The sequence below is a fragment of the Streptomyces sp. NPDC127038 genome, from assembly GCF_042725875.1.
GTDB lineage: Bacteria > Actinomycetota > Actinomycetes > Streptomycetales > Streptomycetaceae > Streptomyces.
On record NZ_JBHXDQ010000007.1, the window covers coordinates 56,159 to 168,390 of the forward strand.

Sequence of the window (112,232 nt, forward strand, 5' to 3'; positions counted from 1 at the left end):
GCTTCGGCGACCATGCTCATGCGCCAGTCCGGCCGCCAGAACGGGGAGCGCTGCTCCTCGCGCTTGGGCCACAGCAGCCGCAGGGCGATGGACACGCGCGTCTTGTAGTGCGCGTAGGCGTCGCCGCCGACCTGGACGAGTTCGGTGCGTGCCTCGCGCGCCGCGGCGTAGAAGGGCTTGAACAGTGATTCGTTGGCCCTGCCGGTCCAGGAGTCGTGGATCGTGACCCGGTCGGTGAGGTGGCCTTCGCGGTGCAAGCGTTCGAGCTGCCTGATGTGCGGGGTGGTCACCCACACCCGGCCCTCGTCGTCGGTCCGATCGATGAGCTGTCCCAGCGGGTGCGGCATGCCGGGGAAGTTCCAGTCCGGGATGTCGATGAGGTAGATGCCGGCCTGGCTTTTGTCGAAGACGTCGAGGGGGCCGGTGTGCAGGAGCTTGTTCGGGGCGAGCGGCACGGCTGAGCAGGCGGAGGGGAAGGAGCCGTTGCGGTCGATCAGGCACATCAGGCCGTCCCCGAGGGAGGCAGGTACGTCGAGCTTGTCGCGGCGTACCCGCTTGCCGTTGTCCCGGATGTGCGCGACGCGGGTGCTGGTGACATCGGGGTGCACCCAGCTCGGTTCGCCGGCCATGTCCTCACTGATCAGCGGCCACGGCCCGCCCTCCCGGTCTTCGGTGCGAATCACCTGGATCGGGTGCATCTTCGAACGCTGCACCGCGTCCTTGAGGATCTTCAGGGCAGGGAAGGGAACGCCTTCCGGCTCGTCCTCCTCGTCCCCGGGCCGAAGGTCCTGTTCTGCCTCTGTCTCAGTCTCTGTGTCGTCTTCGTCGTCTTCGTCGTCCGGAACATGTCCGCTGCCCGGGGCGGGCTGGGCAGGAGCGGGGTGGCCGGGCGTGGCGGTGGGCACCGCGGCGCGGTAGGCGGTCAGCGCGGCGGCGAGGCGGCGTCCCGCGGCATCGTCCGGCAGCCGCGGTGACACCTTGGCCGTCTCGGCCAGGGACGGCCCGAGTTCGTCAAGGGCTTCCTGGTCACCGTCGGCCAATGCGGTGCGCAGCGCGGCCAGCAGATGCGTGACGGACGCCGGCAGGCCCTGCCGGGCGCCGGAGGTGTAGGGCAGCGCCGCCTCGGCCAACTCGTGTTCCGTGGGGCTGCCCAGCCGCTGCACAAGTGGTTCGTCGGCAAGGTTGGTGAGGGGGGCGGGGCCGGCGTCGAGGAACCGGGCGTGCAGCAGGTCGGGGCGCAGGTACGCCGAGCCGATCACTCCGAAGTCGCGTTCCGACACCGTTACCTGGACCTTGCCGGGGTCCGTGGTCGCGGTGAGCGTCAGCAGGACGTCGGCGTCCAGGACGCCCAGGAGCGTGGGGTCGTCGCTGTCCACGACCGCGAGTACCGGTACGTGCAGGGTACGCGCGAGGGAGGCCAGGACCTGGGAGGCGTCGGGGAGACGGTTCCCGGACAGCGGCAGACGCGGGCTGTGGCCAGCCTGGAGGCGGTCCACCACCACGAGGGCCAGGCCCTCCATGTGCGGGGCGGTCTCGGCGATGTCCTCGGCCGTCAGGTTGCTGCCGTCATCGATCATCAGCAGGTCGCCCGCCTGGACCAGCTGGTGGGCGACCTGCTGCTCGTGCTCGGTGAGGCGGCCCTGCTTCAGGCGTGGGTACTCTCCCCCGGTCTCCGCGGAGAGGATCCTGCGGAAGACGTCGTCCCGGTTCGGTCCCGACGCCGCGTACAAGACGGTGCGCTGCTCGACGAGCGCGGTCGTGCGTGCGGCGGCCAGGCCCAGCAGGCTTCCGCCGACGTTCGGGGCGGCAGCGACGAGGGTCAGCCGTCCCGGCTGCAGCGCGCCGATCGTGGTGTCCAGGCCGGGCAGCCCGAACGTGGGGCCGCCGACCGGGCCGGTGGTGAGCACGGAACCGATGGTGTCGCCGAGCGTGGCGAGCCTGCGCGGCGCACTGCCGCGGCCCTGAGTTCCCTGGCTGTTCACCGCACCTCCTGCGGGACCGGCGCCAGCCTGCGCGGTCGTATCGGACGAGGGAGCACCTGACGGGGGATCGGCGGGGAGCAGCACTGCGACCGGGGTCCGGCTGCGCCGGAGAACCTGCGGCTGGCCCTGGGCAGCACGCGAGATGAGTTCGCCGAAGTCCTTCTGCGCCGCGCTCAGCACGTGGGACGGGAACGCGTCCGCCTTGCGGGCTGCCGGAAGTCGATCCAGGGGCGCCAGCAGAGCACGGTCACCGTGCTTGTGGATCAGCGTGGTGCGCCCGTCCTGCTCGGCGAGTTTCACGAGGGCGTAGAGCGCGTTCCGGGCCTCGGTCGCGTTCATCCCGGCCTCGACGTGCTGCTGATTCACTCACCCTCCCGGAATCTCAACTAACCTATTACGTTATCAGAATCCACCATCATTGCTCTTGGAAGTCACACGGATTCTCGCGTAGTTCACTCACTTGTGTACTACTGAGTGTGAGCGCTGGCGTGACGATTCCTTCGTGACACCGCACCGACGAGCGGGCCCACATGACGACGGTGGCCAGGGCCCACGCCGGCCCCGGCCACCGCACACTCCGTACCGAGCCATTTCGCTCGCCGGACACAGGGGTTCAGCGGCACACGGCCGCAGTCTGCTCGTCGCTCGCCTCCCTGTCGGCGAGACGCCCAGCGGCCGATTGGTGCCGGTGCCGCCCGGGTCGTCGAGCGGCACCAGCACTGTGGTCGGGGCCGAGGTGAGGGTCAGATCTGGCAGATCCCGCGCTGGTAGTCGACGGTCGCGGAAGACCGGGAGTAGTTCCACTGTGGCTGGAGCAGGGCGCTGTCGAGCTGCTGGGCGACGTCCGGGCTCTCCACGATGTACCCGAAGTCCTGGAGCCATGCCGGGTAGAGGTTCTTCGAGCCGATGTAGAACGCCGAGCCGTCGACCGCGATCAACTTGTGGTGCTGTGCGTACGGGTGCCCGTCGGCCCACGTTTTGCTCGCGGAGCCGCGGAACGGGGCGAGTTGGAGGTTGCCACACAGGGCCGCCCGGGCACTGGCTTCATCTCCGGTGGCCCGCACCAGCCTGCTGCGCAGTGCGTCGCTGATCTCAGCGAGGGACTTGATCTGCGAGTACCCTCCGCTGCCGACGGCCCCCCGGTTGGCGGGGTCGCTGACGACGATGCGCACCTTGACGCCGGCGGCGAGCTTGGCGGCCAGGGCGTCGTACACGCGCGTGTCGTACCGGGGCAGCGGCGGGCACGTGGCGTTGAGGTCCTGCTGCGAGATCTCGACGTGCTCGCGGGCACTGGAGATCAGGGAACGCAGGGCGCTTTCCTCGGGGTTGACCGTGTCGTAGTCGCGGTCGCCGTTGGTGTTGTCGTGCAGCCCGGCCACGCATCGGGTGCCGGCGGTGTCCGGCAGCGAGGGGTGCCAGGTGGAGGCAGGGTCGGAGTCCTCGACGCCCACCCCGAGCCCGCCGACGGCGATGACCGGCACGTCGCCGGTGGCGGGACCCGTCTGCGGGTTGGTGTCCTGCTCCATGTGCGCCTGGCAGTCTGCCGCGCCCGAGGCGGCATACCAGACACTCGCCACATTGGTGCGGTTGGTGCAGGTCCAGTTCCAGAGGCGGTCGAGGTAGCGGCCCGCCGTGCCGGCCGCGGGGCCCGACAGGGCCAGGTCGACGTCCGTCACCGGGTGCGGGGTGTCGAGGTAGTCGCCCTTCCAGTCGTTGATGCCACCGGTGATCGCGGTTTCTCCGTCGACGACCAGGAGCTTGGAGTGGTTCCACGACAGGGCGGTTTTCGACGTCGTCATGGAGGCGACGTCGATGGTGAGGGCGTCCGCCGCGGGGCCGAGTGCGGCCCGTAGGCCGGAGAGATACTGCGAGGGGCGGACGTTGAGGTGGTAGAGCGGTGCGGCGCCGACGAGGACTCGGACCTTCAGATGGTGTCCGGCGGCCACGGAGGACTTCAGTCCGGCGACGATGGCGTCCTGGAAGGCGCCGTCCGGGAAGGGGGCGAGGCTGGAGATGTCGACGGTGCGGGTGGCCCGAGCGATGTTCTCGGTCATCCTGGCCAGCAGATTCCTGGTTCCGTCGCGGTCTCGGCATTCCGCGTCACCCCAGCAGCCGGGGGTCTGGAGCAGCCAGCTCGCCGGGTCGCCGGGCGCGGCATCGAGCCGGTTGCCCGCCGTCCGTTCCCATACGTCGCCTTCAAGGCCGGGCGAGACCTCGCGGAGCGTGCGTTCCACGGCGTCGAGATGCGGGGTCGCCGAGGAGGGGGCGGCGGCAGCGGGCGCCGCGGGCAGGGCGGCGAGGGCCAGAGCGGATATCAGCGCGGCACGCGCTGTGCGCTGTAAGCGGAGCGAAATGATCACCCGCAGAAGTTACCAGCGAGTATGACTGCGCGGTGAACACGACACGGCCCCAGGATTGACCACGGCACGTGGGCATCGACAGGGCAATTCCCCCGCGAACAGCCTTTCGTGGCGGTGCTGCCCAACGGCCGACACCGCACGCGCCAGTCGAACCGGCGACGTCGCGTTCCGCGCCCGCTGCGCTGACCGGGGCGGCGTGGAACGCGTGAAATGCCACCTCCCCCCGCGTGGGCCTCCGCGCACCGGTTCCTCCCGGCTGCCGTGGACGACTCGCCGCGGCGGGGGCACAAGGCCGGAAGGTCATGACAGTCATCGACCTCGCCCGGTCATAGCCGGTGACCCGAGATGACGAGCGCCGGCTTGCGTTACGAAGTGGCTGGTCCGGGAACCCCGAGACTCATGACGGATTCCGAAGAAGAAGAGGGCACCGGGACACCTCACGCACGCGGCTCTCGACCGAGCACGCAGCCGGGTTCTCGCCAGGCGCAGACGATCATCGGACCGACACCGCCCGTCGCTCGGAGGACCGGCCCGCCGCGGCCGAGCGACATCGCGGCTGATGATGACGACGCCCCGGAGCCACCTCGTGTCGACAATGAGGGGAGCTCCAAAGGCTGACAGCGTCGGCGGCATCGAGTGGGCGGCGGCCCCGGCCCTGCTTGATCGAGCGTCGGAGCCGACGGGCTCGACTGGACAAGAGCAAGGACTCAGTACGTGATGCGGATTCTGAGTGAGAAGCGGGTTCCCTCTCACAGTCTGGTGCCGTACGTGGTCACTGCGGCGGCGGTTTCCGCGGCCGCGGTGGCCGGAGCCGCGGCCGTGGACCCGGACAGCACCTGGTACCGACGCCTGGCCAAGCCGGCCTTCCAGCCTCCCCCGCGGGCGTTCGGCGCCGTGTGGCCGCCCTTGTACGCCTCGATCGCCTGGGCGGGCGGGCATGCTCTGCACCAGGCGACGGGCAGGCGCCGCCGTGCGCCGGCGGCCGCCTTGGGAGCGAACCTCGCTCTCAACACCGCATGGAACTGGCTGTTCTTCCGCGCTCAGAGCCCAAAGGCCGGTCTTGTCGGCACGCTCTTGATCGACCTGAGCAATCTCGTTCTCATCCGTCGTACGGCAGATGTCGACCGGGCGGGAGCCTGGGCTCTGCTTCCCTACGCAGGCTGGTGCGGATTCGCCACCGCCTTGAATGCGGCCATCGTCAAACGCAACCCCGCCTTACACCGGCATTCGGGTGCGTCGATCGCCGCGGTGCGCTGTGTGGTGCGCGCCCCGTAGCCGTACCTCGGTCAGACCGGCGGCCTCTCCCGACGGTTGGCTCGCACCTGGGAATACGAAGGCGTCCCTGTCGTCATGCTTCGGAAGTCGTGTACGAGCGCAGTCGCGGCCGCCTTGTCGCCGGGCCTTTCACGTCGGCGCGCCCGGGCTCGTGCTCGTCGGCATCCGCAACGGTCCGTGACCGACGACGGGACCTTCTCCAGCCCCGCTCGGGCCGGTCGACGACCCGCTGCCAGCCTGGGTCTTCGTCGTCCCACGCGATGTCGTAGTACTCGTAGAGCCGGTGCTCCTCGTCCAGCGCGAGGAAGCCCCCGGCATCGACATCGACAGAGGGGGCGTCCTGGACGGTGCCCTTGGCGTACGGAACCTCGAGACGGTCCTCGACCACCGTGGCCTCGCGCAGGGGCACGAAGGACTCACCGGTGCCCGAGAGCCCGGTCCTGACGCTGACCCACTCGGGCTCGCCGGTGGCGTCGTCGAAGAAGAGATGCCTGGTCTCGCCGATCTTGCTGCCGTCGACGTCGTACACCGGATGGTCCAGCACGTCGGCAATCTGTGCTTGGGTGATCATCCTGACCTCCTGCCCCCGGGGCCCATTCCGCGTAACCCACCAGAAGGCGCTGAAACGTCTTCATCGGCAGCAGACGTCGCCCACCGCCGACGCACCTCAGCGGACAGCGGCCGGAGGGTAGGCGATCACAGAACGCCGGGTCACACACAGTGGTTGCGACTCTCATCGCCGTCGCCCTGTACGTGGGCCTGCCGCAGCAGCTCCTGGTCGTGCCGCGCTACGTGCTGCCCGCTCTGGAGCTGCTCCTGCTGGTGCCGCTCATCGCGATCAACCCCAAGCGACTCACCCGGCAGACATCCACCTTCCGGATCCTCTCGCTGGCGCTCGTCCTCCTCGACCGCGTCGCCGTTCTCGTCCTGTGGAGGTTGGTCAGTTCCCCCGCGAGCGCAGCCTCAGCCGTCTGCCGCCAGGACAGCGACTCGCCCGTGGCAGCCGCCACCGGCGAGAACCCACTCGTCCGGCGGCGGGAAGGCGGGTGCATCGTGTTGTTCCTGACGACGCGTTCTTGCGTGGTTCGGCGCGCGGGATATCCACGTTCTCGAAACGGTGCGCCGGTCGAGGGCCCGAAGCCCTGAGAGTCCGCTTCCGGCCCCTCTGTGGTCCATCCGCGTGGCGCCGGCGTTCTCCCTGATGCAGGCTGGCGTCGGGGCCCGGCGCCGACTCACCCTCTGATGCCGGGCCGCCGCACCACTTCCCGACCAGCACCCCTCTGCCGCTTGCCGCTCCTGTACGCCCTCACCCAGCCGAGCCGGACACTCCAGATCCCTAAGGCCGCGTATACAGCACGGGCGGAAAGCCGCAGCGAGGGCGCCGTCGGAGCGCAGTGCCGCCTCCCCGCAGCAGGGTTCACTCCGGGGAAGCCGGAGAGGCTGTCTGCTCAACCTCTCGGTACTGAAGTAGCCCTCGTCCACCTGTTCACACATGTGGTGGGGGTCCCGACAAGCCTGGCAGCACTGCTCGGCCGCACTGGATCATGTGGTGCCGAGCAAGGTTGTCAGCAGCCCGAGAGACGGCGTATCGCCATCCGCTGACAGGGGTTTCAGAGATGAATCGTGGCGATCAACAGCGCCTACCGGACCACCCTGCCCGCGAGGAGATGCTGGGCCAGCCTGCCGCCAGGCTCTCCCCGGAAGCCGTACTAGAAGGGGTGATCCCGCTCTTCGACCGCGTCGACGCCAGCGGGATCCCCGATTCCAGCACGGCGTGACGCATGCAACTCCACTCGGACGAGGGGCTGCTGGAGTCGGTGAAGGCCCGTTGGCCACTGGCGCCCGCTACAGCGAGCGCACCAGCTCCCCCCCCCAGCCGCAACCCTGCTCACCTACGGCGACGGTCTCATCGAACGCCCCGGCGTCACACCCGAGCAGGGCCGCGCGCCAGCTGGGCCCGTTTCACTGCCGACGCGGCCTTGGACCGGGCGATGCCGCAGAACAGTCCCGCGTCCACGGCCGACCGGATCGTTGAGCCGCGTTGCAGCAGGCGGTCGGTGAACTCGTCACCAACGTGGTGGACCACGCCTATGACTGCCCCGGCGCGGGCCGTCACGTACACGGCCTCGTGCTGCACGTCTTGCTCGGCGAGGATGGCACCGCCGTCGTGACGGTGACCGACCACGGGCAGTGGAAAGAACCCTGGGCTCCGACCCGTACCGCGGACGGGGCCTGGCCTTGGCCGGACTCCTCATCGACAGGCTCCAGCTCGAACGCACCCCGCAGGGAACGATCACGACCTTCAGCCGGAGACTGCTGCGGCCCGCCACGCTCGCACACGCTCAGCGGAACAGCCTCCCTCACGCGGGCGGCCGACGCGTCGGCGTACCCCGACTCCCTTGCCAGCAAGGAGAGAGACGCGGGAGCTCGATGCGGGCTCTCCCCGTCGACCGCGGTGGTGCGCGTGTCGGCGAGGACGGCGGTCATGTCCAGGTCGGGGTACAGCTCGGCGGTCAGCCGCAGGAGCCGTTCGGGTTGCGCGGTCAGGCCTGTCACCGTCGTCCGGCGGCAGGGTCGGGTGGAGGGGTCGAGGAGCAGGTGCAGGCCTGCGACATCCATGAACTCGGTGTCGGACAGGTCCCAGATGACCTCGGTTACCTCTGGAGGAAGATCTGCGGCTGCCGCGCGCAGCGCGGGCAGCGTGTCGTACTCGATCGGGCCGTGAGGAGTGATCCGGGCAGAAGCTCCGTCGATCGTCGCGGTAATACGCATGGCGGGCATTCCCCCCTTCCGGGGTGGTGAGCCCAAAGGCGAAGCACCCCGGAACCGGGAAGGGGGCGAGCCGACGATGGCGAGGTGCTGAAAGCCCGTGAAGGGGGCAACGTCCAGCAACTCAAAGACCAGCACCCACTGGCCGGAGTCGCCGGTCGGTCTCTTGTCCATCCATCGTCCCACGACACCGCCATACGTTCCAGACCCCCGGTCCTCGCTCAGGCAGTGGCCGGACCAGAGGAAGGCGCATCAGTCGTGCTTCAGGCCTGTGGGCGATCGGTACGGGCCCGCGGTCATCGTTGGGCACGGTTCGCAGGCCCCCACAGTCCGGGTACGCCCCACAAGGGCATCGGCCGGCCCGGGCACGGCGGGGCACCGCGCTTCTCTCGGCCCCGGGCCGGCCCGTCTGCCGGCGCCACTCAGGCCGCGGTTTCCCGGCACGGAACGCTGCGGATCTCTGCCGTGCCCGCGGCGCGGACGACTGGAACGCTGGAAACCGGGGCCCCAGCCATGGGCCCGCGTGGGCGTAGCGAAGCCGGCCGGCGCTGGTGAAGGTATTCGAGTGCGTCCAGCGACACGGTGCGCCGGAACATGGACCGCCACGTGGCGATATCGGTTGCCAATGCAGCCGGTTCACTGTGCTGCACTCCGTCCGGCCACAGACCGGGCGTGCTCCGGCACAGGGTCACCGTTCCGTTGCGCAGTCCCCCAGCCCGGACACCTCACCGACCCAGTCCTCGGTGCCGCGGCGGCGCGCGGAAATGCGGACGCCGGCGGCTGCGGCACAGGGCCGACCCGCCCTCGCGGCCGGCCGCCTCAACGGCTCAGGGCTGGGATTGGCCGCGTGGGGATCGGAACACTCGCACACATGGCAGCCCGAACGCGAAGAACAGTCAGAGCGTGATGAGGGAGTCGTCTTGCGGGCGCGCGCCGGGCAGCTGGTGGCGGGCGGCGATGAGGGCCGTATCGACGTCACGGGTGCCGGTGGACACGCACAGCGTGTAGGCGACGTCGTCCATACGGCGGCGCACCTCGGGGCCGCCCTTCTCCGCGTGCAGGATCCGCAACGTGTCGTACTGCTCGATCAGACGCCTCAATACCGCCGGGTGTGCCATGAGCATCCTGAGTCTCCCTGATCGCCGTCATCACCAAGGCTTGCACCGGCTCCTGTGCCCCACGCCCCGGCTGGTATTCCCACACGAGTGCTTGGAGGTCCTGGCCGGCATCCGGCAGGCGTTCTCGGTTCGAGCTCTTGGGGTCCTTTCCCGGCGGATGGGGGCACGCTTGCGGGCGGGTACCCGGGTGCGGGCGCGCCGGACGGGGCCGGGCAAGGAATCCGGCCGGGTGTTCAGCGTCTCCGCCCGACTCCGGGGCCGCTGACTCCCCTTGGACGACGGAGAAAATCTGGTCGAGTCCGGCGATCCGCAGGAACACCGCCGGAGGATCCACAGTCTGCGTTTCACGAGCGTGGGTACTCGGCCGGCATGAACCACGAACACTGGAGCATCGCGCTCTCGCACGCAGCGGCCGGAACGCTGGGCGCCCTGCTGGGCGGCCTCGTCATCGTGGGAGCCCTGGTGTGGGCCGTGGGGCTGGGCATCCGGGCACGTCGTCGCGAGCCGGGCCCGCCCAAGGCGCATGAGCAGCCCAGGCTTCCGCAATCGGGGCCCGCGCACGAGACCTCGGAGATGAGGGAGCCCAACGAGGTGCCCCGCGCCGCGAACGAGGGCGAGCGCCTCACGCCGCACCAGCTCGGCGGTTCCGGCAGCAGGCGCAGTGACCGACAGGAGCGGCCGCGCTGGGGGTCCGGGCCGAACGGGTCGTCCGGCAGCGGCGGTTCCGGTTGATGCCGGATCTCCCTGACGGCCTCCCCCGACAGTGAGGTGGTGAAAGTGACGTCGACTCCACGCCGGTCGGAACTGACGGGCCTCTCGGCCCTGGTCACGGGCGGATCCAGGAGCCTGGGGCTGCTGCTGTCCGCACGCCTGGCCCAGCGCGGCTGCCTGGTCACGATGGCGGCCCGCGACGCGGACGAACTGCGGCGCGGAGCCGCGTGGGCCGAGGAAAGGACCGGCAAGAAGTTCTCCACCGCCGTGTGTGACGTCCGTGACCGGCAGGCCGTGGCATCGGTGGTCCAGCAGGCGGACGACCGGCACGGCGGGCTGGACATCGTCGTCGCGAACGCCGGTGTCATCCAGGTGGCCCCCGTGGCGTCGCTCCGCGCAGGAGCTTTCGAGGACGCCATGGACACCATCTTCGGCGGTGCCGTGAACACCGCCATGGCGGCACTCCCCTCGCTGCGCGCGAGCGAGGCCGGGGGCCGGCTGTGTCTCATCGGCTCGGTCGGCGGGCTGCTCGCCGTACCGCATCTACTGCCGTACTCGTGCGCCAAGGCCGCCCTGGGAACGCTGGGCGAGGGCCTGCGGGCCGAGACGGCCGGAGACAACCTCAGCGTCACGACCGTACATCCCGGCCTGATGCGCACCGGCTCGGATCCGCCTCCACCTGGACGGAGAAGGTACGCAGGCTGGGCAGCGGCCTCGACGACCGGGCCGCGCGCCGCTACAACCAGCAGATCCCGGGCCCGCCGACCAGCGCCTGAACCTGGCCGGGGGGCGAACCCTGCGACAGAAGGAGCTCTCATGCGCTGAACACAGGTGCGTGAACGCGGCACCGGTGCCTCGCTCTTCGGGTGTGCCAAGCTCCACGGCCAGGTCCCGGGCGCCAGGCCGAACTGCTACGGGTCCCCTTCTGCAACAAGCTGCCCATCGAGGTCCCGGACGACCGCTTCGTACATCTGCCCGACGTCCTGCCGACGGCCTGGCAGGCGGTCGAGTACGCCGGCCTCCCCGACTGCTCCACGGTGACCGTCCTCGGGCTCGGCCCGATCGGTGACATGGCGGCGCGGATCGCCCAGCATCGCGGAGCCGGTCTGGTCATCTGGATCGACCCGGTCGCCGACCGGCTCACCCGCGCCTGTGCACATGGCGTCACGTTCCCGTCCGAGCGCGGCACGAGGTTGTGCGAGCACTGTGCCCGTGTACGTGAACTGCCGCACCGGGCAGGGCTGGTGGACGACGAGGGGGCCGGGGTCCGGCGCGATGTCGAAGGCCTCGACGCCCACACCGAGATCTGAAGGCACAACGGTGGGGACCGGTAGGTCCCCGGCGAGGACCCTCACCCTTTTCGGGTGCGGTCGGCGGTGCCCGGCGGAACATCCCGGATCTCCTCGGCGGCGTCGGCGAAGCACCGTCCCAGGAATGGGTACTCGGACGGATCCGACGGCCGGCCACGGCTTCCTCCCGGCAGGGGACGGATGTGGCGGAAGAGAGGCCTCTGATGACACGACGCGACGACGGAATGCTGCAGATGCTGAGGAGCCTGCTGGCAGGCAGCCACGTGATGTCCTTCGAGCAGTTGCCGTCGCGGGTGGCCGAGGAGGCTTCTGCGGCCGGCTTCGACGACGTGCGCGTCTACCTCGGCGACCTTCAGCGTGACGTTCTGCGCCTGCTCACCGGCGAGGGGCCGGACGCCGCGCAGTGGACCGGGGACGCTCAGGCGGAGATGCCGGTCGAGGGCACCGTCGCCGGGCGCGCCTACCAGTACGGGCAGATCGTGGCCGCGGCCGGCGGCGATGACGCGTACCAGACCTGGTGGGTACCCCTCCTGGACGGCACCGAGCGCCTGGGCGTCCTGCGCGTGACCAACGCCCAGGACGGTGACGGTGACGGTCTGCACGAGGACATGCTGACGCTGGCGTCGGTGGTGGCCATGCTGGTCGTCAGCAGCCGCGACACCAGCGACTCCCACGCCCGTCTGACCCGTGTCAAGGCGATGAACGTCGCGGCCGAGATGCAGTGGACACTGATGCCGCCGCGCACCTACGCCGACGACCGGGTCATCATCGGTGCCGCCCTGGAACCGGCCTACGAGGTCGGGGGCGACGCCTACGACTACGCCGTCGCCGGAGACACCATCCACTTCTCCGTCTTCGACGCCATGGGACACGACACCTCCGCCGGACTCACCGCCAACCTCGCCGTGGCCGCCTGCCGCAACCACCGCCGTCAAGGCACTCCCCTGGACCAGCTCGGGGACCGCATCGAGCAGGTTCTGATGGAGCAGTTCGGCCACAGCCGGTACGTGACCGGGATCCTCGCCGATCTGGACACCAGGAGCGGCATCCTGACCTGGGTCAACCACGGCCATCATCCGCCGATCGTGATCCGCGGCGGACGCTGGTCCACACTCCTGAAGTGCCCGCCGTCCCACCCCATGGGCACCGACCTGGACCTGCCCACCGTGGTCTGCAACGAGCAGCTCGAACCCGGCGACCGTCTCGTCCTCTACACCGACGGCATCACCGAAGCCCGCATCGGAGGCAATGAGTTCGGCCTCGCGCACTTCATCGACTTCCTCGTCCGCCACCACAGCGACGGCCTGCCCGTCCCAGAGACCCTTCGCCGTCTCATCCGCGCCCTGCTCCAGCATCACGACCAGCACCTTCAGGACGACGCCACCATCCTGCTGTGCGAATGGTTCGGCGCCCAGCCCCGGACCATCAAGGTCGTCGCACCGCAGGCCGGTGTACCGCTTCCTTCGGAGGTCCCGCTTCCCTCCGATCGTGGCTGCCGGCAGGGCGCCGGCGCGGGCCTACCCGCCTTGCGGTGAGCGGCAGCGGCACCGGCCCGATGCATTCTTCCGTTGCTGCCTGCTCAGCGACGAGCGCCCGCGGGCACCGCGCTTCCTGGCCTCCTCGTACGGCTGGTCCCTGGTGGGGATTCTGGGCGCCGGAGTCGGACTGCTCACCACCTCGCTGGGACGCCGGCTTGGGGTCGCGCGGGGACGCCTTGCCCGCCGTCTCGGACTCGCCTTCAGCGGTGGCCGTCGGGGTGGAGGACGACCTTGGTCCATCCGTCGTCACGGCGGTCGAAGTGCTCGTACGCGGAGGGCGCCTCGTCCAGGCCGAGTTCATGGGACACGAGGAAGCCCGGCTTCGCCCTGCCACCCGCGATCAGGTCCCGCAGCGCGCGGTTGTACCGCTTGACCGGAGCCTGGCCTGTGCCCATCGTCTGGCCCTTGAACCACATCAGGCCGTAGTCCAGGGGCAGTTTGCCGTGGGCCTCCAGCTCGCCCTGCGCGTCCTCGCCGCCGGGGTCCTCGGGCAGATAGACGCCCACCACGCCGATGCCGCCGGTGAAGCGTACGGCGTCGATCAGCTGATTGACCGTGAGGGCGGCGTCCTCATGACCGTCGGCGTCGTGGGCCTGGTAGCCGACGCACTCGCATCCGTTGTCCGCCCCCAGGCCCAGGGTCGCCTCCTTCACCACCTCGGCCGGGTCCGCCTCGCGCGTGTCGATCGCCACCGCGCCGATCTCCTCGGCGAGCCCCAGCCGGTCCTTGTGGTGATCGGCCACCCAGACCCGGCCGGCCCCCTTGAGGATCGCGGAGTAGGCGGCCATCAGGCCGACCGGACCGGCGCCCATCACGAGCGTCTGGTCGCCCGGCCGCACCCCGGCCATCTCGGTGGCGTGGTAGCCGGTCGGGAAGATGTCCGCCAGCATCACATAGTCCAGTTGGCGCTCGGCGGCGTCCTCGCCGAGCCTCAGCGCGTTGAAGTCTCCGTACGGTACGCGCAACAGCTCCGCCTGGCCGCCCTGGTAGGGGCCCATCCCGGCGAACCCGTAGGCCGCCCCGGCGAGGGAGGGTTCCGGCTGCATCGTCAGGCAGTAGTTCGTGAGCCCCCGTTCGCATTGCTTGCAGAAGCCGCAGGCGATGTTGAACGGAAGCACCACGTAGTCACCCACCTGGACCTTGGTGACGACGGAGCCGACCTCGACCACCTGTCCCAGGTTCTCGTGGCCGAGGGTGCGGCCCGGTTCGAACGAGGTGCGCCCCTCGTACATGTGCAGGTCGGAACCGCAGATGTTCGTCGTGGTGATCTGCACCAGGATGTCGCAGGGGTGCTCGATCCGGGCGTCCGGGACGTCCTTGACGCTGACGTCGCGCGGGCCTTCGTATACCGCTGCCTTCATGATCTCTCCTTCGCCGCGCCACGCCCGCCGCGCTGACGCGCCGCCGTGCACGGTGACTCCGGTCGCTGCCGTCCGGCACGCGCATCCATGTGCGCGCGTCCGCTTCGTTCCTCTGGACCGGGTCCCCGCAGACAAATGCACCAAACGGGACTTCGTCGTGCCGAGGGAGACCTCGGGGAAGGCGGAAGTCCCCGAGCCGTGACGGCCGGGGACTTCCTCGGGGGCGGCGGCTGCCGACGGATCCGCGCCGCGCTCATTCAGCCCTTGCGGTGGCGGGCCGCCAGCCAGATGATCACCGCGGTCCCGGCGGCGGCCAGGACCAGCGTGCGGTTCTCGCGTGCCAGGCGTGCGCCCTGGGCCGTCTGCCGACGCAGCGGTTCCGGTGCCTTCTCCTGCCACATATCGCCGGCCTGCGCGGCCTTGCTCCGTACCTGGCCCACGGCTTGGGCGGCCCCGTCCCTGACCGGGCCGGGAACCTTGTCCTGGACCGCGTGCGCGGCCCTGGCCGCCGTCGCCCCCAGCTCCTCCGCCCTGGCGACGGCCTGCTCGGCCACCGCCGCGGTCTTCTCCCTGGCCTGCTCGGTGACCTCCACGGTCCTCTCCTTGACCTCGGCGCCCTTGTCCTTGGCGCGGGTTTTGACGTCGGTCTTGTCGACGAGCGCCTGAACGGTCGCTCCCAGCTCGGCGCGGGTTCGCTCGACCTCTCCACGCAGCTCGCCCGGAGTCGTGGGCGTGTGCCGGTCGTCTGACGGTGCGCTCATCGGTGGGCACTCCTCCGGATCTCGACGACATCCGCCTTCACGTTCTCGATCGCCCGCTCCGGCCTCGGCGGTGCCGCGCTGCCGGCCTGCCGCTTCGCCATGAGCGCCATGCCCGCGGCGACGACTCCCAGCACCGCGGTGACGATCAGAGCCGCGGCCCACACCGGAAGCGGCACGGCCAGCGCGGCGATCACGGTGGCCACGAGTGCCTGGAGCATCAGGAAGCCGACCACTCCCGCGCCGCCGAACAGGCCCCCGCTCTTCCCGTAGTGCCTGCCCTTCTCCTTCATCTCCGCCTGCGCCAGCCGGAGTTCGCCTCGCACCAGTTCGGTGAGCTGCTGCGAGGCGCGCTGGACCAGCTCACCCACCGGATCGGACCCGGTCGCCCGGTTCCGCTCGGCTGATCCGTCGGGCCGTGTCCGTACGTCCGACACGATCATCACCTCCTGCCCGTAGTCCTGCTCGGGCCGGGGCACATCGGTGTGCTCCGGCAATCGCTCGGTGACCGGGTACCCCCAGGACGGGGGTTCAGGGCCGTGCGTGTCCTTCGAGATCGGCGAAGACGCTGGTGCCGAGGTGGTCGAGCAGGTCGGCCGTGTCCCGGTGGACGGCGGTGGCGCCCGCCGCCTCCAGGTCGGCCCGCGGGATGCCGCCGGACAGCACGGCCACACACGTCACCCCGTCCCGCATGCCGGCCCGCATGTCCCAGACGGTGTCGCCGACGAACACCGCTCGTCCGCTCGGAACGCCGGCGAGATCCCTGGCCCGCGCGACCGGATCAGGGGCGGGCTTGCCCTGGCGCACATCGTCCGCGCCGGCCGCCCCGAGGATGACGTCGTCGGCGTCGATGGCACGCCGCAGAGCGGAGAGTTCGGCACCGCCCGCCGAGGTCGCCAGGACGATCTCCCAGCCCCGCCCCGCCAGCGCGCGCAGCAGCTCGCCCGCCCCCTCCATGGCCGGCAGCCGGTCGAAGAAGGTGGCGTAGAGGGTGTGGTGGGCGGCCTGGAGTTGTGCGTCGCCGTCGGGATCACGGTCCTTGCCGAGCAGGTGCTCGATGAGGTCGCCGCCGCCGAGGCCGACGGCCCGGTGCACCTCACGCATGGGGACACGGTGTCCGGCCTGTCGGAACGCCTCCCACCAGGTGACGACGTGCAGGTGGTTGGTGTCGACCAGGGTTCCGTCGACGTCGAAGATCGCGGCTCGTTTCGTGGTCATCGCGGGTGTCCTCGCAGTGTCACAGTTCGCGGAGGGCGGGAAGGAGCTTCCGCCCGGCCCAGTCCGTGAAGGGCTGCTGGTGGTCGCCGCCGATCTGGACCAGCGCGACCTCGGTGAATCCCGCGTCGACGAACGGCCGTACGGCCTCGACCACGTTGTCGACGTCGTCGCCACAGGGAATGGAGTCGGCCACGTCCTCGGGGCGTACGAACCGGGTGGCGCTCGCGAACGCGTCGGGGCCCGGCAGTTCGGAGTTGACCGGCCAGCCGCCGCCGAACCAGCGGAACTGGTCGTGGGCCCGTGCGATCGCCGTGTCCCGGTCGGTGTCGTAACTGACGGGCAGCTGGCCGACCTTGGGCTTGCCCGCTCCGCCGTGCCGGTCGAATGCGGAGATCAGTTCCGGTTCGGGTTCCGTGGCGATCAGGAGGTCGGCGAGACGACCGGCGATCTCGCACGAGTGCTCCCCCGAGACGGCGAGGCCGATCGGCGGCGGAGTGTCCGGCAGATCGAAGAGCCGGGCGTTCTCCACGTCGAAGTGGACGCCGTGGTGGTTGACGTTGCCTCCGTCGAAGAGGGACCGGATGATCTCCACGGCTTCCTCCAGCATGTCGAGGCGCACGTGTGCAGCCGGCCATCCGCCGCCCACCACATGCTCGTTGAGGTTCTCGCCGGAGCCGAGCCCCAGGCGGAAGCGCCCCTCGGAGAGGAGCTGCACAGTGGCGGCTTTCTGGGCAACGACCGCCGGGTGGTAGCGGGTCGTCGGGCACGTCACGTACGTCATCAGCGGGATGCGTTCCGTGGCCTGTGCCGCCGCGCCGAGCACGCTCCACGCGTAGGGCGCGTGTCCCTGGGACTCGAGCCAGGGGAAGTAGTGGTCGGAGGTGACGGAGAAGTCGAAGCCGGCGTGCTCGGCGCGAACCACCTGCTCGACGAGTTCGCGCGGGCCTGCCTGCTCGGTCATCATCGTGTACCCGATCCGGACCATGTCGCTCTCCTCCTCCGCGGGGCGGGTTCCGGGACGGATCCCGCGTGGCCGGGGCGGTGCACGGGCGCGCCCCGCCGTCTTCCGCCCGGTTACCGTTTGGCTCCGAGCCGCAGGTCGACCTCCTTCTCCTGGTCTCCCGGCGCGGTGCCCCGCTCCTGCACGGCGAACGCGGCGTCCAGTGCCTCGCGCAGGAGGTCCACGGCGAGGCAGCCGCCCTGAAGCGTTGCGCTGACCTGGCCATCCAGCGGGGCCGGGCCGGTCGGGATGCGGTCGTCGGCGGGCGCGAACTCAGCCGTCCACACCGCGGGACGGGATCCCGGCGGATCCTCGGGCACGCCCACGTGCAGGTCGGTGGGGAATGCCGTTCGCAGCATGCCGAAGACGGTGGCGGCGTCCTTCCTGGACGTTCCGGTGAGGGACACGGTGACCACAGGTCACTCTCCTTTCCGCTGGGGTACGACGGTGTACTTGGGGTCGTCGGCGGAGGCGATCCCCGCCGCGAAGACCCCGAAACGGGTGCAGACCGACCCGCCGAGCAGGGCGAGACCGCCCAGCACGGCGGCGGGCCTGTGGCGTCCGCCGGCCAGCGCCGCGGTCGCGGCGCCCGCCAGGGTCAGCACGCGGGCGGCCCGCAGGAGCGTGCCCGCACGGCCTTCGCGCCAGGTCTCGGCCACCATGCCCAGGCGCCGCCCGGCCGCCACGGCCGCAGCGTTCTCTCCCGCCGCCGCGAGAACCGCCGCGATGCGCGCGGGGGTGTTCTCGTGCGGCGGTGCCACGACCAGTGCCATGCCCGAGGCGGCGGCCGTCGCCGACGCCGTGAAGAGATAGGGGAGTTCCCTATGGGCACCGTGCCAGGCGGGTACGGCGGTGTCGGCGGCCAGGACAGCGGTGTACGACGCGAGCGCGGGCCCGAGCAGCGCCGCACCCGCTGTCGCGGCGGCGCCCGCGCGGGGCAACCGGCCGGTGACGGCGGTGAACGCGGCGGCCCCGGCCGCGGGACCGTACACACTCAGCAGCCAGGACCCCATGCTCATGGGGGACGTCGGCTTGAAGACCCGCAGCATGTTGACGAACCGGCCGGGCCGGCCGAGGTCGTGGACCAGCGCGGCGGCGGACAGCGACACGGCGGCCAGGGAGGAGACCTTCATCGCGGTGGCGGTTCGAGGGCGGCCGCTGAGCTGGGCCCCGGCCGCGAACACCGAGCCCGCTCCGGCGAGGCCGCCGAGGAAGAAGTAGCCGGCGATGTCACGCGCCGCCCAGGACGGGGCGTGGATGATCGGACGGCCGTAGTAGGAGGTGAACTCGGCTCGCGGCACCATGAGTTGCTCGCCGCGCCGCTTGCGGGTCCTGGTCATCGCGTTCCCCTTTTCCGGCCCGCCAGGGCGAAGGCCAGGGCCATGCCCCCCGCGAGGGACAGCGCGGCGGTCCCCGCGTGTTTCCACATGGCGGGCAGATCGCGGGTGGTCACCACCGGGTCGGGCGGCAGTCCGTAGACCTCGGGCTTGTCGAGGAGAAGGAAGAAGGCGCCGTCGCCGCCGACCCCGTCCTCGGGATCGTGCCCGTACAAGTGGGCTTCCTCGACGCCCTGTTCGTGCAACTGGTCCACACGCAGGGCGGCCCGTTCCCGCAGTTCGTCCAGGGGGCCGAACTGGATGGACTCGGTGGGGCAGGCCTTGGCACAGGCCGGTTCCTGCCCCACGCCAAGGCGGTCGTAGCACAGGGTGCACTTGAACGCCCTGCCGTCGTCCGGGCGTTGCTCGATCACCCCGTACGGGCAGGCGGGCACGCAGTAGCCGCAGCCGTTGCAGATGTCCTCCTGGACGACGACCGTGCCGAACTCGGTGCGGAACAGCGAGCCGGTGGGGCACACGTCGAGACAGGCCGCGTGCGTGCAGTGCTTGCAGACGTCCGACGACATGAGCCAGCGCAGCTCGCCCGGCGTCGCAGCGTCTTCGGATGCCGCCTCCGGGGGCGTCACGGGATCCGGCTGTGTGTTCCCGGCGAGGGGCAGTTCGGTGCGGCCCTCGGGCGCGGGCACCCGCTGCTCGATGAAGGCGACATGGCGCCAGGTGGAGGCGCCGAGGCCCTGGGTGTTGTCGTAGCTCATCCCGCTCAGCGCCATGCCGTCCTCCGGGACGGCGTTCCACTCCTTGCAGGCCACTTCGCAGGCCTTGCAGCCGATACAGACCGAGGTGTCGGTGAAGAAGCCGACTCGCTCGGGGGGTTCGGGGTGACCAGCGTCCCGGGCCGGTTCCGGTTCGGGTCCGCTCAGCAGGTTCCGGTCCGTCATTTCCGGGTCTCCGTCCCTGTCGTCCCGGTGATTCCCGCGCGGCGGCGGTACTCCGCCACCAGCTTCGGCAGGTCGGGCCCGCGGGGTCGGCGGCCGGGGCGGATGTCGGCCGTCAGGGCCTTGTCCTCCTGGATGTGGGCGTTGGGGTCGAGCGCGATGGCCATCAGTTCGTTGGCCGCGTCCCCCGTCGAGATCCCGTTGGGTCCCCAGTGGAAGGGCAGACCGATCTGGTGGACGGTCCGCCCGTGCACGATCAGGGGGACGATCCTCTCGGTGACCATGACCCGCGCCTCCACGGCGTTGCGCGCGGTGATGATCGTCGCCCAGCCGCCGTGCTCCAGACCGCGCTCGGCGGCGAGCTGCGGGGACAGCTCGCAGAAGAACTCGGGCTGGAGTTCGGAGAGAAAGGGTGACCAGCGGCTCATACCGCCCGCGGTGAAGTGCTCGGTGAGACGGTGCGTGGTGACGATGTACGGGTAGACGTCCGCGCCCGGCTCGTCGCCGCTGGGGTGGTAGCGGTTGCCCTCACGCGGCAGGAGCTGCCGTACCGGGGAGCGCGCGGTCGACGGGTAGAGGGCGTTGGGGAACGGCGAGTCCTGCGGCTCGTAATGGGTGGGCAGCGGGCCGTCCTCCAGGCCGGCGGGCGCGTACAGCCAGCCCTTGCCGTCGGCCTGCATGATGAACGGGTCGTCGCCGCGCAGCGCGTCGGGACCGGTCGCGTCTTCGGGCGGAATGTAGCCGGGTGCACGGTCCGGAATGAAGTCGGGGACGTCGCGCCCGGTCCACCTCCCGGCTTCCTCGTCCCACCACACGTACGCCTTGCGGTCGCTCCACGGGGTGCCGTCCGGTGCGGCGGAGGCGCGGTTGTAGAGGATGCGCCGGTTGGCGGGCCACGCCCAGGCCCAGTCGGCGGCCACGTGGTCCTGTTCGGTGTGGGGTGTGCGGCGGGCCGCGTGGTTGATCCCGTCGGCGTAGACGCCGCAGTAGATCCAGCAGCCGCAGCGGGTGGAGCCGTCGTCCCTCAGCTCCGTGTAGGCGGACAGCGGCGCGCCGTCCGGGCCGTGTCCGTTGATCTCGGCCAGGACGTGGGCGGCGACCGGCTCGCGCAGCGGCCCGTCGACCGGATAGTCCCAGGCCAGGTCCTGGAAGGGCCGGTCCATGGGATCGGCCGAGCCGGCCAGCCGCTCCTTGATCCGCCGGCCCAGGTGGTAGGTGAACCACAGGTCGCTGCGGGCGTCTCCCTGTGGTTCCACTGCCGCGTGGTGCCACTGGAGCCACCGGTTGGTGTTGGTGAACGAGCCGGACTTCTCGGTGTGGGCGGCGGCCGGGAAGAAGAACACCTCGGTGCCGATGTCCTCGGTGCACAGTTCCCCGGTCTCGGTCTCGGGGCCGTCCTGCCACCAGGTCGCGGACTCGATGAGGGAGAAGTCCCGGACCACCAGCCACTTCAGGTTGGCCATGCCGAGCCGTTGCAGCCGTGTGTTGGCGGAGCCGACGGCGGGGTTCTCGCCCATGAGGAAGTAGCCCTCGCAGGTGCCGTCGAGCTGGGCCATGACGGTGTCGTAGGTGGCGTGGGAGCCGGTGAGCCGCGGCAGGTGGTCGAAGCAGAAGTCGTTGTCGGAGGTGGCGGCGTCGCCGTAGTACGCCTTGAGCAGGCTGACGACGTACGCCCGCATGTCGCCCCAGAAGCCCTTGTCGGTGCGGCTCGCCTCGACGAACGTGTCCAGGTCCTCGTGGGCGTGCGCGTGGGGCATCGGCAGATAGCCGGGCAGCAGGTTGTAGAGGGTCGGGATGTCGCTGGAACCCTGGATGGAGGCGTGGCCGCGCAGCGCCTGGATGCCGCCGCCCGGCCGGCCGATGTTGCCGAGGAGGAGCTGGAGCACGCAGGCGGCGCGGATGTACTGGGAGCCGGTGGAGTGCTGGGTCCAGCCGACCGCGTACACGAAGGCGCTGGTGCGCTCCCTGCCGGAGTTCGCGGTGAGCGCCTCGCAGACGCGCAGGAAGGTGGCGCGCGGGATGCCGCAGGTCTCCTCGACGAGCTCGGGGGTGTAGCGGGCGTAGTGGCGCCTGAGGATCTGGTAGACGCAGCGCGGGTTTGTCAGCGTGTCGTCGCGGGGCGGCCGGGCGCTGGTGCGGGGGCCGCCCGAGCCGTGGGACTCGGAGTGACCCGAGCCCCGGGTCTTCTGCTCGTACTGCTCGTCGACGTCACCGGCCGGTGCCTGGACCCGCACGCCCTCGTACTGCCAGCTGCGCGGGTCGTAGTGCCGGCCGTCCTCGTCGAGGCCCGAGAAGACGCCGTCGAGGTCCTCGGTGTCCCGGAAGTCCTCGTCGACGATCGAGGCGGCGTTGGTGTACGCGAGGACGTACTCCCGGAAGTCCTTCTCCTCGCTGAGCACGTGGTTGATCACGGCGCCGAGGAAGGCGATGTCACTGCCCGCGCGGATCGGCACGTGCAGATCCGCAAGGGCGCTGGTACGGGTGAAACGCGGATCGACGTGGATGACGCGGGCACCCCGCCGTTTGGCCTCCATGACCCACTGGAACCCGACCGGATGCGCCTCGGCGAAGTTCGACCCCTGGATGACGATGCAGTCCGCGAACTGGAGGTCCTGCATGAAGGTGGTGGCGCCGCCACGGCCAAAGGACGTGCCGAGTCCGGCGACCGTGGAGCTGTGGCACACCCGCGCCTGGTTCTCCACCTGGACGACGCCGAGCCCGGTGAACAACTTCTTGATCAGGTAGTTCTCCTCGTTGTCGAGGGTCGCGCCGCCGAGGCTCGCGATGCCCATCGTGCGGGCGGTGCGCAGCCCGTCCCTCTCCCACTCCCAGGTGCGGCGCCGGGTCTCCACCACCCGGTCGGCGACCATGTCCATGGCCGTCTCCAGGTCGAGCGGTTCCCAGTCGGTGGCGTACGGGCGCCGGTACAGCACCTCGTGCAGGCGCGCGGAGCCGGTGGTGAGCTGGAGGGTCGCCGAACCCTTGGGGCACAGGCGGCCCCGGCTGATCGGCGAGGCCGGGTCGCCCTCGATCTGGACGACCTCGCCGACCTTGACGTAGATCTGCTGGCCGCAGCCGACCGCGCAGTACGGGCACACCGACTGCACCACCCGCTCGGCGGTGTCGGTGCGCGGCCTCAGCCGCTTCGTGCGGGGGGACTCGGCGGCGCTGCCACGGCCCAGCGGGTCGGTGCCGGTGAGCTGACGGTAGACGGGCCACTCGCCGATCCACGTGCGCACACCCATGGTGACTCCTTTCCGGCGGCCTGATCCGGTCGGCGGTCGCGGGCCTCGCGCCCCGCGTCGCCCGCCCGGGTGCTCGCGGCACGCGAGGGTGTCAGCCGGACGGCTCGTCCGGCACAGGGTGCTCGGGGCGGGAGCTGCCGGAGTGCGGGGCGCCCCTGCGGCCGGTGCCCGCCTCGTCCGTGTCGGGGACATCGGTGCCGGGCTCTTCCGATTCCTCGGCTCCGCCTTCCGTGCCACGGCCCTCCGCCCCGGTCCGACCGCTCTCGGTCGGCTGTCCGGGAACGCCCACGACGTCCAGGGGGTCCTCGTCGGGCCCGGCCTGCTGATCGGGAAGATCCCTCGGCACGGGCTTCGGCATCGGTCCTTCACCGGTCCCGGGGCCTTGCGGGCGGGGCTCGCTCACGACGTCCTCATTTCCTCGCGCGGGTATGGCGTGACCCGCAAGTACCCCTCTCGTTCGTGATGATGCAAGTGATCCCCGGACAGCCCCGCCTCCGGCCCGGGGCCGGCGATCCCGCACCGGCACCACCCGCCACCGGTTCCCACAGGACACGCCCCCGCGCGGCGCATGCCCGCCGCCTCGCAGGGCACTGGAGGAGCCGGGCTCACGCACCGCGCACTCCCTGCTCTTGGCCACCGGCAGCATCAGATCCCGTATCACCCGGGTGTTCCACCGCGGCCCGGCACAGGTCGTCGGCTGCCGGCACGGCCCGGCGGGAGCCGGCTTCTGCCCCCGGCGATCGGTTCAGCCGAGATACACGTACTGATCGATGTCCAGCAACGCGCCGGCCCGGGCCAGCCAGGCCAGCAGGGCCGCGCGCAGGAAAATGCCCTTCTGCTGCGGGTCCTCCGGGGCGGTGATCTCTTGGACGACCACGAGGGAGACGTCGGCTTCCTTCGAGTCGGCCAGGCGCCCCAGCGCCGCGGCGAACTCCGCTCCCCAGGCCAGGACCACGGGTTCGAGATCCTCCGGTGGCCCGGACTCGCCCGGGGCCCGCACGTGGCGAATCCAGGTCGCGTGCTTGCGGGGTGCGGACTGGGGGCACCTGCGGCTGCCGATCGCGGTGGCTTCGTCCGCTTCGCATCCCAGCCGCGCGGAGATCTCGTGCGGCTGAAGGGCTTCGCTGACCACCCTCAGGTACATCCGGAAAGCGCTCACGGCCGGTACCTGTCATTCGTCGAAACCAAGAACTTCCCCGTCTTTGCTCACGAGGACGACTCTGCCCTCGCCGTCGGTCAGGTTGTGGGCGCTCTGCGGCTCCTTCCAGCGCGCGACCTTGTCGATGCGCACCGCGATGCCGTTCGGAGTCCGCATCACATCAACGGAGTTGAGGTCGCCCTCGTCCGTCCACCGGTCCCAGCTCTCGACCCAGAAGGGGCGGTGGTCGGTTGCGGTGAGCGCGGCCGGCTCCGCTCACGAGCCGCACGGTCACTGTCGGCGAGATCTCGGGGTTTCGGCAGCGAGAATGATCAGGGAGGCTTTGTCCTCCCAGCTTCTCGCCGGACTTCGGCTTCTCCCGCCTCGCCGAGAAGATCGGGCCGAAGGACAGCGCCCCGGATGCAGGGATTCCCGGCCCGCGGCCGGCGGAGGGCACCATCTACACGCCCGACGACGAGGACTTCACCGGCGTCACCCTGGCCGGCGACGGGGGACTCAGATCCTCGGGCACGTCCTCACGATCGCAGGACAGCCGACGGGACGCGAACCCGTTTCCGCAGTCCTCAGACGCCGGTGAAAGCCGACGCAGACATCACGAGTGCTCACTGCTTTTCGGTGAAATGCGGGTCCTTCTTCTGGTGGATATCCCCGCCGGATGCGTTTCAAGCATGGCCGTATGGCCCGGTCCCCTATAGCGCGGGCCGGGATTTTCCGTGGAGAGAGGCGCCGCGTAGACGAAAACGCCACCTGCCACGACCGTTGGTTATTGTTTTCCATTCTTCTCAGTAGCCGATGGCGATCTGCCCCTTCCCGGCGGACTCGATGATGGAGTCGAAGTAACTCAGTCGAATGACCGGCGCCCCACAGGCGAATTCTGACCAACGTGGGCGGGGAATCCTGACCACTTCCCTCGTCGCCCTTTGACGCGCGTTGCACCGGCTCGCCGTGGGAGACGAGCCGGTGCTACAGCGCCTCGGCCCGCGTCAGCCGCCGCCGGGTGTTCGACAGCGGACGGTTGGCGATGCCTGGCAGCCACGGCAGGGCCCTGTCGCGGGTACACCTCCCGGTCGCCGTCGACGGACCTCGCGCAAAGTTCCTGATCAGACACCCCTCCGACCAGCGCAGCGGGACCAGCGTTGTTCAGCTCCATGCTCCATATGTGTCCGGCAACCGGCCGAAGGTTCCCGCTGGGTCAGCTCCGTTTTGAAGGACCTGGACTCACCCTGGCAGGAACATCGGTGGACGCGTGTCCCACGAGAGACGCAAAACTCCGAAGAGATCCGCAGTTCTTCTCGGTCACTCAACGCGGTTCGTTACAGAGCCACTTGCTCTGATGAAGATTAAGTCACTACAGTCCCCATCCATCCGAACCTTCGCTCGGTTGTTCACTCGTTGGGGGTGGCGGTGAAGGATCACCGTCCGTCGGCGTTTTCGGCAGGCGGCCGGAAGGAAAAGGAGCTCGCTTTCGTGGCGTCCCACCGTCGACCCAAGCAGCCGAGCCGCACCCGTGTGACTGTGTTCTCCACAGCCGCCGCTGCCGCCGTTGTGCTCAGCGCCAACGCCGCCAACGCGGCCCCGTCCGAGAAGCCCAACAAGGACGAGGTCAAGTCCAAGGTCGACAAGCTCTACGAAGAGGCTGAGCAGGCGACCGAGAAGCTCGACGGCGCCAAGGAGAAGCAGCAGAAGCTCCAGAAGGAGATCAACTCCCTTCAGGACAACGTCGCCCGCGGCCAGGACGAGCTCAACCAGCTCCGTGAGGGCCTGGGTTCGATGGCCAGCGCCCAGTACCGCACCGGTGGCATCGACCCGTCCGTGGCGCTCTTCCTCTCCTCCAACCCGGACGACTTCCTCGACAAGGCCTCGGCCATGGACCAGCTGAGTGCCCATCAGGTCGAGATGCTCAAGAAGGTCCAGGCGAAGCAGCGTTCACTCGCCCAGCAGCGTGCCGAGGCCTCCTCGAAGCTCAAGGACCTCGCCGACACCCGGGCCGATCTCGCCAAGAAGAAGCAGGAGGTCCAGAGCAAGTTGGGCTCCGCGCAGAAGCTCCTGAACTCGCTGACCGCGCAGGAGAAGGCGGCACTCGTCTCGCAGGACCAGGAACGGGCGACCCGCGCCAGCAAGCGCGTCGACCTCGGCACCGGCACCGGCAAGGCCGCCTCGGGCCGTGCCGCCGCCGCGTTCGCCGCCGCCGAGAGCGTCATCGGCGCCCCGTACGTGTACACCCACGCAGGTCCGAGCTCGTTCGACTGCTCGGGCCTGACATCCTGGGCCTACGCCCAGGCCGACGTGACGATACCCCGGACCTCCCAGGCCCAGGCCAACGCGGGCACCCGCATCTACTCGCAGAGCGACCTCAAGATCGGCGACCTGGTCATCTTCTACGGCGACCAGCACCACGTCGGTCTCTACGCGGGGGACGGCCGGGTGCTGCACGCCCCGCACTCCGGCGCGTTCGTCCGCTTCGAGTCGATGGCCAACATGCCCTTCCAGTTCGGCGTCCGGATCTGATCCGTGCCTCGGGCCGGGGTGGCGACGCGGTCTCGACGACTGCCACGCCGGTCGTGGCACACCACCGCCACATCGCCGGCAGGCCTCAACTGCCCGGCTCACCCGGCCATGACGGTCTGGGAACGATCGCCGCTCGCGTGGTGGATGTCCCTCCCCTGTAGCGTGAAGTCCTTGATTGCAAGGGAAGTTGGGGGCGGCCCTCGCCCTCCCCGATCAACATGTGCCCGGCCGACCGCTACCTCGTCCGCCGGGTCCCTTCGATCGGGGACACAGCCCGCATCCACGCGAAGGAGCCCTCCACCATGCACACCTACGATGTCGCAGTCACCACCAGCGCCTCGCCGGACGTCGTCTGGAAGCTGTTGGTCGACGCCGCAAGCTGGCCGCTGTGGTCCAAGGTGGACAGTCTGGACACGACACGGTCGGTCGGCCTCGACCCCGGCGGCGACGACGGCGTCGGTGCCGTCCGGGCTTTCCGCACGGGACGCACCGTGACCGGGGAACGCCTGACCGAGAAGGTCGAGCGACGCCTCTTAGGCTACGAAGACGCGTTCAACTCGTCGATGCACAACTATCACGCGCGCATCGAGCTGAAGCCGACAGCGGGCTCAGGCACGGTCATCCACTGGCACGGCGAGTACGAGACGAGCTGGCTGTTGGGCTGGTTCCTACCGCGCTACCTCCAGAAGTTCATGCAGGGCATGGCGGAAGGGCTGGCCCGCTACGCCGAGGAGTCCAGGCCGGCTCAGTGATGCCTGCGCCGCAGCGGGCGTTCAGCCAGGGCCCGCCGAGCATCGCGGCGGATCACCCGAAGTCTCGTACACGGCCTGGATCGGTCAGGCGCCTCGGTGTGCCCACCGGATCGAGCCCAGCACGACGGACCCAGGAGGTTCTCCTGGCATAGGGCGTCAACGGCAGCACTCACGTACGGGACTTCGGCGTCCTGGCCCGGTGCTTCCTCCCCGTGTGACGGTGGTGCCGTGCCGGTTCCTTGTGCGGGGCGGGCGGCTTCGAGCAGTCGTAAAGATGGAACGTCTGGCTGGGTACCCCGGCACAATGGCCGCGTACCCAGGCGGCGTTGACGGTCCCGGAGTCGGTGGCGGCGCCGCCCAGGACCACGAAGCGCACCTTCCCGGTGGCTATCAGTTGGCGGAAGCCGGCGGCGGTGGGGGTCGGGACGGCACCGGTGAAGCCGCCCATGGGGAGGACCTTGGCGCCGGCGTAGAGGATGTAGGGAGAGGCGGTGCGCCAGCTGGTCGTCGCGAAGACGAAGGTGGCGCGGCCCTGGTGTGCCCGGGTGTACTCCAGCAGGCGCTGATCCTCGCGAGTAAGCCCTTGCTCGCCGGTGCCCGTGAACGGCGAGCGGAGCGGGGCCGTCCTGCCCCGTGAGGAGAACCAGGTGGCCCTGTCGCGGAACTGGCTGCCGTGCCGTACAGAGACGGGGCCTGCCGCTCCCATGCCTGAGTGGCCGTACTGGGTGGTGAGGACCGATGAGGCCCAGGCGGCGGAGGGCAGCAGCATCGCGGCGATACCGAGCCCGACGCCCAGCACCGCTGCCCTGGCCGGCATCCCGGCACGGACGCGGGAGAGCATCAGCAGCGCGAGCGCGCCGACGCCGAGGACGAGCGCGGTGGGCGCAAGCCAGGGCAGGAACGCCGGGAACTGGTTGGCGACGAGCGCCGACCACACGACCGTGCACCCGACAGCCGTCGGCAGCGCCCAGAGCCGACCCCGGTCGCCACGCCGCCAGGCCCGCCAGAACTGCACCGTTCCGCCGCCGAACAGCGCGGCGATCGGAACGCCCACCACGCCCATGTAGTACGTATGCGCACCGACCGCGCCGGCGCTGAACACCAGGAAGTAGGTGGCCAGCCACGCCGTCCAGAGCAGGAAGCCGGCCCGCAGCGGATCCGTGCGCGGTCGGCCGCGCAGCCACACCAGTGCGCATACGGCGGCGAGCGCGGCCATCGGATAGAGCCAGCCGATCTGGGTGCTGAGCGAGGGCCCGAACATCTTGGCCCACTCGGTGAGGGTCTGTCCGGTGTGAGGCACCGGATCGGTTCCGGCCATGTTCTGCACCGCGACGCTTCCGGTGGCCTTCGCGCTGACGCCGAGGCTGGAGAAGCGGGTGAGGAAGTTGTAGCCGACGACCTGGCTGAGCGCGGAGTTGTCCGTCGTACCGTCGACGAACGGCCGGTTCTGCGCCGGGGTCAGGGTCACCAGCAGCACCCAGGACGCCGACACCGCGAGGCAGGTCGCGCCCGCGGCCGCGAGATGCGCGAGGCGCCGGCGCAGCGTCACGGGGGCCGACACGGCGTAGAGCAGGCCGAACGCCGGGAGGATCGCCCAGGCCTCCAGCATCTTGGCCTGGAAGCCGAGGCCGATCCAGGCCCCGGCCGCGAGCAGCGGGCGCAGCCGGCCCTCTCGGGCCGCCCGCAGGCCGGCGTTCGCGGCGAGGAGCAGGCACAGGGTGAACAGCGGGTCCTCGACCTGGGTGCGGAACAGTCCGGCGATCGCCGGGGTGAGCACGAAGGCGCCCGCGGCGAGCAGTGCCGCGCTCTCCCCCGCCCAGCGGCGCACCACGCGGTGCAGTACGACGACGCCGAGCACGCCCTCGATCACCTGGGGCAGGGTCAACGCCCAAGGATGGAAGCCGAAGATCCGCGCGGACAGGGCCTGCGGCCACAGGAAGCCGGGCAGCTTGTCGATGGTGATCGTGTTGCCCGGGTCGAACGAGCCGAAGAGAAAGCCCTTCCAGCTCAATGTCATGCTGCGCGCGGTCTCCGCGTAGAACGCGTGGTAGCCGCTGTTCTGAATGTCCCAGCTGAACAGCACCACCGCCGCCAACAGGATCGTCCAGTACGCGACCCTCGCCCAGCCGGGTCGGCTCACCGCGCCCCGTCCGGCCCCCGAGCCGCGTCTGAACAGCGGCACGCCTGTCGGCGGGGCCGAGGCGATGGTTTCCGCGGTGGTGCCGGCCATGGACGAACCTTTCCGAGTGCAACGCGCTGTCGAAGTGCTAGATACCTGCGGCGGCGATGCGGATGCTTCGAAAAAGTTGTCATTTGGGTGAGAATCGGGTGACCGCGTGGGCCTGAAGGTCGGATCTATCGGTGTCGGATGCCTGGTCGCGAGGCTCCGGCGACAAGTCGCGGGGCGCGTGGGCCCGTTGGCAGAACACCGGTGTGCGATGAGGCACTCGCCGGGGTGGCTGGCTGCCGGGGTGGAGGAAGCCTCGTACCATGAGCCCATGATCTCTAGCGTTCGCATCAACTCCCGTGGGAGTTCCGCGCGCTGGATCTGGCTGGTCCTGGCCGTGGTGGCGGGGGTGCTGGGCATGCATGCCCTGTCACCTGCCGGCATGCCGGCCGCGGGCCGGCACGACGTCATGATGTCGGCAGAGTCTCCTGGGCATCACCCCGTACCTGTCCACGTCGCCGGTGCGAGCTGCCGGCATCTGTCCGACGCGGGCGACAACGGCATGGTCATGGACCACGCCGACGGGACCTGCGCGGCGAGCGGTACGTCCACTGCGTACGTTCCGCCCGCCCTGATGCCCGACGTGGCCGCCGGCATCGAATCCACGGCGAACGTCAACGATGGTCCGGCTCCGGGACAGGCTGTGGGCCGCGCGCCACCCGATCTTTCCGAGTTGCAGCTCCTGCGGATCTAGAGGCTCCCGCACGGCACCCTCCTGACGGGGTGGCGTGTTCCGGCCTGCATACATCCGTTTCTCCCGCGCGTCGGCGCGGGCGTTTCAAGGAGTTGTACCTCTCATGGCACCTCGTCGTTCCCTCATCCGCCGGACCGTGGCCGTGGCCTCCGCCGTCACCGCAGCAGTCGTGCTGTCCGCCTGCGGCAGCAGCGGTTCCTCGTCCTCGCCTTCGGGGCACACCAGCCACGGCACGGGGGCGACGTCCCCCACCGGCCCCTCGGACACAGGTTCCTCCGCACACAGCAGCCACAACGCGCAGGACGTGTCGTTCGCGCAGGGAATGGTCCCGCACCACCGGCAGGCCGTGGCCATGGCCGACCTGGCCGCTTCGCGGGCGAAGTCCCAGCAGGTGAAGGACCTGGCCGCGAAGATCAAGCAAGCGCAGGATCCGGAGATTGAGACCCTGTCCGGCTGGCTGAAGGCCTGGGGCGCGAAGGTCCCGGACGCGGCCATGCCCGGCATGGAGAACATGCCGGGCATGGATCATTCCGGCTCGTCGGCGCCCGGCCAGATGCCGAGCGACGACATGGGCGAGCTGAAGGGCCTCTCCGGTGACGCCTTCGACAAGGCGTTCCTTCAGATGATGACCAGCCATCACGAAGGGGCGATCTCGATGGCGAGGACCGAGCAGGCCAAGGGCGCTTACGGTCCCGCCATGAGGTTGGCGACATCGATCGTCACCTCGCAGTCGGCCGAGATCGCCGGCATGGACAAGATGCTCGGCAAGTAGCGGAACCTGCCGGTCCGTCCCCGCCCTGCCCCGCCGGGCGGGGGCGGACCGGGACGCGATCAGCGGTAGAGGGGCGGGGAGGTCGTGGCGAGTGGCCAGGCCGCGCCACTGCTGTTCCGCCGATGCCGCACGCGAGCCCGGCCGCGAGACAGGCCGCAGTGACGCTGCGGCGCGCCCTCGCGACGGGGGTCAGGCGACCTGCCCGAGAAGGGTGGCGAGGTTGTCCAGGACGTGAGGCCAGCCCTCGCCCATGCCTTCGTGGGCCTGGCGGCCCATCGGGGAGTCGAGGTCGAACCCCGCGTGGACGAGGATCAGACGGGTGCCCGCGTTCTCGGGCCGGAGGGTCCAGGTGATGGTGGTGTCCAGCGAGCCCTCGGCGAAGCGGTAGGCGAGCAGGCGCTCATCCTCCACCTCGGTCGGGAACGCAGGCGTGGGCCGTGAGGCGCGTGGCACGTGTCCGGGGGCCGGGGAAGGGAGGCTCGCCGCGCCCGCCCTTCAGTGAGGCGGGTGGGACGGGGACGTGTCGGGGTTCGCGCCCTCGGCCTTGGCCGCGTCGGCGAGGGCTGCGGCGGCGGCTTCCTCCGCCTGGGCCTTGTCGTTGGCGGCCTGGGCGACCATGTCGTCCGTGGGCTTCTCGCGCGTGGCCGGCGACTGGGGCAGCACTTCGCTGAAGGCGCGGGACACGCCCTGGAGTGCGGAGGTGATCTCGCTGGGGATCACCCAGAAGTTGTTGCCCGGGCCCTGCGCGAGCTGGGGCAGAGCCTGAAGGTACTGGTAGGCGAGCAGCTTGGGGTCGGGGTCGTTGCGATGCACGGCCTGGAACACCTCGTCGATGGCCCGGGACTGGCCCTCGGCCTGGAGGATCGCAGCGGTCCGGTTGCCTTCCGCGCGCAGGACAGCGGCCTGCTTGTCGCCTTCGGCGGTGAGGATCTGCGACTGACGCTGCCCCTCGGCCCCGAGGATCGCGGCGCGCTTGTCCCGCTCGGCTCTCATCTGCTTCTGCATGGCGTCCTTGATGGACTGTGGAGGGTCGATGGCCTTGATCTCCACCCGGTTGACCCTGAGCCCCCATTTTCCGGTGGCCTCGTCCAGCACTCCACGGAGCTGGCTGTTGATGGTGTCCCGTGAGGTGAGCGTCTTCTCCAGGTCCATGGACCCGACGACGTTGCGCAACGTGGTGACGGTGAGCTGCTCGACCGCCTGAAGGAAGTTCGCGATCTCGTAAAAGGCCGCTCGCGGGTCGGTGACCTGGAAGTACAGAACGGTGTCGATCTCGACGACCAGATTGTCTTCGGTGATGACGGGCTGAGGCTTGAAGGAAACGACCTGCTCGCGCAGATCGATCACCGGTCGGACACGGTCGACGTAGGGGATCACCAGGCTGAGGCCGGGAGTCAGGGTCCGGTGGTAGCGGCCGAGCCGCTCGACATTGCGGGCGCGCGCCTGGGGCACGATCCGGACCGCCCGCACCACGGTGAAGACCGCGATCAGGGCCACGATCAGACCGCCGATCAACAACGCCGTTGTTTCCATGGCCTCAGTCCCGGGGGTAGACAATCGCGGTGGCGCCGCTGATCTCCATGACGTCGACCATCTTTCCTGGAGGAATCACCAGCGTCTCGTCGTAGGCACGGGCCGTCCACTCCTCACCACCGATGCGGACCCTGCCACCCAGGCCGGTCACCTCCGAGGTCACCAGCGCACCCTTGCCGATCAGCGCGTCCACGCCGAACCTCTCCGCTTGGGGCTGGAGAACGTGGCGCAGGGCGATGGGACGCACGAACAGCACGCTGACCGTGGCCACGACGGTGAACACCAAGAACTGCAACGGCAGTGCAAGACCCACCGCCGCGGACCCCGCCGTGACCAGGGCGGCCACACTCAGCATGCCGAGCGCGGCGGTAACGGTGAAGATCTCGGCCGCGGCCAGCACCGCCGCGATGATCAACCAGATCAGCCATGGATCCATTGCGTGCCTCTTCTGACCGGTCGTGGTGCCGAAGGGGCCTGATTCCCACCTGCTTCCCGATACGGGCCAGCCGGCTGCTCCTGGAGAAGGAAACCCCTCCGAACCATCGGAGGCAATGCGCACCCCGAGCAAGCTACTTTTCCTCCTTGTGGCAATTTTACCCATTTGGGTAGACTCGCGAACTCCTCGGCGCGGGCGCAGGTGGGGGCGAAGATCCCGGACCCGGCCCCAGTGCCGACGCGGCCAGGGCTGGCAGGGCTGGCAGGGCTGGCAGGGCTGGCAGGGCTGGCAGGGCCAGGGGCGCACCGACGGGTGAGACCCAGCGATGGTGCGCGTCAGCGGTGGTCGACGTAGGCGACGAATCCGCCCACGGTCCGACCCACCGCGCATCCGCTGCGGAAGGCATCATGGCGCATGCCCGCGGTGTGCTGCGCCTCGCTCATCGCATACGGTGCGCGGATCCCCACTTCCACACCGCACAGGCACACGACGTAGCCGTGACGCAGGGCGGCGGCCGTCCACTCGGGGTCGTGCGCGACCCAGGTCCGGGAGTAGATCTCGCCGTCGGGCGTCCGCAGTTCCAGCCGGGAGTAGGTGCACCCGTACCGCTGATCCAGTTTCGGCTGTTCATCGGGGATCTCGTGAAGTTCCCATCCAGGGATCAGGTGCAGGTCCGAGAACTCGGGCGGTAAGCGCCTCATGCCGAACAAGATGGCGCCTTCGATCTGCGGTTCCTCGGGCATGTCGGCGAGCGAGACTCCCCTCGGAACGACGAATCCGAAGTCACCCACGCCCACGGCGCGACGGAACTCGAAGAGGGCCGTGGGCATGTGACGTGTCCGCATGTGATCGAGGGTGAACGTGTCTTCCGCGGTGTCCAGAACCATCAGCACGCGCCCGAGCCGTAGCGCGGGGTCGTCGCTGAACAGGATCCGCCCGTGGTCGTCGATCTGTTCGAACTGATGCCGACTCATCTCCTATAGCCCTTCAGTTGGTTGCCGCCGTTCCGCGTCCGCGAAGCAGGTGCTGAGATGGTGAACCATCCTATTGAAGGATCGTTGAACAATCCATACATTGGAACGCGTGCACCACCAGGCCGGCGGTTTCGTCGAAGGCAGGGGTGAGGATGAGCTCGGACCCAGTAGGCAAAGGGTGGACGGGCGGGCGCAGGCGGGTGCTGGTGGGCGCCGTGAGCACCGGCGCGGCGTTGGCGCTGTGGGCAGTTGTCCGTCTGATCGTGCGCATGGCCTTCGTCGCGCACGCCCCGTGGATCGACGAGCTGTTCGCGGTGGCGCTCCTGGTCCGACGGCGACGGCATGGGTGACAGCGCCCGCGTCTACACGGTCACCGCCCTCGACGGCCCGCCGCTGGCTCCGATCGAGGAGAACGGGCTCATGGGCTGGGAGTGGGTGGTCGGCGGCACGTACACGGTGACGGTCGATCCGCAGGGCCTGTCCCCGCTCAGGCGGGGGGACAAGCCTGGGCCCCCGGTGATCCAGCGGCTCCTGCAGATCCCGCTCAGCCATAGGGGGCGGTGACTGAGCGGCGCCGGGGGTGCCAGCGATCTGCGCTTTGCGGGTACGGGGGTACGGGGGCGCCTGGGCGATTGGCCGCCGCGCAGCCCTCTTACCGGAGGGGCGCTCCGACCCAGCGGTGAAAAGTGTCCATGTCGACGTTGCTGCCACACACGATGACGGCGACGTGCCGGTCGGCGAAGCGGTCGCGGTCTTCGAGGATCGCCGCGATGCCGAGCGCGGCCGACGGTTCGACGACGAGACCGGCGTGGTCGAGGAGCATCCGCATACCGGCGATGATCGACGCCTCCCGGACCAGGACGGCGTCGTCGGCGACCACGAGGAGGTGGTCCAGGACCGCCGGGATGGGAAATCGGCCGGCGACGCCGTCGGCGATGGTGTCGGTCGAGTCGGTGGTGACGACCCGCCGTTGGCGCCAGGAGTGTGTCAACGCCGGTGCGCCCAGCGGCTGGACGCAGATCACCTCGACCTCGGGCGCCAGATCCTTCACCACATGGCCCACGCCGGTGGCCAGCGCCCCGCCGCCGAGAGCGATCAGGACGGCGTCGAACGACGGCCCCGCGTCCACCAGTTCCAGGCCGATGGTCGCCGCGCCCTCGCAGGTCTCGATGTCCAGGCTGTCCTCGACCAGCCGGATGCCTTCGCGGTGCGCGATGGCCGCGGCCCGCTCGCGCGCCAACTCGTGGTCGCCGTCCACCAGTTCCAGTCGCGCGTCCAGTGCGCGGATGCGATCGAGCTTGGTCCGCGTCGCGAACCGGGATGCCACGACGGTGACGTCGAGTTGCCGGCCCCGACCGGACCAGGCGAGCGCCTGGCCGAGGTTGCCGGCGCTCGCGCACACCACGGCTCGCGAGCCGTCGTCGGCGAGGCGGCTCGCGACCACCTCGGTGCCACGGGCCTTGAAGCTGCGGACAGGGTTCGCCGTTTCGAGCTTGATGCTCACCGCGCACCCGAGGTGGGGCTCCAGCGCCTCGCAGCAGTACAGCGGAGTGTCGCGAAACATCGGGTCGATCACCTGGCGAGCCGATCGGATCCGAGCGGTGTCGAGGCGCGTCTGCTGCACGACACGGCAGCCTAGCGCCGGTGACGGACGCTCACGAGTCGTTGTCGACGTCCGACTCGTCGTCGAGCTCGGCCGGTCCCGTTCGTCATCCTGCTCGCGGCACTATTCTGTCGGGCCATGGACGCGGACCGCTGGCTGGCAGACACCCGGACCTCCTACGACACGGTCGCCGTCAGCTATGCCGACCACATACGCGAGGCTCTGGCCGGGGCGCCCTACCTTCGGGCGGCTCTGGCGCTGTTCGCCGACCTCGTGCACGCCGCCGGCGGTGGGCCTGTGGCGGACGTGGGCTGCGGACCTGGGCACGTCACCGCCCACTTGCACGAGCTCGATGTGGACGCCTTCGGCATCGACCTTTCGTCCGCGATGATCGATGTGGCTCGGCGCGACCATCCCCAACTGCGGTTCGAGGTAGGGTCGATGACCGACCTCGACCTCGCCGATGCCTCGGTCGCCGGCCTGCTCGCGTTCTGGTCGTTGATTCACGTTCCCGACGAAGCGGTGCCCACGGTCTTCGGCCACTTCCGGCGGGTGTTGCGTCCCGGCGGACCACTGCTGCTCGGCTTTCACGTCGGCGACGAGTCGAGGCTGAAGACGCAGGGCTACGGCGGTCACCCCATGCGCGTCCACGTTCACCGCCGCCGGCCCGACCAGGTAGCGGCCTGGCTCCGCGATGCCGGGTTCACCGTCGAGGCCCACATGCTGATCGACCCCGAGGAAAGCGTTCCGGGTGCGGTCCTCTTCGCACGCCGTCCGTCCTAGCCACGTTGACAGTCCGGAAATCGCGTTCAAGAGGCAGAAGAACCCCTCAGGTCTCAGCGCCGGCATAGGGGCCGAGTACCCAAGGCCCGCGCCCCACCTACCGCCACCGACCTGCTCGGTCGGCGCGGTCCGCGGGGCACGGGTATCGGCATCGGCGCTCAGGTGCGCGGCGGGCGGGTCGCGGTGTCGAGGTAGAAGGCGTCGATGCTCTGGACGGCCTGCTCGAACTCCTCCAGGTTGACCGGCTTGGTCACATAGGCGTTGGCGTGGCTGCTGTAGGCGTCGGCGACGTCGTCGGGGGCCGTGGACGTGGTGAGCACGACGACGGGGATGGTCTGGAGGCTCTCGTCCTTCTTGAGGATGCGGAGGAGGTCGCGTCCGTTCATCCGGGGCATGTTCAGGTCCAGGACGATCAGGTCGGGGCGCACGGTGGCGGGCGCGCGCAGGTGCTCCAGCGCGGCGACTCCGTCGGTGACCTGGACCAGGTTGCGGGCCCCGCGCTCGGAGAGTGCCTCCTCGATGAGCAGGGCGTCGGCCATGTCGTCCTCGACGAGAAGGACGTCGAAGGGCCTGGCGGGGGTGGTCATCATCGGATGCTCCATGGGGGCTTCGTGGGTGTGGTTGAAGAGCCCGGGCCAGCGACGCCGGGCACCCTGGCGGCTCATGCCGCATGCAGCACCGATCTGCGGATATCCGGCACCCGCGCGGGCGGCCGTCACAGCGGCACCCCGCTGGAGGCGCTCGGCCGCCTGCTGGAGCTGGTCCAGTACGTGGAGCAGGGCCAGCGCCCGCGCGGAGTCCCCATCGGCCGAGGACGGCTCCTCTTCGAGCAGCTGCACGGCAAGGCGCCTCGCGAGCTGACCGACCGCCGCGTCCGCGACGACCGAGGTCTCCTCGGGGGTGGTTCGCAAAACGAAATTCTTGCCAGGCATGTGGAGCACCTTAGGTCTCGAACCGACCACGCGACAACCGTTGTTGTCGAAGACCCTTTACAGTGGCCGCCTGCCCCGGATGTCGCAGGCGGCCAGCACAGTGGAGGGGTACACGGCATGAGCGGGAACACGAGATCGCGCGCGCGGGAGTCGTCGACCTGGACGACCCGGCGGTGGCTGCGCGTCGGGGCGGCCGTCGCACTGACGGTCCTCACCTTCCTCGCGGTGACGGGAGCGTGGGTTCTTCAGCGGACGGAGTCGATCAGCGACAACCTCGTGAACGTGAAGTCTCCCGCCTTGAGCACCGCGTTCCGCCTGGAGTCGGCGCTGCTGAACCAGGAGACCGGCATTCGCGGTTACGGCCTCACCGGCACCCCCGACTTCCTCACCCCGTACGGGCAAGGACTCACCGACCAGGCAACCTACACGACCCGTCTGACGGAGCTGCTCCACGGTGACGCGGCCGCGCTCAAGGACTTGAGGACCGTACGGAACACCGCGGAGGTCTGGCAGAAGACGATCGCCCGTCCGATCGCCGCCGCACCCGCCGGAACGCCCTCTCCACTGACCGCCGAACGGGCCGCGGCGGGCAAGAAGACGTTCGACGCGCTCCGCCGCGCCCTGAGCGGTCAGCAACAGCGGCTGCGTACCGAGCGGGCCCAGGCGGTGGACGACCTCAACGCCACGATGGTGCTTCGGAACTGGCTGTTCACCACGATCGCGGTCGTCATCGCCGCGCTCACGGTGCTGATCTTCGAGGGACTGCGGCGCGGCATCACCGAACCCCTCGCCCGCCTCGGCGCGGACGCCCGCGCCGTCGCCGACGGCGACTTCGACCACCCCATCGCCCTCGTCGGGCCGGCGGACCTCCGGCTGCTCAGCGGCGAGATCGACTTCATGCGCCGCCGCCTCGTACGCGAGCTGGCGTTCACCGAAGAGGCGCGCCTGCGCCTCGACGCGCAGGCCGCCGACCTGCAGCGCTCCAACGCGGAGCTGGAGCAGTTCGCCTACGTGGCCTCCCACGACCTCCAGGAGCCGCTCCGCAAGGTCTCCAGCTTCACTCAGCTCCTGCAACGCCGCTATGGCGGCCAGTTGGACGCCCGGGCCGACCAGTACATCGACTACGCGGTCGACGGCGCGAACCGCATGCAGACCCTGATCAACGACCTCCTCGACTTCTCCCGCGTCGGCCGCGTGCACCACGAGCTCCGGAGCGTCGACCTCGACGCGGTGCTGACACGGACCCTGTCCTCCCTCAGCGTGAGCATCGAGGAGACGGGCGCCTCGATCACTCACGACCCGTTGCCGTCTCTGGTCGCCGACCCCACGCAGATGGGCATGCTCTGGCAGAACCTGATCGGCAACGCCATCAAGTTCCACCGCCCTGACCACGCTCCCGAGATCCACGTATCCGCCGTACGAGAAGACGCGCTGTGGCGGTTCACGGTCACCGACAACGGCATCGGCATAGCGCCCGAATACGCCGAGAAGGTCTTCGTGATCTTCCAGCGGCTCCACACCAAGGACGCCTACAAGGGCAGTGGGATCGGCCTGGCCATGTGCAAGAAGATCGTCGAGTTCCACGGCGGCACCATCGTCATCGACCCCGACTTCCGGGACGGCGCACGCATCAGCTTCACCCTGGCGAGCGAACCCCCCAAAGCCATCGGCCCTTCCACGATGCCGCAGGCGACCCGCACCGAAGCGGTGCCCGCGTCATGACCGCGATCGCCACCGACATCTCTGGCAGACCCTCGCCGGAACCGGCGTACCGCATCCTGCTCATCGAGGACGACCCGGCGGACGCCCTGCTGGTCGAGGAACTCCTCGAGGACACCGGGCTGCGGTACGAACTCACCACGAGGACCACCCTCGCCGAAGCCCGCACGGAACTCGACGCCCGCGCGATCGACTGCATCCTCCTCGACCTCCATCTGCCCGACATGTCGGGGACCGAGACCATCGCCGCCGTCCGCGAACTGGCCCCGCACACCGCGGTGATCGTCTTCACCGGCCTGTCCGAGACACAGGCGGGGGCCGAGGCGATGGCCGCCGGTGCCCAGGACTACCTCGTCAAGGGCAAGGTCGAAGCCGACCTGCTGCACCGGACCGTCCGCTACGCCGTCTACCGCAGCCGGACCGAACGCACCACGGCAGAGGCCCAGAAGGCCCGCCTGCACGCCGAGGAGAACAGCCGTCTGCAACGGGGCCTGCTGCCCCAGCCCATCATCGGCACCTCCGCGGTCACGGTCACGACCCGCTATCTGCCCGGCGCCGAGAAGGCTCTGCTCGGAGGGGACTTCCTCGATGTCGTGGAGGGCGACGACGGGCGCCTGCACGCCGTGGTCGGCGACGTCAGCGGACACGGCTCGGACGCCGCCGCACTCGGAGTCTGTCTCCGTATCTCCTGGCGTTCCCTCGTCCTGGGCGGGCATCACGGTCCCGACCTCCTGCGCCTCATGGAACGCATCCTGATCGCCGAACGTGGCCCCCAGCCCCTGTTCGCCACATGCACCCTGCTCACCTTCGACCAGAGCGCCGCCACCGCCACCCTCTACCTGGCCGGCCACCACGAGCCGCTCCTCACCACCCCCGACGGCACGCGGGAGCTGGTGGCCGCGCACGGAATGGCCCTGGGGATCGCTCCGATCCCCGGAACCTGGCCCGCCACGGTGGTCCCGCTCCCGGACGTCGGAGCGCTGACCCTCTACACCGACGGCCTCACCGAGGGGCACAACGGCTCGAACACCGAGCGGCTCGGCGTGGAAGGGCTCCTGGATCTGATCCGCGACCTGCCGCCGACGGACCCGGCCGACCATGTCGACCGCCTCATCGACCGGACCCAGGCGTTGAACGCCGGGCGCCACACCGACGACCTCGCCGTACTCCGCCTCGACTGGGACAACCGGTGACCGGCGCCGGCGCCAGGGCTGGGATCAGGGGGTCCGCGGGGCGAACGTACGGATGGCGTCCGTGTCCTGTGTGCCTTCGGTGATCGCACGGGCGAGCTCGGAGAGCTTGCGGCTGTGGGCGCGGGCGTAGGAGCGGAAGACGCCGAACGCCTCGTCCACGGTCAGCTGCCAGCGCTCGGCGAGGATGCCCTTGACCTGCTCGATGACGATGCGGCTGTTGAGGGCGTACTGCAGCTGGTCGCGCTCGGCCTCGCTGTGAGCGAGCGTGCGCTGCTGGAGGATCGCGATGGTGGCGACGTCGGCCAGAGCCTGGGCCAGGTCGAGGTCCTGGGCGGCGAGGGGGGAAGGACTGCTCTGGAAGAGACTGAGCGCCCCGATGATCCGTCCGCGCAGCCGGAGCGGCAGGGCGTTCGTGGCGACGAACCCGGTGTCCTGGGCGCTGCGGGTGAACTGGGGCCACCGCGCGGCCGCCGCGGGGTCGGTGAGGCTGATGTGGACGCGGGCCTGCCCCGCTCGGTAGCACTCGACGCACGGGCCCTGGTCGTGCTGGAGCGCGAAGAGCTCCAGCAGTCGGGTGTGCTCGTCGGAGGCGGCCAGGAGATGGAGCCTGTCGTTCTCGTCGGCGAGCAGGATGCCGACGGCCGCCACGTCCAGCAGTTCCACGCAGCGCCTGGAGAGGTTCTGGAGGAAGTCGATGACGTCGAAGTCCTCGATCAAGGAGTCCGCCACCTCGACGAAGACCTCGGTGAGCTGCTGGTTTCGGGTTGTCATGAGTTCAGTCCTCGTCTGCGTCATCGATGACGTTCATCGGGGGCAGCTCGGGGGCAAGCCGCAGACGTCTTGCCACGATGTCCCGGGCCGTTTCGGTCAGATTGAGATTGTTGCTGTACGCGTGGGCCCGCAGCCTGAGCAGGGCCTCCGCCAGCGGTACGGAGAGCTGAACGCTGACCATGCCGGTCGCCTGGTGCAGCACCGCGTGGTGGAAGACCTGGTCCTCGTCGTCGGGTGGTGACAGCGGCGGGAAACCGAGGTCCAGTACCCGTTTGGTCAAGGCGACCGCGAGTGCGCTGGCATCGTCACCCTGTGCGACTGTCAAGGGCCCGGGAACGCTCCTGACCAGAGTCAGTACCCCCAGTGTGATGGCTCCGATCCGCAAGGGGAAGCAAAAGACCGCCTGTACGGCCAGAGCGGACGCCTCCACCACCAGTCCGGGCCATCGGTCCTCGCGTACGAAGGCCAGGTCGTGCACCCGCACCGCCGCGCCGGCGGCCAGACTGTCCGGTCCCGGACCGTGACCGAGAGTGATCTGCAGGTCCTCGAAGCGGGCGGAGAGGTCGCCCGAGGACCAGAGGACCTCCACCACGCCCGGTCCGCTGCCCGCGCTGACCGAGATCCCGTCCACGCCCAGCAGCTCGGCGGTGTCCGTCACCGCGTCCGGCCAGGCGTCGGTCTGGAGCAGTCGAAGGATCTTCGCCATACGGTCACTGATCATGCGGCGCCGCTGGATGGCAGGGGCACGTTCGACCGCGGCTCTGCGGGACCATCATCAGCGAGCAGGAATTCCGTCCCGGTGATCCTCAGCAGCCGGCGCACGATCGGGGGCGGCTGATGCAGGCGGACATCCGGCGCGGCCCCCTCGGGATGCCCGGGGGCGAGGAAGACGTTCAGGCTGCTGGCGTCACAGAAGGGGACCGCGCTGAGATCGACGTCGATGCCCGTCACCTTGTAGGCGTGGCACATGGCCAGGGCCGCGCGCACGCCGGAGACGGTGGCCAAGTCGATCTCACCCTCCACGAAGATGGTCGCCCGGCCATTGCACCGGTTCAGAAGCATCGTATGCACAACAGTGCCTCGGCTCCCCGACCCGCACCAGAACCGAAGGCTGTTGCGTGCGGGCAGGCTCGAAGGGAATGAGCAGCGAGTTCGCCGAGAGAGGGGCGATGCCGTCGGCCGTGGAACACCGGGCGTGCGCTGGAAGGGTCCGCGATCCGGAGGCCGCGCCGTCCATCGACAGGACGCGCCGGGGTCAGGGACGCACTCCCATGATACGCACCGGCCGGCCGCCGGACGAGGTGCCGGACCGGCCGCCGCCGAGGTCGGGCACGGGACTTCAGGACCCCTCGGAGCACGCTCGCGGCACATTGAGGTGCGGGAAAGAGCTCATGGGGTACACAGAGGACAGAACCAGTCATCTCGCACGCCCGTAGAAGCCGCCTCCCGCACGGAGACGACCGGGCCGTGACCCCGCCGACGGCAGCGTGGAGTGAACCCGGAGCGTGCTGCCCCGGGCTCCGCCCGCCGAAGGGGTCACGACCGTGATCGATGAAACGACCGTCCGTACCGCGCCGAGGCCGGGGAGCGACTTCGCCCGGCTGTCGAAGAAGATCGCCGACAGCGGTCTGATGAACCGTCGCCCCGGCTACTACACCGTCCGTCTCACGGCGGTGACCGCCCTGTACGCGGGCGCCTGGACCGCCTTCGTCGTGGTCGGCGCCAGCTGGTGGACCCTGGCGGTCGCGACGGTGCTCGCCGTGGCGTTCGGCCAGGTCGCTCTGGCGGCCCACGACCTCGCCCACCGCCAAGTGTTCCGGCTGCGCCGGGCGAGCGAGACGTCCGGACGCATCGCCGGGAACGCCGGCATCGGCATGGGGTTCGGCTGGTGGCAGGACAAGCACACCCGCCATCACGCCAACCCCAACCACGAGGAGCTCGACCCCGACATCGTCCCGGACATCGTCGTCTGGACGCGGGACCAGGCCGACGTCGCACGGGGGCTGCCCCGGCTGATCGGGCGCTCGCAGGCCTATCTGTTCTTCCCCCTGCTCACCCTGGAGGGCTTCAACCTCCATGTGGCGAGCGTCCGTTCACTGGCGAACCACGCGCTCAAGCACCGGACGGCCGAAGGGGCCCTGCTCTTCGGCCACTTCGCCGTCTACCTCACCGCGCTGTTCCTGGTGCTGCCGCCCGGCATGGCGTTCGCCTTCCTCGCCGTCCACCAGGGGCTTTTCGGGGTGTACTTGGGCTCGATCTTCGCTCCCAATCACAAGGGAATGCCGGTCCTCAAGGGCGGGGACCGTCCGGACTTCCTGCGCCGCCAGGTCCTGACCTCCCGCGACGTACACGGTGGCTGGTTCACCGACATCGCCCTGGGCAGCCTGAACTACCAGATCGAGCACCACCTCTTCCCGAGCATGCCGAGCCCGAACCTGCGCAGGGCCCAGATCCTCGTGCGCCGCTACTGCCAGGAACTGGACGTCGCCTACCTGGAGACCAGCCTGGCCGCCTCCTACGGCCAGACCCTGCGCAGCCTGCACCGGGCGGGCGCGCCACTGCGCCGCGCCGCTGGCGCACAACCCCACGAAAACGCGAGAACATGATCGAGCGGACCAAGTAGCTGCCCACCGTTCATTCCACCCGGACACGTACGCGGGTCGCCTCCAACGGCCACACCTCCTTCCTCGACGCGACCATCGGCTCCAGCGACGGCGGTGAAGCCGTCGTGGCCGACTTCATCGGCTCCGACGACAACGCCCTCACCCTCGTCGAGTGCCTTCCGCCATGGCCGGGCTCGTGGTTCTCGACGCCGCCGAGGAGACGGCCTCCACGGTCCGGGCGAGGCGGGGCAGCATACTGCGGTGCCGCACTTGAATCAGGAAGTCGAGGGGCGCCGCGTGCAGGGCCCCTCCCGGTCCGCGCAGCGGGTGCTCATCGACCAGGACCAACGTCTGTCCGCCCCAGGGGCGTACCTCTATGGCGATGCGCGCCGTGCCCAGGCGGCCGCTGTCGGCCTCCAGCTCCAGCCACCGGAGCGGTTCCACCCGCCGGACCACCGTCCGGCCTTCGAGCGTCCATGGACCCAGGTCCACGCGATACGCCAGCTCGGCGTCGACCTGCGGCCACCGGTCGTCCAGCGGCCACGAGGCACTGGTGCCCACGACCCAGTCGGCGTAGAGCCGGGGATCCTCCAGAACCGCCCAGACGGCGTCAGGGGGCTGTTCGATCACTTGATGTCGTATGGCCATGAGGAATCCTTGAAGCAGTGACGCTGGTTCGGGACTAGTCGGGCGTCGGAGGGGTCGCGGTGTGGTTCGGGTGTCGATGGGTGCGACGGGCCGCCTTGAGGCGGGCCTCGAACAGGTGGTCCCGTCCGGCGGCCAGTTCGCCGACGATGTCGTCCTCCATGGCGGCGAAGGGCCGGTAGTAGGTCGCGTTGTAGGCCTCGACGAGCTGGAACGTCCAGTGGCCGGGTATGACGTTGCGGCCGACGAGTTCACGCTCGACCCGCAGCGCCTGCTCGTCGTGGCCCGCCTCGCGCAACAGGCGGACGGCCTCGCCGAGTTCGAAGTCGGCCGTCCCGGTCAGCTGGTGGAACCCGTACAGATGACCGCGGGCCCGCTCCGTCGTCTCCAGTGCTTTCGACAGCGCGCCCAGGGCGTTCACCGTCCGCTCGTCGGCGCCCTCGGGCACCTGGTGTGCCGGATCCATGTCGCGGTTGCAGTCCATGATCACTCCCTGCCCTGCGTAGGAGAAAGGGCTCCGGGGACGGCGATTCCTCGGCCTCGTGCCCTGAGCGACGCGGGCTCACGCAGGACTCCGCGTCCGTCACGCCATGCAGCGAGGAGCTTGGCGCCGAGCCGGTCCTCCAGCAGTGTGGTGGCCTGGACGCCGAAGACGACGTCGGATTCCAGTGCGGGCTCGCTCTCCAACAGGCCGCCCACCACGTCGTGTCGTACCACTTGCTCGTGCACGGCGTCCGCCTCGACGTGCACGTCGTAGAAACGGATCGCGGCGGGTCCGGCACCGGTGCGGCGCAGCGCCTTCGCCAGTCGGCGCGAGCCGGGCGAGGACGTCACCTCGACAGCGGCGAAGTGCCCGACGAGCGCGCCGCGCAGGGCCCTGTGCAGACCGAGGAGGGACATCAGGTTCACCGTGGCGAGCGCCTCGGCGGGGGCGGCGTCGAGGTAGTGGCCGTACGCCGTTTCCAGACCGAGGTCCTCCATGAGGTCGGCGAAGAGCCTGGCGTGGATCTCGTCCGGGCGCCCGGCGCCGAATTCGTCGTACTCGACGGCCACCATCGCCGCCTTGGCGCGCCCGGACAGCCGCGGGATGACCCAAGCGTGCGGGTCCGCCTCCTTGAGGTGGTAGAGCGAACGCAGCGCCACGTACTCCCTCAACTGGTCCTTTTCTCCTTCGCGTTGGAGATAGTGCGAGACGCTCGTTCCCTCCGGGCCGACCGGCTCGATCTGCAGGTCGTCGAGCGCCTCCTGCACCGGTGTCCCGCGTGGGACGTCCACGCGCAGAGCGGTGAGGAAGCACTGTTCGAGCGCGCGGCGCAGGGCCAGGAGTGCCGGGTCCCACTCGCGTTCGTCGTCCACGCCCTCGAACCCTTGGTAGTGCAGCTCGTACAGCACGTACAGCGCGAGTTGAAGGTCGTCGCCGTAGGGATCGGCGTCGGCCGCCTGTTCCGGCTTCGGTACGGGGAGTCCGCGGGCGAGAGCGGACACGACACCGGTGGACAGTGCGCCGCGCGGGGTGGGCAGGGGCGGGCCGCACCGTCGGGCCCCTCGTCGGCCGGGCATCACGCGGCTCCCTCTGCCCCGGCCGCGCGGCCGGACGCGTCGTCGGGCTCGGACCGGCGGCCCCCGGGCGGCCCCGCGGACCCGGTCGTCTCACCGTCCGGCCTCACGCGGCGGCGGTGACTGGTGTCGCACCACGGGTACGTACGGCTGCGGCGGCAGGTGCAGATGGCGACGGTGAACCGGTGGGAGACACTCACGCCGCCGTCCTCTCCGATCACCTCGACCGGCCCTTCCACGAGCAGTGGTCCGTCGGGGCAGACCCGGACCCGGCGCGGCCTCTCAGGAGTGTTCGGCACGGATGACCACCAGTTCTTCCTCCAGCTCCTCGCCGAGCAGGCCCATGCGGCGCAGCCACGGCAGGCGCGAGCGCAGTACCGGCCCGAACGGAACCATGGCCCTGTCCGTGACGGCCACGGCCATGCCGGCGCCGGCGAGCCGGTCCAGGGTGGCGTCGACACCGCAGAGCCCCGAGTGGACGACGAGCAGGACGCCGGCGGGGCGCAGCACCGCGGGCGCGGCATCACAGATGCGGTCCACCAGGACACGGCCGTCGTGTCCCGCCTCCCAGGCGCGAGCGGCGCCCTTGCGAGGGGGGCGGGCCTCGGGAGAGGGCACGTAGGGCGGATTGCTGATCACCAGGTCGTACGACTGGCCCGCCACAGCGCCCGTGAGGTCGCCGTGGCGCACCTTGACGCGTCTTCGGGCGATCAGCGCGTTGAGGCGTGCGGTGAGCACGGCCCGTCGGGAGATGTCGACGGCCGTCACCCGCGCTCCCCGTCGCGCCGCCTCCAGAGCCAGGGCGCCGCTGCCCGTTCCCAGCTCCAGGACGCGGGTCGCGGAGTTCATGAACTCACGGTCCAGCGCCCGCGCCAGAAGGCGCGTGTCGTGCTGGGGGCGATACACCCCGGGCGGCGCCAGCAGGAAACGGGGTACGAGGGGGGTGAGCGTCTGTGGGGTCACTGCCTGCGTCCGATCTCCGATGGACGGGAGGAACCGGGGAGGCGGAAGCGTCGGGCGCCGGTGAGTTCGGCTTTCGGGGGTGGCTCTCCGTCGGGGCGAGCTCTGTCCCTGCCGGCGCTCCGGTCCCATGGTTCTCGTCGCACCGGGTGCCCGCGAGATGGAGATCCACACGTCGCGTACACGATCACTTGTGCCCCGGAGACCTTCGTGAGCTCGGGTCGGGCCCGGCCGCGGTCTGCGAGGATGACTGCATGGACGTGTGGAGCAGGAACCCTGTCAGGGTGACCGGCCGGACGGACGGCCCCGTCGTGGTGCTCGCGCACGGATGCGGATGCGGATGCGGATGCGACCAGAACATACGGCGGCCGGCGGTATCGCCGCCGGAGCCCGGTTTCTTCACCGACGGCCCGGCGACCGGCTACCGGGGCGGGTTCAGCGCCGAGGACTGCGAAGCGAACGGCAGCCGGTCGATCGCCCTGGACGCCGGCGGGCACCGTCCGCAGCTCGCCGCACCCGAGGAGACGGCCGTCTCCATCGCGGCCCTCGCCGGAGCGGCCCGTTGATGCGCGCCACCGGCCGCAGCGGGAAGAGCGAGGGGTCTCCCCCGGCCGCCGGGCCGGGTGACGATCAGGCCGTGTTCTCCGCGCTGCTGGAGGACAGCGCCGAGGACCTGTACGAGAACGCGCCGTGCGGGTACCTCTCCACGACCCTCGACGGCCGCATCGCGAAGATCAACCGGACCCTGCTGAACTGGCTCGGCTACGAGAACGCCGACCTGGTGGGCCGGAAGGACTTCGGCGATCTGCTGACCGTCGGGGGCCGGATCCACCACGAGACCCATTTCGGCCCCCAGCTCCGTATGCAGGGCGAGGTCAGCGGTATCGCGCTGGAACTCAGGACCGCCGGGGGCGGCCGGCTCCCGGTGCTCGTGACCTCCGTCATCCGCAGAGGGAACGACGGACAGCCGATGCTGATCCGCACGACGGTCTTCGACGCCCGGGACCGGCGCACGTACGAGTCCGAACTCCTGCGCGCCCGTGAGGAATCGGACCGGGAACGCGAACGCCTGAAGAGACTGAACGCCGCCCTGCAGAAGGCGCTGCTGCCTCCCACCCTGGTCGACGTGCCGGGACTGGACGTGGCCGCGTACTACCACGTCGCCTCCCCCGACGAGGTCGGCGGCGATTTCTACGACCTGTTCCCCCTCGCCTCCGGCACCTGGGGATTCTTCCTCGGCGACGTCTGCGGAAAGGGCGCGGCGGCCGCGGCCGTCACCTCTCTCGCGCGCTACACCCTGCGGGCCGCCGCCGTGTACGACCCGGACCCCGCGGCCGTGCTCGCCAATCTCAATACGGTCCTGAATCACGAGTACAACGGCGACGACCCGCGCTTCTGCACGGTCATCTTCGGTCTGCTCACCCCCGACGGCGACGTGGGCGGCTTCCGGGTGACGCTGGCCAGCGGCGGCCATCCGCCGGCCCTGCTGATGCGCTCCGACGGTCGTGTCGACTCCCTGTCGACCCCCGACGGCCAGCTCATAGGCGTACTGCCCGACGCCCACATCGCCACCACCACCATCCGGCTTGACCCCGGCGACACGCTGTTCCTGCACACCGACGGCCTCACCGAGGCCCACACCCTCGGCACCGCCGACGGCCGCTACGGCGACGAGGCGCTGCTGGCGTTCGCCCAGGATCTGGCACCCACGACCGCCCACGACACCGTGGCCGCGATCCGTGACCTGCTCGACAGCTTCGGCACCGGCGTGGACGACGACACCGCGGTCCTCGCCTTCAACGTGCCCCGACGCAGAAGTGAAGAGCTGATGTGACCCGCGAACTGACCGTCCGCACCCGCACCACACCGGCGGGCCCGCTGATCGAGCTGGCCGGCGCCCTCGATCATCAGAGCGCTCCGGACATCCGCCGACTGCTCCCCGCCCTCGGTCTGCGCCCCGGCCAGCAACTCGTCATCGATCTGGGGCGCCTCACCTTCTGCGATTCGACCGGCATCACGGTTCTCATCGCGGCGCGCAACCACGCGCTGGCGGCCGACGCGTCCTTCGTTCTGGCCGCGGTCCCGGACGGAGTGGGCCGGATCTTCCGCATCGTCGGTCTGGAACGGGTCTTCGCCGTCCAGCCCACCGCGCAGGCGGCCGCCGCGGCCTGGACCCGGCCGCCGTCCGGTCCTGAATGACCTCGGGCAGCAACCCCGCACGACGAAGCAGGTACGGAGGGGCTACATCATCCGCGCCCATCCGGGGTACATGTCGGACAATAGGGAACGAAGGTGATCACATATGGAGATTTCCGGTACGAAGCCGGGACCGCCGAACACTCACCTCATCACCACCACTGTCCCCTCCAGCGGCGACAACTCCTGCATCGCCGCGGCCCGACATCTCGCGGCGGACTTCCTCACCCATGCCCAGGCGGACCGGCACGTCGCCGTCTCGCCCCGCGCGATGGACCTGACCCAGCTGGTGGTCAGCGAGCTGGTCACCAATGCCCGTAAATATGCTCCTGGGCCCATATTCATGGAACTGCGCATCGAGGAGACCACCGTCGAGGTGACCGTACGCGACAGCCGCCGCGTACGGCCCGTCGTCGGCGCCGTCGACCCCCTCCGGCCCGGTCAGCACGGCCTGGAGATCGTCGCCGCCGTCACCCGTAATTTCCAGGTCCAGGTGGAGCCGTCCGGCAAACGCGTCACGGCGCACATCGCCCTCGGCGACGACTCGGGACCCGGGCGCGGATGAGCCACTGACACCCCCGGAAGCGTCTCCTCGACCTCGGTGACTCAGCTTCCGTTGCTCGACAGCATCTCCCTGACCTTGGCGATGGCGAAGCCCCAGCCCTGCGCCACGGTCGGCTTGCCCGGCACGGCCATCTCCTCGGGGTTGGTCAGCACGTCCAGCACGACCGGCCCGGGGGTGTCGAACGCCCGGCGCACGCTCTCGTGGAGCTCGGCGGGGTCGCTCACGCGGATTCCGGTGATCCCGAGGGCCGTCGCCACGGCGGCGAAGTCGGGGTTGTCGAGTTCCGTGCCGAACTCGGGCAGACCCGCCTGCTCCTGCTCCAGCTTGACCATGCCGAGGCGCCGGTTGTCGAAGACGACGAGCTTCACCGGCAGCCGGTACGTCTTGATCGTCATGAGGTCCCCCAGCAGCATGCTCAGCCCACCGTCACCGCAGAACGCGACGATCTGCCGGTCCGGTGCCCAGAGCTGCGCCCCGAGGGCCTGCGGCATGGCGTTGGCCATGGATCCGAGGTTGTAGGAGCCGATCAGCCGCCGGGTTCCGCTCATGGTGACGAAACGGGAGAGCCAGACGGTGGCCATTCCCGTGTCCGAGGTGAAGACGGCGTCCTGGTCCGCGTACGCGTCGACCGCGGCCGCCAGGGCCTCGGGGCGGATCTCGTGGTCCCGGTTGTCCAGGACGGCGCGCAGCTTCCCGGGCAGGCGGGTTTCGTGGCCGGGGTCCGCCAGCCGCCGCTGGCCCTCCTGCCAGTGGGCGAACCGGTCACGGGCATCGTCCAGGTGGGCGCGGTCGGGTGCCGCCTTGAGCAGCGGAAGCAGGCCGCGCAGGGTGGCTCCGACGTCGCCGGCGAGTCCCACGGTCACCGGGACCCTGCGTCCCAGGTGCTCCTCACGGGCGTCGATCTGCACGACCTTGCGGTCCTTCGGATACCAGTCGCGGTACGGGAAGTCGGTGCCCAGCATGAGGAGCGCGTCGCCCTTGTCGAGCGCGTGGGCGGCGGCGGGGTTGCCGATGAGACCGGTCTGGCCGACCTGGAAGGCGTTGTCCTCCTCGAAACCCTCCTTCGCCTTGAGAGTGAGCACCATGGGCGCGGCGAGCAGCTCGGCGGTCCGGAGCACCTCGGTGCGGGCGTCGCGCGCCCCGCGGCCGACGAGGAGGGTGACGCGGGAGGCGCTGTTGAGGAGCTCGGCCGCCTCGACGAGCGCGGGGTCGTCGGGACGGGTGACGGGACGGTCGAGAGCGAACCGCGCCGGCCGGTCCTCACCCAGTTCCTGGTCACCCAGGTCACCGGGGACCGTCAGGACGGCCACTCCGCCGTGGCCGACGGCGCCGCGTACGGCCGATTCGAGCATGCGCGGCATCTGGTCCGGGGAGGTGACGGTGGCCCGGTAGACGGCCACATCGCGGAAGAGCAGGTCGTTGTCGACTTCCTGGAAGTACTCGCTGCCGATCTCGGCGAGGGGAACCTGACCGCAGATCGCGAGCACCGGTGTCCGGCTCTTGGCCGCGTCGTAGAGCCCGTTGAGGAGGTGGACGGACCCGGGTCCCACGGTCCCCATGCAGACGCCGATGGTTCCCGAGAGCTGCGACTGGGCCCCGGCGGCGAACGCCGCGGCCTCCTCGTGCCGGCAGCCGATCCAGCTCAGGCCCTCCTTGGTGCGGATGGCGTCGGTCATCGGGTTCAGCGCGTCCCCGACGACTCCGAAGACGTGCCGGACGCCCAGTTCCTCCAAGGCGTCGACGATCACATGGGCGACGGTGCGTGCCACAGGCATGCCTTTCGGTCCGGTGCGGCCCTGGTACGAGGGCACGGTTCAGTGGGTGAAACGGTCCGGGTGGGCCGCCTGCCAGTCGGGTGCCCAGCTCTCGGGTGCCGATGCGAGCAGTTCCCCGGGGGTGAGCCATTCGTGGAGCTCGCCGTAGGAGCGGACGGTGTGCGGGTCGAGGCGCTGGAGCAGCATGGACGGGCGCAGGTCGCCCGGATCGTCGACGCCCATCGCCGCCATGATCTGGAGGGCGCTGCTCACCGTCGCGGTCTGATAGCGGTGGACGCGCCGGGACTTGTCGTCGACGTCGACGGCCCGGCCGCGGCGCTCGTCCTGGGTGGCGACCCCCACGGGGCAGGTGTTGGTGTGGCAGCGCTGCGCCTGGATGCATCCGACGGCGAACATCATGGCGCGGGCCGCGTTGGTGTAGTCGGCGCCCTGGACCAGGCGCTTGACCAGATCGCTGCCCGTGGCGACCTTGCCGCTGGCGCCGATCCTGATGCGGTCGCGCAGCCCGACGCCCACGAGGGCGTTGTGCACCGTCATCAGGCCTTCGCCGAGCGGCAGTCCGACGTTGTCGGCGAATTCGAGCGGCGCCGCACCCGTCCCGCCTTCGGCTCCGTCGACGATGATGAAGTCCGGTGCGGTGCCCTCCTCCAGCATGGCCTTGCACACGGCGAGGAACTCACGGCGCGAGCCGACGCACAGCTTGAACCCGACGGGTTTGCCGCCGGCCAGTTCGCGCATCCGGGCCAGGAAGCGGACCAGTTCACGGGGTGTGGTGTACACCCGGTGGAAGGGCGGCGAGACGACCGTCTTCCCTTCCGGTACGCCCCGCACCTGGGCGATCTCCTTGTTCACCTTGGCGCCCGGCAGCACTCCCCCGATGCCCGGCTTGGCTCCCTGGCTGATCTTCAGCGACACGCATTTGACCTGGCTGTGCGCCGCCTTCTCGGCGAACTGCCGCTCGTCGAAGCCTCCGTCGTCCGTCCGGCAGCCGAAGTAGCCGGTGCCGATCTCCCAGACGAGGTCGCCACCGGGGCGCAGGTGGTACTCGGACAGGCCACCCTCTCCTGTGTCGTGCGCGAACGCCCCGAGCTGAGCGCCGGTGTTGAGGGCCAGTACGGCGTTGGCCGACAGCGAGCCGAAGCTCATCGCGGAGACGTTGAGCAGCGCCATGTCGTACGGCTGGGTGCAGTCGGGTCCCCCGATCCGCACGCGCGGAGGGGTGTCGGGCACGGGTCGCGGAGCCATGGACGGGGTGAGGTATTCGCTGCCCGCCCGGTAGAGATCGAGCTCCGTGCCGAACGGCTCCTCGGCGGCGGTTCCCTTGGCCCGCTCGTAGACGATGCTGCGCGTGTCGCGGTCGAAGGGGCGGCCGTCGAAGTTGCGCTCGATGAAGTACTGCTGGAGTTCGGGCCGAAGCGCCTCCAGCGCGAAGCGGAGATGCCCGAGCAGGGGGTAGTTCCGCAGAACCGAATGCCGCCGCTGCACGAGATCATGGACGGCCACCAGCGCGGCCACGAGCAAGGGGACGGCGACAGCCCAGTACCAGGGGGACACGAGGAGGGCGGCGAGGAGACCGCTCACCGCGAGCAGGCCGAGCAGGGCGACCAGAGGTATCTTCAGCACGCCGACCTAGTGTCCGCATGCCCGGTCGCCAATCACCGGCTTGGGTAAGAGTCGGGCGAAACGGCGGCTCAGCGGTCTGGGCCGGCGGGTTCTCCGTCGCGTTCGGAGCGGAGTGCGTCGCGGAGCCTGCGCAGGTCGTCGGCGGGCCTTCCCAGACCGTTGAGATGGAGCCGGGCCGCCTCGCTCCTCGGATGCGGGTTCGTGGGGAAGGCGAGGTCCATGGCCTCGCGCATCATCCACTGGTCGTAGGCGAGCAGCTGTCCCGCGTGCTCCTGGACCTGGACGAGATCACTCTCCGTCAGGTGCAGTTCACGCAGGCGCGCGTGCAGCCGGTGCAGGGCCATGGACTGCCGTCCGGCCTCCTGGGCGGTCCGCCCGGACAGGGGGCCCGGTTCACCGCAGGCCGCCACCACCAGATCCGCCGGCGCCTGCGCCGCGACCGCCTCGTCCAACAGCGCGATGAGCGCCCGCAGTTGGGCGGCGCGCGCGGGAGGGACCGGCGCGGGGCGCCGACGCAGGATCGCCAGGAGGCGCACGGCATACCGACGGGGTCCGCCTGACTGCCGTCCGCGCGCCGTACGTAGCCTCATTGCTCCTCCTGGTCCGTGCCACAGGACCTGGCCACCGGCGGTTCCCTCCGCGATCTCGCGGAACCTCGGCGGCACACTCCGAGCGGGAGTGCCCTTCCAGTGTGCGACACCGCGCACTGCGGACGGGTGCCGGCGACTGCCGGCGATCGGCGGGCTACACAGAGGGGCGCCGGCGAATGCCCCCGGTCTCCACTTGCGGCCAGGACGCCGGTACGCCCGGGACGAGGCGTCGGACGCTCGCGGCACCGCGCCGGCCCCAGAGGCTGCGGGCCGGCGCAGGGCGTGTTCATCGGAAGGTCTGGCGCATCTCGCCCAGGCCGTCGATACGGCTGACCAGGACGTCGTCGGGGCCGAGGAACCGCTGCGGAACGCGCCGGTTGCCCACCCCCGCCGGGGTCCCCGTGAAGATGAGATCGCCGGGGTAGAGGGGGCACACCCCGCTGATGAACTCCACCAACCGCGGTACGGAGAAGATCATCTCGCTGGTGCGTGCCGCCTGGACGCTCTCGCCGTTGAGCAGGCACTCGATCGCGATGTCGTCCCGGTCCGGCAGCTCGTCGGGGGTCACGAGCGCCGGACCGGTCGGGCCGAAACCCGGATACGACTTGCCCAGCGAGAACTGCGGCGGCGTGCCCGTGAGTTGGAGGACGCGCTCGGAGAGGTCCTGCCCCACGGTGAGCCCGGCCACCGCCTCCCAGCCCTCGCTCGCGGGCACCCGATGGCAGGGCGCGCCGATGACGGCGACCATCTCGAGCTCCCAGTCGACCCTGCCCTTGGGCAGCTCGACGCGCGCGTTCGGGCCGGTGATGCAGCTGGGGAACTTGGTGAAGAGCAGCGGGATCTCGGGCGGGACGTACCCGGCTTCGGCCGCGTGCGGACGGTAGTTCAGCGCCACCGCGAAGACCTGACGGGGTCGCGGGACCGGCGCGCCCAGATCGGCGGTCCGGTACGGGCTCGCTGCAGGCAGTACGGCGCTCCCGGCCCAGGCCCGGAACGCGGTCCAGTCGGCCAGGACGTCCATGGGGTCCGGGCCGAAGCGGCCCGCGGAGGCGTCGGCGATGTCGACCGCGCCGGTATCGGTGAGCAGGACGGCTCGGTCGGAGAGCGTGGCCAGTCGCATCTGCTCCGCCTCAGTTCGCCGGGCCGTAGAGGTCGATGGAGAACGGCTCGGTGTCGTGCGCGTCCTTCCAGCCGACCACGTGGTTCCGCAGCGTGCCGACGCCCTCGATCTCCGCCTCGATCCGGTCGCCCGGCCGGAGGTAGAAGTCGAACGGGTTCGGCTGCACGGCGGCGACGCCCGAGATGGTGCCGGTGGTGATGATGTCGCCGGCCGTGTAGCCCTGGGCCGAGTGGTAGGCGACCAGGTGCGGGATCGAGATGATCATCTTCTGGGTGTTGCCCGTCTGGCGTCGCTCACCGTTGACCCGGAGCTCCATCGCGAGCGCGTGCGGGTCGGGAACCTCGTCCTTCGTGACGATCCAGGGGCCGATCGGGCAGAAGGTGTCGATCCCCTTCGAGAAGGAGAAGACGCCCGACTGCATCTCCCGGCGCTGGATGTCCCGCGCAGTGATGTCGTTGAAGACGGTGTAACCGGCGATGTACTCCTCGGCCTCCTCCGGGCCGAAGAACTTGCCGCTCTTGCCGATCACGATGGCGAGCTCGAGCTCGTAGTCCAGTTCTTTGGTGAGCCCCTCGGGGTACACGATCGGCTGGTCGGGGCCGATGATCGCGTCGACGTTCTGGAAGAAGACGATCCCCTTGTGCACCGGGTGCGACCAGTCGACGGCGGTCAGCTCGTCGTGGTGGTCGGTGAAGTTGCCCGCGGTGTGGAAGAACTTCTTGGGCACGATCGGCGCCCGCAGGGTGACCTCGCCGAGGGGGAACCGGCGCCCGGTCTCCTCGGCCTCCCCCGCTCGTTCGAAGTAGTCGCGCATCGACGGGACGTCGAGCTCGACGACGGTCTCGCCGTCGACGTGGCCGACCCGGCCGTCGTTGAAGGTCACGAGTTTCATGCGGAGGCTCCTGGTGGTCCGACGCGGAACACGCGCAACTGCAGCGCGAGCGTTGCGTAGTAGCCCACCAGCGTGGTGAGCTCCACCACCGCCTCGATGCCGTTCAATGAAACGGCTCGCTCGAAGACGACGTCGTCGGCGTCGCCACGCGCGACGAGGACTCGCACCAGTTCGAGGGCGGCCGCTTCGGCGGGGTCCGTCAGTTCGGGTGCCGTGCCGGCGCTCACCGCGGCGATCTCCGCGTCGGTCAGACCCGCGGCCCGGCCGATCGGTTCGTGGGCGCGGCGCTCGAAGGCCGAGTCCCAGTGGGCCGCGACCGTGAGGACGGCGAGTTCGCGGATCCGACCGCCGAGCGAGGTCCGGTAGCGGATCGCCGAGCCCAGCTCCTGGAGGGCCGCCCCGACCCCGGGCGCGAACAGCATCGCGTTGAAAGGGCCGTTGAGCCTTCCCTGCGCGTCGGTGAGGGCGAACAGTTGGGGGCCGCCTGCGCGGGGCCCTCCGGTGATCGCGTCGTAGAGGGAGCGCTGGTCGGGGTCGAGTTCGCCTGGGGCCAGGCGGGGCAGCCGTGTCATGGCCCCGAGTGTGGTGTGCGTACCGGCGTACACGCATCGCTGTGCCAAGCAATGGCATGGCACCCGCGCACGTGTGGCATGACACCCGCGCACGTGCCAATGATTGAAACGAACGTAGTGCGGATCACACCCCATCGCCTTTCATCCCTCGCATGGACGACTGGCTCGGACTCGATCATCGCGCGGCCCTGGTGGCCGGCGCCGGCGGCATCGGCGCTGCCGCCGCCCTCGGCCTCGCCGGACACGGCGCCCGCGTGACCGTCATGGACGTCGACGAGGAGCGGCTCGCCGCGCTCGCCGAGCGGGCAGCGGAGGCGGGCCTCTCGATCGCGACCCGCGCGGCCGACCTCACCGACCCGCGGAGCGCTCGCTCGGCGGTCGCCGAGAGCGCCGGGACGATGGGCGGCCTCGACGTCTTCGTGCACGCCGTCGGTATCAACGACCGGCGCCCGGTGCTGGAGACACCCGACGACGTCTGGGAACGGATCATCGACGTCAACCTCAAGAGCGCCGTGTGGAGCGCTCAGGCGGCCGGCGCCGTGATGGTGTCCGGCGGCTACGGCCGGATCGTCCTGCTGTCCTCGGTCTCCGGACTGCTGGCGCACGCCGACCACGCTCCGTACGCCGCCACCAAGGGCGGTGTCAACCAGCTCTGCCGTGTGATGGCCCGCGAGTGGGCGCCGTACGGCGTCACGGTCAACGCCGTCGCACCCGGTTACACCGAGACCGACCTGACACGCGCCTACCTCGACAAGCCGGGCGTGCGCGACGGGATGGTCGGACTCGTTCCGGCCGGCCGGCTCGGCACCGCCGACGACGTCGTCGCACCCCTGCTGTTCCTCTGCTCCCCGCAGTCCGCGTTCGTGACGGGTCACGTCATGTACGTCGACGGCGGTCGCACCCTCGTCTGAAAGGCGGACCCATGAACCATCCGCAGCGCTTCACCGGCAAGGTCGTCCTGGTCACCGGTGCCGGCACCGGCCTCGGGGCCGAGATCGCCGTCCGGGCGGCCCAGGAGGGTGCCGACGTGGCGGTCCACTACCGCAGCTCGCAGGCGGGCGCACGCCGTACGGCCGACCGGGTCGAGGCCGAGGGGCGCAAAGCCTTCCTGGTCCAGGCCGACATCGTGGAATGGGCGCAGATCACGCGCATGGCCGACGCGGTGTGGGGGCACTTCGGCCGGGTCGACGTGGCGATCAACAACGTGGGCGACATGGCCAGCGACCAGATGTCGTGGCGTGAGATCACCGAGGAGGCGATCGACCACACGCTCGCCGTGGATCTCAAGGGCACCCTGCTGTGCACCCACGAGTTCGGCTCCCGGATGCTCGAACAGCCCGGCGGCGGCTCGATCGTCAACGTGGGCTCCACCGTCGTGGTCCGTGGCAGCGCGCGGGCTCCGCAGTACGCGGCCGCGAAGTACGGCGTCCTCGGCATCACCAAGTCGTACGCTCAGGCGTTCGCACCCACGGTCCGGGTGAACACCTTCGCACCCGGATTCATGGAGACCGAGCGCATGCTCAACCGCGAGGACTACAAGAACGGACGCGGCGAGAAGCTGCGGGAGATGACCCCGATGCACCACATCCCGAAGCCCGAGGAGGTCGCCGGCACGGCGCTCCTCCTCGCGACCGAGGACGCCCAGCACATCACCGGCAGCTACTTCGTCGCCGACGGCGGCTACAACATGATCGGAGCCTGATATGCCCGAGCAGCGCATCCTGTTCGTCAACGGCAGTGTCTTCGACGGCTCGGGCGCCCCGGCCGTCCCCGCCGACGTGGTCGTCCGCGGTGAGACGATCGAGGCGGTCGTCGTCGGCGGTGGCGTACAGGCGCGGCCGGACGACCGTGTCGTCGACTGCACGGGCAGGACGGTCATGCCGGGCCTGATCGAGTCGCACTGCCATCTGACCTTTCCCTCGGCCGTCGGTCACCTCGACACCTCCTTCAACCCGCCGCTGGACGTCAGCTTCTTCCACCACATGCCGACGCCGGACGAGCATTTGGAGATCGCCAAGCGCAACGCGCGCATCCTGCTCGACCAGGGCTTCACCAGCGCCTACTCGGCGGGTTCGCTGACCCCCGTGCCGACCGAGGTGATGCTCCGCGATCAGATCGAGGCGGGTGCCGCGGTGGGACCGCGGATGCGTGCCGCGTCGTTCGAGCGCGACAACAATCCGGTGCAGATGGGCCCCGACGGCCCGCGCGAGCAGAAGACGGGTCCGGACGCGATACGCGCGTTCATCCGCGAGCAGGCCGCGATCGGCTTCGACAGCGTCAAGCTGCTGATGAGCAACGACGACGTCTTCTTCGAAGGCGGATCGATGGTCACGCAGTACAGCGCCGAAGAGGCGCGGGCCGCCGGTGAGCAGGCGCGCGAGTCCGGTGTCTGGCTCAACTGCCACGCCCAGAATCCCGAGTCGATCAAGCTGGCGGTCACCAGCGGCTTCCGCTCGATCTATCACTGCTCCTACGCCGACCAGGAGGCGATCGACCTCCTCGAGGAGGCGAAGGACTCGGTCTTCCTCTCCCCGGCCGTCGGCATCATGTGGGCCAACGTCCACGAGGGCGAGGAGTTCGGAATCGACACCGCGATGGCCCGGAAGATGGGCTCGGTGAAGTCGCTCGAAGCGATGACGCAGCTCTACCCGGAGCTCCGCAGGCGCGGCCTGCGCGTGCTGCCGGGCGGCGACTACGGCTTCCCGAACAACCCGATCGGCCGCAACGCCCGCGACCTCCAGCTCTTCGTCGATCTCTTCGGATACAGCCCGCTCGAGGCGCTCAAGGCGGCCACCTTCCACGGAGGTCAGGTCCTGGAGTTCCCGGTCGGCCTCCTGGCGCCGGAGTACCTGGCCGACATCCTCGTGGTGGACGGCGATCCGACGAAGGACGTGACCGTGCTCCAGGACGCCGGGAACCTCCTCGCCATCATGCAGGGCGGCCGGTTCCACTCGTGTGCCGAGCAGCTCACGCGCGGTACGGCATGAGACGGTTCGACGGCGTCGAGTACGCGGTGATCCCGGGCTTCCGCCCGCTCGAACTCGACCTTTACCTCCCCGACGCGGTGCCCGCCGCCGGTGCCGGCGAGGTGCCGGTCATCGTCCACGTGCACGGCGGTGGCTGGCGCCGCGGTTCGCGTCGCCACCCGCTGCCGCGCCTGGGTGAGGACTTCTACCCCGCGATGGTGCGCGCGGGCTTCGCGGTGGCGGCGATCGACTACCGGCTCAGTGGCGAGGCTCCCTACCCGGCCGCGGCCGACGACGTCCGAGCCGCGGTCGCGACCGTGGCCGAGGTCATGGCGGCCCACGAGGTCGGCGCGGGGCAGGTGTTCCTCTGGGGCGACTCGGCCGGCGGGCACCTCGCCCTGCTGGCCGCGCTGACCGGCTCGCCCGTCGCTGGCGTGGTCGCGTGGTTCCCGGTCACCGATCTGACCGCCATGCCCGACCCCGACGATCCTGGGACGCGCGAGGCGCTCTTCCTGGGAGCGCCGGCCGCCGAGATCCCGGATCTCGCCCGCAAGGCCAGTCCGATCAGGCATGTGCGTGCCGACGCGCCGCCCGTGCTGCTCCTGCACGGCGACAGCGACACGATGGTGCCGACCGCGCAGAGCGTCGACTTCGTCGCGGCCCTGACCGCGGCGGGAGGGTCCGCGCGACTGCTGCTCGTGCCCGGCGCGAGCCACTTCTGGGACGGCGCCGAGGACGTGACCGCCCTGCACCGGGAGTCCCTCGCCTTCCTGCGGAGGCTCGTCACGCCATGACCCGTCCGGTGATCCCGGGGTTCAACCCGGACCCCAGCGTGGTGCGGGTCGGTGACGACTACTACCTCGTCACCTCGTCGTTCGAGTACCTGCCGGGACTGCCGGTCCACCACAGCACCGACCTGCGGAACTGGCGTCAGATCGGGCATGTGGCGACCAGGCCGGAGCAGGTCGAGCTCGAACGGATCCCGACGCCCGGCGGGGTCTGGGCCCCGACGCTGCGCTACCGCGACGGCCTCTTCCACCTCATCGTCACCGTCTTCCTCGGCGGCCGGGGCTGCGTCGTCTTCACGGCGACCGATCCGGCCGGCCCGTGGAGCGACGGCGTGAGCATCCCCGCGGTCGACGGGATCGACCCCGATCTCGCCTGGGACGACGACGGCACCGCGATCGTCACCTTCGCCCGCCATCCCGACCCGATCCAGCAGGTCCGCGTCGATCTGACGACCGGCCGGGCCCTCGACACCCCCCGTGCGGTCTGGGCCGGCAGCGGCGGCTACTCCCCCGAGGGCCCGCACCTCTACCGCCGTGGCCCATGGTGGTACCTGGTGGTGGCCGAAGGCGGCACGGACCGGGGCCACGCCGTCACCGTGGCCCGGGCCCGAAGACCGGACGGACCGTTCGAGGGCTGCCCGGGAAATCCGGTCCTCTCCGCCGCCGGGACCGGCCGGCCGGAGCAGAACCTCGGCCACGCCGACCTGGTCGAGACCGACTCGGGGACGGCGCTCGTCTGCCTCGGAGTCCGGCCGGTCGGGCTGGCGCAGTCGTTCTCGCCCCTCGGCCGCGAGACCTTCCTGGCCGACGTCGACTGGGCCGACGGCTGGCCGAGCGCGCGGCTGACCGAGCTGCCGCCGATGCCGGACGAGGAGGTGACGTACGACTTCGGCGCGCCGGACGTGCTGACCGACCCCGTCTGGATCGCCGTACGCCAGTTGCCGACCGCGGTCGCCACACCCACGCCGGACGGTCTCCTCGTCCGTCGCACCTCCGGTCACACCGCGCTGGACGGCCCACGACCGGCCTTCGTCGGGCGTCGGCAGCGGCATCTGGGCGCCGTGGTGAGCGCGGTGTTCGACGTCCAAGAAGGGTGCGGGGGGCTCGCGTTCCGCAACGCGGAGGACAACCTGGTGGCGCTGGAGGCCCGCGCCACCGGAACCGGGGTCGAGGTCGAGGCCCGGGTGGTGGTGGCGGGATTCGACCGGACCTGGCACGCCACCCTGCCGTGCGGAGACGTCGAGCTCACCATCGCGACGGAGCCGCCGCCCTCCGACTTCTCCGCCGGTGCGGTCGGGGGCGACCGGATCCGGCTGACGGCCCGGGTGGCCGACGACGAGGTGACGCTCGCCGAACTGGACGGCCGGCACTGGTGCTTCGAGACCGCCAAGGCGTTCACGGGCCGGGTCGTCGGGCCGTTCGCGACCGAGGGCACGGTCCGGGTCCGCCGACTCCGCTACTCGGGCCGGTCCTGACGTTCCGTTCAGTCGGTCCCCGTGTTCCACTCAGCCGGCCCCGGCATTCCATTCAATGGAGCGGCCGGGTGACGCGGGTCGGCGCGACCGGAACGCTGCGACGCATGCCGATTCATCCTGAGACCCTCCGGCGCTTCGCGTACATCGAGGGTGTTCCCAGCATGCAAGCCTTCTTCGAGGACCCCCAGTACGCCGAGCGGCGGGCCGCGTTCGAGGCCTGGCCGGACTACGAAGTCCCCGACGTCCCGGTTCGGGCGGCGGAGGCGCCCGGGCCGCACGGTCCGGTCCCGGTACGGGTCTACGGCGAGCGTTCCGGAGCGACCGGGCGGCCCGCACTCGTGTGGATGCACGGCGGCGCCTTCATGATGGGCGACCTGGACATGCCCGAGGCGGACTGGACCTCCCGGGAGGTGGCACGGCGGGCCGACGCGGTCGTGGTCTCGGTCGACTACCGGCTCTGCCAGAGCGGGGTGCACTACCCGGTGCCCCACGACGACGTCGTGGCCGCGGTGCGCTGGGTCCGCGAGAACGCCGACGGTCTGGGGGTCGATCCCGCGTGCGTCTCGGTCGGCGGGGCCAGTGCCGGCGCCAACCTCGCCGCGGGAGCAGCCCTGAAGCTGCGCGACGAGGACCAACGGCCCCCCGCCCACCTCATCTTCGCCTACGGCGTCGCCCACGCGGTGCTCCCGCCGCTCGGCCCCGAGCACGCCGAGCTGATGAGCCACGTTCCCCAAGTGCTCCACTTCCCACCGGAGATGCACGGCTTCTTCAACCACAACTATCTCGGCGGCCCCCTCAGCAAGGCCGACGGGTACGCCTTCCCGGTCCTGGCCGACCTGCGCGGGATGTGCCCGACGCTGGTGCTCAACGCCGAGTACGACGACCTGAGGGTCTCCGGCGAGGCCTTCGCGGCGGCGCTCGCGGCCACGGGCGTGGACGTGCGCCAGGTGATGGTGCGCTCGATGATGCACGGCTTCCTCAACCTCGCGGCCACGGTGGGGCCGACCGCCACCGCGCTGGACCTGATCGCGGCCACGGTCGGCCGGCCCGTGGCCGTCGGCGCATGAGCGCGCCGACCGCACCGACCGCTCCGGCGGTCGAACATCTCGGCTCACCGCTCGGGCTCGGTGAACCCGCGCCCCGGCTGTCGTGGCGGCTCCCGGAGGGCACGCTCGCCCAGAGCGCGTACCGGATCCGAGCGGAGTTCGGCGGTGCGGTGCACGACTCGGACTGGGTCGAGTCCGCCGGGAGTGTCCTCGAGCCATGGCCGTTCGACCCGCTCGGGTCGGCGCAGCCCGTGAGCTGGCGGGTCCGGGTGCGGACCGACCGTGGGGAGTCGGGCTGGTCGGCCGCGGCGACCTTCGAGACGGGCCTGCTCGCCACCGGCGACTGGACCGCGTCGTGGATCGGTCCCCGCGAACCGGACCCGCTCCCCCAGGCCCCGCGCCCCGCGTACGAGCTGCGCGGCCGCCTGCTCGTCCGGCGGCCGGTGCTCCGCGCTCGGCTCTACGCGACGGCGCACGGGCTCTACGAGACGTTCCTCGACGGGGTCCGGGTCGGCGACCTGGAGTTGACCCCCGGGTACACACACTACGCGGCCCGGGTGCCGGTGCAGGCCTACGACGTCACGCCGCTGCTCCGGCCGGGGTCGGTGACCTGGACGGCGCTGCTCAGCGACGGATGGTTCCGCGGTCAGGTCGGGATCTTCCGGGCGGTCGACCAGTGGGGCGAACGCACCGCGTTCCTGGGCCAGTTGCACGTGGAGTACGTCGACGGCACCACCGAGGTGTTCGGCACCGACGCGGGCTGGGAGTCGCGGCCGTCGAACCTCGTACGCGCCGACCTGATCGACGGTGTGTCCGACGACCGGCGTGCCAGGGACGCGACTGGGTGGCGCCCCGTGGAGCCGGTGGACCTCGGCCACGAGACGCTGTTCTGGTCGCCGGCGCCACCGACGCGTCGCGTCGAGGAGCTGCGGCCGAGGTCGGTGGTGCGACGCGGCGACGACCGGCAACTGGTCGACCTGGGACAGAACATCAATGGCTGGGTCCGGCTCGGCGACCTCGGCCCTGCGGGCGGCGAGGTGACGCTCGTACACGGTGAGGCACTCGATCTCCAGGGCGATCTCACCACCGACCACCTCAGACCCGCGGTGCCGTTCCTGCCCGCGCCGCTCCCCGCCGGGCAGGTCGACCGCGTCATCTCCGCGGGCCGGCCGGGTGACGTGTTCGAGCCGCGGCACACGACCCACGGCTTCCGGTACGTCGCCGTCGAGGGGCATCCCCACGATCTGACGCCGGAGGACGTGACGGGCGTCGTGGTGCACAGCGATCTGCGCCGCACGGGCTGGTTCTCGTGCAGCGACGAGCGGATCAACCGCCTGCACGAGGCCGCCGTGTGGAGCTTCCGCGGCAACGCCTGCGACATCCCCACCGACTGTCCTCATCGGGAGCGGGCGGGGTGGACGGGCGACTGGCAGATCTACGCGCCGACGGCCGCGTTCCTGTACGACGTCGCCGGATTCTCGGCCAAGTGGCTGGGCGACGTCGCGATCGAGCAATGGCCCGACGGAACGATCGCCAACATCTCGCCGCACGGCCCGGCCGAGGGCCCGCACGGCCCCACCGGGCCGTTGCAGGGTTCGGCCGGCTGGGGTGACGCCGTGGTCATCGTGCCCTGGGAGCTCTACCGCGCGTACGGCGACGAGCGGATTTTGGCGGATCTGTGGCCGGCCATGGTGCGCTGGGTGGGCCGTGCCGAGCGCATGGCCGCCGGGGGCCGGCATCCGGGTCGCTCCGGACCCGAGTCGTGGCACGAGCGCTATCTGTGGGACACGGGTTTCCACTGGGGTGAGTGGCTGGAGCCGGGCGCCGAGATCGACGACTTCGGGGCCTTCGTCGCCGCCGACAAGAGCGATGTCGCCACGGCGTACCTCGCGCGGTCGGCTGGGCTGATGGCCCGTATCGCCGAGGTGCTCGGCAAACCGGTGGAGTCGGCGCGGTACGCCGAGCTCGCCGACCGCGTCACCGCCGCCTGGCGGGTGGAGTTCCTGACCGCTGACGGCACGGTGCGCCCGGCCACCCAGGCCAACCTCGCGCGAGCGCTGGCCTTCGGGCTCGTACCGGAGGAGGCCGTGCCGAACGCCGTGGCGCAGCTCGTCGGTCTCGTCCGGGCCGCGGGCACCCATGTCGGCACCGGTTTCCTGGCGACGCCCCTCCTCCTGCCGGTGCTGGCCGAACACGGCGAGGTGGATCTCGCCTACGAGCTGCTGTTCCAGGACGGTCCGCCGTCCTGGCTGCACATGATCGATCGCGGTGCGACCACGATCTGGGAGCGCTGGAACGGGATGGCGGACGACGGTACGCCGCACGAGTCGCTCAACCACTACTCGAAGGGGGCGGTGATCAGCTTCCTCCACCGGTACACCGCTGGGCTGAAGCCGCTCGATCCGGCCTACCGCCGCTTCCGGGTGGCCCCGCTCCCGGGCGGCGGTCTCACCTCGGCCTCCGCGGTGCTGGAGTCGCCCTATGGGCGCATCGAGTCGGCCTGGGAGATCGGAGACGGCGGGTTGCTGCTCGAGGTGGTCGTGCCCCCGGGCACGACCGCCGAGGTCGTCCTGCCGAACGGCGAGATGGAGGTGGCCGGCCCCGGCCGGCACGTCTTCATGGCGTGAACGGCGCCGGGGGCGAGGCCGCGCTGGGGGCGCCGAGGGCACGCGAGATGCCCTGCGCGGCGATTCTCACCGCGTAGGTGAGCCGGCGTGGCTGCGCCTCCCGTTCGGGGAGCAGCACGCCGATCGCGGCGACCGCTTCGTCGCGCTCGTCGAAGACCGGCGCGGCCACCGCCACCAGGGTCTCCAGCTCGGTGCGGCGGAAGATGGCCACCCGCTCCCTGCGCACCTCGGCGAGCGTGCGCCGCATCGCCGAGGCCGGGATCAGCCTCTTGTCCGGCTCGCTGTGGAGTGGCCGCGCGAGCAGTTCGTCCTGCACCTCGCCCGGTGCGAAGGCGAGGAGCGCCAGCCCCATGCCGGTCGCGTGCAGCGGCATCTTGCCGCCGATCCTGTACCGCACCTCCACCGCCCTGTGCGCCGACAGACGCTCGACCAGCGTCGCCTCCAGGCCGTCGCGGACCGCGAGTTGCACGTGCTGTCGCGTGACCGCGCCCAGGTCGCTCATGAAGGGCAGAGCGATGTGGCGCAGACCGTGACCGCGCGGGGCGAGTGAGGCGACTTCCAGGAGCCGCAGGCCGATCGAGTACCGGCCGGCTTCGTCGCGTTCGAGCGCCCCCCAGTCGAGCAGCCGGCCGGCCAGTCGCAACGTCGTGCTGACCGGAATATTGCTGAGCAGGCTCAGTTCGCGCAGGGTCAGGTGCCGCCGTGTCGCGTCGAAGGCCTCGAGCAGCGACAGCGCCCGGTCGATGACCGGCTCTCCCTGCGGTGGTCGCTTGCCCCGGCGCCGGGCCGGAACGGCCTCCGTATCGCTCACGAATGACACCTTCCGATTAAGTGCGCGTTTCAATCAATGGCAATCATTGCTGACTTGTGTGACCGGCGCCACTCATTGTTCTCGTCAAGTTGGGCGAAGGCCCCGACCCGGACAACCCGAGAGGCTTCGATGACCGGCTTCACCTTCAAGCGTCTGGCGGCCAGCACACTGGCCTTGGCGGTAGCCACCGTCTCTCTGGCGGCGTGCGGCTCTTCGACCAACGGCGCGAACGGCTCTGCTTCGAGCACCACGCTCACCCTCGGCTACGACTCCGACCCGGCACCGCAGGGCTACGACCCGCTGCTCTACGGCGGTGGCCAGCGGCTCTTCTACGAGTCGGTCTACCAGTCGCTCTTCGCGGAGGGCGCCGACGGTCAGCCCGTCCCCGAACTCGTCTCCAGCTTCGGCTACAACAAGGCCAAGACCCGGATGACGCTGAAGCTCAAGTCCGGTGTCACCTTCACCGACGGCTCCAAGCTCACCGCCCAGCTGGTCAAGGCGAACCTCGACCGTCGGAGCAACTCCAAGCTCCAGGCCTACTCCGGCTTCGCCAAGGGCGGTTCCAGCGAGATCGCAGCCGTCGAGGCCCCGAGCGCCGACACGGTGGTGCTCACTTTCCCCGCCGCGCAAGGGTCGTTCCAGACGAACCTCGCGGGCGTCCCCGGGACCATGGTCGGAGCGAAGGCGATCAGCGACCCGAGCCTGCTCGACAAGGGGCCGGACGGCTCGGGCCCGTACAGGATGAACTCCGCGGTCAAGGGCAGCAGTTACACGATGAGCCGACAGCCCGGCACGAACGCGGGCACCTACCCGTTCCGGACGATCGTCTACAAGCCGTACCTGGACAAGAACGCCCGTCTGAACGCGCAGATCTCCGGCCAGACGGACGCCTCGCTCCTCGACACGTCCACGGAGCGGACGGCATCGTCCAACGGCGTGTCGCTGGTCAAGAACGGCGGCACGATGCTGGACCTGCTGGTCTTCGACAAGACCGGCGTGAGCTCGAAGCCGTTCGGCAGCAAGGACGTTCGGCTGGCATTGAGCTACGCGATCGACCGGGACGCCTTCGTCAAGAGCGTGGCCAAGGGCGCCGAGCCGACGGCCAACGCCTTCCCCAAGTCCTCGCCCGGCTACGACCCCGCGCTGAACACTCGGTACGCCTACGACGTCGCCAAGGCGAAGAGCACGCTGAGCCGGGCCGGCTACCCGCACGGGTTCTCGTTCACCATCACCGCCAGCCCGACCGACCAGGCCGCGCTGGAGTTCCTGCAGAACGGGTTCAAGGCGATCGGCGTCGACATGAAGATCGACGTCACCACCTCGACCGGCCGGCTCTTCGCGGCGGTCAACTCCCAGCCACTGGGCTTCATCCCGCTGACGATGAGCAACGAGATAGGCGTCACCGCCGGGGTTCTCGTGGGCGGCTTCGCGAACCCGCACAAGACGCAGGACCCGGTGATCGGGGCCGCGCTCGGGGCGGCGTCGAACGCCTCCGGTCCCGACCACGCCGCCGCGCTGAAGAAGCTGAACGGCTCGCTGATCGACGAGGGCTGGCTGATCCCGGTCGCCGAGCAGTACGCGTACGCCGGATACGACGCCAAGGCGCTCAAGGCGCCGACCTATCCCGGCACCGACGGCTACCCGCTGCTGAGCTCCTTCAAGCCCGTCGGCTGACCGTTCCCGGCGGTCGGCCGGTGGTCCTCGGAACGCCTGCCGACCGCCGGAACGGCGCGCTCGCGCCCTGATCCCGGAAAGGAACCGCATGCTCACCTACGTCGCCCGCCGTGTCGGGCTCGGTGTCGTCACCGTCCTGGTGGCGTCCGCCCTGAGCTTCCTCCTGGTGCACGCCTCCGGCGGCAGCCCGGGAGCCATCACCGCCGGGGAGGGGGCGACCAGGGCCCAGATCGCGGCGGAGAACGTCCGGCTCGGCTGGGACCGTCCGCTCGTCGCCCAGTACGCGAGCTGGCTCGGACACGCGGTCCGCAGCGACCTCGGGGTCTCGTTGATCGACGGCCGCGCCATCTGGCCGGACCTGGTGCAGCGCATCCCGGTCACCGCGTCGACGGCGGTCTTCGCGACCCTGTTCAGCGGGGTCCTCGGGATCCTGGTCGGAGTCCTGGCCGCGGTGCGCGGGGGCCGCCTCGACCGCCTGATCACCGTGACCAGCGGGGTCATGCTCTCCCTGCCTCAGTTCTGGCTCGGCATCCTGCTGGTGTACGTGCTCTCGGTGAAGGCGCATCTGCTGCCCGCCACCGGCTACGTCGGGTTCACGACCTCGCCGGCGCAGTACGTCCAGAGCCTGGTCCTCCCGGTCCTCGCGCTGGGGCTGACGGGAGCCGCGATCATCGCGCGCACGACCAGGGCCGGCATGGTCAACGCGCTGCGCCAGGAGCACATCCGCACCCTGCGGGCTCTCGGCACGCCGCTCTGGCGGATCCGCTACCTGCACGCGCTCCGCTTCGCCGGTGCGCCGGTGGTGTCGGTGCTCGGCATCCAGTTCATCGCCCTCTTCGGCGGCTCGGTCATCATCGAGCAGCTCTTCGCGCTGCCGGGTCTCGGGCAGGCCGCCCAGGCCGCGATCAACACCCACGACTTCCCGGCGGTCCAGGGCGTCGTCGTCGTCTCGACCGTGGTCGTGGTCGTCACCAACCTGCTCCTCGACCTCGTCCTCGCCGCCCTCGACCCGAAGGTGCGTACCGCGTGAACGCCGTCACCGAAACCGTCCAGAAGCCCCTGGCGTCCGAAGCCGAATCCGGCCGGCGCCGCCTCGCGGCCTCGCTGCGCCGACCCGGCTCCGTGCTCGCGATCGCGTGGCTGGCCGCGATCGTGATCGCCTCGGCGACCGCGCGCTGGTGGGTGCCGTTCCCCGTCGGCGGGCAGGACCCCGCGCACTCCCTGACGGGCCCTTCCGGCAGGCACTGGCTCGGCACCGACGAACTGGGCCGCGACATCTTCTCCCGGATCGTCACCGGCGGCTGGGTCTCGATCGGCCCGGCACTGCTGGCGGTGACGGTGGCCTTCTGTGTCGGCGTGCCGATGGCGTTGCTCGCGGCCGAACACGGCCGGGGCGTCGAGCGGACCGGCAGCCGCGTCGCCGAGCTGCTCCTCGCCCTGCCGACCACCGTGATCCTGCTGGCCTTCGTCGGCGCCGTAGGGATCCACGTATGGGCCATCATGGCCGTCCTCGGGCTTCTGCTCGCGGCTCCGGTGTACCGGATCCTGCTCGCGCCGGCCCAGTCGCTGCGCACCCGCCTCCATGTCGACGCGGCGAAGGTGAACGGCGTCGGCTCCCTGCTGGTGAACGTGCGTCACGTGCTGCCCGGCATGGCGACCACGATCGCCGTCCAGGCGGCCCAGCTCTTCGCGCTCGGCATCCTGATCGAGGCCGGCCTGGCCTTCATGGGCTACGGTCCGGCCATACCGGCGCCGAGCTGGGGCGGTCTCATCGGCGACGCCCAGCAGCACATCTACGACGACGCCTGGATGATGGTTCCCACCGGTGTCGTACTCGCGCTGACCGTGATCGCGGCCAACCGGATCGCCGACGCCCTGGCCGGCGAGCGGGAGCGGACCGTCCCTGCCCGCCGCCCGGTACGACACCTCGGCCGGCCTCCGGCGGCGGCTTCGGCCGCGGGCGAGGCAACACCCCGGACCGACGGGGCCCTGCTCGAGGTACGGGATCTGCACGTCGGCGTCGTGGACGGCACGGAGCTGGTCACCGGCGTCTCGGTGTCGGTCCGGCCCGGCACCGTGCTCGGCCTGGTCGGCGAGTCCGGGTGCGGCAAGACGATGACCGCGCGCTCGCTGATGGGACTGCTGCCCGACGGTGTCGAGGTCAGCGGCGGCGCCGTGCTCTTCGAGGGCCGGAACCTGGCCGGGCTCTCCGACCAGCAGTACCAGGCCGTCCGCGGGCGGGACATCGCGCTGATCTCACAGGAACCGATGGTCGCACTCGACCCGATGTTCTCGATCGGCCATCAACTCACCCGGCCCATCCGCCGCTTCCGCGAGGTCGGCCGCGACGAGGCCCGGACGATCGCGCTCGACCTGCTCACCCGGGTGGGCATCGTCGACCCCGAGCGGATCCTGCGCAGCCACCCCCACGCGCTGTCCGGCGGCATGGCCCAGCGCGTCTGCATCGCCCTCGCGCTCACCGGCTCCCCCAAGCTCCTGATCGCCGACGAGCCGACCACCGCCCTGGACGTGACGGTGCAGGCGGAGATCCTCAGCCTGCTGCGCTCGCTGGTGCGCGGCACCGGCCTGTCGGTCGTCCTGGTCAGCCACGACCTCGGTGTGGTGGCGGACCTGTGCGACGACGTGGCCGTCATGTACGCCGGTCAAGTGGTCGAGTCCGGGACCGTGGCCGAGGTCCTCGACCAGGCCGCCCATCCCTACACGAGGGCCCTGCTGGCCGCGAATCCCCACATCCCGCACGGGGAGGCGGTCCCGGACCGGCTGCCCTCGATCCCGGGCACGGTGCCCGCGCCGAAGGACTGGCCCGTCGGCTGCCGGTTCGCGAGCCGGTGCCCCCTGGCCACCCCCGAATGCCACGAGCCGATCGCGGCCGCGCCGGCGCACGGAGCGGGAACCGTCCGCTGCATCCACCCGACGGCCGCGGCGCCCGGCACGGCCGTGCCGAACGAATCCGGAGCCGTCCGATGAACCAACCAGCCCTCCGCGTCCGGGACCTCGTCGTTCACTACGGACGCCGTCACAGGACCCCTCCGGCCGTCGACGGGGTCGGGTTCGACATCGCACCGGGCGAGACCCTCGGCCTCGTCGGCGAGTCCGGCTCGGGCAAGTCGACCATCGGCAAGGCGATCCTGGGACTTCAGGCCGCGAGTTCCGGGTCGATCACCCTGCACGGGACGGACATCACCACGGCCTCGCTACGACAGCGGCGGATCAGCGCGATCGACCTGCGCGCGGTCTTCCAGGACCCCTACTCCTCGCTCAACCCGGCCCAGAGCATCGGCCAGACCCTGGTGGAGCCGCTGCGGGTGCTGCGCGTCCCGAAGCAGGAGCAGTGGCAGCGGGCCCGCGAGGCGCTCGCCGCGGTCGGTCTCCCCCGCGACGTGATCGACCGCGATCCGGCGCGGCTCTCCGGTGGTCAGCGCCAGCGGGTGGCGATCGCCCGTGCCCTGGTCTGCGACCCGAAGGTGATCGTGCTCGACGAGCCGGTCAGCGCCCTCGATCTCTCGACCCAGGCGCAGGTGCTGAACCTGCTGGCCGATCTGCGTGACCGGCGACAACTCGCCCTGCTCTTCATCGCGCACGACCTGGGCGTCGTCCGGTTCCTCTCCCAGCGGGTCGTGGTTCTCTACCGCGGCCGGGTGATGGAGCAGGGAGACGTCGAGTCGGTGACCCAGGAACCGCGTCACCCGTACACCGTGGCACTGACAGCGGCGGCACCCGTACCCCGTCCGGCCGAGCAGGCGCACCGTCGCGCCGCGCGCGAGGCACTGGGCATCGGCGCCGCAGGAACGGCGAGCGCGGCATCGACGGGCTGTCCGTTCGTCAACCGGTGCCCGCTCGCGGCGGACCGCTGCCGCACCGAGCGGCCGCCCCTCACCGGCACCGGTGACTCCTTCGCGGCCTGCCATCGCCTCGACGAAGTCGCCGCGCTTCGTGCCACCCACTGACCCCAGCACCCCCATGGAGATCCCCATGCACCCGTTTCCCGCCGACTTCCTCTGGGGAGTGGCCAGTGCCGGCCACCAGACCGAGGGCGACAACCTGGCCAGTGACTGCTGGTTCGCCGAGAACGCGACACCGACCGTCTTCAAGGAGCCCTCGGGCAAGGCCTGCGACGGCTGGGAGCGTTGGCGCGAGGACGTCGACCTGGCCGCCGCCATGAACCTCAACGCCTACCGCTTCTCCGTCGAGTGGGCCCGGGTCGAGCCGGTCGAAGGCGAGTTCTCCGCCGACGCGCTGGCCCACTACGCGGCGATCGTCGACCACTGCGTCGAGCGTGGTCTGGCGCCCGTGGTCACGTTCCACCACTTCGTCGCCCCGCACTGGTTCGCCGCACGCGGCGGATGGCTCGACGCCGGAGCCCCGGAACGGTTCGCGCGCTTCTGCGACCGGATCATGGCGGCCTTCGGCGACCGGATCGCGGTGGCGGTGACGATGAACGAACCCAACCTGCCCCCGATGCTGGCCTGGGCCGGGCTGCCCGACGTCGTCAGGGACCTCGAACGGGCGACGCTGGAGGCCTGCACCCGGGCGGCCGGCGTCGAGCGCTACCGCCTCACCAACATCACGCTCCCCGAGGAGGCCGAAGCACTGCTCGCGGGCCAGGCCGCGGGGCACCGTGCGGCCCGCGCGGCGATCAAGGCGCGTCGCGCGGACCTTCCCGTCGGCCTGTCGATCGCGATGGTGGACGACCTCGTCCACGGCCCTGATCCCACCCTGCGTGACCGCAAGCGCGCCGAGGTCTACGCGTCCTGGCTGGAGATCGCCCGCGAGGACGACTTCATCGGCGTCCAGAACTACGAGCGGCACTACTACGACGCGACGCGTGCGGTGAACGTCGACGGCACGCCCGCGGAGGGCGGGGTGATGAACCGCACCGATCCGGCGTCGCTCGGCAGTTGCGCGCGGTACGCCCACGCCGTGAGCGGCGTGCCGGTCCTGATCACCGAGCACGGCATGCAGACGGACGACGACACCCGGCGCGCCGCGTTCATCGAGCCGTCACTGGCAGGGGTGCGGGAGGCGATGGACGACGGCGTCCCCGTGCTCGGCTACTTCCACTGGACCCTGATGGACAACTTCGAGTGGATCTTCGGCTTCGGGCCCAAGTTCGGGCTGCACAGCGTCGACCCCTTCACCTTCGAACGCACGCCGAAGCCGAGCGCGAGCCTTTACGGCGCCCTGGTCGCGGAGCTGCGCCGTGGATGAGGTCTCCGCCGTCCGTCTCGAACATCGCGACGATCCGCTCGGCATCGGGGAGGACCGCCCGCGGCTCTCCTGGCAGGTCGCGAGTCAGGAGGGCCGGCGACAGGCCGCCTACGAGCTGACCATCGGCGACGAGTTCTTCCACGTCGACTCGGCCGACTCCGTGCTGGTGCCGTGGCCCGCGAAGCCGCTGGCGTCCCGTGAGGCTCGCGAGGTCCGGGTCCGCGTCATCGGCACCGACGGCGAGGTCTCCGACTGGAGCGACCCGGTCAGCGCGGAACGCGGTCTCGTGGCCTCCGACTGGAAGGCCACGCTGATCGAGCCCGCCGAGGACGAGCGGGGACCGGCGGCGCTCCTGCGACGCCCCTTCGTCACGGACGGCGAGATCGTCCGCGCCCGCCTCTACATCACGGCGCACGGGCTGTACGTGGCCGAGCTCAACGGCGAGCGGGTCGGCGACGACGCCCTCGCCCCGGGGTGGACCAGCTACCACCACCGGCTGCGCTTCCAGACGTACGACGTCACCGCCCAGGTGCGCGCGGGTGAGAACGCGATCGGGGTGCAGGTCGCCGACGGCTGGTGGCGGGGCCGGGTCGGGTTCGTGCCCGGGTGGCGCGACACCTACGGCAGCTCGCTGGGCCTGCTCGCCCAGCTCGAGATCGACTACGCCGACGGCCGGCGTCAAGTGATCCCCACGGACGAGGACTGGCGTTCCTCGACCGGCCCGATCCGGTCCGCGGATCTCTACGAGGGCGAGACCTACGACGCGACGATGGCGCTCCCCGGCTGGTCCAGCCCCGGGTTCGACGACCTCGGGTGGGGCGGTGTGCGCCGCGGCGAACGCGACCCCGCCACCCTGGTGGCTCCGTCGGGGCCTCCCGTCCGGGCGGTCGAGGAGCGCGTCCCGGTCGGCACGATCACCACTCCCTCCGGCCGTACCGTCCTCGACTTCGGCCAGAACCTCGTGGGGCGACTCCGTATCCGGGTGCACGGCCGTCGCGGCGCGACCGTCACGCTGCGCCATGCCGAGGTGCTGGAGAACGGCGAACTCGGAGTACGACCGCTGCGCACGGCCACGGCCACGGACCGGTACGTGCTCGCCGGGGACACCGGCGGCGAGAGCTGGGAACCGTCCTTCACCTGCCACGGCTTTCGCTACGCCGAGGTGAGCGGCGACCACGACGAACTCCGGGCGACCGCGGTCGTCTACCACTCGGACATGCGCCGGACGGGCTGGTTCGAGTGCTCCGACCCTCTGCTCAACCGGCTGCACGAGAACGTCGTCTGGGGGATGCGCGGCAACTTCGTCGACGTCCCCACCGACTGTCCGCAACGCGACGAGCGCCTGGGCTGGACCGGCGACATCCAGGTCTTCGCCCCGACGGCCGCCTACCTCTTCGACTGTGCGGGGCTGCTCACCTCCTGGCTGGCCGATCTCGCCGCGGACCAGACCGCGGAGGGTGTCGTTCCGCTGTTCGTGCCGCGGATCGACTTCCCGGGCCCGTTCACTGAGCCGTCCGCGACGGCCGGCTGGGGCGACGCCGCGGTGATCGTCCCCTGGGTGATCTACCAGCGGTTCGGCGACGCGGGGCTGCTCCGCCGTCAGTACCCGAGCATGCGGGCCTGGGTCGACGGAGTGACCGCGTCGTTGGGGCAGTCCGGCCTCTTCGACAGACCGGAGTTGCAGCTCGGCGACTGGCTCGACCCGGCGGCACCCCCGGACGCGCCCTGGCAGGCCGAGACCGACGCGCACCTGGTGGCCACCGCCTACCGTGCGCACGTCGCCGGGCTGCTGTCCCGTATCGCGGCGGTGATCGGCGAGGAGGCGGACGCGGCCAAGTACGACGAGCTCGCCAACGGGGTCCGCCAGGCGTTCCACGACGAGTACGTGACGCAGGGCGGCCGGATCGCCGACTCCGGGCAGACCGGGTACGCCCTGGCGCTGGAGTTCGCCCTGCTCCCCGACGCCGGACAACGCGCCCGGGCGGCACGGCAGTTGGTCCGGCTGGTACGGGAGAAGGGCCACAAGGTCGCCACCGGGTTCCTCGGTACCCCGGCGATCTGCGACGCCCTCACGTCCGCGGGAGCCGTCGACGACGCCTACCAGATGCTGCTCCAGACCGACTGCCCCTCGTGGCTGTACCCGGTGACGATGGGAGCGACCACGATCTGGGAACGCTGGGACTCCATGCTCCCCGACGGTTCGGTCAACCCCGGGGAGATGACGTCGTTCAACCACTACGCCCTGGGCGCGGTGGCGGACTGGATGCATCGAGTGGTCGCCGGACTCGGGCCCGGTGCGGCGGGGTACCGGTCGCTGCGGATCGAGCCGCGGCCCGGAGGACGGATCTCGTGGGCACGCACGGCGCACCGCACCCCGTACGGCCTGGCCGAGGTCGCGTGGGAGCGAGCCGACGGTGAACTCCGCGTCGATGTCACCGTGCCGACCGGATCGGTCGCGACACTCGTCCTGCCGGGCCTCGAACCCAGGGAGATCGAATGCGGCACGCATCGCTTCGTGGTCCCGCACCCGGACCCGTCCGCCGATCGCGAATGGCACCCGTCCCCGCCGTTTCCGCTCGCCGAGATGCCGGCCGAGGAACACCGCTGACAGGCCAGGTCGGCGGACACAACCCTTTCCCGTTCAATGGGAATAGGTATCGTCGGCGAGGACCGACGACGGCCAGACTCCCTGCAACCCCCTTGAACCGTCCTGGAGTCGACATGCCTGAACGTACCCGCGTCGCGATCATCGGCGCAGGACCCGCCGGACTTCTGCTGTCCCATCTCCTCGACCGGCGGGGCATCGCATCGGTGGTCCTCGACTCCCGCACGCGCGAGGAGATCGAGACCACCATCCGGGCCGGCATCCTGGAACAGGGCACGGTGGAGATCCTCCATGAGACGAAGGCGTCGGACCGGGTGCTCACGGCAGGGCAGCGGCACGACGGCATCGAGCTCCGCTTCGACGGTGAGGGTCACCGGATCGACTTCGCCGACACCGTCGGCCGGGCCGTGTGGCTCTACCCGCAGCACGAGGTGCTCAAGGACCTGGTCGCCGCCCGCCTCGCCGCCGGCCAGGACCTCCGCTTCGGAGTAAGAGCCGAACGCGTCGAGGACGCGGACTCGACCCGGCCGCGCGTCATCGCCCATGACGCGGACGGCAACACCCTCCAGATCCAGGCCGATGTCGTGGTCGGCGCGGACGGCTCGCGCAGCATCGTCCGCGAAGCCGTCAGCGGTACGTCCGGGGGCCACTTCCGCGAGTACCCCTTCGCCTGGTTCGGCATCCTGTGCCAAGCCCCGCCCAGCGCCGAGGAGCTGATCTACAGCAACTCGCCCAACGGCTTCGCGCTCATCAGCCAGCGCAGCCCCGAGGTCCAGCGCATGTACTTCCAGTGCGACCCGGAGACCGACACCGAGGCCTACACCGAGGACCAGTTGTGGGAGATCCTCCAATCCCGAGTCCCCGGAACCACTTTGAAGGAAGGCCCGATCTTCCAGCGTGACGTCCTGCGCTTCCGCAGCTTCGTCGCGCACGAGATGCGGCGCGGCAGGGTCGTACTCGTCGGCGACGCGGCCCACACCGTGCCGCCCACGGGCGCCAAGGGCATGAACCTCGCCGTCGCGGACGTCGTCCTGCTCACCGACGCGCTGCACACCCTGCTGCTCGACAACGACGCCACCCTGTTCGACGCCTTCCCCGACACCGCACGCCGGCGCATCTGGAAGGCACAGCACTTCTCCTGGTGGATGACGAACATGCTGCACCTCCAACCCGAAGCGAACGGCTTCGACCGGATGCGCCAGATCGGCGAACTGCGCTCGGTCGTCGAGTCGGCCGCGGGCCGCGCCTACCTCTCCGAGGCGTACACCGGATGGCCTTTGCGCTGTTAGGACTTCCCCCGCCGATCACGTCCGAAGCGGCCTGTCCGGCGGGCATTGCCCTACGTTCATGCGGCAGACGCAGACGACGCCGTCCCCTCCGGCGCGGTGTCAGCACTGCGACGCTGCTCGGGGCGAGTGAGCAGGTAAGCCGACGATACGGCAGCCATGGTCGCGACGCCGAGCAGAAGTATGCGGTAGTCGATGACGGCGACCAGTGCGGCGCCTGCGGCGATCGCAATCGTCTGCGGAAGGGAAAGTGCCACGTTGAGCGCCGCGTCCGTCCTGCCCATCAACTCCGGCGGTGTGCGTCGTTGAAAGAGGGTCATGATGCCGACGCTGATCCACGGCAGACTTGAGCCGATGAACGCGGCGCCCACGAGCACGGCTGTTGTCGAGGAAGCTATCAGCAGCAAGAACCCGACGGCGGCGCCCGCCATCCCCAGAGCCACGAGGAGACCTTCGCTGAGGCGCCGCATCACCGGCGCCGCGGTGACGCCGCCTGCGACCGCGCCGACTCCCTGCGCCGAGATGAGAACCCCCAGGAAGGCGTCCGGACGGTGCAACCCCTGGCTGACCACGGCGAAGACGGTTGTCTCGGAAAGACCGAAAGCGATCATGATCAGGGCGCAGACCTTGGTGAGTTGCCGCAGGGATGGGGTGTCGCGGATGTAGCGCGCGCCAGCAGCCGCTTCGGCCAACCAGTGCTGCTCGGACGGCGTCGGCGACTCGTCGCGTATGCGCAGCGCGAGCAGGGTCGCCACGGCGATCAGGAAGGTCACCACATCGCCGACGATCACCGGAGTCGCGCCGAACGCGACGAGCAGTCCGGCGCCGAGGAGGGGCGTGATCAGTCTCAGCCCCCATTGCGCCGTCTGCATGACGCTGTTCGCGTCTCCGAGAAGGTCCTCGGGAACCAGGGTCTGCAGCAGGCCGGTCTGCGCCGGCCCAAGGACACTGGCCGCCAAGCCGTAGCCGAACATCACCACGTAGATGAGCCATATCTGGCCGCCGTCCTGGACCAGCAGCAGGAGCAGGACCAGCGCTGCGGTGACCAGGTTGGTGGCGATCAGCAGCGGTCGACGACGCATCCGGTCGGCGAGTACGCCTCCCGCCGGGCCGGCCAGTGTTCCTAGCGCGAGCAGGAAGAACGACAGGCCCGCCGCCGAGGCACTCCCGGTGAGCATCTTGATCCAGATGCCCAGGGCGAGCCATAACGCCGAGTCCCCGAAGGTCGACAGGATCTGTCCGGCCATGAAGAGCCGGGCATTGCGGTTCGACAGGAGCTTTCGCACCTTGGTCATGCCTCCGGTTTGGTCGCGTCGAGCGGGTAGGTGAACAGGAGCAACTCCACCGGCAGGCTCTCGGCCGGTCGACGCGACGGATCCTCAAGGCGGTCCCGGTAGCGGTCGAGGACCTGGAGCAAGTCGGCATTCAGTTGCCGGGCCTCAGCGGGCGTCACGTAGGCCAGGTTCTCGCTGCCGCTGGTGACCTGCTGCCAGGCTTCCGGGAACCGGGACCGGCGGGCATTGACGGTGCTGGCCCGGTTGAGCCACGTCTCCCACAGCAGGTGGGCCAGAGCCTCGGAAGCGTGGGACATCTCCGCATCACCCGAGGATTCGCCGAAGGAGAAGCCGATGTGCTTCAGCCGCCAGGGCCTACGCCGGCCGGGCGCGTCCCCGGCTTCCTCGACGAAGCCGTACTTGGCCAAGGTCCGCAGGTGGAACGCGCAGTTCGTCGGCGTTTCCCCGATCATCTCGGCGGCTTCCGTCGCCGTGAGCGGCTCGCGCTGGGCTAGCGCTTCCAGAAGCGCTAGCCGAGTCGGATGTGCCACCGCCCTCATCGTCTTGGGGTCCGCCAGCGGACGGAGCGGACGCGCGTCAGCCCCCGGGTGATCCGGGATCGGAGGCTGGCGGGATTCTTCAGAAGACATGCTTCGAAACACTACGCTCGAAACACTGCGCTCGACAAGAAGGCGGCGTCGCCCGGGGAACTGTCGTAGACGAAGTACGTCGACACTGTCGGCTTCTGACAGTCGGCCATGTACCGGCCTCCCACCACGTCGGCGTCCGCAGCGCCGCCACACCCGGCCCGAGGCGCCGCAGCCCAGCGGCTCCTACGACTTTCACCGCAGCCTGGACAACGGTCCACCGGGCTGCAGACCGGAGACTTGGCGAGCCTGCCAGTGGGGCGCTGGGCCATATGACCCGCTCAGGTTCTGGCACAGATCTGAGCTTGTTCTTTATCTGCCGTCCGCTTCGTAGGGCGGGGAGGGAAGGTTCCAGACGGCATCCGACCGGTTGACGATCTTTCGGAGTTCGCGGGCGGTTCGTGGTGATACGGCCCGCATCACGATGTCAAGGAGGGCTCGGGCTCCGAGAGGGTTGTCGCAGCAGTACCAGCGCACGTTGCCCCACTCGTAGTCGTGCCACAGTTCCCGCGCGGACTGGTGGACGTATTTCTTCCACAGGCTCACCGCCGCGTTTAAGTCGCCCGGTTGCAGATAGTTGCGGGTGTGCTCGAGACGGATGATCTCGGACAGTGCGCGCGAAGACAGGCCAATGGCGTCTCGAACGAATTCGCCTGCAGGGAAAGCCGACGACCAGTGGATCAAGAGCCGGTGGGCCTGGACCGGCGTACGCCGCTGAAACGGCGAAGGGGCCCGGCACCTCGGATGCCGGGCCCCTTCGCCGTTCGGGCCCTGCCCTGGTGGTGGGACTCGGCGCCCGACTTGCGCGAAGCTGACGTAAAAGTGTTCCTGAAATGCGCCCGTACGCCGGACGGTCATGGTGGCCGTCCGGCGAACAGAGCTCTGGGAACTGGCAATCGGGCCTACGCCGGGAACATGCTCCAGAACTGGTTGTCGCTGGAGTCGGACGACCACAGGCGCTGGTACGTCCCGTCCATGTCGAGGTAGAAGCGGTCATTGGTCCACTTGTTGGCCGCGTCGGCGGCCAGGTTCGCGACCCGCTGGTAGTAGTTGGTGCGCGGGGTGAACCGCCACCGCTGCTGGTAGGACTGGTTGCACCCCCAGGCCTGCACGGCCGCACCGCCGGTCAGGTTGTTGGCGTCGGCGTCCAGGCACAGGCCCGTGGCGACGTTCACCAGCTCGTACCAGCTGCCGGACGCGCCGCCGCCGCCTTCGGGATAGAAGGTCCACTTGTCGTGGGCGTCGTTCGAGCACTGCTGGATGTAGCTGCGGGCGCCGTTCCCCCCGGCCCCCCAAAGGCACATGGCCTTCCCGGTGCCTCCGGTCCAGCCAGAGTTCTGGATCTTGAAGGTGCCGAGCGAGCTGTCGGCGTGAGCGTTGGCGGGGACGGCGACGAGCGCGGCGACCGCGGCGAGCGTAGCGGCGACGGTGGTGATGGAACGTCGCTTCGTAAGTTTGAAATTCAAGGAATTGCCCTCCTGGAAATCGCGGGCCACGGACCGGGGCCCGTCCTTACTGGATCGGAATGTCCTGGCCGGGGGTCTTCGCCCTCTCCACGGCGCCGGCACGGCATTTCACGGATTCCTCTCGCGGCCGGGAACAGAATGGCGAATTCTGGGGCCGAGCCGCGGCTCCACGATGGACTGCGCGACACGGCGCGGCTACGCTTTTGCGCGAGCGTGCAAAAGCTCCAGACCAGCACCATCAGGGGACGCGCCGGGGGGACGCCGCCTTGATACGGATCCGTCTGACCAGCGACGACCTCGAACGGACGCAGGTCGCCGACACACCGGACTTCGGCTACGAACTCGCCCTGGGCGTGGCCCACTTGGCCGGCCCGGCTCCGGACCGTCGGCTGTCGACCTGGCGACACGAGGTCGCCTCCACCTGGAACCCGTACCACAGCAGGCTGTTCGAGCTGTACACGGATCTCTACCTGCCCGCGTTCTTCGACGCGGCCACCCAACCCGCGCCGGCACCGATCGACCCGGGGTCACCGCCGGCGGTCGCCCACCTGCGGGACCTGGCCCGATCCCAGGCGCTGACCCCCTTCACACGCGGTCTCGCCGAGGGCCACCCCCGCGCGGCCGCCACCCTCGACCGACTGCTCGCCGGCCTGCGGGCGACGGCCCTGGACCCCTACCGGCGGCGTATCACCTCCCTGGTCGCCACCGCGTCCGCGCACGCACGGACCCAGGCCGAACTGGGCGGCCCCGACCGCTTGCTGAGCTCGGTGCACGCGTCCGTCGGCTGGGACGGCCGGCATCTGCGCCTCAACACCATGGTCGACGCCGTGGAATCCCTCGAAGGACGGCCCTTGATCTTCCAGCCCTCCGCCCTGGCCACCCGGATCACCTTCAACCCGCTCGCCGACGAGGTGGTCGTCAGCTATCCCGCGGCCTTGGCCCCTCTCACCCGGGACCCCGAACTCGACACCCCACCCGCGGCGTTGCAGTCGCTGCTCGGCCCGACCCGAGCAGCAGCACTGGTCGCCGTGGCCCGGACGCCCGCCGTGACCACCGGCCGGCTCGCGGTCGCCCTGGGCGTCTCCCCCGCCGCCGCATCACGGCATGCGTCCGTCCTGCGCGATTCCGGGCTCATCGCCACCACCCGCAACGGCCAGACGGTCCACCACCACCCGACGCGACTCGGCCTCGACCTCGCCCACGGATCGGGCGTGGAGGAACGTCAACGCCGAAACGTGCGCTAGGCCGTCGCCGGTCAGGCGGACTTGTGGCGGGCGCCGCCCTCGATGTGGATCGTCTCGCCGGAGACGAAGCCCGCGCGGAGCAGCCACATCACCGTGTCGACGACGTCGTCGGCCTCGCCGTGGCGTCCGACCAGGGTTCCGGCCGCGCTCTTGCTCAGCAGGCCGGCCTTGCCCTCCCCGAGGCGGTCCCACGCGCCCGAGTCCACGACACCGGGCGAGACGGCGTTGACCCGCACCGGCGCCAGATCCGCCGCCAGATGGCGCGCGAGGTACTCGACCGCACCGTTCGTGACCCCCTTGACGAGTGATCCCGGCCCGGGGCGCCAGCCGACCACACCGGAGAACAGCACCATCGAGCCGTTCGGCCGCAGGATGGGCGCGAAGTGCTTGGCCACGAGCATCGGGCCGGCCACCTTCGCGGTGAAGGCGGCCATCAGCTTGTCGCGATCCAGCTCGGTCGCGCGAACGTCGTGCGGCGCCGAAGCGGTCGTCACGATGTGGTCGACCCCGTCCTTCAGCCGTTCCGCCGCGGCCGCGAGCGTCGACTCGTCCTGCAGATCGACCCGCACCGCGGCGCCACCGATCTCACGCGCCAGCGCGTCGGCCGCGGCCAGATCGCGGGCACCGATCACCACCTCGTACCCGTCCTTCACCGCTCGCCTCGCGACAGCCGCACCGAGTGCCCGCGCGCCGCCGATGACCAGAATCCGTTCCATGTGTCCCGACTCCCTCTCGTAGGATCGAGGACCACGGTATGAATTTGATACCGGTATCTTCAACGAAACTGGGAGCGGCGATGGGCAAGGCGTACAACGTGATGGCGGCGACCTGCCCGAGCCGCACGGTGCTGCACCGGATCGGCGCCCGCTGGACCGTCTTCGTCGTCAACGCCCTCGACGACGGTCCGCGCCGCTTCACCGAACTGAAGCGGCACATCCAGGGCATCACCCCGAAGACCCTCACCGAGACCCTGCGCTCCCTGGAGGCCGACGGTCTGATCAGCCGCCATGAGTACGACGAGAATCCGCCCCGCGTCGAGTACGCCCTGACGCCGCTGGGCCGCTCCCTGCTCGTCCCGCTCCGCGCCGTACGGCTCTGGGCCGAGGAACACGTCCCGGACATCGAGGCGGCCCGAGCACGTCAGCCGGTTCTCTGACCCAGAGGCGAAACCGGTCATAGTGTGCTCAGCCGAGACGCCACTGCTGGTTGGCGCCGCCGTTGCAGGACCACAGTTCCAGCTGGGTTCCGTTGACGTTGCCCGCGGGCTGGTCGCCTCCGGTGACGTCGAGGCACAGGCCGGACTGGACGCCGGTGATCGTGCCGTCGGCGTTCGGGCGCCACTGCTGGTTCGTGCCGCCGTTGCAGGTCCACAGCTCGACCTTGGTGCCCGCGGTGGTCGCGCCGCCGGTGGCGTCCAGGCACTGCGTACCGCCGTACAGCCGCAGTTCACCGGCAGCCGTCAGGGTGGCCTTCTGGTTGGCGCCGCCGTTGCAGTCCCAGATCTCGATCTTCGTACCGGGCGCGGTCCCGTTGTCGTACGCGTCCACGCAGCGGCCCGAGGAGGCGCCGACGAGGGTGTGGGTGGTGCCGGTGCTGGTGGCCGAGCCGGTGGAGACCCGGAACAGGACGGTGCCGTGACCGGGCACGGTGGCCGAGATGGCGCCCGTGGTGGTGGTCTTCACGTGCGACCACAGGTTGTCGAGGGTGTAGCCGCCTGACGAGGCGGGCAGGCCGACCGCCGACGCGGTGGTGGATACGGTGGCCGGGCCCGAGTTCTCGTTGAAGAGGGCCACGGACACGTCGCCGCCCGCCAGCGGTTTGGCCAGGACGTCCAGGCCTCCGGCGGAGGACACCTGCACGCCCTGCTTGCCCAGCGCGTCCTGGTCGACCGCGACGACGTCCTTGTTCCCGAGGATGGAGGCCGTGGCGGCCGAGGAGTTGGGCAGGTCGTTGCCCGTGATCAGCGGGGCGGCCATCTCGGACCAGAGGCTGAACTCGCTGCGGTCCTCGGTGAACGTCATGCCGCCGTTGCCGACCTCCAGCATGTCCGGGTCGTTCCAGCCGCCGGGGCCGGCGTACTGCGCCAGCTTGACGTTGGCGTGGAAGATCGACAGCAGCGAGCCGTAGCTGTCGTTGATGTCGCCGGTGGTGCGCCACATGTTGCCCACGCCCGCGCCCCACGTCCACACGTTGTCCACGCCCCACTCGCACAGGCTGAACAGGATGGCGCGGCCGCTGTGGGCGAGGGCGTCGCGCATGGTGGTGTCGCGCTGCTGGGCGGAGGTCCCGTCGTCGTTGCAGTTGTCGTACTTGAGCAGGTCCACGCCCCAGGAGGCGAAGCTGTTCGCGTCGGTCTGCTCATGGCCGAGGCTGCCGGGGTAGCCGGCGCAGGTCTTGGTGCCCGCGCTCTCGTAGATGCCGAGCTTCAGGCCCTTGCCGTGCACGTAGGCGGCGGTTCCGCTGATGCCGTCCGGGAACTTGACGGGGTCCGGCACGAGGTGGCCCCCGGAGTCCCGGCTGCCGGCCATCCAGCAGTCGTCGATGTCGACGTAGGTGTAGCCGGCCGCGGCCAGGCCGGAGGAGACCATGTAGTCGGCGACGGATTCGACCTTCTGCTCGGTGACGTTGCAGCCGAACTTGTTCCAGCTGTTCCAGCCCATCGGCGGGGTCGCCGCCAGTCCGTTGGGCAGCGCGCCTGCCTGTGGCGCGGCACCCATGACCCAGGTGGCTGACACAGCGAGCAGGGCCAGGACCACGCCGACCGCGCCACGGGCGCGTCCTCGGGCGGCCTTCGAAGTGCGGGCCGCACCGCACTCCGTACGGGACCTGCGGGGTGCGGAGGGTGTGCCGGGACGGTGGAAGCGCACGTTGTCCTTCTTCCGGGTGGGGGGCTACCTGGTGCGGGGCTGCTCGGACCGATGGCTCGACCTGAGCAGCCCTGCACCGGGTACGACCGCAAGCGAGGGGACGACACAGACGCATGGCATGGTGGGAAAGGATGGAAACGTTTGATTTCTGTGCGGATGCCGGGGCACACCGTCCCAGTCCGCACACACTCCGTCAAGGGTCCGCGTACGTGTCGACGACGCCATTTCGCCTCCCGCCCGCGATGACCGGTGCGAGAGGCCACGTGAGCGGGGAAAACGCAACGTCGACAGACCTCGCGGAGGCGGCTACCTTCACCTGGTCCTCGGCAACCGCTCACGTTCGCAACGGAGTTGTCTCGGGCTGAGCCGCAGCGAAGCGGTTGAGCCGGTCGCGACACACTCTCGCCCCCCGCGCAACCCCCACCGAACCGATCCACGCCAAGCACCCCGACCAGGGAGAGACGCATGCCCCGTCTTGCGCTGTACACATTCGGCGTCCTGAAGTCCCCTCTCACCGATCCCGCGCCTCTCACGCGCGAGTTCTACGCCATCGGTGAGGCCGTCTACCGGGCGATCAGTCAGTCCCCCGGATACCTCGCCCATGCCGAAGCGGCAGACGGTGAACAGGGCATGCTCTTCGGGGCGGACTGGGGTGCGTGGGGGGAGTTCGCCGTACCGGCCTGGTACGGCAAGGGCCGTACGGTGGAGACCACCGCCCTGGCCACGACCCTCTCGCTCTGGACCGACCTGCGCCCCGCCGTCGACGCCATCTACACCGGTCTGCACCGGGGGGCGCTGAACAGGCGTTACGACTGGTTCGAGAAGACAGGGCACCCGAACCACGTGTTCTGGTGGGTCTCCGACGACGTGACCCCCACCTGGCGGGACGGCGTTTCCAGGCTGGAACACCTCCGCGACCACAGCTCCGCGCCGCACGCCTTCACCTCCCAGCGGCCGTTCGGCCCGGACGGAACTCCGGCCAGGATCAACGGAATCGGGTCGGCCAACGACCGGGCCCGCTGACAAGACCTGATCCGCGGGCCCTTGTTCGGCCCCGCATCGGCGGAGCGAATTCCCCTGACGTCAGCGTCAGTGCACGGCAAGGACCCACAGGAAGACAGCCAGCGCCCGCACCAGGTCTTCCGTCTCCTCGGTCTGCACCAGCAGTGGGGCCGGTACGTGGGACAGCTGCCAGGACGCCCGGTCCGAGGGCTCGTACGGCTCCTCCGCCGCCCACAGACGTCCGATCTCCTCGGTGCTCGCGCCGAGCCGGGCGCACGCGTCGGCCGCGGAGCCGAGGGCCTTGACCAGGGGGCCCTCGTCGTCCCAACTCGCATCGCCCCGACTTTCATCCTCCGGCCGGGAGCCGAGCAGGGTGCCGGCCGCGCCCGACAGTGCGGCTGACACGGCGGCCAACCTCGATGCCCGCCCCAGCCAACTCGGCGCCGGATGACCGGAATCAGCTGGCTTGGCGAGCAGTCGTTCCAGGTCTTGGCCGAGGCGTCCGCCGATGGACCGTTCCTGATCGGTGGGCCGCCAAGCCCCCCGTTCCCGCATCTCGTCCGCCAGCCCCATGGCGTGGCGGACCTGCGCGAGAGCCGCAGGCCAGTCGCCGAGATCCCAGTCCGGGAGTCGCCAGCGACTCCCGGACGCGGTATCCGAGCGTCAGCCGTACCTGCGCGGGGCGCGGCCGCGGCAGGTCCGCCTCGACATGGGCCTGCAGTACGGGCCTGATCGCGGCCACCGACGCCGCGCTGCCTACGCCGATCCCTGTCTTGCGGGCCGCATCCGGCAGGGGCCCGGCGTCCAACGGTTCGGCTCCCTGGGCGCAGTAGCTCATGGCATCGGCCAGCACCACCTGGTCGACGAGAAGCTCCGCGTCGTAGGCCGCTCTCCAGAACAGCAGACCGAGCGTGTTGTGCCTGCCGCTCCCCCATGGCCACTTCGCCCGCGCGCCGGGGTCTGCCGGAAACCGTGAGGGCACCCCGGGTCCCAGGCCGCCATCGCGCCCGTCGTACCAGGCGACCAGCAGGCGTGCCTGGTGAACGGCACGCTCCCACGCCCCGCAGCCGTAGGCGACCTGATGCCCCCGCTCCCACCCATTCCTGTCCACGGCGCGAACCGTACCGGGGCCCGGGCGGCGCGGGACGGTCGGGAGTCGGGCATCAGGCGCGGCTGAGCCGCCGCGCCGCCCGGCCCCCCTCTTATCCGTCTCGGCCCTGCCAGGTGGTCACGCAGGCCTCGTTTCCCTCGATGTCGGCCAGTACCCAGAAGGCCGGTGCTCGGGTGGCGGACACCAGTCGGCCTCCGGCGGTCAGCGCGGCATCGATCCGCCGGGGTGCCTCGTCGTGCGGGACGCAGATGTCGAAGTGGATGCGATTGCGATCCGGGCGTGGCTGGTCCATGGGCTGGAACCAGATCGCCGGGCCCTGTCCGACCGGGTCGACGAGCGCATCCGTAGGACCGTCGGCTCCCGCTTCGTCGGCGTAACCCAACACCGCCTTCCAGAACGGCCGGATCGCGGCGGCGTCGAGTGCGTCGATCGCGATCTCCAGGAGCTGGACCGACCGTGGCGCTTCCACACCGATCTCGGGCTCCGTCCGCGACCCGGCCTCCCGCACAGCACCGGAGATCCGATGCGCGAGAGCGATGTCGCGCGTGGTCACCGCGGCCTGGTCCAGGGACTGGAGCGTGAGTACCACGCGCCCAGGTCGGACATCGGCGCACAGGTGCCGATCGGCGGAATCACCGCACGCCGCCACCGCGCGCGCCGCCATCTCGGCTCCCTGGGCCATCGACCCTACCGGGACCGACGTTCGGATCGTGCCCAACAGAAATCGCCATCCCAGGTCGCTCACCGCGTCCGAGGCTTCCTGCCGACTCAGCGTCTGCTCCATGGACGACATCCTCTCAGTCCGACCCTCCGCGCAGCGGCAGAGTGGCTGTGTCGGTGTTCTCGACGACGTGCTGGTGAGGTCGCGTTGTCGGCGGGGTCTGCGGTCGTGCCCACGTGAGCGAACTGGTCGAGCACGTCGATGAGTACGACCGTGTGGTGGGTGTCGTCGAGCGAGACGAGGCGGTGCGTCAGTGCTGGCCGCATCGCATCGCTACGACGATCTGCCGTGATCGGGCCGGACGGTTCCTGGTGCTGCGGCGGTCCGAGACGCTGTCCCGGTTCCCGGGCTACTACGACGTGATGGTCGGTGGCGCCGCGGAGGTGGGCGAGTCGTACGAGGAAGCCGCGGCCCGGGAACTGTCCGAGGAGCTGGGCGTTCGTGTGCCCGTGCGCTTCATGTTCAAGTTCCTCTGCCGGAAGGGGATCAGTCCCGTGTGGTTCGGGGTGCACGAGGCTGTCGTGACGGAGCCTCTGGTCCCGGACCCCGGCGAGATCGCCTGGCGGGACTGGCTGACAGAGGCCGAGTTGTGCGAGGTCGTCGACCAGTGGCTCTTCGTTCCGGGAGGACGGGAAGCTCTGCGCCGCTATCTGGCCTCCGGATCCGGCAGTTGAGGAAGAAGTCTCGCCTGCCGTCCGCCGATGATGTCAGTGGCCGCTGCGATGCTGTCGGCATGATCCCCTGGAATCTGCTGGACATCGACCGGGCCCTGCGCGCCAGTTGGGCCGCCGACACCTGTTCTCCGGACGACCTCGCCCGCTCGGGCTGGCAGCCCGGCAACCCGGCCTGGGGCCACTGTGACATCACGGCTCTGATCGTGAACGACATCTTCGGTGGTGACCTCGTGGTCGGGGAGGTCCACCGCAGCGGGGAACAGCAGGGATTTCACTGGTGGAACCGACTGCCCAGCGGGATGGAACTCGACCTGACGCGTGAGCAGTTCCAGGATGGCCAGACCGTCACCGCGGCGCGTGACGTCAAACGCCCACCGGGGCCCCTGCCTCGGCGCTGGGAGGAGTATCTCCTCCTGCGCCACCGTGTCATCAAGCACCTCGGTCACCTCCCCGAGCCCGCCGTATGACCTGACGACCTCGTGCGCCTGCCGCCACCGCCCGATCTTCGTTCATCCACACAACTGACGATGATCACCAGTAGCCGCGGCTGTCCCACACCGGCCTTGACCAGTGAGATCACGATCGACGGCTGGAGTGCTGAACGGTGATTCCAGCGGCGCGGGCCAGTACGTCGGCGGTCCGCGATCCCGCCTCGACGGCGTGGGCGGCGGTGCTGGGAAGGCAGCGGTGGTACTCGGGAACGAACTCGGTCATGATGACGCCGGCGTGGTCGGTCGCGACCTCGTCGAGCGACGCCGGCCAGCCCTGTTCCGTGAGAGCCGAGCACAGTTCGCGTGAACGCTCGACGTCCACCACGGAATCGGCGGTGCCATGCACCAGCCACACCGGTACAGGCGGCAGCAGGCGGCCGCCCCTGCGGAGGTCGTCGAGCGGGACGGTGCCGGTGGTCGGTGCCGCCGATGCGTACGAACCCGCGATTCCCACGATCGCTCGCGGCCTCCAGTCGCCAAACGCTGCGGGGTTCAGGGCGACACCTACCGCGGCCTTGCCTCCCAGCGACCAACCGGCGAGCGTGATCCGTTCGGAATCCCCGCCGAAGTCGGACACGTTCCGCCGCACGAAGACAGCCGACTCCCTCAGGTGCGCTCGCCCGCCGTCCGGCGCGTCGGGACGCCAGTCCGGCACCAGGACAACGACGCCCCGCTCTGCCGCAGCGCGGGCGACCAGCGCGAGGACGTCCCGTTCGTCCGGGCCCCGGCCGTGCCAGAGCAGCACCGCGGGCACAGGACCCGACGCGCCGCCGGGCTGATAGACGTCCAGGAGCTTGCCACTGGCCCCGTACCTGAGCCCAGTCTTGACGACAACCTCTGTGGTCACCCCGGCACCCCCGACTGATCACATCACGAACCACGTCACGCTACCAACGTGAGTCGGCTGACCTGACGCCAGGTCAACCGGCGGCCGGGCGGCGCGGGGATGCCGTGCCCCCACGGCCGTAGCCGCCTTCATTAACCCTTTGCCGATGAGCCGATGGACCAACTACGTTCTCCCAGCCGTCCATGTCGATCCGGACCGGCACTGTCGACGAGGAGGTGTGGAGCACATGCGCAGGAGTGCCCAGCAGTTGAGCCCGCGTACTGACCTCTGCCACCTCCTCACGACGGAGACACCTTGTCGCTCCGCATCACCCCACTGACCGCCCCCGCTCACGGGGCGCACAGCCACCGCCTTGCATGGCTCGCGTCCGACGCCGATGCCATCCCTGTCGGGGCGGCCTTTCTGCGCCTGTTCGATGGCGGTCAGGAGCACCTGGCCGAACTGACCCTCCACGTCCATCCCGTGGAGCGCCGCAGAGGCGTTGGCTCCCGGCTGCTCGACACGGCCGTGGCCGCCGCCCGGGACAACACCCGGCGCCGCGTCGTGGCGCAGGCCGATGCCGGAACACCCGGCACCGCCTTCCTGCCTGCCCGCGGCTTCCGCAAGGTCCTCACCCTGAGGTACTCCCGCCTGCCCCTGGCCGATGTGGACATCCCCTCCCTGACCGGAACCGTCGAGCGTCCGCATTCCGGCTACCGGCTGGCGTCCTGGCAGGGAACCGTCCCCGACGATCTCGCCCAGACCTTCGCCGACTCGCGTCGTGCCATGGACGACATGCCCATGGAGGACACCGACCACGGCACCACGACCTGGGACGTGGACCGGGTCCGGGCTGCGGCAAAGGCCGTCGAACAGCGCGGCGACCACCTGCACACCGTCGTCGCCATCGACACCTCCAACGGCTCGATCGCCGGGTTCACCGAACTCGTCGTGCCCGGCGGCGGCACAGGTGATGCCCAGCACTACGGCACGGGTGTGCTGCCCGAGCACCGCGGACACGGCCTCGGCCGCTGGATGAAGGCCGAGTCGATCCGACAAGCCCACGGGCACTACCCGGACCTCGGCGGCCTCCTGACCGACACCGCCGACAGCAACACACACATGAGACACATCAACGACCGACTCGGTTACCTGCCCACTCGCACGACACTGCAGTATCAGCTCGACCTGTAGAGACGAACGGACGGGCCGGACCTGGGCATCACCGCGTCCGGCCCGTCGGCACCTTCGCAACAGGCCCTAGCGGGATGCACCTTTCGGCTGCGCCCCGGGTCACACCAGGAGTCGAGGTGGGCGGTGCCGCGCCGCCGCCCAGCGGCCTCGCTCACTGTCGAGCCGCGCTCGTGGTCACGATGTCGACGGCGTCTCGAAGCGGTGTCTCCGCATTTCCGAGCAGCGCCCGGGTGATGGCGATCGCCTGGATCACGCTCGCGCGGCGCTGCGCGAGGAAGGCCTGGACGGCCTCCATCCCGTCGCTCTCGAGGATCGGCCGGGACTGCTCGACCAACGCGGACATGCGGGCGGCCACCTCGGGATCCAGTCCCATGTTTTCGAACATCACCTCTCCTCAACGGCGTTGACCGGTTGGGACGGACTCAGGCCTCATCAGAACGGATCACGACGCCCAGTGCTTGAGCGTACCGAGCCGGGCCACACACTCGGTGTGAATTACCAGCCGCTTGGCTGCCTCCTCTCCTGACTGCGAAGGCCTCCGGCCGGGCGGGACGCTGCCGGGATGGCCGTGAACGCGTCGGCGATCGGTGCGACGAGTGTGGCGAGGCGGCGGGCACCCTCATCGCCGATCGGCGCCCACAGCGCGACGCATTGTTCGTCCGTTTCCCGCTCGATGCGCTCGCGTGCCGCACTGCCGACGTCGGTGATCACGCCGTGGGAGTCGAGCCAGCCGCGCGCGGCCAGACGTACCGTCGCCGCGCTCCACTCCTCGTCGTTCCATTGGCGAGTGGCTCGTACGAGCGCTACCGGGAGGCGACCGATCGCGGTGTGCAGGACGAGGCAATCGCACGGTCCGAGCCCGTTGTCGGCGAGGACGACGAGATGGGCGTCGCCACGCCACTCGCGCGCCACCGTGAGCTGCTGCCACAGTGCGACGAGGGGATCGGGGGGAAGCGGGACCGAGGCGTTCGCGGCGGCCAGCACCTTGCCGGCGTAGTCGGCGGCGGCGACGACCGGGTCGATCAGCGAGCGGGCCTCGGCAAGGTGATCGTCCGTGAGCTGGACGCCGGCGCGCCGCATCGCCCGTCCTGCGGCCAAGAAGCGTGCGGACTGCCACCGTTCGGGCGGGGCGGCGTCCCACACGCCCGCCATGGCCCGCACTGCCCGCGGGCTGAAGTTGTAGAAGGCGGCGAGCGTGACGTGCCACGGTACGGCGCCCATCGCGGCCGAGCGGAAGGCCAGATACGCCGGCCCGCTGTCGGTCACGCCGAGTCGGGCCGCCGCCTCGGCGCTCTCGGGAGCGAGGTAGATGAACAGGTGGGCGGCGCTGACGGCGCGGCTGACGTCGGCGACGGCGCTCAGGTCCATCGGCTCGCCGCCTGGGCGGACGGGGGCGGGAAGGTCGTCGAAGTGCATGGCGGTGATACCTCCATGGAGTTGGGCGGCGCGGTCAGGTGGGTGTTTCGGCAGTCACGACGAGGACGCCCCTACCGGCTACTGAATCGACCATAGCACAGATAATCGATTATCAGGCAGATAATCAATCCGGTGGTCTACGATGGGCCCATGACTCAGACGGCGCCCCCCTCCACCCCGCCGGGGAAGCGGATGCTCTCCGAGCAGGTCTACGGACACCTGCGGGACGCGATCATGCGCGGGGACCACTCCCCCGGAACTGCCCTCAAGCCGCAGGACCTCGCCAAGGAGCAGGGCGTGAGCCTGGCCGTGGTGCGCGAGGCACTGGTGCGACTCGTCGGCGAGGGGCTCGCCGACCGGCTGCCCAACCGCGGCTTCGCCGTCCCGTCCTTCTCCGACCGGCGCTGGCAGGAGATCGCGGAAGCCCGCAGGACCGTCGAACCGGTGGTCCTGCGCATGGCCGTCGAGCGGGGCGACGTCGACTGGGAGGCCCGAGTGCGGGCCGCGCACCATCGTCTGACGCGCACTCCGGCGTACGGGCCGGAGGAGGGCGCGTACTACACCGAGGCCTGGGCCGAGGCGCACCGGGTCTTCCACCGCACGCTGCTGGAGGGGTGCGGCAACCATGCTCTGCTGGAGACGTTCGACCGGATGTGGACCGCGAGCGAGCTGGCCCGCCGCTGGTCGGCGCACCGTGACCCCGACCGGGACGGCGCCCGGGAACACCGCGAGCTGGAGGAGGCCGCGCTGGCCCGCGACGCCGATACGGCAGCGGCCGTACTGACCCGGCACCTCAGCCTGACCGCGGCCGCCCTGAACGACGGTTCAGAGCGGGCCACGTAAGGCGCTTCAGGTCGTGGTGGGCCAGGTCCGCAGCAGGGCGGCGATCTTCCCGGCGGTGCAGGCGGGGTCCAGGAGGAGGTCCTTGAGGGCGACGGCGTCCTCGCGGACGGGTTTGACGGGGATACCGGCGGCTTCGAGGTACATGACACCGGTCGCGGCGGCAACGGCCAGATTGGAGCGGTCAAGCCAGCGGCAGCGGCCCAGCGTGTGCACCAGGGCGGCGGCCTTGGCGTACGGGCCGTCGTACACGGGCTGCTCGAACAGCTCGGCGCGGTGGCGGGCGACCGCCGAGACGGGGACACCGTAGTCGTCGGGGGCCGGATCATCGGCTCCGGCGACCTCGGCGACCTGCAGGATCCAGGGAACGTCGATGTGCAGGTTCATCAGGCCGCGCGCGTTCCCCGGGGTGCGTGACGGGCGTCCTCGGCCTCGTCGAAGACGTCCTGGTGTTCGGCCAGGAAGCGGGCGGCCGCGTCCACGCCACGGGCCCGCAGGCCACTAGTGTCGTCCTGCACCAGCCGGGCGAGGTAGTCGCCGATGCTCAGGCCCAGGTCGGCGGCCCGCTTCCGCGCGAGTTCCGCCACGTCCTCGTCCACGCGCGCGCCCAGCTGTGTCTTCGCCATACCAGCATGGTAACAGTCGTTACCACGGCGCGGGAGGCGCGAAGGGAAACGACCCGCTCCTCCCTGCTCCGGCGCGCCCCTCCCTGCTCCGGCTCAGGGCACCAGGACCACCCTGCCGAACACCTTCCCCGCGTCCATGTCGCGGTGGGCCGATACCGCCTGGTCCAGCGGCAGCACCTCATGCACGACCGTGCGCAGGTCCCCGTGCGCGGCAGCGGTGAACTGGGACGCCCGCACGGCCTGCCGGTCGGGGCCGGGCACGGTGTCGGAGCTGAAGGTGGCGAACGACAACGACCTGCGGAAGGCGTCCATCAGCCGCGTGCCGAAGTCCACCGGCGGCTGCCCGCCGACCACGCCGACAGCCACGTACCGCCCGTCGGGGTTCAACTTGTCCAGGAAGATCGGAAGTTGAGGACCCGCGACGACATCGATCACCACGTCGAAGCCCGCCGGTGCTTGCGGGCCGCCCTCGCCGGAGCGGTCGAGGACATGCGTCGCGCCCAAGTCCCGCAGGCGGGCGCCGCGTTCCACCGACGAGGTGGTGACCGCCACCGCGCCCGCGCCGTCCCTCGCCGAGAGCTGGACCGCCGTGATGCCGATGCTGCCCGCCGCACCGCGCACGAGCACCGACTCCCCGGGCCTGAACCGGGCCCGCTCCAGGGCGAAATGGGCGACCACGCCCGAGCCGCCGAGGGTCACCGCGTCCGCGCCGGTCAGGCCGTCGGGCAGCTCAAGAACGTTCTCGACCAGGGCGACGGCCTGCTCGGCGTACCCACCCGACAGTCCGGTGAACGCCCACACCCGCCGTCCGATCCACCCGGCGTCGACGCCTTCTCCCACCGCGTCGACCCTTCCCGCGACCTCGCTGCCGAGGAGATGCCCCTCCCTGAAGCCGTGGGCGGCAAGGGTGCCCCTGCGGATCACGGCGTCCACGCCGCCCACCCCGATCGCCTCCGTGGCGATCCGCACCTGTCCCGGGGCAGGGACGGGCACGGGCACATCGACGATCTCCAAGCCGTCGGGTGCTCCGAACGTCCTGATCACGACAGCTTTCATCTAGGTTCCTCGGGTCGTCGGAAGGACCGGTCGCAGCTGATGGGGCCGCGGGTCGAGCGGGCCCCCGCAGCCATGGCATCACCTGCGAAGTGCCGCGACGGGGAGGCGGCACCGCCATCGGACCGTAACGGACGCCCCCGTCCGTTTGTCTAAAGTGAGACACGATGACCGGCCATTTGCCTCAACCCCAGCGCTCCGACGCCCGGGACAACCGCGCCCGCATCCTGGACGCCGCCCGCGCGGTGTTCGGCGAAGAGGGCCTGGGCGCGCCCATGCGCGGGATCGCCCGGCACGCGGGCGTCGGCCCCGCCACGCTGTACCGGCACTTCCCGACCAAGCGGGAACTGATCGCGGAGACCTTCGCCGAGCAGCGGCGGGCCTGCCGTGCCGCCGTCCGCGACGCGCTCGCGGACCCGGACCCGTGGCGCGGATTCCGGAGCCTGATCGAGCGGATCTGCGAACTGCACACCCACAGCCGGGGATTCGCCGACGCCTTCATGGCGACCTTCCCCGATGCCATGGACTTCACCGCCGACCGGGAGCAGACCCTGCGCGCGGTCGGCGAACTGGCCCGCCGCGCCCAGGAGTCCGGCCGGCTGCGCCCCGGCTTCGTCGTCGACGACCTGGTCCTCATGCTCACGGCCCACCGCGGCCTCCAGGACCTGCCGCGTGCCGCCCGGTTCACCGCCTCCGAGCGCTTCGCCGCCTACGTGATCCAGGCGTTCAGCGCCGTGCCGGACACGGAGGTGGTGGCGCTCGGTCCACCTGGTGTCAGGGGTGATGGGGAGCGCACCGGTCCGGACGACCGTGGTGGGAGCGCTCGTTGATCCTGGTGGGGTCGGTCGCCGTGTGGCGGGTGGTGTCGCCACCGCCGGTGATGACGGCGACATTGGTGACCCGCGGACGGGCGTTGCAGGCGACGTCGACCTTCAGGGTGATGGCCGGATAGCTGTGCCCGGCGGGCAGCACGTCGCTGCGGGTGCAGGTGAGGGCCGTCCGGATGCAATGCCAGCCCCTGCCGTCGATCCGTTCGACCCGGAGGCCCGCGGGCAGGAGGTCGCGGACGATGACCTTCGTACCGTCGGTCGGGCCGGCCGCGGTGCCGTTGGCCGCGGTGATGGTGTAGACGCCGTCCTCGCCCTGGGTGAAGGCGCCGCGGTGCCGCTTGGCGATGGTCAGCGAGGGGTGCGCGGGCGGGACGACCGTGAAGGTGAGGCCGGTGTTGCCGGTGGTGTCGGACCTCTCGCGCCTGCCGGCCCCACCCGCGTCGGGCGTGCTCGCCGTGTCGGCGGAATCCGCGCCCTTGGGATTGGCCAGGCCGCTCGTCGCAAAGGTGTCGGTCACCGGGGCCCTTCGGTCCTCGGCCCGGGTGCCGTCCGCGTGTTGGGCCGTGGCCGACCACGCCGTGGCCAGGGCGATCGCCAGAACCCCCAGACTCGACGTCATGACCGCCCCCGCCCTGCGGCGCGGCCGATCCGTACCGCCCTGGTTTACCGTGTCGCGGCCCGCTCCAGGCCGCCCTCCGTCATGCCTGAACACCGTCATCTCCGCTTCCATGTCGTCGGCAACAAGCCGTCATGGGCATTCCACTGGGCATCGAGATCGCTTCAGACGTGCCGGTCACCGGCGGCGCCGGAAGTACCGGGCGACCGGCAGGCACAGGGCGGCCAGGACCAGGACGGAGAGCGCCGCGATCGCGAGGCTGCGGACCTGCCCCGGAAGTCGGCCCTGCTGCGTGGTCGCCGCGACGACCTCTCCGGCCGTCTCGGGAGCCTCCGGGAACGTGACCTTGGCGCGCGTGGTGCGCTCGACCAGGCCGCTCCTCAGGCTGAGCGCCACCGACCACGGGCCGTCCGGAAGCCGTGCGTCCAGCGGGACGACCGTCTCCGCGGTGTCGCCCGGGGCCAGTGACGTCCCCGTCCTCACCGCGAACGGTCCGGCGCGCAGCCCGCCCGGCCCGTCACGGAGAGAGAGCGCCCCGCTGATGTCCAGTGCGCGGCCCCCCGTGTTGTGGACCCGGGCGTGGACCTCCGCCCGCCCGTCGCCGGCGCGGGTCGAGCGGATCCGGTCGATCGTGAAGTCCGAGCGCGGCTCGCCACCCGGACCGACGTCGATGTACATGCGGACGCCCACCCGGCCCAGCATCCTCACCGTGTGCGAGCCGCTCGCGGACGTACCGGTCTGCGCCCAGACGACGCCGTACCGCTCGCCTTCGGAGGCTTCCTTGGGCACCCGGATGGTGGTGCGTACCCGAGCGGTCTCGGACGGCTCCAGGTCCAGGCCCGTCCTGTCGAGCGACGTCCAACCGGTCAGCTCGTCGGGCGTGCGCCCCGGCGCGAAGGTGAACCGGCCCTTGGCGATGGAGGCCGCGGCGGCGTAGAGATCGATGTGCATCGGTGCGGGTGAATCATTGACGACCTCGACCCGGCGCTCGATGGTCGAGCCGGGCGCGAGGTGGTCGACGATGTACGCCTGCGCCCTGGGGTCGTCCCTGCGGTTCTCCGGGGCGTCGAGCAGCCGGATTCCGATGGTCCGGTGCACGGCCCCGTCGTGGGGAGAGGGCGCCACGCCCGCGCGCGGCGGCCCCGCCGACGCCGGCATCACCGCTGCCGTCTGGGTGAAGGCCAGGGCCAGCAACAGGGCCAGGGACCGGCGCGGGGTGAGGGCGGCGATGCGGCGGGCGGCGGACGCGCCCCGCGTTCCGTCAGGCAACGGACTGGGTCAGCGTTCCGGTGTAGGGCCCGCTGACGGTGCTGGCGGGCACGCTGACGGCGACCGTCGGGTCCCAGCTCGCGGTGTTGTCGCCGACGCCGTCGGACCCGGTGAGCACGGTCTGGCTGGAGTTGCTCAGCGTCACGCTCGTCGAAGTAGCGGTGATGGTGCCGGTCGTCGTCACCGTTCCGACCGAGTAGGTGGCGTCGGTGGCGGGAATCGTGGACGGACCGTTCGCGAAGTCCGTCTCCGCCGCGGTCACGGTCCAGGAGGCCGAGGCGAGGGCTCGGTTGTCGGTGACGGTCACTGCGCCGATCGGCGCGCTGATCGTGGTGCCGGGCGCTCCCGAGCCGAGGTCGGCGGTGACGGGCGCCGACATCGTCAGCGCGCCGGAGGTGACGGTGTACGTGACGGTGGTGCTGGGGTCGTCCGCCGCGGCGGCGAGGCCCGGCTGGAGCAGGACGAGAGCAGCGGCGGAGGCCGCCAGGGACAGGCTTCGTGCGCGCACGATCACTCCCGATGTAGCCGCCCGCCAGTGGACATCCTGGCTGACAGCGGACGTGCTGGCTGACGTGACGCAGACAATCGGGCGCGGCCCGCGCACACAAGCCGACGCGCGCCGCGCTCCGCCGGACGAAGGACCGCATTTCAGCCGGACCGCGGTGACCTGCGGCGTTGAACACCCTCAGGAGACGCACGACGAGGTCTTGCTGACCCATTGGGACAGCGTGATCTGCGTCGTCAGGGCCGCTCGGAACGGCCTGCGATGGCGCGGGTGCGTCGGACCGCGACCGGTTCCGGTGGCCGGGCACGTCCGCGCCTGCCGGTCCTCGCCGCGTGCCAGGGCGTCGCGCAGAAGCGACAGGTGTGCGGGCACCTCCGCGAGACGGTCGTACTCGTCCCGGCGTGTTCCGCGGATGGCCGCGCGAGCCTTCGCTGCGGTCGCCTCATCCGGCGCGACGGGCTCGACTGCGTGTCCGGACGGCAGCCTGCGGGTCGTACGGCATTCCTCGGCGGCCGTCTTCCCACCGGACGTCCGTGCCGGGCGATTGGCTTCGATCATGGCGAAACCTCCGTTCCTGGTCCCACCTTCGCCCAGGCAGGGGCCCCGGCGCGTCGTCCCCGCGCAGCGATTCCCGGCTACCACGACGGTGGTACACGGCCCGCCGGTCTACTGCCGGCACAGACCGGGGAACGCCGTGCTCACGACCGCGCGCGTGACTGGGGGCGACTCGGTTCAGCCATGAGACTCACCAGTCCGCACTGGTAGGCGATGACCACGAGCTGGGCGCGGTCACGGGCCGCGAGCTTGGTCATGGCCCGGTTGACGTGGGTCTTGGCGGTCAGCGGGCTGACGAACAGGCGCTCGGCGATCTCGTCGTTGGACAGCCCGAGCGCGGCGAGGCTCGTGACGTCGCGTTCCCGCGGGGTCAGGGAATCCAGCCGGTCGTGCGTGGCCACGGGGCGGGGATCCGGCTGGGCCAGGAAGCGAGTGATCAGCGCTCGCGTGGCGGACGGGGACAGCAGCGCCTCGCCGTCCGCGACCGTACGGACGGCGTCGAGCAGCTCCTCGGGGCTCGCCCCCTTACCGAGGAAGCCGCTGGCACCCGCGCGCAGCGCCTCGGCGACGTACTCGTCGTCCTCGAACGTGGTCAGGATGAGCACCTTCACCCCTGCGAGGTCCTCGGACTCGCCGATGAGCCGGGTCGCCTCGATGCCGTCCATCTCCGGCATGCGGATGTCCATCAGGACCACGTCCGGGTGCTGTGCACGCGCCAGCTCGACCGCCTCCAGCCCGTTGGACGCCTCGGCCACGGTCTCCATGTCGTCGGTGGCGTCGAACAGCATTCTGAAGGTGCCCCGCAGCAGGGCCTGGTCATCGGCAAGCAGTACACGGATCGTCATGGCCACCTCTCCGGTGCCGAGCCGGGCCGGGACAGCCGGGGCGAAGCGGCAGTTCGGCGGTCACGGTGAAACCGCCCTCCGGGCGCGTTCCCGCGTACAGCGTGCCCCCGATCGTGGCGGCCCGCTCACGCATCCCGATCAGTCCGTGACCGGCCCCCGGTCGAGGCTGGTGCGGTCCCTCGCACCCGTCGTCCTCGACGGTGATCGTCAGCCGTTCACGGTCGTAGCGCACGGACAGCCGGGCGCGATCGGCTCCGGCGTGCTTGCGTACGTTGGTCAGGGACTCCTGCACGATGCGGAACGCGGCCAGGTCGACCGCCGGCTCCAGCGGCTCCGCGGCGCCGGAGAAGGTGTGGCTCACGGCAAGCCCGGCACGTTCGAACGACTCCAGAAGGGCCGGGACTTGTGCGAGGCCCGGCATCGGGTCGCGGGGCGCCACCTGATCGTCGGACTGCCGGAGCAGACCTACCGTCACCCGTAGCTCGTCCAGGGCGGCGCGGCTGGTGTCCCGGATGTCCTCCAGTGCGGTGAGAATCTGTTCCGGTCGCTGGTCGACGAGATGGACGGCGACGCCCGCCCGAGCGTTGATCAGGGCGATGTGGTGCGCGACGATGTCGTGCAGTTCGCGCGCGATCCGGACGCGCTCGGCAGCCACACGCTGCTGTGCTTCGTGCTCGCGGGTACGTTCCGCGTGCTCCGCCCGTTCCTCCACGGCCGCCACATAGGCGCGGCGTGAGCGCACGCCGTCCCCGACGGCGGCCGGCAGGGCCGTCCAGGCCACGATGGCAGCCTTGTCCGGGTCCAGCCACGACTTGGTGGCGAACACCGCGGCGGTCAGCAGGACCGCGGCCGAGACGGATGCCGCGGCCCAGGCCGTTCTCCGGTCGGTTCGCACCGCCACGGTGTAGACGGACACCAGAACCGGGCTGGTCACCAGGGGGCTGTCGCGAATCCCGAGCAGTTGGAAGACCGCACCGCAGCCCACGGTGACGGCCAGTACGCCGAGTGGGTGGCGCCGTCGCCACATGAGTGCACCGCAGCCGACCGCTGCCAGGACCACGGTCGGCCACCGCAGCACCAACTGGTGCTGGTGCGGTTGGATCGAGGCGGCCACGACCGACAGCGCGAACAGCACGGCAGCGCCCATCGCGTCCTTCGCACGGACCCGGGCTCGCCCTCCCCGGCTCCCCTCGTTGATCACCGCCATGGCACCACCGTAGGTTCGGCGGCCGGATCGGGCATTGTCTCGTCACGGCCGTCGCCCCCTGCCGCTGCCCCGCGACGGGGAAACGGACCCTCGGCCCGCGGCCGAAACCGCACCGCCTCCTATACTCCTGGCGTGTTCGATGCATCGCCCCTCTTCCACGTCTCGTCCGTGCTCAATCGACGGTCGATCACTCGGCATGGCCTGGACTGGACCCGGATGGGCGCAGCCCGGGGAATCGCCGGCAGCCGCCGCCCCGAGGTGGAGGGCATCTTCGTCTGCCGGGAAGAGGACACGGGGTTCTTCTTCCAGATCAACAACACCGGTGGGCCGGTTGATCTCTGGTCCGTGGACGGCGTCGACACGGGCTCGCTCCTCGACAACGGCAACGGCTTCTTCTACCTCCCCGAGCGCGTACCGGCCGGGCGGGTCCGCCTCGTACGCACGGACATTCCTCCGCAGGCCTGACTCTGACTTTCGCCCGGATCCTCCTCGGACGGTCCGGCTGCGGTGAACTGTGCAAGGGGACGATCACATGGGGGCGAGGACCGCACGGCGTGCTCCGTCACCGGGCCGACGCCGCGTGTACGCGACCGGCTACCTCCTGGCCGGTTTGTTGCTGCTCGGAGGAGCGGTCGCATTCGGCGCTCTCGAATGGGCAGCCGCCCTCGGCACGGGCACGGCCACCGGAACGCTGCACATCGACCGATGCGCGATGACACCCGGGGGTCCGCGAAGTTCGCCGACGCGAGTCTGCTCCGGCGAGTTCCGCTCGGACGCGGGTGAGGTCGACGAGCACGCGGAGGCGCCGTCCGAAAGTCAGGTCGGAGAGTCCATCCCCGTGACCCGGACCCTTCTCGACGACTACATACAGCAGGGCGGTCGGAACGCCTCCGACGCAGCAGCCCGGACACTGCTGGGCACCGCCGTTGGTGTCGGGTGCCTCGTCGCCGGCGTGGCTCACGCATACGCCGCTTCACGTCAGGCGCGAGACCTGGTCCCGGTCGCGGCGGAGTCGCGGTGGCGGCGACCGGTTTCCCACAGCCATCGCAGGTGAACGGGCCCCTGACCAGGTAGCGGTCAGGGGCCGAAGCGTTGCGTAGGACCATTTGGAGCGTTGGCCGCGTCGAGGGTCACCGCGACCGGGCCACACAGATCACCATGACGCCACGCCTCATCGTCCGCCACAGCACCGCGGCACCCACCGGTCCCTGAGCCGGCGCCCCCGTCAGCCGGAAACACCCGCGAAGGCGCGCAGCGTACGAGTTAGTCCCTGGACCAGGGAGTTGACGGTGCGTCGTGCGCGCGAGGTGTCGGCGTGGAGGGTGTTCAGGTGCAGCCCGCCGTGGGTGCGATGGAACCAGAAGAAGCTTCCGTCGGAGGCCGGGTACCACAGGTGCACTCGCGCGGCGCGTGTCGACGGGTGCTCGGCGCCGGGCGCGGTGCGGAAGTCCAGGTAGGAGAAGAAGACGGCGGGGTGGTCGTCGGTCGCGGTGTCGTCCGCGCGGCCGAGCAGCTGCTGTGCTCGTACGGAGTGGACGGCGGCTTGTCGGCGTGCCGCTTCGTAGCCCTGGCGGGCCCCGGCGACCAGGACGTCGAGAGGGGCGCGGCGCGGGGCGGGGATCTCGATGGGTACGGCGTTGACGAACCAGCCGATGGAACGGCGGTACCGGTCCGGTCCACGCCGGTTGAGCGGCATGAGGGCCCGGTAGGTGTCGGGGCCGCCCTCGTCCCGGACGGCGGTGGCCATCGCGGCGAGGAGTCCGGTGAGCAGGGTCCCGCCGGACGCGCGGCACGCGGTCTCGACCCGTTGCGTCAGGGGACCGCTGAGCAGGTCGTGGGTGCGGTTGACCGGCGCGCAGGAGTGGTGGGGCCGGACGCCGAGGTCGAGGGGGAAGGTGGGGAGGAACCGGGCTCCACGGGTGATGAAGTCCCTCCAGTGCCTGAGTTGTTCGTCCTGTGCGCGCAGCACGCTGTTGTACGCGCGCTCCTCGCGTGCGAAGTCCAGATAGCTGCCGGCGGGCGTCGGATCGGGGCGGCGGCGGTGGATGAGGTCCTCGTAGACGCGGGCGAGGTCGTGGACGGTGATCGGGGCGGACAGGACGTCGGCCACCAGATGGTCGTACACGACGTGGACCGTGGCCGATTCCTCGCGGACGACGGCACCCATGACGACCAGGGGTCCCGTGACCGGGTTCACCTGCCGGAGAAGCCGGTGCAGGTGGGCGCGCGTGGAGGCTCGTGAGGTGAGCGGGCCTTCCTCGACGTGTGCGAGGTATGCCTCCATGGGTGCGCAGACGTGGACGGAAACGCCCCATGCTGTGGGACGGCAGCGGGTGCGGAGGACCTCGTGCCGATGGGCCAGGTGCAGGAGGGCCGCTTCGAGCGCGGGCAGGTCGACGGGGCCGGGCAGTTCGAAGCTGCAGGCGATGGCGAAGGTGGTCGGCCGGTTCGCCGTGTGCGCGGACCAGGCCGCTGCGAGGTGGGCAGCCTGGTTGTAGCCGGTGGGCCGTCGGGGAGCCGGCGCGGCGGCGTCCGGGAAGGAGAGGCACCAGGTGTGGGCGTGACCGGGATCGATCTCGGCGTCCTCCGCGGGCAGTTGGATCACGGGGCCGCCTTGGTGACGATGCCGCCGGTACGCGTGGCCGCCATGGCTGCGGTGGGGCCCGTACGCGTAGCCGCCTTGGCTGCGGTGGGGCCCGTACGCGTGACCGCGTCGGCCGCGGTGGGGCCCGTACTCACGGGAACGCGCTCATAGCCGCTCTCGATGAGGACGCCCTGTCGACGCAGTGCGGTCTCCGCGGTATCGAGGCGGAGTTCGGGGAACCTGCCGAACAGCGCGGTGAGCGCGGCGGTGGCCAGCAGGCGGGCGAGGGGCGCGCCGGGGCAGTAGTGCGGGCCGAGGCCGAACGACACATGGCCGCCCTTTCGGTTCAGGCGTGCGGTGCCGGGTTCCGGGAAGACCGCCGGGTCACGGTTGGCGGCCGCCAGCGCGACCAGCACCACGGCGCCGCGAGGAATCACGGTGTCGTCGAGGGTGACGTCGTCGAGGGCGAATCGCCAGACGGAGGCCGGGAACGGGCTGGTGAGCCTCAGCAGTTCCTCGGTGAGGCGGGCCGCGGTGGCTTCGTCACGGAGGGCTCGGCGCAGTTCGGGGCTTCGCATGATGGCGATCGCTCCGGAGGCGATCAGGGTCGTGGTGGGCGAGATGCCGCCGGAGAAGAGTCCCCAGGCGACGGAGAGGAGCTCCGCCGTGGACAGGCGCCCCTGGCCGCGGGCGAGGGTGAGACGGGTGAGGAGGTCGTCGCCCGGCCGGCGCCGTTTGTGGCCGACGATGCGCGCCCACAACCCGAACAGTTCGGTCCTGCGTCCGCGGACCGTCGGGTGTTCGGGATCGACGGCCCTGATCATCTCCAGGGTCAGGCGGCTCAGCTCCTGCTGCGCCCCGGCCGGGATGCCCAGGATGGCCCCGGTGACGCGTACGGCGAGGGGCCGGGCGTAATCGCTGACCAGGTCGGGCCGGGCGGCCGCGGCCAGGTCGTCCAGAAGCTCGTCGCAGGTCCGCGCGATGAACGGCTTCCATCGCTGCGCGGCCGTACGGGACAGCAGCGGGGCGAGGATCGTCCGCAGGCGGTGGTGGTCCGTACCGTCGCTGTTGAGCAGATGGCGGCCCTCGGCGGAGAAGAGGTCGTCGGGGTAGCGGTGCCCGCCGAAGCCCTGGCGGGGATCGGGCAGTCGGCGCATGTCGTGGGCCAGACGCGGGTCCGCCAGTGCCTGTCGTGCCGGGGCGGCGCCGGTGATCAGCCAGGCGAGGAGATCTCCGGGCAGGACGACCTGTTGGACGGGAGCCTGTTCACGCAGTTCCCTGAAGGCCATGGACGCGTCCCAGGACGAGGGATCGCCGGTCACCAGCCGTGGGTGAGGGCAGGAGCGGGCAACTGGAGGGGGCTGCACTCCCTGGGGGCTGACGGACGTCATGTTCGCTGGTGGTTCCTTATGCCGAGGGACACCCGGGGACGCCGAGCGACACGGAGGGGCGACGACGGAGGCCGAGGGGCGCCGGGTCAGGGGGCGGTCAGGGTGACGGGGAGCGCTGTCACTCCGCGGAGGGTGGCGGTGATGTCCTTGTGCCGGACCGCCCCGGGGGTCGATTCGATGCCGCGGGTCCTGGCGAGGAGCCGGCCCAGGGCGACGGAGGCTTCCAGCCGGGCGAGAGGTGCGCCGAGGCAGTAGTGGATGCCGGCGCCGAAGCTCAGGTGCGGGTTGGATGCGCGGCTCACGTCGAGCCGTTCGGGGCGGGCGAACACGCGAGGATCGTGATTGGCCGATCCGATCAGCAGGGCCACCGGTGTTCCCCGGTGCAGGGGCGTGCCCGCGATCACGGCCGGCTGCTGCACCGTGCGAAAGGTGATCTGGATCGAGGAGTCGTACCGCAGCAGCTCGTTCATGGCGCCGCTGTCCAGCAGTCCGCCGCCGGCCCTGCTCCGGGCGAGGGCGAGTTGGTCCGGGTGCCGCAGCAGGGCCAGGGCGCCGTTGGTGATGATGTTGGCGGTGGTCTCGTAACCGGCCATCAGCAGCAGGGCGCACAGCGGAAGCAGGTCGTGGCGGGCCGGCGGGCCTCCGGAGTCGGCCTCGGCGATCAGGGCGCTGAGCGCGTCGGGGCCGGGGTGCCGCCGTCGGTCGTTGATCTTCCGGTGCAGGTAGGCGACGAATCCGGCGGCCGCGGAGTGAGCGGCGGTCATGTCCTGCTCGGTGAGGGCGTAGGGCGGGTCCAGGAGCCGTGCGATCGGTGGGGTCTGCTCGCGGATCCACGGCTGCTCCTGTTCGGGCAGCCCGAACAGCCCGCAGACCACACGAAGCGACAGGGGGTAGGCGAAGTCGCTGAGCAGGTCGACCTGTCGCTTCTCCAGCGCGATGTCGAGGAGGTAGTCGACGAGGACGGCGATCCTGGGGGCCAGTGCGCTGATGGCGGACGCGCTGAAGAAGCGCGAGGCGAGGCGGCGAAGTGGCCCGTGGTCGGGCGGGTCCATGCCCAGGAAGGAGAAGATCCGGTTCGGCGCGGTGAGTGGCCCGTGCCCCAGCCGGTTGTCCCGGAGGGCCCGCGACACCTCCGCGTGACGGGTCACCACCACCAGGCCGTACGGCCCCTCGCACAGGGCGGAGGTCTCGCGCGCGGAGGCGTAACGGCCGTACGGGTCGGTGTGGAGCGCGGGATCGAACGGATCGAAGTAGGGCCGTACCGCGAGCCCGGGGGCCGGTGACGGGTTCATTGCCAGGTCTTTCGCGCGGGAGCGTTCACAACGGCACGGCCCGTCGGGTGCGGCAGCGCCCGGCGGGGGCGCTGCCACATCCGACGAGGGGTCAGGGTGTGTAGGTGACCTTGCCCGTCTGCGTGCTGAGGATCTTTCCGTCCGGGTCGACACCCGCGGGGACAGACTCCCCGGTGGCGGAGACGGAGTAGCCGGCGAACCGGGTGCTGTCGGCGTCGTTCACGCCGTTGATCGTGAGTTCCACGATCCCGTTGTCGGCCGCCTTCGTACGGAAGTCGGTGAACGTGCCCGTGGTCACGGTGCCGTCCGACCAGTCCACCCGGCTGCGGAAGACGGGCCCACTGGTTGCCGTGGTCGCGTCCGGCGACGGCAGAGTGCCGCTGAACGTGCTCTTGCCTTCGAGGGCGGGGTCCCCCTGCGCGTCGCGGCAGGTGACGGTACCCGTTCCCTGGAAGGTCGTCTCGCCGGGGATCCCTGCCTGCGGGGTGTCCAGCGAGCTGGTCGAGGTGGTCTCGCAGGTGACGGGATCGGCCACGGCGCTGTTCGCGGAGGCGGCCGGCGTCAGGACGGTCATCGACGCGCACAGGGCAGCGGCGAGGACGGTGACGGTCGGCAGGCGCCAGGCGGACCGGGCCGTCTTGAGAGAGGGACGCATGGGTTCCTTCCTTTCCTTCTGTGACGTGTGCGAGTGCGAGTGCGTTTGGGAGGTGTCCGGACCGGCGTCAGGGATCGAGCACGACGGGGAAGTCCGTCCAACCGCGCACAGTGACGCGGTCGTTGGGGCGCGGAGAACCGAGGGGCGCCATGAGGGGAAAGCGCCGCAGCACCGCCGGAAGGACGAGGGAGGCTTCCAGCTTCGCCAGCTGGGCGCCCAGGCAGTAATGGGGCCCGCCGCCGAAGGAGAGCAGCCGGCTCGCGGGGCGCCCCGGGTCGAACGTGTCCGGATCGGGAAAGCGCCGGGGATCACGGTTGGCGTCGCGGATCCACGCCATGACTTCCTGGCCTGCCGGGACCCGCGTTCCGCCGACGGTCACCGCGTGCCGGGCGACGCGGGTGATCAGTCTGATCGGCGAGGCGAGACGCAGGGCTTCGTCGACCGCGGAGTCGACGGCGTCCTCCTCGCCCGATGCCACCGCCTCGCGTGCCGCCGGTGACGTCATCAGCCTGTCGACCGCGTGGTCGAGCAGCGTGACGGTGGTGTCGAAACCGGCGGCCAGCGCGAGGGCCAGCGCGGAGGCCGCCTCGTCGTCGGCGAGGGAGCCGGCGACCATGGAGGCGAGGTCGTCCTTCGGTCTCGCCCGCCGTTCGGCCACCAGCTCGTCGAGACGGGGCCGCAGCGTCCGCGCCGCACGGTCCGCTCGCGTCAGGGTGAGCGGTCCGGTCTCGGGATCGAGGAGGGCCAGCAGCGGCTGCACGAGTTCGTGGAGAAGGGGGCCGTCCTTCTCGGGGACACCGATGAGAGCGCAGCCGGTGGTACGCGTCACCGGGAGGGTCAACAGCCCATGCAGATCGACGACTTCTCCACGCGGCCGCTCTTCGAGGCGGTCCAGCAGGTGCTGGACGGTGGTGCTCACGACCTCGCCCAGTGCGCGCAGCCGGGCCGGCCTGAACGCGGGCGACATGACCTTTCGCAGCCTTTGGTGCGTCGCCCCGTTGTGGAACAGCATGGTGGTGCCGAACATCCGCATTCCCGCGCTCCGTCGCCAGCCCGGGAGATGCGCGTCGAACCAGTCGGCGTCCTTGGCCACGAACGCCGGGTTCCGGGCGATCACCGCCACGTCGGCATACCGGCTGAACACGAGGGCGTCCCGCCCGGCGCGCGAGCCGGGACCCGCTCGGCCGAAGGACAGCGGGGATCCGGGGCCCGGACCATGTCCGTTCCCCGCGCCGTCCTGGACCCGGTCCGCGGCGATCCGCACGTGACTTCCCCCCTTACGGTGCGACTCCTGACGACTGCGACGGCACCGGTTCGGGCCGCCCTGGGAAACGACCTCTGACCTGGGGGGACACGCGTCCGCGGCCGGGATCCCCCTGACGGCTCACATCGCCTGGGGTACGGCTGCCGGTCCTCGCCGGGCGCGGGGAAGGCGAACGCGTGGCGCGAGGAAGGCGACCGCCTGGCTCACGGGTCGTAGCGGCGTCAGGCGGTGGCGAACACCAGCGCCGCGTTCTGCCCGCCGAAGGCGGAGGACGTCGACAGTGCGCGGCTGAACCTCACCTCGCGAGGGGTACGGGTGACGATGTCCAGTTCCCGTCCGGGGTCCTGTTCGTCGACATTGGCCGTAGGCGGGACGGACTGCCGCTCCAGCGCGAGCACGGTGACCGCGGCCTCGATGGCCCCCGCCGCACCCATCGTGTGGCCGATGATGCTCTTCGTCGCCGTCACCGGGGGCACGGAGCCGTGAAAGACGCGTCGGAGCATGACGGCCTCGGCGGCGTCGCCCAGAGGGGTCGAGGTGCCGTGCGCGTTGACGTGGCCGATGTCGCCCGGCGTGCATCCGGCGTCGGCCAGAGCCTGCCGCACGGCCTGCTCCGCGCCCGCCCCTTCGGGTTGCGGAGCCGTCGGATGGTAGGCGTCGGCGGAGGCCCCGTATCCACACAGCAGTGCGCGGGTGGGCGCCCCGCGGGCTCGCGCTCGGCCGAGCCGTTCGAGAACGAGAACGGCCGCTCCCTCGCCCAGGACGAAGCCGTCGCGGTCACGGTCGAAGGGACGCGAGGCGAGGGAAGGCCGGCCGGTTCGGCGGGACAGCGCCCCCAGCTGGGAGAAACAGACGGCACTCATCCGTGACCACGACTCGCTGCCGCCGGCCAGGACCACGTCGCACATGCCGCCGAGCAGCATGCCCCGGGCCACACCAATCGCGTTGCCGCCCGAGGCGCAGGCGCTGGACACCGTGAAGTTCGGCCCCTTGGCCCCGATGTCCAGAGCGATCTCGCCGGCGACCATGTTCGGGACGCTGCGCGGGAGAGCGAGGGGGGAGACCGCTGTTGGCCGGCCCTCGCCGAGCCGCGAGAACTCGGTGACGTACGTCCGCAGGCTGTTCGAACCGACTCCGAGTACGACGCCCACTCGCTCCGCGGGACCGTCCTCGATACGCAGGTCCGCGTCCTTGACGGCACGACGGGCCGCGGCGAGCCCCAGATGCGCGAACCGGTCCAGGCGCCGCGTGAGGCGCCCGCCGAGTTCGGTCACAGGGTCGAAGTCCGTCACGTCACAGGAGATGTCGACCGAGAGGCCTTCGAACTCCGGGTTCTTGGCGGCCAGCGAACGGCCCGTGCAGAGGTTCTTCCAGTTCGTCTCGGCGTCGCAGCCCGCGGCGGTGAGCAGACCGATCCCGGTGACGGCGACCGCCTCACCCACCGGGCCTCCCCCACCACCGGGCGGCCGGGCCGACCGGCCCTACCGGATCGGCGACGTTACACACACGAACACGGCCTTCCGTCATCGCGCCAGGACACGTGCGATGGTCCGGGCCACCTGGTCAAGGGGTTCGGACCGGGAGATGCCCTCCACCAGGGTGCCCACTTCCACACCCGTACGTTCCTGGAGGACCGCACCCAGCTCCATCAGGGCGAGTGAATCCAGGCCCAGGTCGTCGAGGGTCGTCGTGGGGCTCAGCATGTCCTCGGGGAACGCGAACAACTCCTGGAGAAGATGGAGAAGGCTCTCCGTACCGAACTCCTCGACCGTTTGCTCCGTCATCATCTGGTCCTTCCGTCCAAGGTGTCTCCAGGGAGCAAACGACATCGGACGCGGGACGTTATTGCTCTGCACGGGTGTACGGCGAAAGCTGGTTACACAGAGGGCCGGTGATCCTCTGGCCGACCGCCACGGCCATGGTTGTGTTCCAGCGCCAGGAGACGTTCGGCGGCCAGACGATTCCCAGCGGACGCGCCGAGAACCCGTCCAGGGTCACAGCCACCCCGCGGGACCGCGTGACTTCTGCGACCGTCCCGCTGCGGAGGTCGCCGACGTGGATCCCTGCCAAGAACTCCCGAACCATCTCGGCGTCCGGTGTTGCCCCCATGCCGTCCAGCCTCTCATGAGGAGCTGTGCGCGCCAGTGCGGAGACGGCGTCATGACTCCCCCGGGATTCCCGACAGAATGGACGCAGAACGGGACGCTGATCGGCGACCTCATGCGTAGGCGGTGAGCAGCACGCCGAGCAGCGCCGCTGCCGCAGCAGCGAAGACCCGCGGCTTCCTCCAACCCGGCCCCGAAGCCTGGCGGTCCTGCTCCCACGCGAACACCAGACTGCCGCCGACGAGCAGCATGCCCCTCACCAGGAAGACAACGGTGTGCACAGGAAACCCTTCCGAAGACCTTCGAGCGGACGGGAAGGCTACCTCCCGGCAGGCATCTGGTGTGCTGCCGGGGCGTGCATACGGGGCGCCGGGGCTCACCGCGATCCGCCTGCTCTATCGAACCGGCCCGCACTCGTCGACAAGCACGGTCGGCTCCGACAGGAAGAGGTCCCGGTCGACGGGGCCATAGGCGATGTTGAACGTGTCGAGCCAATACGACCAACCGCGGATTCCCATGGCGCTGCTGAACCGGTAGTTCAACTGCCAGCGGACCCACTGCCCGGGAAGCAGTCGAACTGCCGGCGGCCTGTGCGGCCGAGGCGGCAGCCCGAAGAGCGGGTCCACACGGGCGAGCACGCGGAGCCGATCGCCTTCGTCCCGCAGGCTCACACCGATCTCGCGAAGGTCCTTCTGGCTCGAACGCGGCTCGAAGCCGTCACGCTCGGACATCTGGACGAAGTGGGCGAATCCAGAGGGTACTTGCGGCAACAAGAGGCCGACCGACGCCGAGTTCCTGCGGGCAGCGGCCTCCCCGCCCCGAGACTCCTTCGTCCAGGACGTCTTGATCCACTGCACCCTGATGTCCACTGCGCGCCTCCCTTTCACCGGGAGCCTACGGTCGACATTCGTTTGACGTCACTCAGGTTCTGACGCGACTGTCCGCTGTCGATCAGAACGGCGGATCTTCGGAGCAGCCGCCTGTCCCGTCGGCCTCCCACCGGGAACCAGGTCCCGTGAGCAACGGCGAGGTACCCGCGCGCTACAGCGCCCACCAGCAATACAGCTGCCGCCCGGCGGCGTTGGCGCGCTGTGCCAGGCCCGCCAAGGCCTGAAGGACGCCCGTCGTGTCCTCGACGCTGATGCCGATCTGCCGAAGCTCGTCCGTCTTCGACCACGGTTCGGCGCAGCGGACGAGGTCGTCCTGCGACGCCGAGGCGAGGGCAGTGGTCAAGCTGGCCGTCAGGGCGACCACGAATGCCGCGCCGTCCTCCTCCGGTTCGGACAGCAGCTGCCCGGACCGCGGGCGGACGCGGGCCTGCTCATAACTGCAGCCCGTCAGGATCGCTTCGAGCTGGGCGATCGCGACGACCGGGTCGATGTTCTTGAGGAAGACCACGTCGAGGTCCGCCTGACCCGGCCCTCCCGGAGTCTGGAGTACCGCGACGGCGGCCTGATCGTCAGCGGCGGAGAAGTAGTCGCACAGTGGCATGCCGAGGATTCTGGCACCCACGACTGACAGCCTGGCCGGCGCAAGTCCCAGCCGACGCAAGTCCCAGCCGGCACAAGTCCCGGCCGGCACACGTCCCGGATGCCACGAGTACCGAGTGCGGCAGGTCCGACTGGCGCTACGTCCCGACTCGGACTTGGCGGATGAGGAGGTCGCTGAGGTCGCAGAACTCCAGGCACTCGGTCGAAGCAGCGAGGACCGCTGTCGCCTCGTCGCGGCGACCCTGCCCTCCAGGCCCCGCCACGACGCCGGTGAGGGCATGGGCCCAAGGACCCCGCCCAGGGTTCGACGGACCTCGGAGCTCAGCGAGGTCCATGCGCTCGCGATCCCGCGGAGATACCGCCTGAGCAGAGAGGTGGACCACGTCAACAGGCTGACGGTCCACGTCGGTTCGGGGCCGATCGGCCCCTCCGAGGGACCAACGGGGTCTGGGGCCGACCCCTTCGACGCGAGACGCTGCCGTTGTGAGAGGCAGCGGCCACCATCCCCCGCGGTCTCTCCCGCCCCGCGCCGCGGACCAAGCGGCGCCGTCCTCATCAGCGACGGAGGCACGCCCCCATGACCCGCCACGACGACCGCAGCGCGACCACCGAGCCGGTCGCAGCGCCGTCCGACATCGCCATAGCGGTGGACCGTCTGGTGACGAGCGCGCTCAAGGCGCTCGACGACTACGAGGCGCTCGATCAGGAGCAGGTCGACCACATCGTGAAGAAGGCCTCGGTGGCCGCGCTGGACCAGCACACGGGACTCGCGCGGCTGGCGGTGGAGGAGACCGGGCGCGGCGTCTTCGAGGACAAGGCGGCCAAGAACATGTTCGCCTGCGAATACGTCACGCACAGCATGGGCCCGATGAAGACCGTCGGTGTCATATCCCGTGACGACATCGACGACATGACCGAGGTGGCCGAGCCGGTCGGCGTCGTGTGTGCGATCACCCCCGTCACCAATCCGACCTCGACCACCGTCTTCAAGGCACTGATGGCGCTGAAGACCCGCAACCCGATCGTGTTCGCCTTCCACCCCTCCGCCCAGGGGTGCAGCACCGAGGCGGCCCGTGTCGTGCGCGATGCCGCCGTCGCCGCGGGCGCCCCGGAGCACTGCGTGCAGTGGATCGAGGTACCGTCCGTGGAGGCGACCGGCACCCTGATGCGTCACCCGGGTGTCTCGCTGATCCTGGCCACCGGCGGCAACGCCATGGTCAAGGCCGCGTATTCGGCGGGCAAGCCCGCGCTCGGTGTCGGCGCCGGCAACGTCCCCGCCTACGTCCACCGGAGCGCGGATCTGCGCCGGGCCGTCAACGACCTGGTGCTGTCGAAGTCGTTCGACAACGGCATGATCTGCGCCTCCGAGCAGGCCGTCATCGTGGACGACGAGATCCACGACGCGGTCCTGGCGGAATTCCGCACGCTGCACGCCCACTTGGCCACCGCCGAGGAGAAGGCGAAGCTGGAGTCCTTCCTGTTCCCGGTCGACGCCGCGGGGGCGGGCTGCGAGCCCAAGGTCAACTCCGCCGCCGTCGGCCGGAGCCCCGCGTGGATCGCCGAGCAGGCGGGCTTCGCCGTCCCCGCCGACACC

At 70.4% G+C, this 112,232-nt stretch carries 111 protein-coding genes and 3 pseudogenes (2 of these 114 running past the window's edge); 46 read left to right on the forward strand and 68 right to left on the reverse strand.

Annotated elements, in window-relative coordinates:
* Both ACFWI4_RS07630 and ACFWI4_RS07635 read right to left on the reverse strand, forming a co-directional pair.
* Positions 1-2,321 carry the 5' portion of a DnaB-like helicase C-terminal domain-containing protein gene (locus ACFWI4_RS07630; RefSeq protein WP_387192249.1) on the reverse strand. It extends 199 nt beyond the left edge of the window, so only the first 2,321 of its 2,520 coding nucleotides appear in the window; it begins with the start codon at positions 2,319-2,321; its stop codon lies beyond the left edge, outside the window.
* A 404-nt stretch (positions 2,322-2,725) separates the two neighbouring features.
* On the reverse strand, positions 2,726-4,342 hold the full coding sequence (locus tag ACFWI4_RS07635; RefSeq protein WP_387192009.1) for a phospholipase D-like domain-containing protein: 1,617 nt from the start codon (positions 4,340-4,342) through the stop codon (positions 2,726-2,728).
* Positions 4,343-5,059: 717 nt separating this feature from the next.
* Here ACFWI4_RS07635 and ACFWI4_RS07640 point away from each other — a divergent pair.
* Positions 5,060-5,617, forward strand: coding sequence for a TspO/MBR family protein (locus ACFWI4_RS07640; protein ID WP_387192251.1), 558 nt, complete (start codon positions 5,060-5,062; stop codon positions 5,615-5,617).
* Positions 5,618-5,690: 73 nt separating this feature from the next.
* On the opposite strand, the gene ACFWI4_RS07645 is transcribed toward ACFWI4_RS07640, so the two are convergent.
* Positions 5,691-6,188, reverse strand: coding sequence for a PRC-barrel domain-containing protein (locus ACFWI4_RS07645; RefSeq protein ID WP_387192011.1), 498 nt, complete (start codon positions 6,186-6,188; stop codon positions 5,691-5,693).
* A gap of 149 nt (positions 6,189-6,337) precedes the next feature.
* Here ACFWI4_RS07645 and ACFWI4_RS07650 point away from each other — a divergent pair, with 149 nt between their 5' ends.
* Positions 6,338-6,763: a hypothetical protein gene (locus ACFWI4_RS07650; protein WP_387192013.1), complete on the forward strand. Its 426-nt coding sequence runs from the start codon at positions 6,338-6,340 to the stop codon at positions 6,761-6,763.
* 778 nt (positions 6,764-7,541) lie between these two features.
* On the opposite strand, the gene ACFWI4_RS07655 is transcribed toward ACFWI4_RS07650, so the two are convergent.
* Positions 7,542-7,754 carry a hypothetical protein gene (locus ACFWI4_RS07655; RefSeq protein WP_387192261.1) on the reverse strand — a complete coding sequence of 71 codons (213 nt, stop codon included), beginning with the start codon at positions 7,752-7,754 and terminating at the stop codon, positions 7,542-7,544.
* On the opposite strand from ACFWI4_RS07655, the gene ACFWI4_RS07660 reads away from it, so the two are divergent.
* Positions 7,695-8,342, forward strand: coding sequence for a hypothetical protein (locus tag ACFWI4_RS07660; RefSeq protein ID WP_387192253.1), 648 nt, complete (start codon positions 7,695-7,697; stop codon positions 8,340-8,342). The genes ACFWI4_RS07655 and ACFWI4_RS07660 overlap by 60 nt on opposite strands.
* 940 nt (positions 8,343-9,282) lie before the next feature.
* On the opposite strand, the gene ACFWI4_RS07665 is transcribed toward ACFWI4_RS07660, so the two are convergent.
* Positions 9,283-9,510 carry a DUF5133 domain-containing protein gene (locus ACFWI4_RS07665; RefSeq protein ID WP_387192015.1) on the reverse strand — a complete coding sequence of 76 codons (228 nt, stop codon included), beginning with the start codon at positions 9,508-9,510 and terminating at the stop codon, positions 9,283-9,285.
* Positions 9,511-9,873: 363 nt separating this feature from the next.
* On the opposite strand from ACFWI4_RS07665, the gene ACFWI4_RS07670 reads away from it, so the two are divergent.
* From ACFWI4_RS07670 to ACFWI4_RS07685, 4 genes and pseudogenes are all read left to right on the forward strand, one after another.
* Positions 9,874-10,236, forward strand: a complete 363-nt coding sequence (locus tag ACFWI4_RS07670; protein ID WP_387192017.1) for a DUF6479 family protein — start codon at positions 9,874-9,876, stop codon at positions 10,234-10,236.
* 45 nt (positions 10,237-10,281) lie between these two features.
* Positions 10,282-11,040, forward strand: coding sequence for an SDR family NAD(P)-dependent oxidoreductase (locus tag ACFWI4_RS07675; protein ID WP_387192019.1), 759 nt, complete (start codon positions 10,282-10,284; stop codon positions 11,038-11,040).
* Positions 11,041-11,381, forward strand: a pseudogene (locus ACFWI4_RS07680) (glutathione-dependent formaldehyde dehydrogenase); the annotation flags it as partial.
* A 347-nt stretch (positions 11,382-11,728) separates the two neighbouring features.
* Positions 11,729-13,060: a PP2C family protein-serine/threonine phosphatase gene (locus ACFWI4_RS07685; protein WP_387192021.1), complete on the forward strand. Its 1,332-nt coding sequence runs from the start codon at positions 11,729-11,731 to the stop codon at positions 13,058-13,060.
* A 203-nt stretch (positions 13,061-13,263) separates the two neighbouring features.
* On the opposite strand, the gene ACFWI4_RS07690 is transcribed toward ACFWI4_RS07685, so the two are convergent.
* The 12 genes from ACFWI4_RS07690 to ACFWI4_RS07745 all read right to left on the reverse strand — a co-directional run bounded on the left by ACFWI4_RS07690 (position 13,264) and on the right by ACFWI4_RS07745 (position 24,232).
* A complete protein-coding gene (locus ACFWI4_RS07690) occupies positions 13,264-14,424 on the reverse strand; it encodes a glutathione-independent formaldehyde dehydrogenase (protein WP_387192023.1) in 1,161 nt (386 codons plus the stop codon).
* Positions 14,425-14,681: 257 nt separating this feature from the next.
* On the reverse strand, positions 14,682-15,185 hold the full coding sequence (locus ACFWI4_RS07695; RefSeq protein ID WP_387192025.1) for a DUF3618 domain-containing protein: 504 nt from the start codon (positions 15,183-15,185) through the stop codon (positions 14,682-14,684).
* Positions 15,182-15,625 carry a phage holin family protein gene (locus ACFWI4_RS07700; protein ID WP_387192255.1) on the reverse strand — a complete coding sequence of 148 codons (444 nt, stop codon included), beginning with the start codon at positions 15,623-15,625 and terminating at the stop codon, positions 15,182-15,184. The genes ACFWI4_RS07695 and ACFWI4_RS07700 overlap by 4 nt, the downstream gene beginning before the upstream one ends.
* Before the next feature lie 88 nt (positions 15,626-15,713).
* Complete coding sequence (locus tag ACFWI4_RS07705; RefSeq protein WP_387192027.1) at positions 15,714-16,400, reverse strand: HAD family hydrolase; 687 nt, start codon at positions 16,398-16,400, stop codon at positions 15,714-15,716.
* Between the two features lie 19 nt (positions 16,401-16,419).
* Positions 16,420-17,385: an LLM class F420-dependent oxidoreductase gene (locus ACFWI4_RS07710; protein WP_387192029.1), complete on the reverse strand. Its 966-nt coding sequence runs from the start codon at positions 17,383-17,385 to the stop codon at positions 16,420-16,422.
* 89 nt (positions 17,386-17,474) lie between these two features.
* Positions 17,475-17,816, reverse strand: coding sequence for a hypothetical protein (locus ACFWI4_RS07715; RefSeq protein ID WP_387192031.1), 342 nt, complete (start codon positions 17,814-17,816; stop codon positions 17,475-17,477).
* 3 nt (positions 17,817-17,819) lie between these two features.
* The gene (gene nrfD / locus ACFWI4_RS07720) at positions 17,820-18,740 is read right to left on the reverse strand and encodes an NrfD/PsrC family molybdoenzyme membrane anchor subunit (RefSeq protein WP_387192033.1); all 921 of its coding nucleotides are present in this window, start codon (positions 18,738-18,740) and stop codon (positions 17,820-17,822) included.
* Positions 18,737-19,675 (reverse strand): 4Fe-4S dicluster domain-containing protein, encoded by a 939-nt coding sequence (locus tag ACFWI4_RS07725; RefSeq protein ID WP_387192035.1) that lies wholly within the window; start codon positions 19,673-19,675, stop codon positions 18,737-18,739. Before ACFWI4_RS07725 ends, nrfD begins: the two co-directional genes overlap by 4 nt.
* The gene (fdh, locus tag ACFWI4_RS07730) at positions 19,672-22,917 is read right to left on the reverse strand and encodes a formate dehydrogenase (RefSeq protein ID WP_387192037.1); all 3,246 of its coding nucleotides are present in this window, start codon (positions 22,915-22,917) and stop codon (positions 19,672-19,674) included. The genes ACFWI4_RS07725 and fdh overlap by 4 nt, the downstream gene beginning before the upstream one ends.
* 91 nt (positions 22,918-23,008) lie before the next feature.
* Complete coding sequence (locus ACFWI4_RS07735; RefSeq protein WP_387192040.1) at positions 23,009-23,275, reverse strand: hypothetical protein; 267 nt, start codon at positions 23,273-23,275, stop codon at positions 23,009-23,011.
* A 387-nt stretch (positions 23,276-23,662) separates the two neighbouring features.
* The gene (locus ACFWI4_RS07740) at positions 23,663-24,076 is read right to left on the reverse strand and encodes a DUF4279 domain-containing protein (RefSeq protein WP_387192042.1); all 414 of its coding nucleotides are present in this window, start codon (positions 24,074-24,076) and stop codon (positions 23,663-23,665) included.
* A 12-nt stretch (positions 24,077-24,088) separates the two neighbouring features.
* Positions 24,089-24,232, reverse strand: coding sequence for a hypothetical protein (locus tag ACFWI4_RS07745; RefSeq protein WP_387192044.1), 144 nt, complete (start codon positions 24,230-24,232; stop codon positions 24,089-24,091).
* 1,311 nt (positions 24,233-25,543) lie between these two features.
* Between ACFWI4_RS07745 and ACFWI4_RS07750 the strand changes: the two genes are divergently transcribed.
* Entirely contained in the window at positions 25,544-26,584 is a 1,041-nt protein-coding gene (locus ACFWI4_RS07750) for an NlpC/P60 family protein (RefSeq protein WP_387192046.1), read from the forward strand.
* 302 nt (positions 26,585-26,886) lie between these two features.
* Complete coding sequence (locus ACFWI4_RS07755; protein ID WP_387192048.1) at positions 26,887-27,336, forward strand: SRPBCC family protein; 450 nt, start codon at positions 26,887-26,889, stop codon at positions 27,334-27,336.
* A gap of 169 nt (positions 27,337-27,505) precedes the next feature.
* On the opposite strand, the gene ACFWI4_RS07760 is transcribed toward ACFWI4_RS07755, so the two are convergent.
* A complete protein-coding gene (locus ACFWI4_RS07760; RefSeq protein ID WP_387192050.1) occupies positions 27,506-29,566 on the reverse strand; it encodes an ArnT family glycosyltransferase in 2,061 nt (686 codons plus the stop codon).
* 268 nt (positions 29,567-29,834) lie between these two features.
* Between ACFWI4_RS07760 and ACFWI4_RS07765 the strand changes: the two genes are divergently transcribed.
* Together ACFWI4_RS07765 and ACFWI4_RS07770 are read left to right on the forward strand one after the other, a co-directional pair.
* The gene (locus tag ACFWI4_RS07765) at positions 29,835-30,257 is read left to right on the forward strand and encodes a DUF6153 family protein (RefSeq protein WP_387192052.1); all 423 of its coding nucleotides are present in this window, start codon (positions 29,835-29,837) and stop codon (positions 30,255-30,257) included.
* A gap of 103 nt (positions 30,258-30,360) precedes the next feature.
* Positions 30,361-31,029 carry a DUF305 domain-containing protein gene (locus tag ACFWI4_RS07770; protein ID WP_387192054.1) on the forward strand — a complete coding sequence of 223 codons (669 nt, stop codon included), beginning with the start codon at positions 30,361-30,363 and terminating at the stop codon, positions 31,027-31,029.
* A gap of 189 nt (positions 31,030-31,218) precedes the next feature.
* On the opposite strand, the gene ACFWI4_RS07775 is transcribed toward ACFWI4_RS07770, so the two are convergent.
* From ACFWI4_RS07775 to ACFWI4_RS07790, 4 genes are all read right to left on the reverse strand, one after another.
* The gene (locus tag ACFWI4_RS07775; protein WP_387192056.1) at positions 31,219-31,440 is read right to left on the reverse strand and encodes an SRPBCC domain-containing protein; all 222 of its coding nucleotides are present in this window, start codon (positions 31,438-31,440) and stop codon (positions 31,219-31,221) included.
* A gap of 84 nt (positions 31,441-31,524) precedes the next feature.
* Positions 31,525-32,562, reverse strand: a complete 1,038-nt coding sequence (locus ACFWI4_RS07780) for an SPFH domain-containing protein (RefSeq protein ID WP_387192058.1) — start codon at positions 32,560-32,562, stop codon at positions 31,525-31,527.
* A gap of 4 nt (positions 32,563-32,566) precedes the next feature.
* A complete protein-coding gene (locus tag ACFWI4_RS07785; protein ID WP_387192060.1) occupies positions 32,567-32,998 on the reverse strand; it encodes an NfeD family protein in 432 nt (143 codons plus the stop codon).
* Positions 32,999-33,333: 335 nt separating this feature from the next.
* Complete coding sequence (locus tag ACFWI4_RS07790) at positions 33,334-33,972, reverse strand: hypothetical protein (protein WP_387192062.1); 639 nt, start codon at positions 33,970-33,972, stop codon at positions 33,334-33,336.
* A 152-nt stretch (positions 33,973-34,124) separates the two neighbouring features.
* Between ACFWI4_RS07790 and ACFWI4_RS07795 the strand changes: the two genes are divergently transcribed.
* A complete protein-coding gene (locus ACFWI4_RS07795; protein WP_387192063.1) occupies positions 34,125-34,322 on the forward strand; it encodes a hypothetical protein in 198 nt (65 codons plus the stop codon).
* The gene (locus ACFWI4_RS07800) at positions 34,315-34,536 is read left to right on the forward strand and encodes a hypothetical protein (RefSeq protein WP_387192065.1); all 222 of its coding nucleotides are present in this window, start codon (positions 34,315-34,317) and stop codon (positions 34,534-34,536) included. The genes ACFWI4_RS07795 and ACFWI4_RS07800 overlap by 8 nt, the downstream gene beginning before the upstream one ends.
* 88 nt (positions 34,537-34,624) lie before the next feature.
* On the opposite strand, the gene ACFWI4_RS07805 is transcribed toward ACFWI4_RS07800, so the two are convergent.
* Positions 34,625-35,596 carry a threonine/serine dehydratase gene (locus ACFWI4_RS07805; RefSeq protein WP_387192067.1) on the reverse strand — a complete coding sequence of 324 codons (972 nt, stop codon included), beginning with the start codon at positions 35,594-35,596 and terminating at the stop codon, positions 34,625-34,627.
* A gap of 117 nt (positions 35,597-35,713) precedes the next feature.
* Here ACFWI4_RS07805 and ACFWI4_RS07810 point away from each other — a divergent pair, with 117 nt between their 5' ends.
* Positions 35,714-36,358, forward strand: coding sequence for a class I SAM-dependent DNA methyltransferase (locus ACFWI4_RS07810; protein WP_387192069.1), 645 nt, complete (start codon positions 35,714-35,716; stop codon positions 36,356-36,358).
* Positions 36,359-36,516: 158 nt separating this feature from the next.
* On the opposite strand, the gene ACFWI4_RS07815 is transcribed toward ACFWI4_RS07810, so the two are convergent.
* A complete protein-coding gene (locus ACFWI4_RS07815) occupies positions 36,517-37,290 on the reverse strand; it encodes a response regulator (protein ID WP_387192071.1) in 774 nt (257 codons plus the stop codon).
* 117 nt (positions 37,291-37,407) lie between these two features.
* Between ACFWI4_RS07815 and ACFWI4_RS07820 the strand changes: the two genes are divergently transcribed.
* Entirely contained in the window at positions 37,408-39,012 is a 1,605-nt protein-coding gene (locus tag ACFWI4_RS07820) for a CHASE3 domain-containing protein (protein WP_387192073.1), read from the forward strand.
* Positions 39,009-40,202 (forward strand): PP2C family protein-serine/threonine phosphatase, encoded by a 1,194-nt coding sequence (locus ACFWI4_RS07825; RefSeq protein ID WP_387192075.1) that lies wholly within the window; start codon positions 39,009-39,011, stop codon positions 40,200-40,202. The genes ACFWI4_RS07820 and ACFWI4_RS07825 overlap by 4 nt, the downstream gene beginning before the upstream one ends.
* A gap of 24 nt (positions 40,203-40,226) precedes the next feature.
* Here ACFWI4_RS07825 and ACFWI4_RS07830 read toward each other — a convergent pair whose 3' ends face one another.
* The 3 genes from ACFWI4_RS07830 to ACFWI4_RS07840 are packed head-to-tail and all read right to left on the reverse strand — an operon-like array spanning position 40,227 to position 42,035.
* Positions 40,227-40,973 carry an ANTAR domain-containing protein gene (locus ACFWI4_RS07830; protein WP_387192077.1) on the reverse strand — a complete coding sequence of 249 codons (747 nt, stop codon included), beginning with the start codon at positions 40,971-40,973 and terminating at the stop codon, positions 40,227-40,229.
* A gap of 4 nt (positions 40,974-40,977) precedes the next feature.
* Positions 40,978-41,679: an ANTAR domain-containing protein gene (locus ACFWI4_RS07835; RefSeq protein ID WP_387192079.1), complete on the reverse strand. Its 702-nt coding sequence runs from the start codon at positions 41,677-41,679 to the stop codon at positions 40,978-40,980.
* 11 nt (positions 41,680-41,690) lie between these two features.
* On the reverse strand, positions 41,691-42,035 hold the full coding sequence (locus ACFWI4_RS07840; RefSeq protein ID WP_387192081.1) for an STAS domain-containing protein: 345 nt from the start codon (positions 42,033-42,035) through the stop codon (positions 41,691-41,693).
* A gap of 482 nt (positions 42,036-42,517) precedes the next feature.
* On the opposite strand from ACFWI4_RS07840, the gene ACFWI4_RS07845 reads away from it, so the two are divergent.
* Positions 42,518-43,579 (forward strand): fatty acid desaturase family protein, encoded by a 1,062-nt coding sequence (locus ACFWI4_RS07845; protein WP_387192083.1) that lies wholly within the window; start codon positions 42,518-42,520, stop codon positions 43,577-43,579.
* A 156-nt stretch (positions 43,580-43,735) separates the two neighbouring features.
* On the opposite strand, the gene ACFWI4_RS07850 is transcribed toward ACFWI4_RS07845, so the two are convergent.
* The 5 genes from ACFWI4_RS07850 to ACFWI4_RS07870 are packed head-to-tail and all read right to left on the reverse strand — an operon-like array spanning position 43,736 to position 46,741.
* Positions 43,736-44,224, reverse strand: a complete 489-nt coding sequence (locus ACFWI4_RS07850; protein ID WP_387192085.1) for an SRPBCC family protein — start codon at positions 44,222-44,224, stop codon at positions 43,736-43,738.
* Positions 44,225-44,258: 34 nt separating this feature from the next.
* Positions 44,259-44,705, reverse strand: coding sequence for a hypothetical protein (locus ACFWI4_RS07855; protein WP_387192087.1), 447 nt, complete (start codon positions 44,703-44,705; stop codon positions 44,259-44,261).
* A 2-nt stretch (positions 44,706-44,707) separates the two neighbouring features.
* Positions 44,708-45,781 (reverse strand): iron-containing redox enzyme family protein, encoded by a 1,074-nt coding sequence (locus ACFWI4_RS07860; RefSeq protein ID WP_387192089.1) that lies wholly within the window; start codon positions 45,779-45,781, stop codon positions 44,708-44,710.
* A complete protein-coding gene (locus ACFWI4_RS07865; RefSeq protein ID WP_387192091.1) occupies positions 45,781-46,077 on the reverse strand; it encodes a CDGSH iron-sulfur domain-containing protein in 297 nt (98 codons plus the stop codon). The genes ACFWI4_RS07860 and ACFWI4_RS07865 overlap by 1 nt, the downstream gene beginning before the upstream one ends.
* Positions 46,061-46,741, reverse strand: coding sequence for a HemK2/MTQ2 family protein methyltransferase (locus ACFWI4_RS07870; RefSeq protein WP_387192093.1), 681 nt, complete (start codon positions 46,739-46,741; stop codon positions 46,061-46,063). The genes ACFWI4_RS07865 and ACFWI4_RS07870 overlap by 17 nt, the downstream gene beginning before the upstream one ends.
* Positions 46,742-47,022: 281 nt before the next feature.
* Here ACFWI4_RS07870 and ACFWI4_RS07875 point away from each other — a divergent pair, with 281 nt between their 5' ends.
* From ACFWI4_RS07875 to ACFWI4_RS07895, 5 genes and pseudogenes are all read left to right on the forward strand, one after another.
* On the forward strand, positions 47,023-47,304 hold the full coding sequence (locus ACFWI4_RS07875; RefSeq protein WP_387192095.1) for a hypothetical protein: 282 nt from the start codon (positions 47,023-47,025) through the stop codon (positions 47,302-47,304).
* Positions 47,304-47,756: pseudogene (locus tag ACFWI4_RS07880) on the forward strand (PAS domain-containing protein); the annotation flags it as partial. The gene ACFWI4_RS07875 and the pseudogene ACFWI4_RS07880, both read left to right, overlap by 1 nt.
* 207 nt (positions 47,757-47,963) lie before the next feature.
* Positions 47,964-48,572: pseudogene (locus ACFWI4_RS07885) on the forward strand (PP2C family protein-serine/threonine phosphatase); the annotation flags it as partial.
* Positions 48,569-48,937, forward strand: coding sequence for an STAS domain-containing protein (locus tag ACFWI4_RS07890; protein WP_387192097.1), 369 nt, complete (start codon positions 48,569-48,571; stop codon positions 48,935-48,937). The pseudogene ACFWI4_RS07885 and the gene ACFWI4_RS07890, both read left to right, overlap by 4 nt.
* Before the next feature lie 103 nt (positions 48,938-49,040).
* Positions 49,041-49,499, forward strand: a complete 459-nt coding sequence (locus tag ACFWI4_RS07895) for an ATP-binding protein (RefSeq protein ID WP_387192099.1) — start codon at positions 49,041-49,043, stop codon at positions 49,497-49,499.
* 41 nt (positions 49,500-49,540) lie between these two features.
* Here the strand turns inward: ACFWI4_RS07895 and ACFWI4_RS07900 are convergent, their stop codons facing one another.
* From ACFWI4_RS07900 to ACFWI4_RS07925, 6 genes are all read right to left on the reverse strand, one after another.
* Positions 49,541-51,268 carry a thiamine pyrophosphate-dependent enzyme gene (locus tag ACFWI4_RS07900; protein ID WP_387192257.1) on the reverse strand — a complete coding sequence of 576 codons (1,728 nt, stop codon included), beginning with the start codon at positions 51,266-51,268 and terminating at the stop codon, positions 49,541-49,543.
* A 45-nt stretch (positions 51,269-51,313) separates the two neighbouring features.
* Positions 51,314-52,897 (reverse strand): FMN-binding glutamate synthase family protein, encoded by a 1,584-nt coding sequence (locus tag ACFWI4_RS07905; protein ID WP_387192101.1) that lies wholly within the window; start codon positions 52,895-52,897, stop codon positions 51,314-51,316.
* Positions 52,898-52,965: 68 nt separating this feature from the next.
* The gene (locus tag ACFWI4_RS07910) at positions 52,966-53,487 is read right to left on the reverse strand and encodes a hypothetical protein (RefSeq protein ID WP_387192103.1); all 522 of its coding nucleotides are present in this window, start codon (positions 53,485-53,487) and stop codon (positions 52,966-52,968) included.
* A gap of 286 nt (positions 53,488-53,773) precedes the next feature.
* Positions 53,774-54,607 carry a fumarylacetoacetate hydrolase family protein gene (locus ACFWI4_RS07915; RefSeq protein WP_387192105.1) on the reverse strand — a complete coding sequence of 278 codons (834 nt, stop codon included), beginning with the start codon at positions 54,605-54,607 and terminating at the stop codon, positions 53,774-53,776.
* A 10-nt stretch (positions 54,608-54,617) separates the two neighbouring features.
* Positions 54,618-55,499: a fumarylacetoacetate hydrolase family protein gene (locus ACFWI4_RS07920; RefSeq protein WP_387192107.1), complete on the reverse strand. Its 882-nt coding sequence runs from the start codon at positions 55,497-55,499 to the stop codon at positions 54,618-54,620.
* Complete coding sequence (locus ACFWI4_RS07925; RefSeq protein ID WP_387192109.1) at positions 55,496-56,071, reverse strand: carboxymuconolactone decarboxylase family protein; 576 nt, start codon at positions 56,069-56,071, stop codon at positions 55,496-55,498. The genes ACFWI4_RS07920 and ACFWI4_RS07925 overlap by 4 nt, the downstream gene beginning before the upstream one ends.
* Positions 56,072-56,223: 152 nt before the next feature.
* Here ACFWI4_RS07925 and ACFWI4_RS07930 point away from each other — a divergent pair, with 152 nt between their 5' ends.
* The 7 genes from ACFWI4_RS07930 to ACFWI4_RS07960 all read left to right on the forward strand — a co-directional run bounded on the left by ACFWI4_RS07930 (position 56,224) and on the right by ACFWI4_RS07960 (position 64,973).
* Positions 56,224-56,982, forward strand: coding sequence for an SDR family NAD(P)-dependent oxidoreductase (locus ACFWI4_RS07930; protein WP_387192111.1), 759 nt, complete (start codon positions 56,224-56,226; stop codon positions 56,980-56,982).
* Between the two features lie 11 nt (positions 56,983-56,993).
* A complete protein-coding gene (locus ACFWI4_RS07935) occupies positions 56,994-57,773 on the forward strand; it encodes an SDR family NAD(P)-dependent oxidoreductase (protein WP_385397937.1) in 780 nt (259 codons plus the stop codon).
* Position 57,774: 1 nt separating this feature from the next.
* Positions 57,775-59,058, forward strand: a complete 1,284-nt coding sequence (locus ACFWI4_RS07940; RefSeq protein WP_387192113.1) for an amidohydrolase family protein — start codon at positions 57,775-57,777, stop codon at positions 59,056-59,058.
* Positions 59,055-59,831, forward strand: a complete 777-nt coding sequence (locus ACFWI4_RS07945) for an alpha/beta hydrolase fold domain-containing protein (protein WP_387192115.1) — start codon at positions 59,055-59,057, stop codon at positions 59,829-59,831. The genes ACFWI4_RS07940 and ACFWI4_RS07945 overlap by 4 nt, the downstream gene beginning before the upstream one ends.
* A complete protein-coding gene (locus ACFWI4_RS07950) occupies positions 59,828-61,300 on the forward strand; it encodes a glycoside hydrolase family 43 protein (protein ID WP_387192117.1) in 1,473 nt (490 codons plus the stop codon). The genes ACFWI4_RS07945 and ACFWI4_RS07950 overlap by 4 nt, the downstream gene beginning before the upstream one ends.
* Positions 61,301-61,404: 104 nt before the next feature.
* On the forward strand, positions 61,405-62,367 hold the full coding sequence (locus ACFWI4_RS07955) for an alpha/beta hydrolase (RefSeq protein WP_387192119.1): 963 nt from the start codon (positions 61,405-61,407) through the stop codon (positions 62,365-62,367).
* Positions 62,364-64,973, forward strand: coding sequence for a family 78 glycoside hydrolase catalytic domain (locus ACFWI4_RS07960; protein ID WP_387192121.1), 2,610 nt, complete (start codon positions 62,364-62,366; stop codon positions 64,971-64,973). Before ACFWI4_RS07955 ends, ACFWI4_RS07960 begins: the two co-directional genes overlap by 4 nt.
* Here ACFWI4_RS07960 and ACFWI4_RS07965 read toward each other — a convergent pair.
* A complete protein-coding gene (locus ACFWI4_RS07965) occupies positions 64,963-65,784 on the reverse strand; it encodes an IclR family transcriptional regulator (RefSeq protein WP_387192123.1) in 822 nt (273 codons plus the stop codon). The two genes, ACFWI4_RS07960 and ACFWI4_RS07965, sit on opposite strands and share 11 nt — an antisense overlap.
* A 129-nt stretch (positions 65,785-65,913) precedes the next feature.
* Between ACFWI4_RS07965 and ACFWI4_RS07970 the strand changes: the two genes are divergently transcribed.
* From ACFWI4_RS07970 to ACFWI4_RS08000, 7 genes are all read left to right on the forward strand, one after another.
* Positions 65,914-67,458, forward strand: coding sequence for an ABC transporter substrate-binding protein (locus ACFWI4_RS07970; protein ID WP_387192125.1), 1,545 nt, complete (start codon positions 65,914-65,916; stop codon positions 67,456-67,458).
* Between the two features lie 88 nt (positions 67,459-67,546).
* A complete protein-coding gene (locus ACFWI4_RS07975) occupies positions 67,547-68,488 on the forward strand; it encodes an ABC transporter permease (protein WP_385397949.1) in 942 nt (313 codons plus the stop codon).
* Positions 68,485-70,446 (forward strand): dipeptide/oligopeptide/nickel ABC transporter permease/ATP-binding protein, encoded by a 1,962-nt coding sequence (locus tag ACFWI4_RS07980; protein ID WP_387192127.1) that lies wholly within the window; start codon positions 68,485-68,487, stop codon positions 70,444-70,446. The genes ACFWI4_RS07975 and ACFWI4_RS07980 overlap by 4 nt, the downstream gene beginning before the upstream one ends.
* Positions 70,443-71,426 (forward strand): oligopeptide/dipeptide ABC transporter ATP-binding protein, encoded by a 984-nt coding sequence (locus ACFWI4_RS07985; RefSeq protein ID WP_387192129.1) that lies wholly within the window; start codon positions 70,443-70,445, stop codon positions 71,424-71,426. The genes ACFWI4_RS07980 and ACFWI4_RS07985 overlap by 4 nt, the downstream gene beginning before the upstream one ends.
* 25 nt (positions 71,427-71,451) lie before the next feature.
* Positions 71,452-72,687, forward strand: a complete 1,236-nt coding sequence (locus ACFWI4_RS07990; RefSeq protein ID WP_387192131.1) for a family 1 glycosylhydrolase — start codon at positions 71,452-71,454, stop codon at positions 72,685-72,687.
* Positions 72,680-75,295 (forward strand): glycoside hydrolase family 78 protein, encoded by a 2,616-nt coding sequence (locus ACFWI4_RS07995; protein WP_387192133.1) that lies wholly within the window; start codon positions 72,680-72,682, stop codon positions 75,293-75,295. Before ACFWI4_RS07990 ends, ACFWI4_RS07995 begins: the two co-directional genes overlap by 8 nt.
* A 113-nt stretch (positions 75,296-75,408) precedes the next feature.
* Positions 75,409-76,581, forward strand: a complete 1,173-nt coding sequence (locus tag ACFWI4_RS08000; RefSeq protein ID WP_387192135.1) for a 4-hydroxybenzoate 3-monooxygenase — start codon at positions 75,409-75,411, stop codon at positions 76,579-76,581.
* Positions 76,582-76,637: 56 nt separating this feature from the next.
* Here ACFWI4_RS08000 and ACFWI4_RS08005 read toward each other — a convergent pair whose 3' ends face one another.
* The 3 genes from ACFWI4_RS08005 to ACFWI4_RS08015 form a co-directional block, all read right to left on the reverse strand.
* A complete protein-coding gene (locus ACFWI4_RS08005; protein WP_387192137.1) occupies positions 76,638-77,873 on the reverse strand; it encodes an MFS transporter in 1,236 nt (411 codons plus the stop codon).
* Entirely contained in the window at positions 77,870-78,403 is a 534-nt protein-coding gene (locus ACFWI4_RS08010; protein ID WP_387192139.1) for an ArsR/SmtB family transcription factor, read from the reverse strand. The genes ACFWI4_RS08005 and ACFWI4_RS08010 overlap by 4 nt, the downstream gene beginning before the upstream one ends.
* Before the next feature lie 998 nt (positions 78,404-79,401).
* On the reverse strand, positions 79,402-79,965 hold the full coding sequence (locus ACFWI4_RS08015) for an RICIN domain-containing protein (RefSeq protein ID WP_387192141.1): 564 nt from the start codon (positions 79,963-79,965) through the stop codon (positions 79,402-79,404).
* A gap of 266 nt (positions 79,966-80,231) precedes the next feature.
* Between ACFWI4_RS08015 and ACFWI4_RS08020 the strand changes: the two genes are divergently transcribed.
* Positions 80,232-81,209 carry an ArsR/SmtB family transcription factor gene (locus ACFWI4_RS08020; protein ID WP_387192143.1) on the forward strand — a complete coding sequence of 326 codons (978 nt, stop codon included), beginning with the start codon at positions 80,232-80,234 and terminating at the stop codon, positions 81,207-81,209.
* Between the two features lie 11 nt (positions 81,210-81,220).
* Here the strand turns inward: ACFWI4_RS08020 and ACFWI4_RS08025 are convergent, their stop codons facing one another.
* Positions 81,221-81,925, reverse strand: coding sequence for an SDR family oxidoreductase (locus ACFWI4_RS08025; protein ID WP_387192145.1), 705 nt, complete (start codon positions 81,923-81,925; stop codon positions 81,221-81,223).
* A gap of 80 nt (positions 81,926-82,005) precedes the next feature.
* Here ACFWI4_RS08025 and ACFWI4_RS08030 point away from each other — a divergent pair, with 80 nt between their 5' ends.
* The gene (locus ACFWI4_RS08030) at positions 82,006-82,365 is read left to right on the forward strand and encodes a winged helix-turn-helix transcriptional regulator (protein ID WP_385397973.1); all 360 of its coding nucleotides are present in this window, start codon (positions 82,006-82,008) and stop codon (positions 82,363-82,365) included.
* Between the two features lie 28 nt (positions 82,366-82,393).
* Here the strand turns inward: ACFWI4_RS08030 and ACFWI4_RS08035 are convergent, their stop codons facing one another.
* Complete coding sequence (locus tag ACFWI4_RS08035) at positions 82,394-83,965, reverse strand: glycoside hydrolase family 27 protein (RefSeq protein ID WP_387192259.1); 1,572 nt, start codon at positions 83,963-83,965, stop codon at positions 82,394-82,396.
* Between the two features lie 576 nt (positions 83,966-84,541).
* Between ACFWI4_RS08035 and ACFWI4_RS08040 the strand changes: the two genes are divergently transcribed.
* The gene (locus ACFWI4_RS08040; protein WP_387192147.1) at positions 84,542-85,099 is read left to right on the forward strand and encodes a DUF3291 domain-containing protein; all 558 of its coding nucleotides are present in this window, start codon (positions 84,542-84,544) and stop codon (positions 85,097-85,099) included.
* Positions 85,100-85,165: 66 nt separating this feature from the next.
* On the opposite strand, the gene ACFWI4_RS08045 is transcribed toward ACFWI4_RS08040, so the two are convergent.
* Entirely contained in the window at positions 85,166-85,483 is a 318-nt protein-coding gene (locus tag ACFWI4_RS08045) for a hypothetical protein (protein ID WP_387192149.1), read from the reverse strand.
* 797 nt (positions 85,484-86,280) lie between these two features.
* Entirely contained in the window at positions 86,281-86,973 is a 693-nt protein-coding gene (locus ACFWI4_RS08050) for a VOC family protein (RefSeq protein WP_387192151.1), read from the reverse strand.
* Between the two features lie 113 nt (positions 86,974-87,086).
* On the opposite strand from ACFWI4_RS08050, the gene ACFWI4_RS08055 reads away from it, so the two are divergent.
* Both ACFWI4_RS08055 and ACFWI4_RS08060 read left to right on the forward strand, forming a co-directional pair.
* Positions 87,087-87,584 carry an NUDIX hydrolase gene (locus ACFWI4_RS08055; protein WP_387192153.1) on the forward strand — a complete coding sequence of 166 codons (498 nt, stop codon included), beginning with the start codon at positions 87,087-87,089 and terminating at the stop codon, positions 87,582-87,584.
* A 59-nt stretch (positions 87,585-87,643) separates the two neighbouring features.
* Positions 87,644-88,051 (forward strand): hypothetical protein, encoded by a 408-nt coding sequence (locus ACFWI4_RS08060; protein WP_387192155.1) that lies wholly within the window; start codon positions 87,644-87,646, stop codon positions 88,049-88,051.
* Between the two features lie 109 nt (positions 88,052-88,160).
* On the opposite strand, the gene ACFWI4_RS08065 is transcribed toward ACFWI4_RS08060, so the two are convergent.
* Positions 88,161-88,922, reverse strand: coding sequence for an alpha/beta hydrolase (locus ACFWI4_RS08065; RefSeq protein WP_387192157.1), 762 nt, complete (start codon positions 88,920-88,922; stop codon positions 88,161-88,163).
* Positions 88,923-89,216: 294 nt separating this feature from the next.
* Between ACFWI4_RS08065 and ACFWI4_RS08070 the strand changes: the two genes are divergently transcribed.
* Entirely contained in the window at positions 89,217-90,095 is an 879-nt protein-coding gene (locus ACFWI4_RS08070) for a GNAT family N-acetyltransferase (RefSeq protein WP_387192159.1), read from the forward strand.
* A 151-nt stretch (positions 90,096-90,246) separates the two neighbouring features.
* Here the strand turns inward: ACFWI4_RS08070 and ACFWI4_RS08075 are convergent, their stop codons facing one another.
* Positions 90,247-90,480 (reverse strand): hypothetical protein, encoded by a 234-nt coding sequence (locus ACFWI4_RS08075; RefSeq protein WP_387192161.1) that lies wholly within the window; start codon positions 90,478-90,480, stop codon positions 90,247-90,249.
* Positions 90,481-90,590: 110 nt separating this feature from the next.
* Complete coding sequence (locus ACFWI4_RS08080) at positions 90,591-91,511, reverse strand: hypothetical protein (RefSeq protein WP_387192163.1); 921 nt, start codon at positions 91,509-91,511, stop codon at positions 90,591-90,593.
* A gap of 150 nt (positions 91,512-91,661) precedes the next feature.
* On the opposite strand from ACFWI4_RS08080, the gene ACFWI4_RS08085 reads away from it, so the two are divergent.
* Positions 91,662-92,354: a GntR family transcriptional regulator gene (locus ACFWI4_RS08085; protein WP_387192165.1), complete on the forward strand. Its 693-nt coding sequence runs from the start codon at positions 91,662-91,664 to the stop codon at positions 92,352-92,354.
* 6 nt (positions 92,355-92,360) lie between these two features.
* Here the strand turns inward: ACFWI4_RS08085 and ACFWI4_RS08090 are convergent, their stop codons facing one another.
* From ACFWI4_RS08090 to ACFWI4_RS08100, 3 genes are all read right to left on the reverse strand, one after another.
* Positions 92,361-92,738 (reverse strand): fic family toxin-antitoxin system, toxin component, encoded by a 378-nt coding sequence (locus ACFWI4_RS08090; RefSeq protein WP_387192167.1) that lies wholly within the window; start codon positions 92,736-92,738, stop codon positions 92,361-92,363.
* Positions 92,738-92,977 carry a hypothetical protein gene (locus ACFWI4_RS08095; protein WP_385397997.1) on the reverse strand — a complete coding sequence of 80 codons (240 nt, stop codon included), beginning with the start codon at positions 92,975-92,977 and terminating at the stop codon, positions 92,738-92,740. The genes ACFWI4_RS08090 and ACFWI4_RS08095 overlap by 1 nt, the downstream gene beginning before the upstream one ends.
* A gap of 93 nt (positions 92,978-93,070) precedes the next feature.
* Complete coding sequence (locus tag ACFWI4_RS08100) at positions 93,071-94,033, reverse strand: zinc-binding dehydrogenase (protein ID WP_387192169.1); 963 nt, start codon at positions 94,031-94,033, stop codon at positions 93,071-93,073.
* Positions 94,034-94,197: 164 nt separating this feature from the next.
* Here ACFWI4_RS08100 and ACFWI4_RS08105 point away from each other — a divergent pair, with 164 nt between their 5' ends.
* Positions 94,198-94,860 carry a TetR/AcrR family transcriptional regulator gene (locus ACFWI4_RS08105; protein ID WP_387192171.1) on the forward strand — a complete coding sequence of 221 codons (663 nt, stop codon included), beginning with the start codon at positions 94,198-94,200 and terminating at the stop codon, positions 94,858-94,860.
* Here the strand turns inward: ACFWI4_RS08105 and ACFWI4_RS08110 are convergent.
* From ACFWI4_RS08110 to ACFWI4_RS08135, 6 genes are all read right to left on the reverse strand, one after another.
* Positions 94,805-95,479, reverse strand: coding sequence for a hypothetical protein (locus ACFWI4_RS08110; protein ID WP_387192173.1), 675 nt, complete (start codon positions 95,477-95,479; stop codon positions 94,805-94,807). The two genes, ACFWI4_RS08105 and ACFWI4_RS08110, sit on opposite strands and share 56 nt — an antisense overlap.
* Before the next feature lie 174 nt (positions 95,480-95,653).
* A complete protein-coding gene (locus ACFWI4_RS08115; RefSeq protein WP_387192175.1) occupies positions 95,654-96,745 on the reverse strand; it encodes a peptidase in 1,092 nt (363 codons plus the stop codon).
* Positions 96,738-97,253, reverse strand: a complete 516-nt coding sequence (locus tag ACFWI4_RS08120; RefSeq protein WP_387192177.1) for a hypothetical protein — start codon at positions 97,251-97,253, stop codon at positions 96,738-96,740. Before ACFWI4_RS08120 ends, ACFWI4_RS08115 begins: the two co-directional genes overlap by 8 nt.
* 177 nt (positions 97,254-97,430) lie before the next feature.
* Positions 97,431-97,808 carry a hypothetical protein gene (locus tag ACFWI4_RS08125; protein WP_387192179.1) on the reverse strand — a complete coding sequence of 126 codons (378 nt, stop codon included), beginning with the start codon at positions 97,806-97,808 and terminating at the stop codon, positions 97,431-97,433.
* Between the two features lie 140 nt (positions 97,809-97,948).
* Positions 97,949-98,650: a response regulator gene (locus ACFWI4_RS08130; RefSeq protein ID WP_387192181.1), complete on the reverse strand. Its 702-nt coding sequence runs from the start codon at positions 98,648-98,650 to the stop codon at positions 97,949-97,951.
* Positions 98,622-99,857, reverse strand: coding sequence for a sensor histidine kinase (locus tag ACFWI4_RS08135; RefSeq protein WP_387192183.1), 1,236 nt, complete (start codon positions 99,855-99,857; stop codon positions 98,622-98,624). The genes ACFWI4_RS08130 and ACFWI4_RS08135 overlap by 29 nt, the downstream gene beginning before the upstream one ends.
* Before the next feature lie 132 nt (positions 99,858-99,989).
* Between ACFWI4_RS08135 and ACFWI4_RS08140 the strand changes: the two genes are divergently transcribed.
* Positions 99,990-100,322 carry a hypothetical protein gene (locus ACFWI4_RS08140; RefSeq protein ID WP_387192185.1) on the forward strand — a complete coding sequence of 111 codons (333 nt, stop codon included), beginning with the start codon at positions 99,990-99,992 and terminating at the stop codon, positions 100,320-100,322.
* Positions 100,323-101,082: 760 nt separating this feature from the next.
* Here the strand turns inward: ACFWI4_RS08140 and ACFWI4_RS08145 are convergent.
* The 10 genes from ACFWI4_RS08145 to ACFWI4_RS08190 form a co-directional block, all read right to left on the reverse strand.
* Entirely contained in the window at positions 101,083-102,462 is a 1,380-nt protein-coding gene (locus ACFWI4_RS08145) for a condensation domain-containing protein (protein ID WP_387192187.1), read from the reverse strand.
* The gene (locus ACFWI4_RS08150) at positions 102,459-103,763 is read right to left on the reverse strand and encodes a cytochrome P450 (RefSeq protein WP_387192189.1); all 1,305 of its coding nucleotides are present in this window, start codon (positions 103,761-103,763) and stop codon (positions 102,459-102,461) included. The genes ACFWI4_RS08145 and ACFWI4_RS08150 overlap by 4 nt, the downstream gene beginning before the upstream one ends.
* 155 nt (positions 103,764-103,918) lie before the next feature.
* Positions 103,919-105,124: a cytochrome P450 gene (locus ACFWI4_RS08155; protein WP_387192191.1), complete on the reverse strand. Its 1,206-nt coding sequence runs from the start codon at positions 105,122-105,124 to the stop codon at positions 103,919-103,921.
* Between the two features lie 91 nt (positions 105,125-105,215).
* Positions 105,216-105,779, reverse strand: coding sequence for a hypothetical protein (locus ACFWI4_RS08160; RefSeq protein ID WP_387192193.1), 564 nt, complete (start codon positions 105,777-105,779; stop codon positions 105,216-105,218).
* A 67-nt stretch (positions 105,780-105,846) separates the two neighbouring features.
* On the reverse strand, positions 105,847-107,043 hold the full coding sequence (locus ACFWI4_RS08165; protein WP_387192195.1) for a cytochrome P450: 1,197 nt from the start codon (positions 107,041-107,043) through the stop codon (positions 105,847-105,849).
* Positions 107,044-107,264: 221 nt separating this feature from the next.
* Positions 107,265-108,485, reverse strand: a complete 1,221-nt coding sequence (locus ACFWI4_RS08170) for a beta-ketoacyl-[acyl-carrier-protein] synthase family protein (protein WP_387192197.1) — start codon at positions 108,483-108,485, stop codon at positions 107,265-107,267.
* Positions 108,486-108,566: 81 nt separating this feature from the next.
* On the reverse strand, positions 108,567-108,827 hold the full coding sequence (locus ACFWI4_RS08175; protein ID WP_387192199.1) for an acyl carrier protein: 261 nt from the start codon (positions 108,825-108,827) through the stop codon (positions 108,567-108,569).
* Positions 108,828-109,261: 434 nt separating this feature from the next.
* Positions 109,262-109,429, reverse strand: coding sequence for a hypothetical protein (locus ACFWI4_RS08180; protein ID WP_387192201.1), 168 nt, complete (start codon positions 109,427-109,429; stop codon positions 109,262-109,264).
* A 114-nt stretch (positions 109,430-109,543) separates the two neighbouring features.
* Positions 109,544-110,017, reverse strand: coding sequence for a hypothetical protein (locus ACFWI4_RS08185; protein WP_387192203.1), 474 nt, complete (start codon positions 110,015-110,017; stop codon positions 109,544-109,546).
* Positions 110,018-110,189: 172 nt separating this feature from the next.
* The gene (locus ACFWI4_RS08190) at positions 110,190-110,660 is read right to left on the reverse strand and encodes a hypothetical protein (RefSeq protein ID WP_387192205.1); all 471 of its coding nucleotides are present in this window, start codon (positions 110,658-110,660) and stop codon (positions 110,190-110,192) included.
* A 555-nt stretch (positions 110,661-111,215) separates the two neighbouring features.
* On the opposite strand from ACFWI4_RS08190, the gene adhE reads away from it, so the two are divergent.
* Positions 111,216-112,232 carry the start of a bifunctional acetaldehyde-CoA/alcohol dehydrogenase gene (gene adhE / locus ACFWI4_RS08195; protein WP_387192207.1) on the forward strand. 1,671 nt of this gene lie beyond the right edge of the window, so 1,017 of the gene's 2,688 nt are visible here — the first part of the coding sequence; its start codon is at positions 111,216-111,218; its stop codon lies off the right edge, out of view.

Bases quoted from the DNA above. Each gene is read 5' to 3' on its own strand.
- ACFWI4_RS07640 (WP_387192251.1), top strand. From the start codon at position 5,060: ATGCGGATTCTGAGTGAGAAGCGGGTTCCCTCTCACAGTCTGGTGCCG.
- ACFWI4_RS07645 (WP_387192011.1), bottom strand. From the start codon at position 6,188: ATGATCACCCAAGCACAGATTGCCGACGTGCTGGACCATCCGGTGTAC.
- ACFWI4_RS07665 (WP_387192015.1), bottom strand. From the start codon at position 9,510: ATGCTCATGGCACACCCGGCGGTATTGAGGCGTCTGATCGAGCAGTAC.
- ACFWI4_RS07670 (WP_387192017.1), top strand. From the start codon at position 9,874: ATGAACCACGAACACTGGAGCATCGCGCTCTCGCACGCAGCGGCCGGA.
- ACFWI4_RS07685 (WP_387192021.1), top strand. From the start codon at position 11,729: ATGACACGACGCGACGACGGAATGCTGCAGATGCTGAGGAGCCTGCTG.
- ACFWI4_RS07690 (WP_387192023.1), bottom strand. From the start codon at position 14,424: ATGAAGGCAGCGGTATACGAAGGCCCGCGCGACGTCAGCGTCAAGGAC.
- ACFWI4_RS07695 (WP_387192025.1), bottom strand. From the start codon at position 15,185: ATGAGCGCACCGTCAGACGACCGGCACACGCCCACGACTCCGGGCGAG.
- ACFWI4_RS07700 (WP_387192255.1), bottom strand. From the start codon at position 15,625: ATGATCGTGTCGGACGTACGGACACGGCCCGACGGATCAGCCGAGCGG.
- ACFWI4_RS07705 (WP_387192027.1), bottom strand. From the start codon at position 16,400: ATGACCACGAAACGAGCCGCGATCTTCGACGTCGACGGAACCCTGGTC.
- ACFWI4_RS07710 (WP_387192029.1), bottom strand. From the start codon at position 17,385: ATGGTCCGGATCGGGTACACGATGATGACCGAGCAGGCAGGCCCGCGC.
- nrfD (WP_387192033.1), bottom strand. From the start codon at position 18,740: ATGACCAGGACCCGCAAGCGGCGCGGCGAGCAACTCATGGTGCCGCGA.
- ACFWI4_RS07725 (WP_387192035.1), bottom strand. From the start codon at position 19,675: ATGACGGACCGGAACCTGCTGAGCGGACCCGAACCGGAACCGGCCCGG.
- fdh (WP_387192037.1), bottom strand. From the start codon at position 22,917: ATGGGTGTGCGCACGTGGATCGGCGAGTGGCCCGTCTACCGTCAGCTC.
- ACFWI4_RS07735 (WP_387192040.1), bottom strand. From the start codon at position 23,275: ATGCCGAAGCCCGTGCCGAGGGATCTTCCCGATCAGCAGGCCGGGCCC.
- ACFWI4_RS07745 (WP_387192044.1), bottom strand. From the start codon at position 24,232: ATGCGGACTCCGAACGGCATCGCGGTGCGCATCGACAAGGTCGCGCGC.
- ACFWI4_RS07755 (WP_387192048.1), top strand. From the start codon at position 26,887: ATGCACACCTACGATGTCGCAGTCACCACCAGCGCCTCGCCGGACGTC.
- ACFWI4_RS07760 (WP_387192050.1), bottom strand. From the start codon at position 29,566: ATGGCCGGCACCACCGCGGAAACCATCGCCTCGGCCCCGCCGACAGGC.
- ACFWI4_RS07765 (WP_387192052.1), top strand. From the start codon at position 29,835: ATGATCTCTAGCGTTCGCATCAACTCCCGTGGGAGTTCCGCGCGCTGG.
- ACFWI4_RS07770 (WP_387192054.1), top strand. From the start codon at position 30,361: ATGGCACCTCGTCGTTCCCTCATCCGCCGGACCGTGGCCGTGGCCTCC.
- ACFWI4_RS07780 (WP_387192058.1), bottom strand. From the start codon at position 32,562: ATGGAAACAACGGCGTTGTTGATCGGCGGTCTGATCGTGGCCCTGATC.
- ACFWI4_RS07785 (WP_387192060.1), bottom strand. From the start codon at position 32,998: ATGGATCCATGGCTGATCTGGTTGATCATCGCGGCGGTGCTGGCCGCG.
- ACFWI4_RS07790 (WP_387192062.1), bottom strand. From the start codon at position 33,972: ATGAGTCGGCATCAGTTCGAACAGATCGACGACCACGGGCGGATCCTG.
- ACFWI4_RS07795 (WP_387192063.1), top strand. From the start codon at position 34,125: ATGAGCTCGGACCCAGTAGGCAAAGGGTGGACGGGCGGGCGCAGGCGG.
- ACFWI4_RS07800 (WP_387192065.1), top strand. From the start codon at position 34,315: ATGGGTGACAGCGCCCGCGTCTACACGGTCACCGCCCTCGACGGCCCG.
- ACFWI4_RS07810 (WP_387192069.1), top strand. From the start codon at position 35,714: ATGGACGCGGACCGCTGGCTGGCAGACACCCGGACCTCCTACGACACG.
- ACFWI4_RS07815 (WP_387192071.1), bottom strand. From the start codon at position 37,290: ATGCCTGGCAAGAATTTCGTTTTGCGAACCACCCCCGAGGAGACCTCG.
- ACFWI4_RS07820 (WP_387192073.1), top strand. From the start codon at position 37,408: ATGAGCGGGAACACGAGATCGCGCGCGCGGGAGTCGTCGACCTGGACG.
- ACFWI4_RS07825 (WP_387192075.1), top strand. From the start codon at position 39,009: ATGACCGCGATCGCCACCGACATCTCTGGCAGACCCTCGCCGGAACCG.
- ACFWI4_RS07830 (WP_387192077.1), bottom strand. From the start codon at position 40,973: ATGACAACCCGAAACCAGCAGCTCACCGAGGTCTTCGTCGAGGTGGCG.
- ACFWI4_RS07835 (WP_387192079.1), bottom strand. From the start codon at position 41,679: ATGGCGAAGATCCTTCGACTGCTCCAGACCGACGCCTGGCCGGACGCG.
- ACFWI4_RS07840 (WP_387192081.1), bottom strand. From the start codon at position 42,035: ATGCTTCTGAACCGGTGCAATGGCCGGGCGACCATCTTCGTGGAGGGT.
- ACFWI4_RS07850 (WP_387192085.1), bottom strand. From the start codon at position 44,224: ATGGCCATACGACATCAAGTGATCGAACAGCCCCCTGACGCCGTCTGG.
- ACFWI4_RS07855 (WP_387192087.1), bottom strand. From the start codon at position 44,705: ATGGACTGCAACCGCGACATGGATCCGGCACACCAGGTGCCCGAGGGC.
- ACFWI4_RS07860 (WP_387192089.1), bottom strand. From the start codon at position 45,781: ATGCCCGGCCGACGAGGGGCCCGACGGTGCGGCCCGCCCCTGCCCACC.
- ACFWI4_RS07895 (WP_387192099.1), top strand. From the start codon at position 49,041: ATGGAGATTTCCGGTACGAAGCCGGGACCGCCGAACACTCACCTCATC.
- ACFWI4_RS07910 (WP_387192103.1), bottom strand. From the start codon at position 53,487: ATGAGGCTACGTACGGCGCGCGGACGGCAGTCAGGCGGACCCCGTCGG.
- ACFWI4_RS07915 (WP_387192105.1), bottom strand. From the start codon at position 54,607: ATGCGACTGGCCACGCTCTCCGACCGAGCCGTCCTGCTCACCGATACC.
- ACFWI4_RS07920 (WP_387192107.1), bottom strand. From the start codon at position 55,499: ATGAAACTCGTGACCTTCAACGACGGCCGGGTCGGCCACGTCGACGGC.
- ACFWI4_RS07925 (WP_387192109.1), bottom strand. From the start codon at position 56,071: ATGACACGGCTGCCCCGCCTGGCCCCAGGCGAACTCGACCCCGACCAG.
- ACFWI4_RS07930 (WP_387192111.1), top strand. From the start codon at position 56,224: ATGGACGACTGGCTCGGACTCGATCATCGCGCGGCCCTGGTGGCCGGC.
- ACFWI4_RS07935 (WP_385397937.1), top strand. From the start codon at position 56,994: ATGAACCATCCGCAGCGCTTCACCGGCAAGGTCGTCCTGGTCACCGGT.
- ACFWI4_RS07940 (WP_387192113.1), top strand. From the start codon at position 57,775: ATGCCCGAGCAGCGCATCCTGTTCGTCAACGGCAGTGTCTTCGACGGC.
- ACFWI4_RS07945 (WP_387192115.1), top strand. From the start codon at position 59,055: ATGAGACGGTTCGACGGCGTCGAGTACGCGGTGATCCCGGGCTTCCGC.
- ACFWI4_RS07950 (WP_387192117.1), top strand. From the start codon at position 59,828: ATGACCCGTCCGGTGATCCCGGGGTTCAACCCGGACCCCAGCGTGGTG.
- ACFWI4_RS07955 (WP_387192119.1), top strand. From the start codon at position 61,405: ATGCCGATTCATCCTGAGACCCTCCGGCGCTTCGCGTACATCGAGGGT.
- ACFWI4_RS07960 (WP_387192121.1), top strand. From the start codon at position 62,364: ATGAGCGCGCCGACCGCACCGACCGCTCCGGCGGTCGAACATCTCGGC.
- ACFWI4_RS07970 (WP_387192125.1), top strand. From the start codon at position 65,914: ATGACCGGCTTCACCTTCAAGCGTCTGGCGGCCAGCACACTGGCCTTG.
- ACFWI4_RS07975 (WP_385397949.1), top strand. From the start codon at position 67,547: ATGCTCACCTACGTCGCCCGCCGTGTCGGGCTCGGTGTCGTCACCGTC.
- ACFWI4_RS07985 (WP_387192129.1), top strand. From the start codon at position 70,443: ATGAACCAACCAGCCCTCCGCGTCCGGGACCTCGTCGTTCACTACGGA.
- ACFWI4_RS07990 (WP_387192131.1), top strand. From the start codon at position 71,452: ATGCACCCGTTTCCCGCCGACTTCCTCTGGGGAGTGGCCAGTGCCGGC.
- ACFWI4_RS08000 (WP_387192135.1), top strand. From the start codon at position 75,409: ATGCCTGAACGTACCCGCGTCGCGATCATCGGCGCAGGACCCGCCGGA.
- ACFWI4_RS08005 (WP_387192137.1), bottom strand. From the start codon at position 77,873: ATGACCAAGGTGCGAAAGCTCCTGTCGAACCGCAATGCCCGGCTCTTC.
- ACFWI4_RS08025 (WP_387192145.1), bottom strand. From the start codon at position 81,925: ATGGAACGGATTCTGGTCATCGGCGGCGCGCGGGCACTCGGTGCGGCT.
- ACFWI4_RS08030 (WP_385397973.1), top strand. From the start codon at position 82,006: ATGGGCAAGGCGTACAACGTGATGGCGGCGACCTGCCCGAGCCGCACG.
- ACFWI4_RS08040 (WP_387192147.1), top strand. From the start codon at position 84,542: ATGCCCCGTCTTGCGCTGTACACATTCGGCGTCCTGAAGTCCCCTCTC.
- ACFWI4_RS08050 (WP_387192151.1), bottom strand. From the start codon at position 86,973: ATGGAGCAGACGCTGAGTCGGCAGGAAGCCTCGGACGCGGTGAGCGAC.
- ACFWI4_RS08060 (WP_387192155.1), top strand. From the start codon at position 87,644: ATGATCCCCTGGAATCTGCTGGACATCGACCGGGCCCTGCGCGCCAGT.
- ACFWI4_RS08075 (WP_387192161.1), bottom strand. From the start codon at position 90,480: ATGTTCGAAAACATGGGACTGGATCCCGAGGTGGCCGCCCGCATGTCC.
- ACFWI4_RS08080 (WP_387192163.1), bottom strand. From the start codon at position 91,511: ATGCACTTCGACGACCTTCCCGCCCCCGTCCGCCCAGGCGGCGAGCCG.
- ACFWI4_RS08085 (WP_387192165.1), top strand. From the start codon at position 91,662: ATGACTCAGACGGCGCCCCCCTCCACCCCGCCGGGGAAGCGGATGCTC.
- ACFWI4_RS08090 (WP_387192167.1), bottom strand. From the start codon at position 92,738: ATGAACCTGCACATCGACGTTCCCTGGATCCTGCAGGTCGCCGAGGTC.
- ACFWI4_RS08095 (WP_385397997.1), bottom strand. From the start codon at position 92,977: ATGGCGAAGACACAGCTGGGCGCGCGCGTGGACGAGGACGTGGCGGAA.
- ACFWI4_RS08100 (WP_387192169.1), bottom strand. From the start codon at position 94,033: ATGAAAGCTGTCGTGATCAGGACGTTCGGAGCACCCGACGGCTTGGAG.
- ACFWI4_RS08105 (WP_387192171.1), top strand. From the start codon at position 94,198: ATGACCGGCCATTTGCCTCAACCCCAGCGCTCCGACGCCCGGGACAAC.
- ACFWI4_RS08110 (WP_387192173.1), bottom strand. From the start codon at position 95,479: ATGACGTCGAGTCTGGGGGTTCTGGCGATCGCCCTGGCCACGGCGTGG.
- ACFWI4_RS08125 (WP_387192179.1), bottom strand. From the start codon at position 97,808: ATGATCGAAGCCAATCGCCCGGCACGGACGTCCGGTGGGAAGACGGCC.
- ACFWI4_RS08130 (WP_387192181.1), bottom strand. From the start codon at position 98,650: ATGACGATCCGTGTACTGCTTGCCGATGACCAGGCCCTGCTGCGGGGC.
- ACFWI4_RS08135 (WP_387192183.1), bottom strand. From the start codon at position 99,857: ATGGCGGTGATCAACGAGGGGAGCCGGGGAGGGCGAGCCCGGGTCCGT.
- ACFWI4_RS08155 (WP_387192191.1), bottom strand. From the start codon at position 105,124: ATGAACCCGTCACCGGCCCCCGGGCTCGCGGTACGGCCCTACTTCGAT.
- ACFWI4_RS08160 (WP_387192193.1), bottom strand. From the start codon at position 105,779: ATGCGTCCCTCTCTCAAGACGGCCCGGTCCGCCTGGCGCCTGCCGACC.
- ACFWI4_RS08175 (WP_387192199.1), bottom strand. From the start codon at position 108,827: ATGACGGAGCAAACGGTCGAGGAGTTCGGTACGGAGAGCCTTCTCCAT.